General features: G+C 55.3%; 121 protein-coding genes, 2 CRISPR repeat arrays and 1 riboswitch (1 of these 124 only partly in view). Of the genes, 63 read left to right on the plus strand and 58 right to left on the minus strand.

Annotated elements, in window-relative coordinates; genetic code table 11:
* Positions 1 to 84 precede the first annotated feature (84 nt).
* From CS910_RS07895 to CS910_RS07925, 8 genes are read right to left on the minus strand one after another with little or no spacing between them, the layout of a single operon-like run.
* Positions 85 to 465: a DUF190 domain-containing protein gene (locus tag CS910_RS07895; RefSeq protein WP_099210940.1), complete on the minus strand. Its 381-nt coding sequence runs from the start codon at positions 463 to 465 to the stop codon at positions 85 to 87.
* A gap of 4 nt (positions 466 to 469) precedes the next feature.
* Positions 470 to 841 (minus strand): fluoride efflux transporter CrcB, encoded by a 372-nt coding sequence (crcB, locus tag CS910_RS07900; RefSeq protein ID WP_099210942.1) that lies wholly within the window; start codon positions 839 to 841, stop codon positions 470 to 472.
* A gap of 4 nt (positions 842 to 845) precedes the next feature.
* Entirely contained in the window at positions 846 to 1,076 is a 231-nt protein-coding gene (locus CS910_RS07905; RefSeq protein WP_099210944.1) for a hypothetical protein, read from the minus strand.
* Positions 1,036 to 1,191 (minus strand): hypothetical protein, encoded by a 156-nt coding sequence (locus CS910_RS11910; protein WP_158523825.1) that lies wholly within the window; start codon positions 1,189 to 1,191, stop codon positions 1,036 to 1,038. Before CS910_RS11910 ends, CS910_RS07905 begins: the two co-directional genes overlap by 41 nt.
* Positions 1,178 to 1,612, minus strand: coding sequence for a ribbon-helix-helix domain-containing protein (locus tag CS910_RS07910; RefSeq protein ID WP_099210946.1), 435 nt, complete (start codon positions 1,610 to 1,612; stop codon positions 1,178 to 1,180). The genes CS910_RS11910 and CS910_RS07910 overlap by 14 nt, the downstream gene beginning before the upstream one ends.
* Positions 1,569 to 1,913 carry a hypothetical protein gene (locus CS910_RS07915; RefSeq protein ID WP_223211945.1) on the minus strand — a complete coding sequence of 115 codons (345 nt, stop codon included), beginning with the start codon at positions 1,911 to 1,913 and terminating at the stop codon, positions 1,569 to 1,571. The genes CS910_RS07910 and CS910_RS07915 overlap by 44 nt, the downstream gene beginning before the upstream one ends.
* A complete protein-coding gene (locus CS910_RS07920; protein ID WP_099210948.1) occupies positions 1,892 to 2,563 on the minus strand; it encodes a DUF6062 family protein in 672 nt (223 codons plus the stop codon). The genes CS910_RS07915 and CS910_RS07920 overlap by 22 nt, the downstream gene beginning before the upstream one ends.
* A 9-nt stretch (positions 2,564 to 2,572) precedes the next feature.
* Positions 2,573 to 3,439, minus strand: coding sequence for a prenyltransferase/squalene oxidase repeat-containing protein (locus CS910_RS07925; RefSeq protein WP_099210950.1), 867 nt, complete (start codon positions 3,437 to 3,439; stop codon positions 2,573 to 2,575).
* A gap of 16 nt (positions 3,440 to 3,455) precedes the next feature.
* Positions 3,456 to 3,517, minus strand: a riboswitch (Fluoride riboswitch).
* Positions 3,518 to 3,612: 95 nt separating this feature from the next.
* Between CS910_RS07925 and CS910_RS07930 the strand changes: the two genes are divergently transcribed.
* Complete coding sequence (locus tag CS910_RS07930) at positions 3,613 to 4,311, plus strand: archaemetzincin (protein ID WP_099210952.1); 699 nt, start codon at positions 3,613 to 3,615, stop codon at positions 4,309 to 4,311.
* On the opposite strand, the gene CS910_RS07935 is transcribed toward CS910_RS07930, so the two are convergent.
* On the minus strand, positions 4,301 to 4,756 hold the full coding sequence (locus CS910_RS07935) for a peroxiredoxin (RefSeq protein ID WP_099210954.1): 456 nt from the start codon (positions 4,754 to 4,756) through the stop codon (positions 4,301 to 4,303). The genes CS910_RS07930 and CS910_RS07935 overlap by 11 nt on opposite strands.
* 94 nt (positions 4,757 to 4,850) lie before the next feature.
* On the opposite strand from CS910_RS07935, the gene pyk reads away from it, so the two are divergent.
* The 3 genes from pyk (at position 4,851) to CS910_RS07950 (ending at position 9,433) form a co-directional block, all read left to right on the plus strand.
* Complete coding sequence (gene pyk / locus CS910_RS07940) at positions 4,851 to 6,287, plus strand: pyruvate kinase (RefSeq protein ID WP_099210956.1); 1,437 nt, start codon at positions 4,851 to 4,853, stop codon at positions 6,285 to 6,287.
* 47 nt (positions 6,288 to 6,334) lie between these two features.
* Entirely contained in the window at positions 6,335 to 8,068 is a 1,734-nt protein-coding gene (locus tag CS910_RS07945) for a MutS2 family protein (RefSeq protein WP_099210958.1), read from the plus strand.
* A 105-nt stretch (positions 8,069 to 8,173) separates the two neighbouring features.
* Positions 8,174 to 9,433: a methyl-accepting chemotaxis protein gene (locus CS910_RS07950; RefSeq protein WP_099210960.1), complete on the plus strand. Its 1,260-nt coding sequence runs from the start codon at positions 8,174 to 8,176 to the stop codon at positions 9,431 to 9,433.
* On the opposite strand, the gene CS910_RS07955 is transcribed toward CS910_RS07950, so the two are convergent.
* Positions 9,423 to 10,091, minus strand: coding sequence for a Kae1-associated kinase Bud32 (locus CS910_RS07955; RefSeq protein WP_099210962.1), 669 nt, complete (start codon positions 10,089 to 10,091; stop codon positions 9,423 to 9,425). The two genes, CS910_RS07950 and CS910_RS07955, sit on opposite strands and share 11 nt — an antisense overlap.
* A complete protein-coding gene (locus CS910_RS07960; RefSeq protein ID WP_099210964.1) occupies positions 10,088 to 10,396 on the minus strand; it encodes a hypothetical protein in 309 nt (102 codons plus the stop codon). Before CS910_RS07960 ends, CS910_RS07955 begins: the two co-directional genes overlap by 4 nt.
* A gap of 180 nt (positions 10,397 to 10,576) precedes the next feature.
* Between CS910_RS07960 and thsB the strand changes: the two genes are divergently transcribed.
* The 3 genes from thsB (at position 10,577) to CS910_RS07975 (ending at position 14,447) form a co-directional block, all read left to right on the plus strand.
* Complete coding sequence (thsB, locus tag CS910_RS07965) at positions 10,577 to 12,232, plus strand: thermosome subunit beta (RefSeq protein WP_099210966.1); 1,656 nt, start codon at positions 10,577 to 10,579, stop codon at positions 12,230 to 12,232.
* Between the two features lie 72 nt (positions 12,233 to 12,304).
* Positions 12,305 to 13,177 (plus strand): zinc metalloprotease HtpX, encoded by an 873-nt coding sequence (htpX, locus tag CS910_RS07970; RefSeq protein ID WP_099210968.1) that lies wholly within the window; start codon positions 12,305 to 12,307, stop codon positions 13,175 to 13,177.
* 127 nt (positions 13,178 to 13,304) lie between these two features.
* Complete coding sequence (locus tag CS910_RS07975) at positions 13,305 to 14,447, plus strand: amidohydrolase (RefSeq protein ID WP_099210970.1); 1,143 nt, start codon at positions 13,305 to 13,307, stop codon at positions 14,445 to 14,447.
* A gap of 38 nt (positions 14,448 to 14,485) precedes the next feature.
* Here CS910_RS07975 and CS910_RS07980 read toward each other — a convergent pair whose 3' ends face one another.
* The gene (locus CS910_RS07980) at positions 14,486 to 15,265 is read right to left on the minus strand and encodes an SDR family oxidoreductase (protein WP_099212484.1); all 780 of its coding nucleotides are present in this window, start codon (positions 15,263 to 15,265) and stop codon (positions 14,486 to 14,488) included.
* 190 nt (positions 15,266 to 15,455) lie between these two features.
* Between CS910_RS07980 and CS910_RS07985 the strand changes: the two genes are divergently transcribed.
* The 3 genes from CS910_RS07985 to CS910_RS07995 all read left to right on the plus strand — a co-directional run bounded on the left by CS910_RS07985 (position 15,456) and on the right by CS910_RS07995 (position 18,794).
* Positions 15,456 to 16,502 (plus strand): FAD-dependent oxidoreductase, encoded by a 1,047-nt coding sequence (locus CS910_RS07985; RefSeq protein WP_099210972.1) that lies wholly within the window; start codon positions 15,456 to 15,458, stop codon positions 16,500 to 16,502.
* Between the two features lie 36 nt (positions 16,503 to 16,538).
* Positions 16,539 to 17,549 carry a deoxyhypusine synthase gene (locus tag CS910_RS07990; RefSeq protein WP_099210974.1) on the plus strand — a complete coding sequence of 337 codons (1,011 nt, stop codon included), beginning with the start codon at positions 16,539 to 16,541 and terminating at the stop codon, positions 17,547 to 17,549.
* Between the two features lie 87 nt (positions 17,550 to 17,636).
* Entirely contained in the window at positions 17,637 to 18,794 is a 1,158-nt protein-coding gene (locus CS910_RS07995) for an ATP-binding protein (protein WP_099210976.1), read from the plus strand.
* Here the strand turns inward: CS910_RS07995 and CS910_RS08000 are convergent.
* From CS910_RS08000 to CS910_RS08105, 22 genes are all read right to left on the minus strand, one after another.
* The gene (locus CS910_RS08000; protein WP_145955392.1) at positions 18,787 to 20,004 is read right to left on the minus strand and encodes a hypothetical protein; all 1,218 of its coding nucleotides are present in this window, start codon (positions 20,002 to 20,004) and stop codon (positions 18,787 to 18,789) included. The genes CS910_RS07995 and CS910_RS08000 overlap by 8 nt on opposite strands.
* A gap of 24 nt (positions 20,005 to 20,028) precedes the next feature.
* The gene (tiaS, locus tag CS910_RS08010; RefSeq protein WP_099212486.1) at positions 20,029 to 21,333 is read right to left on the minus strand and encodes a tRNA(Ile2) 2-agmatinylcytidine synthetase TiaS; all 1,305 of its coding nucleotides are present in this window, start codon (positions 21,331 to 21,333) and stop codon (positions 20,029 to 20,031) included.
* A gap of 37 nt (positions 21,334 to 21,370) precedes the next feature.
* Positions 21,371 to 22,891 (minus strand): DUF4932 domain-containing protein, encoded by a 1,521-nt coding sequence (locus CS910_RS08015; RefSeq protein ID WP_158523826.1) that lies wholly within the window; start codon positions 22,889 to 22,891, stop codon positions 21,371 to 21,373.
* Positions 22,892 to 22,907: 16 nt separating this feature from the next.
* Positions 22,908 to 23,066 (minus strand): hypothetical protein, encoded by a 159-nt coding sequence (locus tag CS910_RS11915; RefSeq protein ID WP_158523827.1) that lies wholly within the window; start codon positions 23,064 to 23,066, stop codon positions 22,908 to 22,910.
* A gap of 135 nt (positions 23,067 to 23,201) precedes the next feature.
* Positions 23,202 to 24,212 carry an SLC13 family permease gene (locus tag CS910_RS08020; protein WP_223211977.1) on the minus strand — a complete coding sequence of 337 codons (1,011 nt, stop codon included), beginning with the start codon at positions 24,210 to 24,212 and terminating at the stop codon, positions 23,202 to 23,204.
* A 67-nt stretch (positions 24,213 to 24,279) separates the two neighbouring features.
* Positions 24,280 to 24,741, minus strand: a complete 462-nt coding sequence (locus CS910_RS08025) for a hypothetical protein (RefSeq protein WP_099210986.1) — start codon at positions 24,739 to 24,741, stop codon at positions 24,280 to 24,282.
* Positions 24,738 to 25,280, minus strand: a complete 543-nt coding sequence (locus CS910_RS08030) for a DUF998 domain-containing protein (RefSeq protein WP_173866238.1) — start codon at positions 25,278 to 25,280, stop codon at positions 24,738 to 24,740. Before CS910_RS08030 ends, CS910_RS08025 begins: the two co-directional genes overlap by 4 nt.
* Positions 25,281 to 25,322: 42 nt before the next feature.
* Positions 25,323 to 26,900: a proton-conducting transporter transmembrane domain-containing protein gene (locus CS910_RS08035; RefSeq protein ID WP_099210988.1), complete on the minus strand. Its 1,578-nt coding sequence runs from the start codon at positions 26,898 to 26,900 to the stop codon at positions 25,323 to 25,325.
* 9 nt (positions 26,901 to 26,909) lie between these two features.
* Positions 26,910 to 27,407, minus strand: coding sequence for a Na+/H+ antiporter subunit E (locus tag CS910_RS08040; protein ID WP_042689933.1), 498 nt, complete (start codon positions 27,405 to 27,407; stop codon positions 26,910 to 26,912).
* A complete protein-coding gene (locus tag CS910_RS08045) occupies positions 27,404 to 27,790 on the minus strand; it encodes a sodium:proton antiporter (protein WP_042689936.1) in 387 nt (128 codons plus the stop codon). Before CS910_RS08045 ends, CS910_RS08040 begins: the two co-directional genes overlap by 4 nt.
* Positions 27,783 to 28,550, minus strand: coding sequence for an MnhB domain-containing protein (locus CS910_RS08050; RefSeq protein WP_099210990.1), 768 nt, complete (start codon positions 28,548 to 28,550; stop codon positions 27,783 to 27,785). The genes CS910_RS08045 and CS910_RS08050 overlap by 8 nt, the downstream gene beginning before the upstream one ends.
* Complete coding sequence (locus CS910_RS08055; RefSeq protein WP_042689942.1) at positions 28,547 to 28,804, minus strand: hydrogenase subunit MbhD domain-containing protein; 258 nt, start codon at positions 28,802 to 28,804, stop codon at positions 28,547 to 28,549. Before CS910_RS08055 ends, CS910_RS08050 begins: the two co-directional genes overlap by 4 nt.
* Positions 28,801 to 29,259 carry a monovalent cation/H(+) antiporter subunit G gene (gene mnhG, locus CS910_RS08060; protein ID WP_099210992.1) on the minus strand — a complete coding sequence of 153 codons (459 nt, stop codon included), beginning with the start codon at positions 29,257 to 29,259 and terminating at the stop codon, positions 28,801 to 28,803. Before mnhG ends, CS910_RS08055 begins: the two co-directional genes overlap by 4 nt.
* Entirely contained in the window at positions 29,256 to 29,540 is a 285-nt protein-coding gene (locus CS910_RS08065; RefSeq protein ID WP_099210994.1) for a monovalent cation/H+ antiporter complex subunit F, read from the minus strand. The genes mnhG and CS910_RS08065 overlap by 4 nt, the downstream gene beginning before the upstream one ends.
* Positions 29,537 to 31,423 (minus strand): complex I subunit 5 family protein, encoded by a 1,887-nt coding sequence (locus tag CS910_RS08070; protein ID WP_099210996.1) that lies wholly within the window; start codon positions 31,421 to 31,423, stop codon positions 29,537 to 29,539. Before CS910_RS08070 ends, CS910_RS08065 begins: the two co-directional genes overlap by 4 nt.
* Positions 31,420 to 32,907 (minus strand): hydrogenase 4 subunit D, encoded by a 1,488-nt coding sequence (locus CS910_RS08075; RefSeq protein ID WP_099210998.1) that lies wholly within the window; start codon positions 32,905 to 32,907, stop codon positions 31,420 to 31,422. Before CS910_RS08075 ends, CS910_RS08070 begins: the two co-directional genes overlap by 4 nt.
* Before the next feature lie 118 nt (positions 32,908 to 33,025).
* Positions 33,026 to 33,946 (minus strand): polyprenyl synthetase family protein, encoded by a 921-nt coding sequence (locus CS910_RS08080; protein WP_099211000.1) that lies wholly within the window; start codon positions 33,944 to 33,946, stop codon positions 33,026 to 33,028.
* Positions 33,918 to 34,922, minus strand: a complete 1,005-nt coding sequence (locus CS910_RS08085) for a DUF3887 domain-containing protein (RefSeq protein ID WP_099211002.1) — start codon at positions 34,920 to 34,922, stop codon at positions 33,918 to 33,920. The genes CS910_RS08080 and CS910_RS08085 overlap by 29 nt, the downstream gene beginning before the upstream one ends.
* Positions 34,923 to 34,925: 3 nt before the next feature.
* A complete protein-coding gene (locus CS910_RS08090) occupies positions 34,926 to 35,255 on the minus strand; it encodes a hypothetical protein (RefSeq protein WP_099211004.1) in 330 nt (109 codons plus the stop codon).
* Positions 35,242 to 36,138, minus strand: coding sequence for a ferrochelatase (gene hemH, locus CS910_RS08095; protein WP_099211006.1), 897 nt, complete (start codon positions 36,136 to 36,138; stop codon positions 35,242 to 35,244). Before hemH ends, CS910_RS08090 begins: the two co-directional genes overlap by 14 nt.
* 29 nt (positions 36,139 to 36,167) lie before the next feature.
* Entirely contained in the window at positions 36,168 to 36,587 is a 420-nt protein-coding gene (locus CS910_RS08100) for a DUF1641 domain-containing protein (protein ID WP_099211008.1), read from the minus strand.
* A gap of 10 nt (positions 36,588 to 36,597) precedes the next feature.
* Positions 36,598 to 37,746, minus strand: coding sequence for an NAD(P)/FAD-dependent oxidoreductase (locus CS910_RS08105; RefSeq protein WP_099211010.1), 1,149 nt, complete (start codon positions 37,744 to 37,746; stop codon positions 36,598 to 36,600).
* Between the two features lie 144 nt (positions 37,747 to 37,890).
* Between CS910_RS08105 and CS910_RS08110 the strand changes: the two genes are divergently transcribed.
* The 15 genes from CS910_RS08110 (at position 37,891) to ubiE (ending at position 51,620) form a co-directional block, all read left to right on the plus strand.
* A complete protein-coding gene (locus CS910_RS08110) occupies positions 37,891 to 38,094 on the plus strand; it encodes a hypothetical protein (protein WP_099211012.1) in 204 nt (67 codons plus the stop codon).
* A 119-nt stretch (positions 38,095 to 38,213) separates the two neighbouring features.
* Entirely contained in the window at positions 38,214 to 39,737 is a 1,524-nt protein-coding gene (locus tag CS910_RS08115) for a cytochrome ubiquinol oxidase subunit I (RefSeq protein ID WP_099211015.1), read from the plus strand.
* A complete protein-coding gene (cydB, locus tag CS910_RS08120) occupies positions 39,737 to 40,732 on the plus strand; it encodes a cytochrome d ubiquinol oxidase subunit II (RefSeq protein WP_099211017.1) in 996 nt (331 codons plus the stop codon). The genes CS910_RS08115 and cydB overlap by 1 nt, the downstream gene beginning before the upstream one ends.
* Before the next feature lie 96 nt (positions 40,733 to 40,828).
* The gene (locus CS910_RS08125) at positions 40,829 to 42,031 is read left to right on the plus strand and encodes a TIGR04053 family radical SAM/SPASM domain-containing protein (protein WP_099211019.1); all 1,203 of its coding nucleotides are present in this window, start codon (positions 40,829 to 40,831) and stop codon (positions 42,029 to 42,031) included.
* Positions 42,032 to 42,041: 10 nt separating this feature from the next.
* Complete coding sequence (locus CS910_RS08130; RefSeq protein WP_099211021.1) at positions 42,042 to 43,097, plus strand: ABC transporter substrate-binding protein; 1,056 nt, start codon at positions 42,042 to 42,044, stop codon at positions 43,095 to 43,097.
* Positions 43,098 to 43,118: 21 nt separating this feature from the next.
* Positions 43,119 to 43,988 (plus strand): ABC transporter substrate-binding protein, encoded by an 870-nt coding sequence (locus CS910_RS08135; protein WP_099211023.1) that lies wholly within the window; start codon positions 43,119 to 43,121, stop codon positions 43,986 to 43,988.
* Position 43,989: 1 nt separating this feature from the next.
* Positions 43,990 to 44,928, plus strand: coding sequence for a FecCD family ABC transporter permease (locus tag CS910_RS08140; protein WP_099211025.1), 939 nt, complete (start codon positions 43,990 to 43,992; stop codon positions 44,926 to 44,928).
* Positions 44,925 to 45,548 (plus strand): flavodoxin domain-containing protein, encoded by a 624-nt coding sequence (locus CS910_RS11920; RefSeq protein WP_158523828.1) that lies wholly within the window; start codon positions 44,925 to 44,927, stop codon positions 45,546 to 45,548. Before CS910_RS08140 ends, CS910_RS11920 begins: the two co-directional genes overlap by 4 nt.
* Positions 45,535 to 46,305 carry an ABC transporter ATP-binding protein gene (locus CS910_RS08150; protein ID WP_099211027.1) on the plus strand — a complete coding sequence of 257 codons (771 nt, stop codon included), beginning with the start codon at positions 45,535 to 45,537 and terminating at the stop codon, positions 46,303 to 46,305. Before CS910_RS11920 ends, CS910_RS08150 begins: the two co-directional genes overlap by 14 nt.
* Positions 46,302 to 47,759 (plus strand): UbiD family decarboxylase, encoded by a 1,458-nt coding sequence (locus CS910_RS08155; RefSeq protein ID WP_099211029.1) that lies wholly within the window; start codon positions 46,302 to 46,304, stop codon positions 47,757 to 47,759. The genes CS910_RS08150 and CS910_RS08155 overlap by 4 nt, the downstream gene beginning before the upstream one ends.
* Positions 47,749 to 48,645 carry a 4-hydroxybenzoate octaprenyltransferase gene (locus tag CS910_RS08160; RefSeq protein ID WP_099211031.1) on the plus strand — a complete coding sequence of 299 codons (897 nt, stop codon included), beginning with the start codon at positions 47,749 to 47,751 and terminating at the stop codon, positions 48,643 to 48,645. Before CS910_RS08155 ends, CS910_RS08160 begins: the two co-directional genes overlap by 11 nt.
* Positions 48,646 to 49,611: an ABC transporter substrate-binding protein gene (locus tag CS910_RS08165; protein WP_099211033.1), complete on the plus strand. Its 966-nt coding sequence runs from the start codon at positions 48,646 to 48,648 to the stop codon at positions 49,609 to 49,611. It begins immediately after the preceding gene.
* Positions 49,612 to 49,613: 2 nt separating this feature from the next.
* The gene (locus CS910_RS08170) at positions 49,614 to 50,342 is read left to right on the plus strand and encodes an ABC transporter permease (RefSeq protein WP_099211035.1); all 729 of its coding nucleotides are present in this window, start codon (positions 49,614 to 49,616) and stop codon (positions 50,340 to 50,342) included.
* The gene (locus tag CS910_RS08175; protein ID WP_099212493.1) at positions 50,318 to 50,950 is read left to right on the plus strand and encodes an ATP-binding cassette domain-containing protein; all 633 of its coding nucleotides are present in this window, start codon (positions 50,318 to 50,320) and stop codon (positions 50,948 to 50,950) included. The genes CS910_RS08170 and CS910_RS08175 overlap by 25 nt, the downstream gene beginning before the upstream one ends.
* Positions 50,931 to 51,620 carry a bifunctional demethylmenaquinone methyltransferase/2-methoxy-6-polyprenyl-1,4-benzoquinol methylase UbiE gene (ubiE, locus tag CS910_RS08180; RefSeq protein ID WP_099211038.1) on the plus strand — a complete coding sequence of 230 codons (690 nt, stop codon included), beginning with the start codon at positions 50,931 to 50,933 and terminating at the stop codon, positions 51,618 to 51,620. The genes CS910_RS08175 and ubiE overlap by 20 nt, the downstream gene beginning before the upstream one ends.
* On the opposite strand, the gene CS910_RS08185 is transcribed toward ubiE, so the two are convergent.
* Genes CS910_RS08185 through CS910_RS08195 form a run of 3 tightly spaced genes read right to left on the minus strand, consistent with a single transcriptional unit; the run spans position 51,595 to position 53,490 of the window.
* A complete protein-coding gene (locus CS910_RS08185; protein WP_158523829.1) occupies positions 51,595 to 52,185 on the minus strand; it encodes a class I SAM-dependent methyltransferase in 591 nt (196 codons plus the stop codon). The two genes, ubiE and CS910_RS08185, sit on opposite strands and share 26 nt — an antisense overlap.
* A complete protein-coding gene (locus tag CS910_RS08190; RefSeq protein ID WP_158523830.1) occupies positions 52,182 to 52,967 on the minus strand; it encodes an NAD-dependent epimerase/dehydratase family protein in 786 nt (261 codons plus the stop codon). The genes CS910_RS08185 and CS910_RS08190 overlap by 4 nt, the downstream gene beginning before the upstream one ends.
* Position 52,968: 1 nt before the next feature.
* Complete coding sequence (locus CS910_RS08195; RefSeq protein WP_099211044.1) at positions 52,969 to 53,490, minus strand: ferritin; 522 nt, start codon at positions 53,488 to 53,490, stop codon at positions 52,969 to 52,971.
* 300 nt (positions 53,491 to 53,790) lie between these two features.
* Here CS910_RS08195 and CS910_RS08200 point away from each other — a divergent pair, with 300 nt between their 5' ends.
* On the plus strand, positions 53,791 to 54,402 hold the full coding sequence (locus tag CS910_RS08200) for a hypothetical protein (RefSeq protein ID WP_099211046.1): 612 nt from the start codon (positions 53,791 to 53,793) through the stop codon (positions 54,400 to 54,402).
* Here the strand turns inward: CS910_RS08200 and CS910_RS08205 are convergent.
* A complete protein-coding gene (locus CS910_RS08205; protein WP_099211048.1) occupies positions 54,389 to 55,255 on the minus strand; it encodes a hypothetical protein in 867 nt (288 codons plus the stop codon). The two genes, CS910_RS08200 and CS910_RS08205, sit on opposite strands and share 14 nt — an antisense overlap.
* Positions 55,256 to 55,359: 104 nt before the next feature.
* Here CS910_RS08205 and CS910_RS08210 point away from each other — a divergent pair, with 104 nt between their 5' ends.
* From CS910_RS08210 to CS910_RS08245, 8 genes are all read left to right on the plus strand, one after another.
* Positions 55,360 to 55,905, plus strand: a complete 546-nt coding sequence (locus CS910_RS08210) for an NADPH-dependent FMN reductase (protein ID WP_099211050.1) — start codon at positions 55,360 to 55,362, stop codon at positions 55,903 to 55,905.
* The gene (locus tag CS910_RS08215) at positions 55,902 to 56,633 is read left to right on the plus strand and encodes a hypothetical protein (protein ID WP_099211052.1); all 732 of its coding nucleotides are present in this window, start codon (positions 55,902 to 55,904) and stop codon (positions 56,631 to 56,633) included. Before CS910_RS08210 ends, CS910_RS08215 begins: the two co-directional genes overlap by 4 nt.
* Entirely contained in the window at positions 56,633 to 56,980 is a 348-nt protein-coding gene (locus CS910_RS08220) for an rRNA adenine N-6-methyltransferase family protein (protein ID WP_145955395.1), read from the plus strand. The genes CS910_RS08215 and CS910_RS08220 overlap by 1 nt, the downstream gene beginning before the upstream one ends.
* Positions 56,981 to 56,993: 13 nt before the next feature.
* Complete coding sequence (locus CS910_RS08225; RefSeq protein WP_099211056.1) at positions 56,994 to 57,179, plus strand: hypothetical protein; 186 nt, start codon at positions 56,994 to 56,996, stop codon at positions 57,177 to 57,179.
* A 76-nt stretch (positions 57,180 to 57,255) separates the two neighbouring features.
* Positions 57,256 to 58,485: an FprA family A-type flavoprotein gene (locus CS910_RS08230; protein WP_099211059.1), complete on the plus strand. Its 1,230-nt coding sequence runs from the start codon at positions 57,256 to 57,258 to the stop codon at positions 58,483 to 58,485.
* 139 nt (positions 58,486 to 58,624) lie between these two features.
* Entirely contained in the window at positions 58,625 to 59,140 is a 516-nt protein-coding gene (locus tag CS910_RS08235; protein ID WP_099211061.1) for a rubrerythrin family protein, read from the plus strand.
* A 79-nt stretch (positions 59,141 to 59,219) separates the two neighbouring features.
* On the plus strand, positions 59,220 to 59,381 hold the full coding sequence (gene rd, locus CS910_RS08240; protein ID WP_099211063.1) for a rubredoxin: 162 nt from the start codon (positions 59,220 to 59,222) through the stop codon (positions 59,379 to 59,381).
* A 10-nt stretch (positions 59,382 to 59,391) separates the two neighbouring features.
* Complete coding sequence (locus CS910_RS08245; RefSeq protein ID WP_099211065.1) at positions 59,392 to 59,739, plus strand: class II SORL domain-containing protein; 348 nt, start codon at positions 59,392 to 59,394, stop codon at positions 59,737 to 59,739.
* A gap of 27 nt (positions 59,740 to 59,766) precedes the next feature.
* Here the strand turns inward: CS910_RS08245 and CS910_RS08250 are convergent, their stop codons facing one another.
* Positions 59,767 to 60,735 carry a DUF996 domain-containing protein gene (locus CS910_RS08250; RefSeq protein ID WP_099211067.1) on the minus strand — a complete coding sequence of 323 codons (969 nt, stop codon included), beginning with the start codon at positions 60,733 to 60,735 and terminating at the stop codon, positions 59,767 to 59,769.
* A gap of 91 nt (positions 60,736 to 60,826) precedes the next feature.
* Here CS910_RS08250 and CS910_RS08255 point away from each other — a divergent pair, with 91 nt between their 5' ends.
* Genes CS910_RS08255 through CS910_RS08270 form a run of 4 tightly spaced genes read left to right on the plus strand, consistent with a single transcriptional unit; the run spans position 60,827 to position 62,685 of the window.
* Positions 60,827 to 61,417 carry a hypothetical protein gene (locus CS910_RS08255; RefSeq protein WP_099211069.1) on the plus strand — a complete coding sequence of 197 codons (591 nt, stop codon included), beginning with the start codon at positions 60,827 to 60,829 and terminating at the stop codon, positions 61,415 to 61,417.
* Between the two features lie 32 nt (positions 61,418 to 61,449).
* Positions 61,450 to 61,809 carry an iron-sulfur cluster assembly protein gene (locus tag CS910_RS08260; protein ID WP_099211071.1) on the plus strand — a complete coding sequence of 120 codons (360 nt, stop codon included), beginning with the start codon at positions 61,450 to 61,452 and terminating at the stop codon, positions 61,807 to 61,809.
* On the plus strand, positions 61,810 to 62,160 hold the full coding sequence (locus CS910_RS08265) for an iron-sulfur cluster assembly protein (protein WP_099211073.1): 351 nt from the start codon (positions 61,810 to 61,812) through the stop codon (positions 62,158 to 62,160). It abuts the gene before it with no gap.
* A 3-nt stretch (positions 62,161 to 62,163) separates the two neighbouring features.
* Positions 62,164 to 62,685 carry a ferritin family protein gene (locus CS910_RS08270; protein WP_099211075.1) on the plus strand — a complete coding sequence of 174 codons (522 nt, stop codon included), beginning with the start codon at positions 62,164 to 62,166 and terminating at the stop codon, positions 62,683 to 62,685.
* Between the two features lie 30 nt (positions 62,686 to 62,715).
* Here CS910_RS08270 and CS910_RS08275 read toward each other — a convergent pair whose 3' ends face one another.
* The gene (locus CS910_RS08275; protein ID WP_099211077.1) at positions 62,716 to 63,018 is read right to left on the minus strand and encodes a ferritin family protein; all 303 of its coding nucleotides are present in this window, start codon (positions 63,016 to 63,018) and stop codon (positions 62,716 to 62,718) included.
* 45 nt (positions 63,019 to 63,063) lie between these two features.
* The gene (locus CS910_RS08280; protein WP_099211079.1) at positions 63,064 to 63,540 is read right to left on the minus strand and encodes a ferritin family protein; all 477 of its coding nucleotides are present in this window, start codon (positions 63,538 to 63,540) and stop codon (positions 63,064 to 63,066) included.
* A 53-nt stretch (positions 63,541 to 63,593) separates the two neighbouring features.
* Between CS910_RS08280 and CS910_RS08285 the strand changes: the two genes are divergently transcribed.
* From CS910_RS08285 to CS910_RS08330, 10 genes are all read left to right on the plus strand, one after another.
* Positions 63,594 to 64,124, plus strand: coding sequence for a GNAT family N-acetyltransferase (locus CS910_RS08285; protein ID WP_099211081.1), 531 nt, complete (start codon positions 63,594 to 63,596; stop codon positions 64,122 to 64,124).
* A 24-nt stretch (positions 64,125 to 64,148) separates the two neighbouring features.
* Entirely contained in the window at positions 64,149 to 65,147 is a 999-nt protein-coding gene (locus CS910_RS08290) for a TIGR01177 family methyltransferase (RefSeq protein ID WP_099212495.1), read from the plus strand.
* A 523-nt stretch (positions 65,148 to 65,670) separates the two neighbouring features.
* Positions 65,671 to 67,325: direct repeats of the CRISPR family, unit length 29 nt; unit sequence GTTTCCGTAGAACAGTGTTGTGTGGAAAG.
* A gap of 284 nt (positions 67,326 to 67,609) precedes the next feature.
* Positions 67,610 to 68,320: a CRISPR-associated endoribonuclease Cas6 gene (gene cas6, locus CS910_RS08295; protein WP_099211083.1), complete on the plus strand. Its 711-nt coding sequence runs from the start codon at positions 67,610 to 67,612 to the stop codon at positions 68,318 to 68,320.
* A gap of 4 nt (positions 68,321 to 68,324) precedes the next feature.
* Positions 68,325 to 69,674, plus strand: a complete 1,350-nt coding sequence (locus CS910_RS08300) for a hypothetical protein (protein ID WP_099211085.1) — start codon at positions 68,325 to 68,327, stop codon at positions 69,672 to 69,674.
* The gene (gene cas7i, locus CS910_RS08305) at positions 69,671 to 70,654 is read left to right on the plus strand and encodes a type I-B CRISPR-associated protein Cas7/Cst2/DevR (RefSeq protein WP_099211087.1); all 984 of its coding nucleotides are present in this window, start codon (positions 69,671 to 69,673) and stop codon (positions 70,652 to 70,654) included. Before CS910_RS08300 ends, cas7i begins: the two co-directional genes overlap by 4 nt.
* Positions 70,647 to 71,339 carry a CRISPR-associated protein Cas5 gene (gene cas5 / locus CS910_RS08310; protein ID WP_317450602.1) on the plus strand — a complete coding sequence of 231 codons (693 nt, stop codon included), beginning with the start codon at positions 70,647 to 70,649 and terminating at the stop codon, positions 71,337 to 71,339. Before cas7i ends, cas5 begins: the two co-directional genes overlap by 8 nt.
* A gap of 460 nt (positions 71,340 to 71,799) precedes the next feature.
* A CRISPR array of direct repeats spans positions 71,800 to 73,594; the repeat unit is 29 nt; unit sequence GTTTCTGTAGAACAGAGTTGTGTGGAAAG.
* Between the two features lie 100 nt (positions 73,595 to 73,694).
* Positions 73,695 to 74,648, plus strand: coding sequence for a type I-B CRISPR-associated endonuclease Cas1b (cas1b, locus tag CS910_RS08315; protein WP_099211090.1), 954 nt, complete (start codon positions 73,695 to 73,697; stop codon positions 74,646 to 74,648).
* The gene (gene cas2, locus CS910_RS08320; RefSeq protein ID WP_099211092.1) at positions 74,648 to 74,905 is read left to right on the plus strand and encodes a CRISPR-associated endonuclease Cas2; all 258 of its coding nucleotides are present in this window, start codon (positions 74,648 to 74,650) and stop codon (positions 74,903 to 74,905) included. Before cas1b ends, cas2 begins: the two co-directional genes overlap by 1 nt.
* Entirely contained in the window at positions 74,902 to 75,390 is a 489-nt protein-coding gene (gene cas4, locus CS910_RS08325; protein WP_099211094.1) for a CRISPR-associated protein Cas4, read from the plus strand. The genes cas2 and cas4 overlap by 4 nt, the downstream gene beginning before the upstream one ends.
* Positions 75,391 to 75,393: 3 nt before the next feature.
* Positions 75,394 to 77,466 (plus strand): CRISPR-associated helicase/endonuclease Cas3, encoded by a 2,073-nt coding sequence (locus CS910_RS08330; RefSeq protein WP_099211096.1) that lies wholly within the window; start codon positions 75,394 to 75,396, stop codon positions 77,464 to 77,466.
* Positions 77,467 to 77,472: 6 nt separating this feature from the next.
* Here CS910_RS08330 and CS910_RS08335 read toward each other — a convergent pair whose 3' ends face one another.
* From CS910_RS08335 to CS910_RS08365, 7 genes are all read right to left on the minus strand, one after another.
* A complete protein-coding gene (locus CS910_RS08335) occupies positions 77,473 to 78,114 on the minus strand; it encodes an alanyl-tRNA editing protein (RefSeq protein WP_099211098.1) in 642 nt (213 codons plus the stop codon).
* A gap of 65 nt (positions 78,115 to 78,179) precedes the next feature.
* Positions 78,180 to 80,207: a CGP-CTERM sorting domain-containing protein gene (locus tag CS910_RS08340; protein ID WP_099211100.1), complete on the minus strand. Its 2,028-nt coding sequence runs from the start codon at positions 80,205 to 80,207 to the stop codon at positions 78,180 to 78,182.
* Between the two features lie 74 nt (positions 80,208 to 80,281).
* Positions 80,282 to 80,860 carry a DUF447 domain-containing protein gene (locus CS910_RS08345; protein WP_099211102.1) on the minus strand — a complete coding sequence of 193 codons (579 nt, stop codon included), beginning with the start codon at positions 80,858 to 80,860 and terminating at the stop codon, positions 80,282 to 80,284.
* Positions 80,861 to 80,888: 28 nt separating this feature from the next.
* A complete protein-coding gene (locus CS910_RS08350; RefSeq protein WP_099211104.1) occupies positions 80,889 to 81,953 on the minus strand; it encodes an ABC transporter ATP-binding protein in 1,065 nt (354 codons plus the stop codon).
* A 13-nt stretch (positions 81,954 to 81,966) separates the two neighbouring features.
* Positions 81,967 to 83,811: an ABC transporter permease gene (locus CS910_RS08355; RefSeq protein WP_099211106.1), complete on the minus strand. Its 1,845-nt coding sequence runs from the start codon at positions 83,809 to 83,811 to the stop codon at positions 81,967 to 81,969.
* 149 nt (positions 83,812 to 83,960) lie between these two features.
* Entirely contained in the window at positions 83,961 to 85,427 is a 1,467-nt protein-coding gene (locus tag CS910_RS08360; protein ID WP_099211108.1) for an ABC transporter substrate-binding protein, read from the minus strand.
* A gap of 71 nt (positions 85,428 to 85,498) precedes the next feature.
* Positions 85,499 to 86,596 (minus strand): CGP-CTERM sorting domain-containing protein, encoded by a 1,098-nt coding sequence (locus tag CS910_RS08365; RefSeq protein WP_099211110.1) that lies wholly within the window; start codon positions 86,594 to 86,596, stop codon positions 85,499 to 85,501.
* Between the two features lie 123 nt (positions 86,597 to 86,719).
* Here CS910_RS08365 and CS910_RS08370 point away from each other — a divergent pair, with 123 nt between their 5' ends.
* The 3 genes from CS910_RS08370 to CS910_RS08380 are packed head-to-tail and all read left to right on the plus strand — an operon-like array spanning position 86,720 to position 90,886.
* Complete coding sequence (locus tag CS910_RS08370; protein ID WP_099211112.1) at positions 86,720 to 87,847, plus strand: tyrosine--tRNA ligase; 1,128 nt, start codon at positions 86,720 to 86,722, stop codon at positions 87,845 to 87,847.
* Positions 87,848 to 87,874: 27 nt separating this feature from the next.
* Complete coding sequence (locus tag CS910_RS08375; RefSeq protein ID WP_099211114.1) at positions 87,875 to 88,351, plus strand: Lrp/AsnC family transcriptional regulator; 477 nt, start codon at positions 87,875 to 87,877, stop codon at positions 88,349 to 88,351.
* Between the two features lie 36 nt (positions 88,352 to 88,387).
* Positions 88,388 to 90,886 carry a DEAD/DEAH box helicase gene (locus CS910_RS08380; RefSeq protein WP_099211116.1) on the plus strand — a complete coding sequence of 833 codons (2,499 nt, stop codon included), beginning with the start codon at positions 88,388 to 88,390 and terminating at the stop codon, positions 90,884 to 90,886.
* Here the strand turns inward: CS910_RS08380 and CS910_RS08385 are convergent.
* The 3 genes from CS910_RS08385 to CS910_RS12165 all read right to left on the minus strand — a co-directional run bounded on the left by CS910_RS08385 (position 90,879) and on the right by CS910_RS12165 (position 93,730).
* Positions 90,879 to 92,630 carry a methyl-accepting chemotaxis protein gene (locus CS910_RS08385; protein ID WP_099211118.1) on the minus strand — a complete coding sequence of 584 codons (1,752 nt, stop codon included), beginning with the start codon at positions 92,628 to 92,630 and terminating at the stop codon, positions 90,879 to 90,881. The two genes, CS910_RS08380 and CS910_RS08385, sit on opposite strands and share 8 nt — an antisense overlap.
* Before the next feature lie 77 nt (positions 92,631 to 92,707).
* On the minus strand, positions 92,708 to 93,502 hold the full coding sequence (locus tag CS910_RS08390; protein ID WP_099211120.1) for a DUF63 family protein: 795 nt from the start codon (positions 93,500 to 93,502) through the stop codon (positions 92,708 to 92,710).
* Between the two features lie 99 nt (positions 93,503 to 93,601).
* Positions 93,602 to 93,730, minus strand: coding sequence for a hypothetical protein (locus tag CS910_RS12165; protein WP_262926569.1), 129 nt, complete (start codon positions 93,728 to 93,730; stop codon positions 93,602 to 93,604).
* A 10-nt stretch (positions 93,731 to 93,740) separates the two neighbouring features.
* On the opposite strand from CS910_RS12165, the gene CS910_RS12065 reads away from it, so the two are divergent.
* Positions 93,741 to 94,007, plus strand: coding sequence for a hypothetical protein (locus tag CS910_RS12065; protein WP_223211946.1), 267 nt, complete (start codon positions 93,741 to 93,743; stop codon positions 94,005 to 94,007).
* Between the two features lie 38 nt (positions 94,008 to 94,045).
* Complete coding sequence (locus CS910_RS08400) at positions 94,046 to 94,684, plus strand: hypothetical protein (RefSeq protein WP_099211124.1); 639 nt, start codon at positions 94,046 to 94,048, stop codon at positions 94,682 to 94,684.
* Here CS910_RS08400 and CS910_RS08405 read toward each other — a convergent pair.
* Genes CS910_RS08405 through CS910_RS08415 form a run of 3 tightly spaced genes read right to left on the minus strand, consistent with a single transcriptional unit; the run spans position 94,671 to position 96,945 of the window.
* Positions 94,671 to 95,432 carry an energy-coupling factor transporter transmembrane component T family protein gene (locus CS910_RS08405; protein WP_099211126.1) on the minus strand — a complete coding sequence of 254 codons (762 nt, stop codon included), beginning with the start codon at positions 95,430 to 95,432 and terminating at the stop codon, positions 94,671 to 94,673. The two genes, CS910_RS08400 and CS910_RS08405, sit on opposite strands and share 14 nt — an antisense overlap.
* A complete protein-coding gene (locus CS910_RS08410; RefSeq protein WP_099211128.1) occupies positions 95,429 to 96,208 on the minus strand; it encodes an energy-coupling factor ABC transporter ATP-binding protein in 780 nt (259 codons plus the stop codon). The genes CS910_RS08405 and CS910_RS08410 overlap by 4 nt, the downstream gene beginning before the upstream one ends.
* Complete coding sequence (locus CS910_RS08415; RefSeq protein ID WP_145955396.1) at positions 96,205 to 96,945, minus strand: biotin operon repressor; 741 nt, start codon at positions 96,943 to 96,945, stop codon at positions 96,205 to 96,207. The genes CS910_RS08410 and CS910_RS08415 overlap by 4 nt, the downstream gene beginning before the upstream one ends.
* A gap of 57 nt (positions 96,946 to 97,002) precedes the next feature.
* Between CS910_RS08415 and CS910_RS08420 the strand changes: the two genes are divergently transcribed.
* Complete coding sequence (locus CS910_RS08420; RefSeq protein WP_099211132.1) at positions 97,003 to 97,521, plus strand: biotin transporter BioY; 519 nt, start codon at positions 97,003 to 97,005, stop codon at positions 97,519 to 97,521.
* Here CS910_RS08420 and CS910_RS08425 read toward each other — a convergent pair.
* On the minus strand, positions 97,496 to 98,104 hold the full coding sequence (locus CS910_RS08425) for an NTP transferase domain-containing protein (RefSeq protein ID WP_099211134.1): 609 nt from the start codon (positions 98,102 to 98,104) through the stop codon (positions 97,496 to 97,498). The two genes, CS910_RS08420 and CS910_RS08425, sit on opposite strands and share 26 nt — an antisense overlap.
* 101 nt (positions 98,105 to 98,205) lie before the next feature.
* Between CS910_RS08425 and CS910_RS08430 the strand changes: the two genes are divergently transcribed.
* From CS910_RS08430 to CS910_RS08440, 3 genes are all read left to right on the plus strand, one after another.
* Positions 98,206 to 98,667 (plus strand): DUF1931 family protein, encoded by a 462-nt coding sequence (locus CS910_RS08430; protein ID WP_099211136.1) that lies wholly within the window; start codon positions 98,206 to 98,208, stop codon positions 98,665 to 98,667.
* Positions 98,668 to 98,755: 88 nt separating this feature from the next.
* Positions 98,756 to 99,559, plus strand: coding sequence for a hypothetical protein (locus CS910_RS08435; protein ID WP_099211138.1), 804 nt, complete (start codon positions 98,756 to 98,758; stop codon positions 99,557 to 99,559).
* Between the two features lie 86 nt (positions 99,560 to 99,645).
* Positions 99,646 to 100,419, plus strand: coding sequence for a hypothetical protein (locus CS910_RS08440; protein ID WP_145955397.1), 774 nt, complete (start codon positions 99,646 to 99,648; stop codon positions 100,417 to 100,419).
* A gap of 95 nt (positions 100,420 to 100,514) precedes the next feature.
* On the opposite strand, the gene CS910_RS08445 is transcribed toward CS910_RS08440, so the two are convergent.
* The 3 genes from CS910_RS08445 to CS910_RS08450 form a co-directional block, all read right to left on the minus strand.
* Complete coding sequence (locus CS910_RS08445; RefSeq protein WP_099211142.1) at positions 100,515 to 101,135, minus strand: PIN domain-containing protein; 621 nt, start codon at positions 101,133 to 101,135, stop codon at positions 100,515 to 100,517.
* A complete protein-coding gene (locus tag CS910_RS11925) occupies positions 101,132 to 101,299 on the minus strand; it encodes a hypothetical protein (protein WP_158523831.1) in 168 nt (55 codons plus the stop codon). Before CS910_RS11925 ends, CS910_RS08445 begins: the two co-directional genes overlap by 4 nt.
* A 122-nt stretch (positions 101,300 to 101,421) precedes the next feature.
* Positions 101,422 to 103,320, minus strand: a complete 1,899-nt coding sequence (locus CS910_RS08450; RefSeq protein ID WP_099211144.1) for a S9 family peptidase — start codon at positions 103,318 to 103,320, stop codon at positions 101,422 to 101,424.
* 175 nt (positions 103,321 to 103,495) lie between these two features.
* Here CS910_RS08450 and CS910_RS12170 point away from each other — a divergent pair, with 175 nt between their 5' ends.
* From CS910_RS12170 to CS910_RS08480, 6 genes are all read left to right on the plus strand, one after another.
* Positions 103,496 to 104,758: a hypothetical protein gene (locus CS910_RS12170; RefSeq protein ID WP_099211146.1), complete on the plus strand. Its 1,263-nt coding sequence runs from the start codon at positions 103,496 to 103,498 to the stop codon at positions 104,756 to 104,758.
* 139 nt (positions 104,759 to 104,897) lie between these two features.
* On the plus strand, positions 104,898 to 106,031 hold the full coding sequence (locus CS910_RS08460) for a hypothetical protein (RefSeq protein ID WP_099211149.1): 1,134 nt from the start codon (positions 104,898 to 104,900) through the stop codon (positions 106,029 to 106,031).
* A gap of 19 nt (positions 106,032 to 106,050) precedes the next feature.
* Positions 106,051 to 106,998 carry a hypothetical protein gene (locus CS910_RS08465; RefSeq protein ID WP_099211151.1) on the plus strand — a complete coding sequence of 316 codons (948 nt, stop codon included), beginning with the start codon at positions 106,051 to 106,053 and terminating at the stop codon, positions 106,996 to 106,998.
* 33 nt (positions 106,999 to 107,031) lie between these two features.
* Complete coding sequence (locus tag CS910_RS08470) at positions 107,032 to 109,461, plus strand: tRNA(Met) cytidine acetyltransferase TmcA (RefSeq protein WP_099211153.1); 2,430 nt, start codon at positions 107,032 to 107,034, stop codon at positions 109,459 to 109,461.
* 68 nt (positions 109,462 to 109,529) lie between these two features.
* On the plus strand, positions 109,530 to 110,051 hold the full coding sequence (locus CS910_RS08475; protein WP_099211155.1) for a TIGR00288 family NYN domain-containing protein: 522 nt from the start codon (positions 109,530 to 109,532) through the stop codon (positions 110,049 to 110,051).
* Positions 110,048 to 110,076, plus strand: partial view of a TIGR00288 family NYN domain-containing protein gene (locus tag CS910_RS08480; RefSeq protein ID WP_099211156.1) — the 5' end (the start) only. It continues 457 nt past the right edge of the window; 29 of the gene's 486 nt are visible here — the first part of the coding sequence; the start codon lies at positions 110,048 to 110,050; its stop codon lies beyond the right edge, outside the window. Before CS910_RS08475 ends, CS910_RS08480 begins: the two co-directional genes overlap by 4 nt.

Genomic DNA, 110,076 nt, shown 5'->3' on the forward strand with positions numbered 1-110,076 from the left:
CTATCCCCTCTCAGGGGTTACTGTAACGTTAGTTTGTGAGAAAGTCGAGTTAAGGCTTTATTAAGTTATTGGATTTTGGTTGTACTATTCCTCATGAACCGCGTCCTCTTCGAACTTTTTAACTTCCTCCTTCGTTCCGACCCACACGACGAGGGTGGGCTCAACGGTTATCATGCCGTCCTTAATCATCGGCTTGATTTCACATATCGCTTTCTCTATCTTGAACCCCCTGTCCACGACCTCAATCACGATAGGCAGGTCCGCCGAGAGGCGCATGACGTCGCTCGAGTGTATGTGGCTCTTCTTTCCGAAGCCGTAGATGCCCCTGTAAACCGTCGCCCCGGCTATGCCCATTTCGCGGAGCTTTTCAACTATCGCTTTGTAGAGGGGCTTCCCCTTCCAGCGGTCGTTTTCGCCGATGTATATTTTCAGCCTGAGGGTGTTCCAGTGCTCGACCTCAACCATGCAATCACCTCCTTGCCACAATGAAGCCAAGGAATACTAAGCCGATGGTTACAAAAACGTTTGCCAGCACGTTTATGCCCGCTATGAGGTACTCCCTCTCGCGGAGGAGCGAGAACGTTTCGTAGGAGAATGTTGAAAACGTGCTCAGCGCACCGCAGAAGCCCGTCCCAAGGAAGAGCCTCCACTCGGGCGTGACATCAATTCCCCAGAAGAGCAGTCCATAGAGGTAGCCGAGGATGAAGCTGGCTACGCTGTTTACCAGCAGGGTTCCCACAGGAAAGTCCCTGTAGACCGGTAGCAGTCCAGATAGATAGAACCTCGTGAGTGCACCAAGCGCCCCTCCAAGTGCGACCAGGGTTATTAGCTTCGCGTTCATGCCATCACCTCTGCATGTACCTCTCGGCTATCTTGAGGACCTCTTCCCTAGCCCCGTTTCCACCGAGGAGTTTGTTTCGTGAGGAGAGTGCAAAGAGCTTCATGGCCAGGTAGAAGTTTTCGTTCAGGACGGTGGTGAGTTTAAACCGCAGGGAAGCTATCTCACGGGAGAGCTCGAAGAGTTCCCTAACGTCATCAACGTTGTTCCCCTTTGGGTGACCTGAGGAGTCTCTCATTTTCAGCCCTCAGCCGGGCTATCTCCCTCCGCATGATTTCGGCATCCTTTAAAGCTTTTTGGTACTCCTCCCTGAGCTTCTCAAGTTCGCGTAGAAGTTCTTCAACCCTTCCCACTTCCCTCACCGAACGCGGATGACATGTAGTAGTGTATCAGCTCCTCCACCTTCGAGTAGTCCCTTTCCGGCATGCCGAGCATCTTCCTCAACCTCTTGTTCTCGGCTATCATCCCCGAGAGCATTATCGCCAGGTTCTGGTTGTCCATGGCCGAGTAGTACGTCTTGAACTTTAAGGGGGACCAGTGACCTTCGAGCTCGTAAAGTTTCTCCTCAAGCCCGTTTATTTCCTCTTCAATTCTTCTTAGCTCCTCGTCATTAACTTCCTCGTCAACGTATCCATCGAGGAGGATAACCCGAAGTGCTTCTTCAATTCGAAAACCGTGCTTTTTGCTCACTTCTTCTATTCGCCGCCACAGGTCGTCGGGTATTGTGAAGCTAACCTTTCTCCACCTTCCCTTTGCCCACACCGTTATCTTCATCCCCACCACCCAGCATCTTCCTGAGTCTCGCGTTTTCTTCCCCGAGCTCCTCGCGGAGTTTCATCATGTACTCCCTGTCGGCCTTGGCTTTTTTCTCGAATTCAACGAGCTCTTCGTAGTGTTTCTCCATCTCCTCAAGCTTTCTTCGAAGTTTTTCCCGTCTCTCAAGCAAAATCCTCAGCTTGAGGGCTCTCAGCGTTCTTTCAAGTCCCTCAACGTCCCTCAATCTTACCTCTATCTCTCGCCTGTTCCTCCTGATTGCGTCGAGTTCCTCACCACTCACCTCAATCTCAACGGCCAACGCTTCTCCCTCCTCTCCCGGCGCCGGGAGTGGGGTCCTACCTCCCTCCCGACCAGAAATTCAACGGCCTCAATGACTGCCCTCTTTTCATCCTCACTCGGTTTCTCCTCGGACCTGTAGTCAAAGCTCTCGATGAGCCGCACGAGCCGGGCGTCAAGCTCCCGAAGCTTTTCCTTCTGAACCTCCTCGAGACGGGTTTTAAGGTTCTCGTCTTCTACGAGTTTGAGGATTTCCTCGTAGTGCCTCCTGCAGAGTATCGATGGGGATTCCGCATAGGCATCGAGGAGCTCCGGCAGTCTGTCGGCGATGGACTCGATTAGCGTTCTCTCCTTCTCTCTTGAGAGTCTGCAGAGGAAGCACTCGTCTTCCCCCACTTTCCCAGAGAGGTAGCTCCTAAGAACGTCCTCGTATATGACGGAGACCCCGTGGGGACCGAGGAGGGGGTTGGAAAGGGCAAGGTGGAGGACCTTCCACGCGTGATACGTGCAGAGCCCGCCGCTTCCCCTGAACTCCCTCCGCACCTCGGGGTCGTTGGGGTGCTCGTAGAGTATCGTTTCAATCTCGGTTCTCTCGAACCTCTCAACTAACCTGCACACCGGGCAACCCGGCTCGCTCATAGCGTTCCTCAGCTCCAGCTCGATAACGTCCATAGGCCTTCACTAAACGAAGCGTGAGGCGAACTCAACGACCGCCAGCGCGCGGTAGGTGTTCTGGAAGTTCGAGATTCCGAGTTCTATACTCCTCCTGAATCCCCCGTTGGGATTCTGAAGCTGGCGGATGAACCATATGTGCCTCCTCGGACAGGAAGGCGCTTCGTCCTGAATCTCCAGTCCCCTGGAGGCATAGAACGTTGGCTCTAGGTATGGTGGAAGACTGTAGGGCACCTCGGTAAAGCCTCCCCAATCACCACAGAGCTCACAGTTCCTGAAGTGGGGACTCTTCGGCGGGTGATAGCCGAGTTTGCGAAGGCTGAATATCGCCTGATACGTCATAGTCGTAGTCGGCTGCTTGACGCCGTAGCCGTTGCCGTTGCGGAACTTCATGACGAACTCCCTTATGGCTTCCCTCTCGTCGGGGTTAAACTTGAGGCCGATTGCATCGAAGGCCTTTGTGACCCAGTAGGTGGCCTCGAGCGGCGTTGCCGTTCCAAACTCCTCGCTCCCCCCGAGTCCAACCGCGAACTTGCCCTCCGCGGGGTTGTACTTGGTGAAGACTATCTCACTCCTCTCCCTCGCCACGTCCTTGGCCCCGAGAACGGCCAGCCCCTCAAGCGCCATCGCTATTGCCACGACGGCCGTCTGGGGCTGTATCGCATTTGCAAGGAACTCTATAGTCTTCTCGGGCTCTGGAAAGTCCAGGTCCAATAGCTCGTAAATCTTGACCGCGTAGTAGGTGTCGTTTACGTTCGTATCGTCGAGAAGGCTCACGAAGCAGTACCCTCCGTCCTCGTGGCGCCTCTCTCCCACGTATTTGAGAACCGCATCAACGTTAACGTAACGGGCAATCCTGTCGAACTTGGAGACCATACCCTCACCCCCCGGACGCAGAACAGGCGTCATCAGGCCCGGCGGGCCGTTAGGGCGGACGCCATCGCCCGAGCATTCACTCCCGGTGGTGACTTAAAAACATCTTGGTTCAACCTTCTAAAAGAACGCTTATAAAGATTCTCCCGCCTAAGTCATGAGCGGCGGTGGAATCCATGGAGTTCATCGGTTTCACATACGTTACCAACTTCCTCAGCGAAACGCTTGAAAGGACAATGTTCGAAGTCGTTGATGACGCTAACAGGCTTTTAAAAGACCTCGACCTCCCTCTGAGGTTTCTCTACCTGGACAGCCTGACCCTCGAACCAGGTTACTTAATAACGGTTGAGACCCCCGAGGACAGGGTCAGGTTATACCCCCTCGAGGTCCTCGTTGATTTCCTTGACTACCGCCTCAAGGTTGAGCTCGAGAAGAACGACGGAATAACCATGAACAAAATCCTCGGTTTGATAAGCTTCCCCCTCGCGTCGAGGAACCGCTACTTCGACTTCTACGAGAGCTTCCTGGGGTTCCAGGCGGAGAGGCTCGGAAGGAGGATAATGGTGCTCTCAATGAGACCTTTTGAGTCGGACGTCCTCAGAATGGCCATCAGAACCCTTGAGAGCCCAAACGTCGAGGAGGACGTCAAACACCTCGCCAGAAGGGTCCTTCCCCGTGAGCTCGAGACCTTCAAGGGACGCCTCCTCAAGGGCATCCTTCACGAGGTCGGCCACGCCTTCGGCCTCGAGCACTGCTCCAACCCGTGCGTCATGAACCCGCCGGCGACGATTGAGGAGTGGGACTCCAGACCCGCCATCTTCTGTGACTCCTGCATGAAAAAACTGAAGGAGAGCTTGGGGAGCTTCACCCTTTGAGTTCCTTGGCAACCTTGAGAACCCTTCCGGCGTGCCCCTTTGCCCGGACGTTGCGCTTCTCCCACACGATTTCACCCTCAGGGTTCATGATGAACGTGCTCCTTATGACGCCTTCGTATTCCTTTCCGTAGCGCTTCTTCTTTCCCCACGCGCCGAGGGCCTTGATGAGCTGAACCTCGGGGTCGCTCAGGAGCTTAACCTTTAGCCCGTGCTTCTCCTTGAACCTGCGGTGGCTCTCAACAGAATCCTTCGAGACCCCAATCACCTGGAAGCCAAGCTTCTCGAATTCGGGAAGCAACTCCGTAAACTCCTTCGCCTCGGTTGTGCAACCGGGGGTGTTGTCCTTTGGGTAAACGTAGAGAACCGTCCACCTGCCCTTTACGATGTCCCCGAGCCTGACCTTTCGGCCCCCTTCGTCGTAAACCTCAACCTCAAGGAACCCCATGAAACCACCAGAGCTTTTAGGGCGCCCTAATTAATAAACCTTCCGCGGGAAACGTTTTTTAGCGGGAGCGCGTAGTCCCTTCTTAGGTGGTAGCATGAGACTTCCTGGGCAGAAAACGAAGATTATAGCGACCCTCGGCCCGGCTTCGCTCAAGGAGAAAACGGTTTCTGCGATGGTCCGCGCGGGCATGAGCGTTGCGAGGCTCAACTTCGCCCACGGCGACCTCAAACAGCACGAGAGGGCGGTAAAGCTCGTCAGGAAGGTTTCAGAGAAGCTCGACAGGCCCGTCGCGATACTCGGCGACCTGCCCGGCGTCAAGATTCGCGTTGGAGAAATAGAGGGCGGTTCCGTCAACCTGAGGCGCTGGCAGACTATAACTCTGACCACCAGGGACGTCGTTGGAAACGAAGCGGTAATCCCCGTTGAGTTCAAGGACTTCCCGAGGATGGTCTCCAAGGGCGATGTGATTTACCTCAGCGACGGCTTCATAGCGCTCCGCGTTGAGGAAGTTCGGGGTCAGGACGTCATCTGCAAGGTTCTCGTCGGGGGCACGCTGTTCTCCCACAAGGGTATAAACGTCCCGAAGGCGAGGCTGGCAATAGATGCGGTGACCGAGAAGGACTTGGAGTTCGTGGAGTTCTCCCTTGAGGTCGGCGTCGATGCGGTGGGTATAAGCTTCGTGGGCTCGGCCTACGACGTCCTCAAGGTCAGGCGCTTCGTTGACTCCCACCACGGAAATCTGTTCCTCATCGCGAAGATAGAGCGCCCCGACGCGGTCAGGAACTTCGACGAAATTCTCAACGCCTCCGACGGCGTTATGATAGCGAGGGGCGACCTTGGAGTCGAGATGCCCATTGAAAAGCTCCCGATACTCCAGAAGAAGCTCATCAAGAAGGCCAACTGCGCCGGCAAGCCCGTTGTGACGGCCACCCAGATGCTCGAGAGCATGACGCATGAGAAGCTCCCTACCAGGGCGGAGGTCACCGACGTCGCCAACGCCATTCTCGACGGAACCGACGCGGTTATGCTCTCCGAGGAAACTGCAGTTGGAAAGTACCCGGTTGACGCCGTCAGGATGATGGCGAAGATAGCCAAGACCACCGAGGCCTACCGCGACAGCCTCTGGACGAGCAGAACGGTCGAGTGGAAGATGAACGAGTGGAAGGGGCGCGGGCCGACGAAGGGAACGATAAAGGACGCAATAGCGAGGAGCATCATAGAGGCCCTCAACTCAATTGACATCAAGTACATACTGACGCCCACCAGAACGGGACAGACCGCGAGGCTCATAGCGAGGTTCAAGCCGAAGCAGTGGGTTCTGGCCTTCGTTACCAACGAGTGGGTCGCCAACACGCTGATGTTCTCCTACGGAGTCTACCCGTTCAAGGTGGAAGAAACGAGCGAGAGGGAGATAATCCGCCTCATAACGGGCCTCGGGCTCGTGAGCGAGGGCGACACCGTTCTGCTGACCAAGGGAACGCCGATAGGGAGGACCGCGGGAACGAACACCATAAGGATTTTCAACGTCTAACCTCCCCTTCATTAATTCTTATAAACTCCCGGGCGTAGCTTCCGGGGATGAGGCCAAAGCTGAATCCCGAGGCGAGAACAGTTCACAGGGCAATCCTGTCGGAGATTCGGAGGAGGCTGAGCCTTCCGGGTAGCGAGGCCCATCTTGAGCGCTTTTCCCTTACCAACGACCCGGACGAGATAAGGAGACGGCAGGAGTATCTCAGGGAGGGCCTCTCGAAGGTAAGGCCCGAGATGAGGGGCCTAATCTCGAAGGTAAGGCCGATAAGGTTCCAGAGGGAGTTCCTGAACGACAGGGTTCTTCTAGTTGATGAGTCCGAGGTTGAAGAGGCCGAGTCTTTGAACCTGTGCCACGTCACGACCGACGTAGAGGAAGCCCGCGAGTATCCGATTGTCCTGAGCACACTCGGCTACGGGGTTGACGTTGAGCTGAAACCTCAGGAGATAGCCCCCGAACTCTACATTCTGCCCCTCTGGAGGAACAGGGAAACTCTGAAGGCCCTCGCCAGAATCGGCGAGCTGACCGGCGAGGGGAGCGTTGCTCCGAGAATGCTTGAGGCCTTGAAGGAATTCGAGGAGGTAATGGGGCGCCAAAAGGTTCTCGAATCCCTCGACGAGCTGATAGCGGAGAAGGAGCGCGAGCTCAACGAGAGAATCGGCGAGAGGCTTGAGAACTTCAGTTTAACCCTCAGCGGGAAAGAACTCTTGAGTTTCCTCGCCCAGCTCCGCGAGGGGAACTACGATGCCATATTCCGGCACTTCAGCGACGTCGAGGAGGAAATCCTTGGGCTGATAAACGAGGCCGAGCGCGACCTCTCTGAGAGGCTCGGCGTTACGGTGGAGCTCTTCTCGCGGGAGGAGCTTTACCCGATTCGCGTTCCGGTGGAAAGGGTCGAAGAACTCAGAAACCTTCTCGAACGCGAGCTGGCCCTTGAGCGCTACCTGAAGGCGAGGGAAATCCTTGAAGAGATGAAGGAACTCATTCCCAAGCTCAAGGAGGAACTTGAGAGGGTTCACGAGCTCGACTTTCTCTTAGCTGTGAGGGAATTCACCGGAGGCTTTTCGTTCCCGGAAATATGGAGCGATGGAATCGCGTTCCTGCGCGGGAGGCACCTCTTCATCGAGAACCCACAGCCGGTGAGCTACGTCGTCGGGAAGAGGCCGGAGGGGTTCAATGTCCCCGGCGCGGAGAGGATTAACGATGAAGACGTTGTAATCCTCACCGGCGCGAACAGCGGTGGAAAGACGAGTTTGCTTGAGCTGATAACGCAGGTTGAAATCCTCTTCCACATGGGCTTCCCAGTTCCAGCGGAGAGGGCCTGGCTCGAGCCCCTCGACGAGCTGTTCTTCTTCCGGAGGAAAAGGAGCGTTTACGGGGCCGGGGCATTTGAGACCGCCCTTAAGTCCTTCGTGAGGGCCCTGCGCGGTAAGGGGAGGAAGCTGATTCTGATAGACGAGTTCGAGGCCATAACCGAGCCCGGTGCCGCCGTGAAGATAATCGGCGAGCTCCTCAAGGTGGCCCACGAGAGGGGCTTTAGGGTCGTTATCATCTCTCACCTCGGCGAGGACCTCAAAAAGGAGCTCCCCTTCGCGAGGGTTGATGGAATAGAGGCGAAGGGCCTCGACGAGAACCTGAACCTCATCGTTGACAGACAGCCAGTCTTCGGAAAGCTCGGCAGGAGCACGCCGGAGCTCATAGTTGAGAGGCTCGCGAGAAAGGCGAGAGGAAAGGACAGGGAAATATACGAGCGGATTCTGGCCTCTTTCGGACGGAATGTGTAGGTCCCTGTGTAGGTAGTTACTACACCTTTTTGGCGTCATGTTCTTACTTTGTTGAATTAGAAAGCTTTAAGTATTTTTAACGCGTACTCCCCTGGGGGATGAGGCATGGATGAGAAGAGCGCGCTCATAGCGTCACCGGTTCTGGCCTTTGGCCTGACGATAGTGCCGGCGTTTCTAGCGGGCCCCATTGCGGGCCTAATTGGAGGCATTATAGGCGTGGGAGCAGGGATAATGCTAACGAAGAACATAGCAGGAAAGGCAAAGATTCCTCCCGAGGTCGAGCAGTACCGCAGGGAGATAGAGGAGCAGATGAACGTCATCATAAAAATCCTCGACAGAATAGCAGAGGGAGACCTGACGGTTGAAGACACCGAACTCAATGGACACCTTGGAGAGATAAGAAAGACAATTGAGAAAATGCGTCAAAATCTACACCGTATGGTCACATCAATCAAGGATGCAGCGGAGGTTGTAAACGAGAGGAGTGCCCTCATCAAGGAGAACATAGACCAGATTAGCGAGGCAATACAGCAGGTTGCCGAGGCAATCAACCAGGTCAGCATTGAGGCGCAGAGGGAGCAGGAGAACATCAACCACATGACGGAAACCATGCGCTACATTGACGAGATAGGAAAGGAGACCATAAACACGATGGAGGACTTTGAGAGGTCCATGAGCGAGGTTGTCGGACTTGCCAGGGAGGGTGGCCAGAAGGGCGAAGAGGCCGTCGGGCAGATTGAAGAGATAAGGAACATGATGCTGATGATTGAGGAGACCGTCAAGGGCGTTGCCGAGATGGGCAAGAACATAGCCAACATAACCAACGTGATTACGGGCATCGCGGAGCAGACGAATTTGCTCGCGTTGAACGCGGCTATCGAGGCGGCGAGGGCAGGTGAGGCAGGAAAAGGCTTCGCGGTCGTTGCCGAGGAGATTAGAAACCTCGCGGAGGAGAGCAAGCAGGCCGCCGACGATATCAGGAACATCGTGGAGCAGATTATGGCCAAGATTGACGAGAGCGTCGAGGTCACCGGAAAGAGCGTTGAGACCGTTGCCCAATCAACCGAAGTCCTCAAGGAGAGCGTCTCGTACCTCACCCACATAGCCGAGCTCATGGAGGAGATGGAGGTCAAGGCCAACGAGCTCAAGAACAAGGTCCTTGAGGAGGGCGAGAAGATAGACGAGGGCCTGCGCTTCCTCGAGAACCTCGCGGCATCTGCGGAGGAAACCACTGCTGCGGCAGAGGAAGTCAGCGCCGCGGCGGAGGAGCAGACCTCGGCGCTGGAGGAGGTCCGCGCAACGCTTGCGGACTTCGAAGAGGTCGTCCAGAGGCTCATGGAAGAGGTCAACAGGTTCAAGCTTTGAGCCAGCTCCGCTCCCTGTACCTTCCCCTGCTCTCTATCTCTTCTATCTTCTCCTCGATTTCCTTCCTCGCTTCTTTGCCGAGAACCTCAGCGTAGCCCTCAAGAACCGCCTTAAATCCCTCCTCGAACCAGGTGTAGTGCGTGCTCTCCATGGCCATTTTGAGCAGGTGTAAATCAACACCCCTCGCCTCGAGCGTCGAATCAAAATCGGCCAAACCGAAGTCTATGAGGTAGACCTTCCCCCCGCGGAGAATCATATTGCTCGTTGTTAAGTCGCCGTGAACGATGCCGGCTTTGTGGAGCCTGCCTATCTGCCTTCCGACTTCCCGGCAGAGGTTTAAGCGTTCGTCCATCGGGACTTCCTCAAGGTGCTCCTTCAACCTTTTCCCCTCTATGAACTCCATCACTATTACCATGTCGCGCAGGTTGACCTCATAGACGTACGGGCAGTTCACGCCGAACTCCTTCGCCCTGTGGAGGATTCGGGCTTCCCTGACGGTCCGCTCCTTCCTAAGTTTGACGTCTATCTCCGGAATCCTGTACCTCTTCGGAACCCTGTGCTTCACGATTACCCTCTCGTTCAGCAGGTCAACGCCAAATACCTCCTCAAAGGTCCCCTCGTAGATTTTCGCCTCGGCGCCCTGGGCTATGAGCCTCATTCCACCACCCCTGCTTCCCGAAGCAACTTTTCATACTCCCCGAGCTCAACCCGAATCTCAACAACGTTTTCGACGTTTATCACGAGCGTTCCCGTCCCATCTCGAACGACCAGCACGGCCTTATCAACGTTGCCCTCCTTCACCTTCTCCCGCGCGTATTTGAGCTTCTCCTCGTCCGATTTGAGCATATCGTCGAGGAGGGAAACCCTGTTCTCGACATCCGCCGCGACAATCCCATAGCGTTCGATGTCCTCAATGGCTTTTCTCGCGAAGTCTGGGGGAAGGTTGTAGGTCTTTACGTCCATGGACTGCCCACCACCCGTCATTGTCCCCCAAGGTTTTAGCCCTTTCCATAATCGCTCCAGCTTTTTTCTGTCGATTGACCAAAATTAAACTGAAAATTTGAACAATTTGAACCAAAAATTTATATAGAGCGCTGACGAACTGATTCCGCAAAAAGGCAAAACGTTTGGAGGAATGCCAAAATGAGCATGAGTGGACAGCCGGTTGTTATTCTCCCGGAGGGAACCCAGAGGTATATAGGTAAGGACGCCCAGAGGCTGAACATCCTCGCGGCGAGGATTGTCGCCGAGACGGTTAGAACCACCCTTGGCCCGAAGGGTATGGACAAGATGCTCGTCGACAGCCTCGGCGACATCGTCATCACCAACGACGGCGCCACCATCCTCGACAAGATTGACCTTCAGCACCCTGCCGCGAAGATGATGGTTGAGGTTGCTAAGACGCAGGACAAGGAGGCCGGTGATGGTACTACTACCGCCGTTGTCATTGCTGGTGAGCTTCTGAAGAAGGCCGAGGAGCTTCTTGACCAGAACATTCACCCGAGCATAATCGTCAAGGGTTACACCATGGCGGCCGAGAAGGCCCAGGAGATACTCGACGAGATAGCCATCAAGGTGAATCCCGACGACGAGGAGACCCTCCTCAAGATAGCCGGCACCTCAATCACCGGAAAGAGCGCCGAGGCTCACCGCGAGCTCTTAGCTAAGCTCGCCGTTGAGGCCGTCAGGCAGGTCGCCGAGAAGGAGAACGGAAAGTACAAGGTTGACATCGACAACATTAAGATAGAGAAGAAGCCCGGCGAGAGCGTTGACGAGAGCGAGCTCATTCGCGGTGTCGTCATCGACAAGGAGGTCGTTCACCCGAGGATGCCAAGGCGCGTCGAGAACGCCAAGATTGCCCTCATCGGCGACGCCCTTGAGGTCAAGAAGACCGAGACCGATGCGAAGATAAACATCACCAGCCCGGACCAGCTCTTCGACTTCATAGAGCAGGAGGAGAAGATGCTCAGGGACATGGTCGAGGCGATAGCCAAGACCGGGGCCAACGTTCTCTTCGTCCAGAAGGGCATCGACGACCTGGCCCAGCACTACCTGGCCAAGCACGGCATAATGGCCGTTCGCAGGGTCAAGAAGAGCGACATGGAGAAGCTTGCGAAGGCCACCGGCGCCAAGATAGTCACCAACGTTAAGGACCTTACCAGCGAGGACCTTGGTGAGGCTGAGCTTGTCGAGCAGAGGAAGGTTGCCGGCGAGAACATGATATTCGTCGAGGGCTGCAGGAACCCGAAGGCGGTAACCATACTCATCAGAGGTGGAACCGAGCACGTGGTTGACGAGGTCGAGAGGGCCCTTGAGGATGCCATCAAGGTCGTCAAGGACGTCATGGAGGACGGTGCAATACTCCCAGCCGGCGGTGCTCCTGAAATCGAGCTCAGCATCAGGCTCGACGAGTTCGCCAAGCAGGTCGGCGGTAAGGAGGCTCTGGCCATCGAGGCCTTCGCCGAGGCCCTCAAGATAATCCCGAAGACCCTCGCTGAGAACGCTGGCCTTGACCCGGTTGACATTATGGTCAAGGTCATCAGTGAGCACAAGAACAAGGGCCTCGGAATCGGCATAGACGTCTTCGAGGGCAAGCCTGCGGACATGCTTGAGAAGGGCATCATCGCCCCGCTCCGCGTCCCGAAGCAGGCCATCAAGAGCGCCAGCGAGGCGGCAATAATGATACTCAGAATCGACGACGTCATCGCCGCCAAGCCCAGCAAGTCCGAGGGAGGACAGGCCGGCGGAATGGGCGGTATGGGTGGAATGGGTGGCATGGACATGGGTATGGGCATGTGATGCCCCTTTTCTACCCAATTTTGACCAAAAAGATTTATTTTTCGCCCTTGTATTCTTCCCCGGGGTGAGACGATGGGGCTCGAAATGTGGCTCCGAACGGGGCTGTTGATGGCAATCCTCACCGGGCTGCTTATGGGAATCGGCTACCTCTTCGGAGGGCCCAGCTTAGCGTTCATAATGTTCCTCTTCGCCATGCTCTTCAACTTCATAACCTACTGGTACAGCGACAAAATCGTGCTTAGCTGGTACAACGCGAGGATAGTTGACGAAACTGAGGCCCCTGAGCTCTACGCAATAGTGAGAAACCTCGCCGAGAGGGCAGGGCTCCCGATGCCCAGGATAGCGATAATCCCGACCGAAACTCCGAACGCCTTCGCCACAGGAAGGGACCCGAAGCACGCGGTCGTCGCCGTAACCCAGGGACTCCTCAGAATCCTCAACAGGGACGAGCTTGAAGCCGTCCTCGGTCACGAGCTAACCCACGTCAAGAACAGGGATATCCTCATCGGAACAATCGCGGCCGCGATGGCAGGAGCGATAATGCAACTCGCCTACTGGGCTCGCTGGATAGCGATATTCGGCTCCTACGACGACCGTGACGGCGACAACATCATCGCCGCAATCCTCATAGCGATACTCGCACCAATCGCGGCGATGTTGATTCAAGCCGCTATAAGCCGTTCGAGGGAGTTCCTTGCTGACGAAGGCGGTGCGAAGCTCAGCGGAAAGCCCTGGGCTCTGGCCAGCGCGCTCCTCAAGATTGAGCAGGCCGTCCGCTACAGGCCGATGCGCGAGGGCAACCCGGCAACCGCCCACATGTTCATCATCAACCCCTTCAGGGGAATGAGCATCGCCGAACTGTTCTCAACGCATCCGCCGACGGAGAAGAGAATCGAGAGGCTCAGGAAGCTCGCCGAGGAGATGGGCTACGTCCCCAACTTCTGAATTCAATTTTTGCATAATAATTTAATCCCCCAATTCTTTATTTATGTAATTCTGCTGAAAACTGTCGGTTGCGCTTCTCAACGATATGCATTTAAACGTTAGTCCTCAACTCTTAACGGTGATGAACGTGAAAGCCGTAAGGGCAACCCTTCTCTACGACGGCCTCGGCAACGTCCAGAGGGACGTTTACGTCGTTTTCGATAAAAACATCGTGGACGTAACCAAAGAGAAACCAAAGGATGCAGAAGTAATCGCTGAGGGTGTTGTAACCCCAGCCTTCATAGACGGCCACAGCCACATTGGAATGGACCGCTACGGAGAGCCCTACCAGGAGGGCGAGGCCAACGAGCAGATGGATTCGGTTCTTCCGCTCGTCGATGCGCTCTACTCCATCTATATGGATGACAAGGCCTTCAAACACTCAATCGAGTTCGGCGTGCTCTACTCCTCGGTCCTGCCGGGAAGCGGTAACATCATTGGCGGAAAGGCAGTCTTCATAAAGAACTACGGGCGCGACATCGAGGACGCTTTCATCCAGTACGCGGGCGTTAAAGCTGCTTTCGGCTACAACCCGCGCTCGACCACGAGCTGGAAGGGAACGAGGCCGAGCACGAGAATGGGCGCGATAGGAATTCTCCTCAACTGGCTCATCAAGACTCAGAAGACGATAGCCCTCATCGAAAAGGGCAAGAAGGAGCCTGAGGAGGTCGAGCCAACCGTTGAAGCGCTAATCCCTGTCCTCAAGGGCGAACTTCCGCTCCGCGTCCACGTCCACAAGGAGGACGACATCGCGGCTCTGCTGATGATAAAGCGGAAGTTCGGGCTTAAGATTACCATTGAACACGCCGGCGACGTCCACAGCAGGGAGACCTTTGAGAAGATTAAGGCCGAGGGCGTTCCCGTAATCTACGGCCCCTTCGACAGCCACCCCTACAAGGTGGAACTCAAGCACGAGGACTGGAAGAACGCCAGGTATTTGCTCGAGGTCAGGCCCCTCTTCGGCCTCATGAGCGACCACCCGGTCACGCTCCAGGCGAACCTCTACCTACAGCTCAGGCACTTCATAAGGCTCGGCATGAGCAAGGCGGAAGCGATAAAGGTAATCACCCACAACAACGCGAAGATACTCGGTGTTGACGACAGGCTCGGAAGTATAGAGAAGGGCAAGTGGGCCTCTCTGGTAGTCTGGAACGGAGACCCCTTCAACCTCGAGAACTACCCGACGCACATCTTCGCCGAGGGCGAGCTTATTCACGAGGCGGACTGGTGAGTTAAAGCCTTTTACCTCCTTTTTGTTATTCTGTTGCTTCAGATGTCAACGCTCCTCGTCATCGCGCCGTCTATGACGACGGTGGAGCCGAGCATGTATTCGGCATCATCACTGAGCAGAAATGCCACAAGCGAGCCGAGTTCGCTCCACCTTCCGGTTCTGTGAAGGGGCGTTCTGCCGAGCACCTCGCGTTCCCACGTCTCTTCGAAGGGCTCTCCCCTCTCCTCGGCAACCGCCTTGAGGTTCTCCCGCGCACCGGGCGTGTCAAAACTGCCGAGCAGAACGGAGTAAGCCCGGATTCCCTTACCTCCATAGGTCCTCGAAACGCTCTTCGCCAGCTGAACAAGTCCGGCGCGCGTTACATCGGCAAGGACGAGCGGGGGCATCGGTTCCTTTATCGAGACCGAGTTCAGGTAGACGAGAACGCCCTTCCGCTTCGTTTCAAGCCATGTTTGAACCAGGAGCGTCGTTAGATAGCCCGGCGCCACCGTGTGGAGCGCTGAAGCCTCAATCCAGTCGAGGTAGGTGGCTTCATGAAGGAGACACGGCTCACAGCGGACGTTGCCAGCGTTCCAGACGAGGGCGTCAACTCTCCCAAGGAGCTCCCAGCTTTCTTTTACGAGGTTCTCAAGGTCGCGCTGGTCAAAAAGATTGGCCTCAACGGCGTAAACCTCGCCGTAGCCCGAGAGCTCGTCGAGGGCCTTTCTCAGGTTTTCCCTGTTTCTGGAGCTTATAACAACCCTCGCGTTCCTCCTCAAAAGCTCCCGCGCGACGTTGAAGCCTATTCCCCGTGAGGAAGCCGTCACTATTACGCCCATTCCCCCAAGGTCGACCTCAATCATGGTAGCGCATACGGGGACGGGCTAATAACCTTTGTCCCGGTGACGAATTAGGCTTCCCGAATTTGAGAAATCCCCGTCACTATGGCAAAGTTTTCGAGAAAAGAGACTTAAGGTGCAAAACCTTCGGTTTTCAACAGGTTTTTCGAAAAACTTTGGGGGTGATAATGTGAAGTTCTACATCTGCAGGGAGAAGAGCGAGCCGAAGCCCTTCAAGGTCGCAATCATCGGCGCGGGTCCCGCTGGACTGACGGCCGCCGGCTACCTTGCGTGCAGGGGCTACGAGGTTCATGTATACGACAAGATGCCAGAGGGCGGGGGAATGGTAGCCTTTGCGATTCCGGAGGTTAGAATACCGATAAAGACCGTTAGAGAAGGTGTCAAAGACCTCGAAAAGCTGGGCGTGAACTTCCACTTCAGGACGAAGGTCATCTACGACTCCCCGCGGGAGCTTGGAGACGAGTGGGCTGAGCACTTCGTATCGCTTGAGAGACTGCTTGGTGAGTTCGACGCCCTTCTCATTGCAACAGGCGCCTGGCGTCCGAGGAAGCTGAAGGTCCCAGGCGTTGATTTGCCGGGCGTTTACGACGCGCTTAAGCTGCTCCACCACATAAAGATGGCGAGGATAGGTTACTACCCCTGGGACCGCGTTCCCGACTTGAAGGGCAAGCACGTCGTCATAATCGGAGCGGGCTACACCGCGGTTGACGTGGCAATAGAATCGAGGCTCCTCGGTGCTGAAAAGGTCACGATGGCCTACCGCCGTTCCCTCGAGCGGAGCTACGCGAAGGCCGAAATCATGAAGCTCATAGAGGAGGGGCTTGAGTTCATTGAGATGGCCTCGCCCGTAAGAATCATCGGCGAAAGCCGGGCCGAAGGGGTTGAGTTCGCGAGGACGAAAATTGTCGAGGGAAGCGTCGTTACAACGGACGAAAGGTTCATCGTTGACGCCGATGTCGTCGCCTATGCCATCGGCCAGTTACCAACGAGCCCGATTCGAGAAGTCGTTTGTGCGAATGAAGAAATCCTCAAGGAGGCCGGGATTTTCTTTGCCGGAGACGTCGTCGCGCCGAGAAACATTGGAACCGCGATGCGAGAGGGAAGGGCGAGGGCGAAGGAGATAGAGGAGTGGCTCACAAAGAAGGCGCCGAGAAAGGTCTTCCCCGTCCCCGTTACCGCCAGGCTGATAAGCTCTGTCCTGAGCGGAAAGTGCTGACGAAAGCTTTAAACGCCCCCTTCCCAACCCCCTTCCATGACGGAGCCGAAAGAAATCGTGCTTAAGGAGAGCGAAGAGGTCGAGGGGGTTCCAATTGAGGGGCCGTGGCTCGACGACGTTTCAAGCCTTGAGGAGGTTTTGGATTATTACGGGCGCATAGGCTTTCAGGCGACGCACCTTGGCAAAGCAATAGAAATCTGGCGGAAGGTCGAGGAGAAGAGGGCAAAGGGAGAAGAAGTCCGCGTTTTCCTCGGATACACCTCGAACATCATCTCCTCGGGCCTGCGCGAGATAATCGCGTGGCTCGTAAAGGAAGGCAAGGTTGACGTCATCGTCACCACCGCCGGCGGAATCGAGGAGGACTTCATAAAGGCCCTCAAACCCTTTATCCTGGGTGACTGGAACGTTAACGATGCCCTGATGCGCGAGAAAGGCATCAACAGGATAGGCAACATCTTCGTGCCCAACGACCGCTACATTGAGTTCGAGAAGTACATGATTCCCTTCTTCGAGCGGGTCCTTGAGATGGAGAAGGAGCGCGGAAAGCCCCTGACCGCGAGCGAGTTCATCTACGAGATGGGTCGCTACATGGACGAGAAGCTCGGGAAGGAGAAGGAGAAGAGCGTTATCTACTGGGCCTATAAGCGGAACGTCCCGATTTTCTGCCCCGCCATAACCGACGGCTCGATAGGGGACATGCTCTACTTCTTCAAGGAGGAGCGCGGGGACAGGGAGCTCATCATAGACATCGCCAACGACATAGTGAAGCTCAACAACCTAGCCGTTACCGCCAAGGAGACCGCCTCGATAATCCTCGGGGGTTCATTGCCGAAGCACGCGATAATCAACGCCAACCTCTTCAGGGGCGGAACCGACTACGCGATTTACGTGACGACGGCGATTCCGTGGGACGGCTCTCTGAGCGGCGCGCCGCCGAGCGAAGGCGTCAGCTGGGGCAAAATAAGGGCGAAGGCCGACTACGTCGAAATATGGGCCGACGCGACGCTGGTCTTCCCGTTGCTGGTGTGGAAGGTGATGAAGGGGTAAGTTTGCACCGCCACTGCAAACTTTTTTTAAATCCCTTTGCAGTTTGAGTGCAAAATCTTTATAAACATCTTTGCACTATAACTGCACATGCTTGAGGTACAGAACCCGTGGTGGTTTGGCGAATCTGACAGAGACTGGGAGCTCTTCGAAAAGCTCACCTATAAGGTCAGGCCGAAGTGGCTCGACGGGCTCTCATTGAAGCCTTTTTCGCTCAACTTCGTCGTCGGCCCAAGAAGGGTCGGGAAAACCATCGGAATAAAGCTTCTCATTAAAGAGCTCCTCAAAAAAGTCAGTACTCTCTATGCCGTCTTTTACTTCAGCTGTGACGTGCTTGAGGACTACAAGGAGCTTTTGGAGGTTCTAAACGAGTACCTCCGACTGAAGAGACGAAAGGGCATAAAAACGGCCTTTATATTCCTCGATGAGGTTAGCTTAGTTGAGGACTGGTGGCGTGCCCTGAAGTTCCTCATAGACAGGGGCGAGCTGAGGGACGATGTCGTTACCGTAACGGGCTCGATTTCCCTTGCTCTTGGACGGCACTTCGAGACCTTCGGGGGTAGGAGGGGGAACGGGAGAACGGTTGAGGTCATGCCGCTGAGCTTCCACGACTACTACAGCCTTTTCTACGACGAGTTCTTTCCCTCAACGGGAAAGGAGGTCTTCGAGAATTACCTCGAGACGGGGGGATACCTCGCATACCTAAACGGCACCCTTAAGGTTGAGGAGCTCGTGGGCTTCCTGAAGGCGGACCTGAAAGCTTTAGAGCGCTCGACCGACCTCGCGAGGGACATTATGGGTGCTATACTCGATAAAGCGCCATCGCCGACTTCATTCAACGCGATAGCGAAGGCCGTCGGGGTTTCGCCCCACACCGCGAGGGATTACGTTGAGCTCTTCGAGGCGTTTCACGTCCTCCTGCAGGTTCTCTACCTCGGAGGCGACGGGAAGATCTATCCGCGGAAGGAAAGGAAGCTGATTCTCCGCGACCCGCTCATCGTGAGGGCCATGGAGCTCTGGACGAGGAGAAAGGTTGATAGGGCCGTTCTCTACGAGTGGCTCGTTCAGGAGCACCTATACCGAAAGTTCGGGGAGGTTTACTATTACAGGAACTCCTACGAGGTTGATGCAATCGCTGGAAACCTAAAGGTCGAGGTGAAGTCGGGGGAGAGAGGGGGAAGGTACCCGAAGGACGTTAAAGTCCTGAAGGGCTCGGAGGTTCCGGGATTCCTTTACAACCTCACTTAGCGAATTCCCTTATCCCCTCAACATCTTTCCTCTGGACGAGCCTGAGGAGCTTAACCGTATAGGCTATCTCAAGCGCGTTCTCCTCAGGGTTTTCGAGGAGTTCGTCGAGCCTTCTCAAAAGGTCTCCCTCCGCCCGCTTCATCGCCCCGTCCGAGAACCCCGCGTATTCAAGGGCCTTTGCTATGGCGACGAGCTCAGAAGATGGCCGCCGAAGCTTCTTGGCAGGGGTTGAGGTTTCTGATTTTCGGACTTCAAAAGCCCCTGGGTCAATTCCCTTCTTCTTGAGGAATTCGTACCATAAATCGCCATACACTTCCTCTGGTTTCACGACGTTCGGGAACACTTTCTTCAGTTCAATTATGTGATCTCCTATTGTTTCAAGCACTTTCTCCCGTGGCACTCGGAGAAGCCCGTCGAACACTCCAGTTAACTGAACTGCCGGCGGTTGCTTGTGTAGGTTTTTGTAGTGGTTAACGGCAATCCAGTATGGATCTGCTCGATTGTCGAATATGTTGTGCGCAAGTTTGTCCGAAATCTCAATAGCATTCTCAACAGCCTTTCGGATTTCTTTCTTGTCTATAATCTTTCCCCTCATCCTATACGCTGTGTAAATGGCATCCGTCATCTCTTCGATTACCTTCTCTCTGTGCTTCTGCAGGAACTCTTTGAATCTCGGCACCTTTATACCTTTACCTTTTCCTCGGTATGTTATGTCTTCTAAAGGTCTTATTTCATCCAAACCGCGGATTTCTCCAACGTCTTCACCGATTTCTTTAAGTATTTCGTGGAAGCGGGACATTACATGGTTTGTGTGCGCGCCGCCGATCCCATCTCTTGCCAGCCCAGTGAGCAGTCCTATGAGAAAATCATATCCAACCTCTGTGGGTGTTTCTCTTTCTGATATAAAATGGGTTCCGTCATTTGCCCAGTGTGTGTTGGGTGTGGGTCGGGTAAGCCCGCGGCGATCTGGGCAATTTTGGCAAAGACTGTCTTGTTTTCTCCCGTAGGTGCCGTGTATACATCTACCTGCTCCCTTCTCTTTACTGTTCTGAATCTTCTTTTTTCTTCGATCTCTACTATCCCGGTTCTCTTCCGCGTGAGCACCATCTGGCACACCCCTTAAACTTCGCCCTTGGAAGAGATAAGCCTTTCGAAGTCCTTCAAGTCCCAGACCAAAAGCCCACTTTTCCAGTTCTCCCTTTCTGTCCACGACAAAGAGACATGATAACCTCGATTAGGATAATCCTGAGTACCTCTCCGAGGTCATCAGAGCCCCCAAAACCCTCTCCTCCCCTCCCGGCAACACCAGAGGCCTTGACAGGTGCTTCCTCGCGTCTGGAGGAACCTCGTAAATCTTCCTCTCCAGCTCGCGCGGGACCTCCACCGGAATGAGCTTCTTCGGCATTCTGTATCCACAGCGCTTGCACTTCAGGTAGTCGCCCTTGCTCTTCATCGTTCCCCCACAGCGCGGGCACTTGGGCTTTCTGTATTCGATTTTTGGGACGAGCTTCACTGGATAGAACTTCTCAAGGTTGAGCGTCAGGACCCCCTCGTGCTCCTTGACGCCCCCGGCGGCGATTATTTCATCACCGGGCAGGAGCTTCCGAACGTAATTCCTGAACTTCTTCGTCGGTTCGAACGCCGCGACGCGTATCTTTCCCGTCTCATCCTCAAGCTCGAAGAAAACGTGCCTCCCGCGCTCCCAGTATGGCTTAGAAACCCTTCCCCTGACGACCGCGCTGTCGTATAGCCTCAGCTCGCCGATTTTTTTGGGAGTCAGATGGTCGTCGGTGTTCTGATTCGTCTTGTAGAGCTGGTAGAAAGCTATCGGCTCCCCAAAGCGGACCATCTCAAAGGTCTGGAGAACCTTTCCCCGGTCAATTCCCCTGATTCCGACGAGAACGGGGTCCTTGCCGTGAGGGGCTATGAGGACGGTTCTCTTGTAGGGGTCAACGTTGTCGTAGGTGAAGGGATAGCTCCACCTGTCGGCCAAAAACACGCTTTCGGCGTCGACTTTTCTCTCCTTTCCCCAGTTCTCGGGCTCGCGGTAAGCTAAAAGCTCGTAGGTGAAGGTCTTTAAGGGATAGCCAATGGAGGCGAGCGCGCCGATTATGCCCCTGCCGAGCTTGAACTTAAAGATTTCAGCCCCTACTTCCCTCGCGACATTCTCGGCTTCCTCGATGGCAACGTGCTCCCTTAAAGCTTTGAGCGAGAACTCCCTCAGTTTTTCGGGAATTTCGCCTTCGAAAAAGGCGACGCCGGGGTTGGTGTTCTCGTGTGTGAAGTCTGCCAGCTGGTTGACGTAGAACAGCACGAGGTCCTTAACTTCTGGAACAGCCTCCTCCTCGACCTCGAACGTCATCGCAACCGCTCCGTTCCCGCGCGTCTTGTAGGGGATGTTCGGGTTCAGCCTTATCAGCCTCGGAAGGTCGATGGGTTCGGCTAAGCGCGACAGCTCGCGGTACAGGAGCGCGCCGAGATAGGTCGTGCACATGCCGTTGGGCGAGTCCGTGTCGTCAATTCCGATGTGGAGGAGCATGGTTGGAGAAAAGAGAGAGGGCTTAAAAATTAAACGCTCAGCCCCACTCAAGGAGGACTCCCGAAGGCCGTCTAATGCTGTACCATATCGAGGCATACGCTTGTATGCCCTTGAGAGCCTCCTCGTCCGTGCCAATGACCAGCATTATCAGCGCGCTCTGGTTCCACGGATTTCTGATAACCTCCAGAACACGGAGGCTTCCGGAGTACGTTTTCCCCGTGATTCTGCTCTTTACTGTCGTTCCATTGACGAGCACCGGTGTGTTCTCCTGAAGTTTGGAGAGGATTGAAGCGTTGGATAGTAGGACAAGTACAAGGTTTTTCCTGAGGTCACTGGAATTCAGATTTGAGACCGGCTTCATTGTTGCCCGGATGCCTTCGGCGGTGTACGATTCAAACACGAACTCCGCCAATTGTTTTTCCGCAGGCGATGCGCCGTACGAAACTACCACGCCACTGTTGTTTGCGGCGATGACAAAATCCCACACGGTGATGGGAAGCGTGAGGTTTCTGCCTCCATCGGTACGGTTGTACACCTCCCCGATTACCCGCGCAAGTTCGGGCATGAAGTCGGTGTAGTTTTTGTAAACGTCCCGGTGCTTCATGTAGTCGTTGACGTAAGCCCTGTAGACGTCTCCGATAAAGTAAAAGCCGATGTCCCGATTTCCTATTAGGCTCTTGAGTGCCTCATCGGGATGCCCCGTAACGTTGAGGTAGTAAGCCTCGACGGCTCTGACGAAGGTCTCGTAGAGCATGACTTTGAAGTTCGGGTAGGCCATCCTGGTGAGCTTTTCCCGGACAGGGTCGTAGAGGGACTCGTATGGTTTGAAGAGGTAGTAGTACTCATCCACAGCCGGATTAACGAAGCTGTGAGCGAACTCGTGGACGAGGAACGTTATTCCTGTCCGGCTCAGGTACACCCTGGGGACACCGCCCTCAATCCTGTCAAAGCCCAAGAACGCGTAGATTCTCTTCTTCCCCCCTTCGTTGAGGTGATAACCGAAGCCGTCGTAGGCAATCAGAGTCAGCGGAACTATTGTCCAGGAGGAGGTGTTCTCGCCGAAGAAGTTCTCCTCAAAGCGGGTCACGTTGAGGATTCTCCTCCCGTTTGCCTCGAATTCGAGAAGGGTTTCGTTATAAAAGGCTCTGTGCTCGTTGTAGAACCTCCAGAAGTCTGTCTCGTTGGCGAACTGGGCAACCGCTCTCGCGAACTCGTTGAGCAGGGTAACGTTGAGCCAGGGCCTCAGGCGGAGCATGTCGCTCCAGTTCATATCCCTTGAAAAGTTGACGGGGTTCAGGTGAAGCGCGAACTCCGGGATAGCGTCGTACGCCAGACTGTTGTTGACCATTTCAGGAACCATCCGAACGGCAGTGGCGTTTGTGTAATTCCCAAAGTAATTGAGAACGTCCCTTAGGTAGGGATAGTTATAGGGATTTGCCCCAGCCCGGTACGGACTGGCATGCTTCCGGTACCAATCGGAGTTTGAGAGGAAGTATATTATCTGGACGAGCTCAAGGCGCGGGTCAATCTCAACGTGAACCCTACTGGAGAGGTTCACTTCAACGGGGGCAAAGTCAAACCGCCTGGAGCTGGAAGAGTTCCGCGGGAAACCCAACGAAGATGAAGTGCTCAAAGACGTGGACTCGTTGATAGTGCCTGAGTGCGCTTGTCCCCCCGTGGGATGAGCCGAAGATGTTGGAGACACCGGGTGGCTGGGACTCGAAGCGATGCACCCAGCCCCAACAACGAGAAGCACAATCAGGACCATGGAGGCAACGCGCTTCATGCTCTCACCTGAAAACAATTTGGGTTAATAAATTTAAATCTTTTTGAGGGAAGAAACCAAACATGAAAATCACGAATACGGCTCAGAGCAGGAGGAGCCCCGCGGAGATTACGATGACGACGATGAAGTACGGCAGGGAGCACCTGTGGAAGTCCCTCAGCGAAACCCTCGCTATTCTAACCGCGATGAGGTTGGCGAGGGAGCCGACGACCGTGCCCGTTCCGCCGGTGTTCACGCCAACCGCCAGCGGGAGCCACGCCGGCTTCGAACCTATGAATACGACGGTTGCCGGAACGTTGCTTATCAGCTGACTTAATCCTGCAGACGCCAGAACGAGGCCGACCCCTCCGGTCGGGAAGGAGAGGCCCGCCTTGATGAGCAGCGCCGAGAGCTCGTTGAAGTCAATGAAGATGAACGCGAAGGTGAGCACGAGCGCCCAGTCGAAGCTTAGAAGGACGTCCCGCTCGAGGAGGAGAAAGGCCAGCAGAGTGAGCGCAATCGAGAGCTCGTGCCTCCCGGTCTCGCCGAGGTAGACGTTGAGAGCGAGGAGAAGGGCCGAGACGATGAAGAGGTCCTTTCTGAAGGCGACTGGAGGAAGGGAGCGGACGGAAAGCGGTTCATCTGGAGTGAGGAAGATGATTGCCAGCAACAGGCCGAGCCAGAGGAGGACGAAGGGGAGCATACCCATGATGAATGCAAAGAAGCCCAAACCGTACTCGCGCCAGATTATGATGTTCTGAGGATTACCTATCGGCGTCAAGGCAGAACCGACGTTCGCCGCTATTGCCGAGAGAGTCACGACCCTCGCCTTGTCAATCCCGGAAAGCTCCGAGAGGGCCACGACGAGGGGAATGAAGACGAGCATTGCTGTATCGTTCATTATCAGTGCAGAGGAGAGGGCGATAGTTGGAAGCAGGAGGAGAAGCAGTCTTCTGCTCGAACCGTTTGCCCGTTCAACGAGCCTCGGCGCGAGCCTGTTGAAGACCCCCGAAAGCTCGAGACCCTTCGAGGTTATGATTAAAGCTGTGATGAGACTTAAACTGCCCCAGTCAACGAGGCCTGGCGTTCTTCCGGGGAGGGAGCGGTCTGCCAGGACTAACCCAGCGTAGAGGAGGAGCAGAAGACTCAGGAACCACTCCCTTTTCAGGAACTCCCAGGGCCTACAGGCCGTGCCGCCTCACCTCTTCGGTTAGATGGTAATCCGGAATCAGCTCGCTTCCGTCCGCCGAGACGCGGACGTGCAGGATTATAAAGCTTTTCCACGCCACCGGCACGACCCAGCAGTCCTCCGGCTCCCTGAACTCCGCGCCTTCGAGGACGTAAGCCTCTTTGAGAACCTCGTCTATTCTCCCGCGGGCTCCCTCCGAACAGGGCTCCGCGTGGGGCGGTGCGCCCTTCGGGCTTGGATTACCGGTTCGCGGGTCGTAGTGAACCCTGTCTATCGCGAAGTCCAGATAGAGAACAGGAACGTCCACGTGGTCTGGGTGAACTATCGGTTCTCCAGCACGGAAGAAGGGCAGTGCCTGCCTTACGAGTTCTACCGCCTTTTTTGCATCTTCCGGCTTAAGGATTCGGCTTTTCCTCTCGGGCGTTCGCCTTATCGGGGGAAACGGTGCGCTCACCTTTCACCACCTCCAGAAAGCGCGACGACGAGGGTGAAGGCCATGACGAGGATAATTTCATAGGTCTCCAAGAGGGCCGTTGAGGGCCACTTGAAAAGGGTTCCGATTACGGCGAGGGCAAAGAGAACGAGCGAGGCGACCCTAACGTTTCTCCTCAAGCCGAGGCCGTAAATCAAAGTCCCCAGGAAGAACTGGACGAAGAAGTACGTCGAGACGAAGACGTGGGGCTTCGTTCCCTCGTGGAATATCCCTATCAGGGCCAGGAAGATGGCCGAGACGCTTATGTAGGCTCCTCCAACGGTCTGGGCTTTGTTGAGTGCCGTTGAGATTAGATAGACCGCGAAGGCCAGCACGAAGAACGAGGTAACCACCAGGCCGGCGTTGTAAATCCAGGGGGAAGTCGCTCTGGCTCCGCCAAGGTCGCTCAGCGCGTTCCTCCAGAAGGAGAACCAGGGGTTTCGGCTTACGCTCCAGGCAACGAAGAGCCAGTAGACAAGACCGCCCGCAAAACCTGACCACTTAAGCTTTCCGATGTCCATTGAACGGCACCGATAAAGGGTTGGGAAAAGGGCGTAAAAATGTTAGCCGAGGGCGGAGAAAGTAGCCTCCGCCAGTTTCTTCACAGCGTCAACGTAACCCCCCCAGTCCATCGCCTGAACGGAAGCTGGGTGGAAGAACCTGTCGATTATCACCGGGGCAAAAATGCCAAACGCAACCACGAGGATTCCGAGGACCAAGTTAATTACTACGAAAAGCGGAACCTCGTGCCTCTCCGGTTCTCCATATTCTCCGTGCTCATGGTGATGTCCCTCAACCGGCTTTCCGCGCCAGAGGGTTATGAAGAGCTGGAAGTAGGCCCACGCAGCTATCGCGCTCGTGATTATCACAACGGAAGCCACGAGCGGGCTCACCTGGAGGAGGGCGTTGAAAATCAGCATCTTGCTGAAGAAGACGTTAAGCGGGGGAACGCCGACGAGGCTGAGCGTCGCCAGGCCGAAGAGGAACGTCGTTACCGGCATCTCCCTGCCGACTCCGGCAAGGTCTTCGACCTTCACCGCTCTCCTGCGGTAGATGAAGGCTCCAACCGTGAAGAACAGGAGCGTCTTCGCTATCGCGTGGTTGACGATGTGGAAGTCGATTGCCATCAGCGCGAGCTGGGTTCCGACGCCGAGGGTCATGAAGAGGTAGCCCATGTGGAGTATCGTGGAATAGGCAATCAGCCTCTTGACGTTCTTCTGGACGAGCATCATAATCGAGCCGAGGAACGCTGTTGCTGTTCCGAGGACGAGGAAGACGAGCGAGAGGATTCTCCAGAAGGGAAGCCCGTGGAAGAGCGTGTAGGTGTAGCGCGCGAGCAGGTATATTCCAACGACCTCGACGAAACTGCTGAGTATCGCTCCAACTGGAATCGGTGCACCGGAGTAGGCGCTCGGAAGCCAGTAGTGGCCGGGGAAGATTGCGCTCTTGACTATTACCATCGCTAAAGTTAGCGCGAAGAAGATGGCCAAAGCGAGCGTCGGGTCGCCGAAGAGCTTCGTCGTTACCGGGAAGGAAACCCCGTGGAACTTGGCGCTTAGGTCAGCCATGTTGAGGGTTCCAAAGGAGGCGTAGATGAAGCCGAGGGCGAGGAAGTAGAGGCTCGTCGCTACTGCACCGCTTATTCCGTACTTGAAGGCCCCTTCAACGGCCTCGCTCCTGTTGCGGTAGAAGCCGACTATCGCGTAGGCGCTCGCGCCGATGACCTCGAGCATGACGAAGGTGTTGAAGGCATCCCCCGTCATGAAGGCTCCGAGCGTTCCTGCCTCAAGCCCGAGGAGGAAGGTGTAGTAGAACTCGAGGCCGTGCGTCCTTATGAACTTGGCGGAGTAGATTCCAGCGAGGAGGAAGCCGAATGTGGCCGTTAAAACGAGCGTCGCCGAGAGCTTGTCCACCTCGAAAACTATGCCTATCGGAGCTATCCAGTTACCGAAGGCGTAGACGAGGGGCTCGTTGCTCGAATAGGCCCTATCGAACAGCCAGATTCCAGCGAGGAACGTAACGGTGAGGGCGGTGAGAGAGTAGGCTATTACAATTCCCCTCTTTCTGCCGGTCATGAAGGCCACGAAGGGCAGAAAGAAGGCGAAGCCGAGCGGAATTACCGGAACGAGTCCGACCTGCATGCTATCACCTCAGTCGAAGATTTTCCTCGCGTAGTCCTCGAAGTAAGCGACAATGTTTTCTTTCACTTCTTTCTCGTCGAGCGTGGAAACGTCAATCCAGTGGACGTAGAGCCACTTTCCGTCGTCGCTTATGTCCACCACAACCGTTCCGGGCGTGTTGGTTATCGAGTTTGCAACGAGGACCTTTCCGTAGTCGCTCTCGACGTCGAGGGGAATCCTCACTATGCCGGGGTTGGCCTTGAGCGTGAAGACCCTCTTTGCCACGTCAATGTGCGTCTTGGTTTCCTCGATGAAGAAGTAGCGGAGGGCGTAGACGATGGCGTAGAACCACCTCCTCGGCGAGAAGAACTTGAGTTCGTTCTCCACCAGCCAGTGGCCGACGATGAAGGAAACTATGAGCGCGACTATCGAGCCGGTTATTATGTCGTACTCCGTCGCCGAGCCCGTGTAGAACAGGTACGTTGCCAGGACTATAAAGAACGTCGCCGGTGAAAACCTGAGCCTCATTCGCCCTCACCCCCCATTATCTCGGCCATGTCCCTTGCATCCACCGTCCCGTGGAGGCGGTAGAACTGTATCGCATAGGTAGCCAGCAGTATATTCATGGCCATTCCGATGACTATGGCGGTGAGAACCAAAGCTTGAGGAACAGGGTCGACGGCCCTGCTCAGGAACTCCTCGAAGCTCAGGTGCTTCTCGTAAATCGGCGGGAAGACGGGGAAGACGAGGCGGTAGCCGATTAGGATGAAGAGCATGTTTATGGCATCTCCCATGACGTTGAGCATAATGATTTTCTTAATCAGGTTGGAGCGCGTGGCAACTCCGTAGATTCCAAGGAGTATCATGCCGAAGAGCGTCAGCGTGATGTAGGCGAGGAGGAAGCTAATCATCGACCTCACCCCTGAGGACGGTCTTGAATATCCACTCAGAGACGCCGAGCACGAGGAACACCGTCAGGAAGCCGAAGGTTACGGCGGTGTACTCGCCCACGTCGAGGTTGAAGAGGCCGGTTTCTCCGGGCAGGAGGTTTATCTCAAGGACTTTGTCACCGTAGAGGAAAACCGGAGCCAAGACAGTGGCGAGGATTAAAGCTAAGCCGAGGGCGTAGGCCGAAATCGTGTGCCTCAGGTTGAGGCCCTTTCTCTCAAGGGTGAACTTTGAGAACACCGCGAAGAGCAGGAGGGAAGCAACTGCCATCGCCGAACCTCCCTGGAAGCCACCGCCCGGCGTTAGGTGGCCGTGGAGCGCTATCGAGGCGGAGATGGCGATTATCATTATCACGACGAGCTTTGTGGTTGCACGGGTTATGAGGTCCATCTGTCTGTGCGGTTCCTTCGCCTCGAGCTCCCTTACAATCTTCTCCTGCTCGTCGGTGAGCCTGAGCACGCTGAAGGCCCCCATTATCGCGAGGAAGAAGACGAAGGTCTCGAAGAGCGTATCGAAGCCACGGTAGTTCCAGACTATGGCCGTAACGACTTCAGGGCTGTGGCTCGTGAGGCCCTCGTGGGCGAAGGCGTGGCCCAGGTAGAACTCGCCGAGGGGTCTCAGCTCGGTCCCGCCGAGGCCCAGGACGTTGGCGTAGACTAAGGCGTAGGCGATGAACGCGAAGGCTCCGAGGAAGGAAACCGCGACGATAACGTCCCTCTTCATTCTCCCACCTCGTAGCGCTCCGTTTTGCTTATGGCGAGGATTACGAGGGCGGTGTAGGCTCCCACTGCTATGGCGAGGTAGGCAAGGACTATGTCCGGAGCCGCGAGTATGTAGAAGCCGAGGGCGAAGAACGTTGACTGGACGGAGCTCAAAGCGAGGGCCTTGAGCAGGTCGTGCTCCTTCATGGCCAGGTAGCTGAAGGCGAAGCCGAAGGAAACGACTATCGCAAGTATTATCAGGTGAATCTCAATCATCTCGCCAGCCTCCTGAAGGTGAACTTGGGCTCTTCCTCCTCGCCGGGCAACTCTTCATGCTCGCGGACGAGTTCTGCAACGTCCTCTCTCGCCGGTAGGTCCTCCTCGAGCTGGTCAACGACGAGGGGCGGTTTCTTTCCGACCCTTCCGAAGTAAACCGCTGAGACGAGGGAGTGGGTTCCGGTGGGCGCTATCAGGAGGATTAGGACGCCGACGGTGAAGGCTATTCCCGCCATGAAGAACCTCTGGGCGCCGAGCGGGTAGTAAACGAGCGCCACCAAACCGGCACCAAAGACAGGCAACGCGGCGCCTCCGACGGTCCCAACGGTCGCGGCGTGGGTTCTCATATAGAAGTCCTTGAACCTGAGCAGGCCTATCGCCGCTATGAGGTCGTAGACCGCTCCAAGTAGTATCGCGACCGAGCCGATGATGAAGATGACGTCCTCGATAATCATACCTCCACCTCCCCGTAGAGGACGTACTTGGTGTAGTAGATGTCCAGCATGAAGGCCCACAGGGCCAGGATTATCGCACCGCTCGCGAGCATAATGGACTTGAAGTAGATTCCTAATATTACCATAAACGCCGCCATGTCGAAGGACAGGCAGTCAACTGCGAGGATTATGTCGGCCGTCGTCGGGCCCTTAATCGCGCGGATTCCATAGAGGACGAACGCGAGGGTGTAGATGACGGCGGCAAAGTAGAGGACCTCGTTGAAAACGACCTCAACGTTCATGCGAACACCCCCAGGAGGATTATGAGGATTGCCATCGCAATCGCGAAGCCACTTATGAGCGCGTTCATGTCGAGGTTCCTTGACCTGCCCCAGCGGGCGAGCCTTTCAACGGCCCTTATGAGTGGCATGAACATGGCCTCGTCGAGGTGCCTCACAGGGTAGTCGAGCGCGTCGTCGTAGTCCCTGATGAGCGGAACCTCATGCTTCGGAACGACCTTTATGATTGGAAGAACCCGCTGGAGGTAAAAGCCCTTGCCCAGCGAGAGAAAGTAGTCCGCCGTGAAGCGCAGTATGTCGCCCATGTTGTAGAAGATTAGGAGTATTTCGCTGACGCGTTCTGTTGGCATCTTACCGATTCTCCAGCCGATGACCGCCATAGCCACGAGCGTGACGAGTGCAATGAGCGAACCGGGACTTCCCAGGAAGAGCTGTGACGGAGTCTCTGGCAGGGGGTAGCCGAGTTCTTTGAGCGAACCCGTCAGCCATGGGAGCAGGATGAATGGGAACACCGCCACGAGGAAGCTCGCGAGCGAGACTATTCCCGTGACGGTTCTTATCGCGAAGGGAACTTCATCCCTTTCAACTTCCCTCTTACAGATGAGCCTGTTTATCCTTCTGACCTGGATTATCGAGGCCAGCGGGAATATTCCGAGGAACGCTATCGTGACGACCATCAGCCAGAGGAGGACGTTGGTAGTGCCCATTGAAGCCGTGTAGATGAGCCACTTGCTCACGAAGGCTGAGAGGGGAGGAATTCCAGCCATCGAAAAGACGGAGAGCGACATTAGGAGCGCGATGACGTGCCCCTTGAGGAGTTTCCTGAGGGAACAGATGTTTGGCTCTTCGCCGTAATGCTCTATCGCGCCGAGGCCGAAGAAGAGGGAGCTCTTGTAGAGCACCTGATACAGGACGTGAAGCAAAGCTCCGAGGAGCGCAACGGTTCCGAGGAAGGTTCCCTGAAGCACGAGGGAGCTCCCGAGGGCGAAGTAGGCTATTCCAACGTCCATAACGCTGTGGTAGGCGAACTTGCGCTTGAGCCTGATTTCCTTGAAGGAGTAGAGCGTCGCAAAGGCCGTAACCGTGCCGATAAAGGCCACGACGTAGCCGAGCGTCTCCCCCGCAGGGAGAACGAAGTGGGCAACCCTGAGGAGCATGTAAACCCCAAGGGCCTCGCCGAGGAGGAAAACCGGAATGAAGGGGCTCGGAAGCGAGCGGTAAACCCTCGGAACCCAGACGTGGAAGGGAAACGCCCCGCTCCTGACGAGGGAAGCCGAGAGGAAGAGGACGAGGAGAAACGCAGGACTGACCGCGAGGTTTCCAAGGTTCTCGCGGAGGCCGTAGAAGGTCAGGTGGTGCAGGCTCCCAACGGCGCCGTAGGCCAAGCCGGTCGCCATAAGGAGGGGGATTATACCGAAGACCTGCGTGAGGACGAGGTAGCGCCATGTGGCCTTTCTCGAGCCCCTCGTCTCCGATGCCAGCACCATTACGGCTGTAAAGACCGCGAAGAGCTCGTAAAAGAGCGTGAGCCTCTCTATGTTGTTTGTTGACAGAAAGACCACTGCCGAAAGGAGTGCCATGTTGGTGGCCATCGCTAAGAACCTCTCGTCCCCCTTCACCTCATAGGAGAGCAGGTAGAGCGAGAGCGTGAACGTGATGAAGGCAGTGACAAGCAGGAAGAGGGCCGAAAGGGAATCTATCCTGACGGTCGTGGGGAGGAAGGGGATTATCTCACCTGAGAGGCCGTTCAATCCCTCAACGGCGCTCGCAAACAGAAAGACGGAAGAGACAAGGGTAACGTAATAGGCCCGCTTTCCTGAGACGAGGCCAACGAGTGAAGCTATGAATAGCAGTCCGAGGGCCAGTTCCATGACGTAGAGGCTCATGGTATCACCCCGTAGAAGGTTATCTCCTCGACAAGCGGGTAGGCGAAGTACGCTGAGACCAGCGTCAGGACGATGAGGGTCACGAGCGACGCGGTTATTATCGGGTGGGTGCTGACCTTTTCGACGTTGGGCCTGCCGAAGACGTTCTTCGTTATCCACTTGAGGCCGACCCAGAGGAAGACGGCCGAATCGGTTAGGACCATGACAATCGGGAGCCAGGCCAGGGCGGAAACCTTGACGAGGCTCAGGTTGGTTATCAGCTCGGCCTTGCTGAAGGCTATTCCCATCGGGGGAAGGCCCGCTAAACCGAGGAGCGCCACCGTCCACGCGAGGCCGTTCACGGGCAGGATTTCCCTGAGACCGCTTATCCGCCTCAGGTCGAGAGTTCCAAGGGAGTACGTGAAGGTTCCGGCGGTGAGAAAGGCCAGGCCCTTCACGAAGGCGTGAGTAGTCAGCTGGAACATCGCCGCTTTGAGGCCGATGTCAAAGCCCGGTGCCTTGCCCGTGAGGCCGAGGACGGCGTAAGTCAATCCGGAGAACATTATTCCGGCCTCGGCAACCGTTGAGTAAGCTAAAAGCCTCTTCGCGTCCTTCTGAACCGGGTAGTTGAGTATCGGAATGAGGAGCGTGAGGGAGACCATGACGGCCATGAAGTAGAAGACCCAGACCGGAAGGGGGCCGATGAACTGGATAACCCTCGCGACGAGGTAAACGCCCATCTCGACCATCGCCGCGCCGTGAAGGAAAGCGCTCGCGGGGGTTGGGGCCTCCATCGCGTCCGGAATCCAGGAGTAGGTCGGGAACTGGGCGCTCTTGGTGTAGCCCGCTATGAGTAAAGCAAGGAACAGCCAGGGCTTGACATCGGGCGAGACCTTCGAGAGCGAGAACAGACTCAAATCGTGGAGCTGGGTGAGGCCGATGTAGATGGCCGTGTAGAAGCCTATCATCGCCCCAACGTTCGGGATTATGAAGGCCTTGAAGCCAGCCCTCCTCGCTTCCCTGGTGTTGTAATAACTCACGACACCCCAACAGGCAAGCCCCATCAGCTCGAAGAAGATGAGCAGGCCGAGAAAGGTTGAGGAGTATATGAATCCGAGTGTTGCCCCTTCAAAGAGCGTCATCCAGGCGTAGAAGAGTCCCCTGCCCTTTCCTCCAGGGTGGCCGACGTTTCTCTCGCTCATGTACTCGACGCCATAGAACATGAAAATGAATCCCGCAACGGCAACAACAGTGCCTATCAAAACGCTCATGGGGTCGATTATAAGGCCATAAACCTCGCCGAACTGGGCGCTTTTAAGGTAGGTGATGTGAATAAGCTCCTCGTGGCCGAGGAGATAGAGGACCGCAACGCCGAGCTGAGTAATCATCGCCGATATGAAGGAGGCGAGCATTATAACGTCCGCTTTTCTCTCGTCGAGCCTGAAGAGGATTAGCCCACCGATGAGCGGGACTGTGAAGGTTAACGTTGCGAGAAGGCCTATCATGGTTCCCCCTCCACGCCGGCCAAAATCCATTAGGTTTGTCTAACGAACCTTTTTAAAGTTTTTCGTTCTTTCCCGAAAGACATTTAGTCAAATGCTCATTTTCGTGAAATCCGATAGGTCATGGCACGACGGCGCTGACCCTCTTAAAGACCCCCTCAAAATATTCCGAAACGAGGTTTACGACATTGCTTCCGTTGAAGGGCAAGTTCCCGACGAGCCCGAGCGCCTCCTTCACGTAACCCCTCGCCCTCGCAAGGGACTCCTCGAAAACGCCCGCCCTAACCATCTTCTCAAAGAGCTCGAGAAGGTCCTCCTCCCTTGGGTTCTTGAGGATTCTCTCGACGAGGGAGGAGCCGTAGCGCTCGGTGTAGAGAATCAGCGGGAGGGTCGTTTTTCCGTTGAGCAAATCCTTAAAGCGGTCCTTTCCCGTTCCCGGGAAGTAGTCGAGAACATCATCAACTATCTGAAACGCCCTTCCCACGAGCGTTCCGGCCCTATCGAGCTCCCCCCAGTAGGGCTTTCCGGCGTAGTAAGCGGGAAGCGCAAAGGAGGCACCGAAGAGCCGTCCGGTTTTCCCATCTATTATCCTGTAGTAGGTGTCGAGGTCAAGGTGGACGCTCCCCCGCACGGCCTCCTGGAGGATTTCGGCCTTGACCATGTCCTCGACGACCTTCGCAACGTAGTCCACCATCTCGACCTTCTTCCCCGCTATAATCCTCAGCGCGCGGACGAAGAGGAAATCACCGCTGAGGACGGCAAGCTCCGGCCCCCAGCGCATGACGACGGTCGGGTTGTTCCTCCTCTTTTCCGCCAAATCAATGACGTCGTCGTGAACCAGACTCGCGGTGTGGATTAGCTCTATCGCGGAGGCGAGGTCGAGGGCATCGCTTTCGTCGAGTCCAAGGCCCTCAGCAACTGCCAGGGTTATCCTCGGCCTTATCCTCTTTCCCCCGCTCCGGATTATGTACTCCCCGATTTTCTTGGCGAGCTCAACGCTCCCCTCAAGGGCTTCAATGAGCCTCTCGTCCAGCGATTCCATCGATGACACCCCCGAGCCTGAGTCCCGCTCCAACTCCCAGAAGAACGAGCAACAGCGAAAGGCCAAGATACGAAAGCGACTCCATCACGAGCGCGAGGCCCTCAATCAGGGCAAAGAGAAGGAGGAACTTAACGTTGCGGAGCTTTGAGTACGTCCCGGCAGACAGCGCGTGGAAAGCGGTGAAGGCCAGCGCGAAGAGAAAGGCCCAGTAGGTCGGCCCCGTGAAGGAAACCGGCAGTTGCATTATGAAGTTCGTCGCCACGAAGGTGCCGATGGAGAGGAGGACGTACTGGCCGATTCCGAGGCCGAGACCGAGGGAAAGACCGTCCCTGTTCCGGGAGAAGTAGAACTTGACTGCCTCGACAGTTATCGCGGTTGTAAAGGCCGTGAACAAGGCGCGCGCAACCGTTGAGTATGCCACGATGAGGGAGATTATCCCGTAGAATGGAATTATAACCGAGAGGCCGAGCGCAATTCCAGCGCCGAGGACGAGGTCCGGAATTGAGGGCTTCCTGATGAAGTAAAACGCCCCCAGAACGAGCAGGGAGCCGATAATCATCGCGACCATTCCGGCCGGGTTCGGCTTTGCCCTCACCCCGAGGCCGATTCCAACGAGCTCGCCGTTCTCATATGTTAGAGCGACCGGAAAGCTTCCCTTCTCCGCCTTGACCTCGTATTCCAGCTTCACCATGTCCCCTTCACGACTCTCGTTGACGAAGCTGAAGGACAGCAACTTTCCGTAGTTGGTCAGGGTGAACTCCCTGAGCTGGGCGAACTCTCTTTCCCCGAGTTCCTTCTTGAGCCTCTCGCTCATGTATGGCTCTATTAGGGAGTAGTTGCCGGTGTTCATTGCCTTTATGAAGCTCTCCATGAAAGCGTTTCCCTTCTCGGTGAACTCGTCGGCTGTAACCGGGGCACTGAGGAGCAGAAGCAGGGTTAAAGTTAAAGCGAGGGGCAGTGCCTTTCTCATCTTCATCCCTCACACCGCTGGGGCAAGGGCCCTAATGAGCTTTTTGGCCAGTCCCTCGATGCCGGGAATCCTGTAGGTTTCTCCCCTCAGCATCTTCCAGGCCCCGAAGAGGGCGTAGACGTACCAGAGGGCCAAGACGTAGAGCGACCAGCCGAACTCGGGGTAGCCGGGGTACATGTGCCAGGCTCCCATGAAGGCAATCCAGAAGAAAAACCCCACCACGCTGGAATAAGCCGCGTGAGTCTTCGTTAGCTCGTCAGTATCTTTCATGAGGAGCAGGGGAATTCCCCCGACAAAGCCGAAGACGTAGGCTATGAAAGCGTCGCTAAGCCTTCCCATCTTCCCACCTCCTAAGCTCCTGGACTATCGCCGAGATGAGGTAATCGTGCCTGTGGTCGAGCTTCGCCCGGTAAAACCTAAGCCCGAGCTTTTCAGCAAATTCCCGGTATTCAACGTCGAGCTCGTAAAGCGTCTCGACGTTCTCAACGAGGAAGCTGAGCGGGTAAACCAGAACCTCCTCAACGCCCTCCTCCCTGAGCCTTTCCAGGACTTCCGGAACCTCCGGCCCGAGCCAGTCACCTCTGCCGAACCTGCTCTGGAAGGCCATCTCCCACTCGAGGTCAAAGGCCTTCATGACCCTCTTCGCCAGCTCGGTGTGACTTTTCAGGTAGGGGTCGCCCCTCTCGATGACCTTCCTTGGCAGGCTGTGGACGCTTAGAACAACGTAGGGGTTCTCAAAACCGCTCTCAGCTAAGCCCTTCTCGATGTTGTGCCTGACCCAGGCGATGAACCTTTCGTTGCCCCACCACTCCCTGATGTAGGGCCTCTCGCCGAAGAGCTCCCTGACCTTGAGCAGGCACCTTTCAGTCGTCGAGCTGGAGTAAACGTGGTAGAGCGGAAAGACGAGGTCGAAGCCGTCGCTCAGCTCCTCGAGGAGGGGTTTAGAATAGCACATGCCGAGCGCTATTTCGTGACCAGTTCTCTCGCTCACCAGCCCGGCTATCTCACGCATGTAATCCACGAGGGGACTTTTCCCGCCCATAACCGCGTAGTGGCCCCTAACTGCCCGGGCGCGGGCCTTGGCTATGCCCCGGATTATCGCCTTTGCCCCGGGCACGTCGAGGCCTATATCCTTTCTCACGTCGTAGAGAAAGCAGAATATGAAGTCCTCAACTTCGTCGGGCGTCGTCGGCGCTCCCATGTAGGTGAAGAGAACCCTCAAGGTTTCACCTCCAAAAGAAAATGAAATGGTCACTTCTCATTTAAAACCGCGCCGAGGTTCTTTGCGAGGGTCAGGAGGAATCCAAGTCCCTTCTGAACGTCCTCGTCGCGGAGGTAGCCAATCGCTCCCGTCGTTCCGACCTTCGGAACCTCCTTGGGGTTGGTCTCTGCGAGGGCCTTGAGCAACGCTTTGACGAGTTCCTCCGTGTTCCAGCTGAGCTTTCTGACGTCCTCAACCTCAAGCTCCCTGACCGGTTCGAGGGCAGAATTCCCTATCGCGGTGAGCCTCAGGACGACCTTCTCCTCGGCTATGGTCTCAAGGAGCTTGTCCCCGTTCTCGGTCATGGCCTTGAGGATTCCAAGGGTTCCGCTCTTCTTCAAAGCCACGGCAACCTCAACCAGCTCCTTAACGGCGGAAATCTCTTCGGGGGTGAACTTGAGCTCGCTCATCTTCCTCACCTCACAGCCTCAAACTGTCGAGCCAGCCCCTGTAGAAGGAGTCCTTCATCATCCTGACCAGCGGGCTCTTGAAGAGAAGGTAGCACTCGCGCCTGTACTTGCTTCCGGTCCACTCGTACTCACAGTTGCCGATGAAACCGGTGTTGTAGCCGTGGCCGACGCACATCGTCGGGGCGTACTCTGCAACCGGGAACCCGCCGTGTATCTGGTGGAGTATGCTCGTCGCGGAAACTATCGAGGCGTTGTGGAGCGGAACGCCGGCCGTTAAGAGTCCAAGCGGTGGCATGCTTGCTTCGCTGACGACGTAGACCTCATCGTAGCCGGGGTAGCGGAAGTCCGGTCCCTTGACCTTGGCCCAGCGCGGGTCCTTCTCGTCGGCCATGAAGGCCATGACGTCGGGAATCGCTATGGGCGGAACCTTGATGAGGAGGTCGTACTCAACCTCGGCGTTCTTGGTGATGACCTTGTTCGGTGTTATCTCAACGTGCCCCTCGTTCCTGATGAAGTTCACCCTGGCCTTCTCCATCTCCCTCCTGAAGAACCTGACGAGGTCCGGGCCGAGTCCGATGGCCGGCTCCTTGTCCGGGTGAACGACGGTAATCTCGACGTCGTCAATTCCGCGGTGCTCGAAGTACATCCTGAGGTTGAGGCCCATCTCGTATGGATAGATGCCACAGCGGTGAGGGGCCTCGGGGGTGTAGATGACTATTCTCTTCCCCTTGAACTCATAGAGGGCCTTTCTCAGCTCAAGGGCCCCTTCAAGGGTGAAGTTGTGGTAGCCGTGCTCGGCCAGTCCCTTGTACTTGTCCCAGACGTACTTGACGCCGAGGCCAAGGACGAGGTAATCGTAGTCGTAAACCTTTCCCCCCTCTGTCTTTACCTGTCTGTTATCGAGGTCAATCTCGGTAACCCTATCGATGTCAACCTTGAAGCCGTAGACCTTCTCGGCGTTCTTTATCGGCGCCCACGTCTCGTGCCCCTCGGCGGAACCGAGCGCGACCTCCATGAAGAGCGGTGGCATGTAGTGCCTCTCGCTCGCGGTCACCATCGTCACGTCAACGTCAAGCTTGAGTCTGTCCGCTTCCGCCTTCAGATAGCGCGCCGCCACGAGACCGGCGGTACCTCCTCCGAGGACCAGAACCTTCGCCATGCGTGCACCTCCAGGTCTTCTACCAATTGGAGTGAGGTTTTGGGGTATATAACCCTTTTGATTATCGCACCTATTAGGTTCGGAAAAAGACTCGTCCGAAAGAGATATAAGACCGAAGTTCCGAATTCGAAAGGAGGTGGTGTCATGGCAGTACAGGCGGAGACTGGTAAGGAGGTCCTTGCCGGATTGGTGGCAATAGTGCTCGCATTTGTCTTTGTACTGATTGCGTTCTTGATGCACAACGTTGTCTGGGTAGTGCCAGGTATGGTCTTTGGAATAGCCTATATGATTTGGGTTTTCCACCGACACGGCATGCCTTCAGTCAACAGTCCGAAAGCAAAAGTTTAATTCTTTCTTTTATGTTCTCGCTTAAAGGAAAACATTACTTTAATTAGATGCTCCGAAAACATTATAAGTTTGTTTCCCGGTAAGTTCAGTTTGAAGGATGAACTAAGGGGTGGTTCGCTATGGACCCGGTACTGCTGTCGAGAATACAGTTCGCCCTGACCGCGGGTTACCACTGGATTTTCGTGCCCGCGAGCATAGGAATGGCCTTCATGGTCTTCCTGCTCTGGACCATGGCGGCTATAACCAACGAGGAGCAGTGGCACAAGGCGGCGAAGTTCTTCAGCAAGTGGCTTGGGGTTTTCTTCGTCCTCGGTGTCCCAACGGGAATAGTCATGGAGTTCGAGTTCGGAGCAAACTGGGCCAACTACTCGGTCTTCGTCGGCTCAATATTCGGTCCTCCACTGATGCTTGAGGGTCTCTTCGCCTTCGCCCTCGAGTCGACGTTCCTCGGCGTGCTTCTTTTTGGTATGGACAGGCTCCCGAGGGCCATAACCTGGATTTCGTCGTTCTTCGTGTTCATCGGTTCGAGCCTCTCCGGCCTGTGGATTCTCATCGCCAACAGCTGGCAACAGACACCGACAGCCTACATCATCAAGGACACGCCCCTCGGCCCCAGGGCCGAGCTGACCGACTTCATGAAGGCCGTCTTTAACCCGCTCTTGGTCAGCCAGTACACCCACACAATAAATTCCGCAATCCTCACCGGTGCCTACATAGTCGTCGCGGTCAGCGCCTACTACCTGCTCAAGAAGAGGCACGTCCAGGTCGCGAGGAGCGCGCTCGCCCTCGGCATAGTCGTTCTCGCAATAAGCTCGGTAATCCAGCTCTACCCGACCGGCCACGAGGAGGGTATGGTCATAGCCAAGTACCAGCCGACGAAGCTCGCCGCCGACGAGGGCCTCTTCCACACAGAGAAGGGTGCGCCGATGGTGGTCTTCGGAATCGTTGACGAGAAGAACCAGCAGGTCAAGTACGCCATCGAGATTCCCAAACTGCTGAGCTGGCTTGCCTTCGGTGACTGGAACGCGCAGGTGCTCGGCCTCCACGACGCGGCCAAGTACGTCTGGTACGAGCAGGTTCTCAACAACCCCAACTACGAGAACGAGCAGGTCAAGAAGCAGGTCATAGACAGCCTCATGCAGGCATATGGAATCGACCCCAACGACCCGCAGGCCAACGAGAAGATGGTCAAGGTCCTTGAGGACGCCCTGCCGGTGGCGTTCATGTTCTACGCCTACCGCGTCATGGTCGGCCTTGGAACGCTCTTCATAGCCATCGGAGGTATTGGAGTGCTCCTCCTCCTGCTCGGCAAGCTCTACGACGCCCGCTGGTTCCTCAAGGTGCTCGTCGTTACCGTCCCGCTTCCGTGGCTCGCGGGCGAGGCCGGCTGGTTCACCCACGAGGTCGGCAGAATGCCGTGGATGGTCTGGGGAATGGTAACAACTAACACTGGAATCTCGCCAAACGTTTCAGCAACAAGCGTGCTGATTACGCTGATAGCGTTCGTCGTCGTGTACAGCATACTGTTCTACATCTGGCTCCACTTCGTCAGGAAGCTCATCAGAGAAGGTCCCGAGCCCGTTGAGGGCGACGTCACCGCGAAGCCGGTCCCCGCCGTTAGCACCGCGGGAGGTGGTCAGTGATGGACTACGCGACTGCCTGGTTTTACTTTTCCGCCTTCCTCCTTGGAATGTACTTAGCGTTTGACGGCTTCGACCTTGGAATAGGAACGCTCCTCGCCTTCATTAAGAACCAGAGGGACAGGGACGTCCTCGTTAACACCATCGCGCCGGTCTGGGACGGCAACGAAGTCTGGTTCATCACCTGGGGTGCAGGGCTCTTCGCGATGTGGCCGGCGCTCTACGCGACGCTCTTCAGCACGTTCTACCTCGCGGTCTGGTTGCTCGCGTTCCTGTTCATATTCCGCGCCGTCGGCTTTGAGTTCAGGAACAAGAACAAGGACCTCTGGGACAAGCTCTTCGCCCTCGTCAGCGCGTTAATCCCGCTCGTCATTGGCGTCATAGTCGGCAACCTCGTCATGGGAATCCCCATCGACGCCAAGGGCTTCCACGGCTCACTGCTGACGCTCTTCAGGCCGTACCCGCTCATAGTTGGCCTCTTCGTGCTCTTCGCCGTGACCTGGCACGGGGCCAACTGGGGCGCCTACAAGACCACAGGAAAGCTCCAGGAGACCATGAGAAAGTACGCCTTCACATTCTGGGTGCTTACAGTGGTCTTCCTGCTCCTGACGGTAATCGGCATGAAAATCTGGGCCCCGCTGAGGTTCGAGAGGCTCATGACCCCACTCGGACTCTTCCTGACGGTCGTAATCCTCGTCGCGGGACTGCTCGACGGCTACCTCATCAAGAAGGGCGTCGACAAGCTGGCATTCTACATCAGCTGGCTGGCCTTCCCGCTGGTCGTCGGGTTAATCTACTACACGATGTACCCCTACTGGGTCATCTCGACCACCGACCCGAACTTCAAGCTCAGCATACACGACCTCGCAGCGTCGCCACTGACGCTCCAGGCGGTCCTTGGAGTCTCAGTAATCCTGGCGGTAATCATCATGACCTACACCCTCTACGTCTACAAGATGTTCGGCGGGAAGGTCACCGAGGCAGAGGGCTACTATTAGTTCCCTTTCCTTCTTTCGATATTCGAACTTTTTTAGGGAAAAGTTTATAATTCGTTACAGCAAAGTTCTTTTTGGAAACTAAAGACGGTGGTCGAAATGCACAGAGGCAAATCTACCGGCTGGCCCTACGACCGGAAGCCGGTCCTCGTCTTCTGGGAGACGACGAAGGCCTGCCAACTCAAGTGCAAGCACTGCAGAGCGGAGGCGATACTCCAGGCACTGCCGGGCGAGCTGAGCACCAAGGAAGGAAAGGCCCTCATCGATTCCCTCACCGACTTCGGAAGGCCCTACCCGATACTCATTCTCACCGGTGGCGACCCGCTCATGAGGAAGGACATCTTCGAGCTCATCGAGTACGCCGTTGAGAAGGGCGTAAGGGTGGGCCTCGCCCCTGCCGTGACACCTCTCCTGACCGAGGAAACAATCGAGAGAATCGCGGAGAGCGGGGTTAAGGCCGTCAGTATAAGCCTCGACAGCCCATTTCCAGATGTCCACGACGCAATCAGGGGCATAGAAGGGACGTGGGAGAAAACCGTCTGGGCCATCAAGGAGTTCCTGAAACACGGCCTAAGCGTTCAGGTGAACACGGTTGTGATGCGCGAGACCGTTGAGGGCTTGCCCGAGATGGTGAAGCTCCTCAAAGACCTCGGCGTCGAAATCTGGGAGGTCTTCTACCTCGTTCCGACCGGGAGAGGCAACTTCGAGAGCGACCTAAGGCCGGAGGAGTGGGAGGACGTCACGCACTTCCTCTACGAGGCCTCGAAGCACCTCCTCGTGAGGACCACCGAGGGTCCGATGTTCAGGCGAGTGGCAATAATGAGGAAAGCCCTTGAGGAGAAGGGACTCGACCCCGACGAGGTTCTTAAGCCAGGGAAACTCTACTTCCGGCTGAAGAAAAGGCTCGTTGAGCTTCTCGGCAAAGGTGAAGAGGCGAGGGCGCAGACGATGGGGACGCGCGACGGGAAGGGAATCGTTTTCATCGCCTACAACGGCAACGTCTACCCGAGCGGTTTCCTGCCCTTCAGCGTCGGCAACGTCCGCGAGAAAAGTTTGGTCGAGATTTACAGGGAGGGCGAGCTGATGAAAAAGCTCCGCTCGGCCGAGTTCGAGGGGCGGTGTGGAAAGTGTGAGTTCAGGGAAATCTGCGGGGGAAGCAGGGCGAGGGCCTACGCCTATAGCTTAAACCCTCTCGCCGAAGACCCGGCCTGTCCGTACGAGCCCGGCTCATACCTCAGGCTCGCCGGCGAACTCGGGCTGAACCTTCCAATCAGAACCTTTGGAGGGCAAAAGCCGATTTGAGGTGGTGAAGATGAGGTGGAGCGGTCTAATCCTGTCGGTCGTTCTTCTCCTCGCGGTCGTTTCGGCCGGTTGCGTGGGCAACTCAACCGGAACCTCAAGCAAAGTAATGAACGAGGTAACCGTGAAGGACTTCTCGGGAAGGAACGTTACTGTCAAAGTTCCGGTTCAGCGGGCGGTCGTTCTCTCGACTTCCGCCCTCGAAATAATCCAGCTCCTCAACGCGAGCGACCAGGTCGTCGGTATTCCAAAGGAAGCCCAGTACGACGCCCTGCTGGGCGAAAGCCTGAAGAACAAGACCGTCGTCGGCGCGAGGCTCAAGATTGACGACTGGGAGAAGGTTTTAGCCCTAAAGCCCGACCTAATCATCGACCTCGACCTGAAGAAGTTCTACAACGTTGACGAGCTCCTCAACCGCTCCGCCAGCTACGGAATACCCGTCATCCTGCTGAGAGAGGACAAACTTGAGGACATACCCAGAGCCGTTTCACTCCTCGGCGAGCTCTTCGGAAGGGAGAAAGAGGCCAGAGCCTTCGACGACTACTTCAACGAGCAGGTGAAGGGAGTTCGGGCCATAGCCTCAAAGATTCCAGCGGAGAAGAGGAAAAAGGTGGTAATGATACAGCCGATAATGGGCAAGCTCTACATCGTCAACGGCAACGACGTCCTTGCTCAGGCAGTCAGGCTCGTTGGGGCGGACTACCTCGTGAACCTGACCTTCAACGGTTACACACCGGTTAGGGTCCCGATGGACAGGGAGAAGATAATCGCGAGCTACCGCGACGCCGACGTCGTAATCCTCCTGACGAGCGCCGTAACGCCTTACGACCAGGTCGAGAAGCTCCGGGAGGAGATGCTCAGCGACGAGGCCTGGAGGGGCATAAAAGCTGTAAAAGAGGGCAACGTCGTAATCCTCAGGGCGGACATGGGTAAGGACTCCTTCCTCCGCTGGAGCCCGCGCTTGGCGGTGGGAATCTGGGTCATCGGCAAGGCAATCTACCCGGACTACTATCCAGACTGGAACGAAAAAGCTAAGGAATTCCTGAAGAGGTTCTACGGCCTCTCCTGATTCTCCTTTTGGGGTGGGACGATGATAGCGGTCTTTCCAGCGAGTCTCGCGGAAATCGTTAAACTCGTCGGGAAAGTCGGGGAGATAGTCGGGGTGAACGAGGAAATTAGGCTCGACCCCTGCCTGCCGGAGCTGAAGGATAAGCCTGTCATCGGGAAGTACCTCAAGCGGAGCAAAAAGACCTACTGGGACGTTCTGGAGGAGCTTAGGCCGGACCTTATCCTCGACTTCGAGGTTGAGAACCTGCATTCCGGGGACGAGTTGAGGGCCTTTGGGGAGCGTATGGGCGCGAGGGTCGAGCTGATTGACTTTGAAACAGTCGAGGGACTGGTCGAGGCGAGCAGGAGGATAGCCGAGCTAACGAGGGGCGACTTTTCAAAGCTTGGCGGGTTCTATGAGAGGCACCTGACGAGGCTGGGCGAGATAACTGAAGCCATCGAGGAGAGGCCCAAAGTCCTGCTCACCTACCGGAACTTCAACGTCGTAACGAGGACCAACGTTCTGAGCGACGCGGTTAGAAAAGCCGGGGCGATGAACCTCGGCGAGAGGATACGGACAAGGCGGAAGGTCTATCCGGTAAAAAAGGAGCGCTTCTTCAGGGCCTTCGGCGATGCGGAGCACCTCTTCCTGCTCACGAGCATAATGACGGACAGGGAGAAGATGGAAGAGATAAGGGACGAAATCCTCGACTCGGCCGAGTGGAGGGCAATCGAAGCCGTTCAGCTCGGAAACGTGCACATAGTCGGCTCGGCCCTCGACCTTGAGAGCTTCATGCGCTGGAGTCCCCGCATAATTCCCGGAATCTACCAGCTCGGGAGATTTGTTCATGGAAGGGCCTTTCCGAAGTGGGAACGGGTCGCAAAGGAACTCTACTCGCTCTGCGGTGTTTGAGATGAAGAAAGAACTGACTCTGGTAATCCTTCCGGTGGTGGCGGTGCTCCTCGGGGTCTTCGTGGGTAGCTACCCGACCAACCCGCTCCACCTTGATGGATTAGCCAGGGCTGTAATATGGGAAATCAGGCTTCCGAGAACTCTTATGGGGGTCTCGGCAGGAATGGCCCTGAGCCTGGGCGGAATGACCCTTCAGGCGGTTTTCAGAAACCCGCTCGTCGATACCTACATTCTGGGCGTGGCATCGGGAGTGGCCTTCGGCGCGGCACTGGCCGTCGCTTTTCTTCCCTTCGTCGGCCTCGCACCGCTCGCGCTCCTCTTCGGCCTCTTGGCGGTTTTCTTGGCCTATTACCTTGCACGCGTCAACGGCAAAGTTTCTACCGTCTCGCTAATCCTTGGCGGAATAATAGTCACTGCCCTTTTCTCCGCCCTGCTTTACCTCCTCGAACTGCTCCTCCCGAGCGAGAGCTTATCCGGTTTAGTCATCTGGCTGATGGGAAGCTTGGCGAACTCAACGTGGAAGATGGTGGTTTATTCCCTACCCGGAGTCGTCCTCATAGCCGTGCTCCTCTATCTCCTCCGCTGGAACCTGAACGCCATGAGCCTCGGCGACGAGGCGGAAATCCTCGGCCTGAACGTCTCCCTCTGGAGAGGGATTTTCGTGTTCCTGTCGGCCCTCCTAACGGCCCTCGTGATTTCCTTCACGGGCATAATTGGCTGGGTAGGGCTGATAGTCCCTCACACGGCGAGAATGCTCGTCGGGCCCGAGCACTCGAAGCTAATCCCCGCAACAATCTCGATTGGAATAACCGTCATGGTCCTGGCGGATGTGATAGTCCGCCTTCTCCCGGGGGACATCCCAGTAGGGATAATAACGACCCTCGTGGGTGTTCCATTCTTCGCGTATCTCCTCAGAAAAACCGGAGGTGGTTGGAGTTGAGGATTCTCATCGTTTACACGACCCGCTACGGAACGACCGAAAGGGCCGTAAAATTGGCTAAGAAGCTCTTCGAGGAGGAAGGCCACGAAGTGGAAGTCAGGGAGGTTAATGAGAACCCCTCGCCGAGGGGCTACGATTTGGTCGTCATGAGTGCACCCGTTTACCGCGACGGCCCCCACTGGGATTTGACGGACTGGATAAGCGAGCACCGGGAGGAGCTTGAAGACGTTCCAAAGGTGTTCTTTCTGGTGGCGATGCATTTGGCAGGCTCGGTCTTCATGGGGAAGCTCCACGGGGGGATAGCCTACTCCCAGCCACTGATAGAGGCCTTTGAGGTTCCGCCCTTCTACGGAACGCTCATCGGGGGCGAGGTTGACGTTGAAAGGCTCAGTGACGAGGACAGGAGGAAGATGAGGAGGTTTTATGCCGTTTTGGGAGAGAAACTCGAAAGCAAGAGCCTTTACAGGGAGGAGGACGTTAAGGCATTCGTGAGGAGGACTCTATTGTATTACGACTGGTTCGGGAAGCACTTCAGGCGGGGCGAGGTCGATAAGGCTAAAGACTTCGACTTCATGGAGAAGGTAAGGGAGATGGAGGCAAAGCTCGATGCTGAGGGCTGAAAACCTCTCGTACTCCTACGGGGACTTTGGAATCGAGGGGGTTGGCCTGGAGGTTGAGACGGGTGAGTTCGTCGCCCTAATCGGGCCGAACGGCGCGGGAAAGAGCACGCTCCTGAGGTTAATCTACGGCCTGTTGAGGCCCGAGAAGGGGCGCGTCTTCGCCGACGGAAGGGACGTTCTAAGGCTGTCTCCCAGGGAAAGGGCGAAACTGCTCGGCTACGTTCCCCAGAACCACGTCCCGACATTTCCCTTCAGGGTTCTCGACTTCGTCCTCCTCGGGGCAACCCCCGAACTCGGGGCCTTCGGCTCGCCCGGGAGGGAGCACAGGGAAAGGGCTGAAAGGTTGCTCAAACACTTCGGCCTCGATGCCTATCGGCAAAAGCCCTACACCGCCCTGAGCGGGGGACAGAAAAGGCTTCTCCTCCTCGCGAGGGCGATGATGACGTCGCCGAAATACCTCCTCCTCGACGAGCCGACGAGCGAGCTCGACCTCAAGAACGCCCTCCTCGTCCTCGGGACCGTTAAGAGGCTCGCGAGAGATGGGGTGGGTGTTCTGGCGGTTCTCCACGACCCCAACTTAGCCTACCTTTTCGCCGACAGAGTCATCCTAATGAGGAACGGAAGGATAGTGGCTGAAGGAAAGCCCTCGGAGGTCCTGTCGGAGGAGCTTTTGAGCGGGCTTTACGGGGTTAAGCTTAAGGTGATGGAGTGCAACGGGGAAAGGGTTTTGAGGGTTCTCCCGGAGGTGCTTCCATGAGGGACGTGCGCGACTATCTGGAATGGCTTGAAGCGAGAGGCGAGCTGATTAGAGTCGAGGAGGAGCTTTCGCCCGAGCTTGAGATTCCCGCGTTTCTGAGGAGGGCGATGTATCAAAAGGCCGGTGCGGTTCTCTTCGAGCGCGTCAAGGGTTATCCGGAGTGGAGAGTAGCGGGAAACCTCTTCACGAGCGTTGAGACCGTTAGGGAAGCCCTCGGCGTTGAAAGGCTTGAGGAAATCGGCGAGAGACCGCTAAAGCTAATGGAAAGCCTGCCCCTGGGTTTTGCCGACAAGCTCTCCTCGCTGGGGAAGCTCAGGGAGCTGAGCAACTACCTGCCTAAGCTCGTGAGGAAAGCGGAGTTCACGAGGAACGTGGTGGAAGACGAGCCCCTGAACTTCGTTCCGGCCTTCAAAACCTGGCCGAAAGATGCCTCGCGCTACCTCACCTACCCGCTCGTCTGCTTCTCGGACCCGAGAGGCGTGAATTCAATCAGCGTCTACCGCGTCATGCTCCTCGACGGCGAGAGGGGAGTTGTTCACTGGCAGGTTCACAAGCGCGGGAGTCAGGCCTGGCACGATTACATCGAGAGGAACGACGGTAGAATGCCGGTCGCGATAGCGATTGGCTCCGATATAGGCACTCTCCTGACGGCAGTTTCTCCCGTTCCCTATCCTATGGACAAGCTCCTCTTCGCGGGCTTCGTTCGCGGTTCGGGTTTAGAACTTTACCGACTGCCCAACGGCGTCCTCGTTCCGGCAAACGCGGAAGCGGTCATAGAGGGCTACGTTCAGGTTGACGAACTGAGCGAGGAGGGTCCCTTCGGCGACCACTTCGGCTTCTACGATAAGCCGAGCGAGAGGAACGAGCTCTACCCCGTTTTCCACGCAGAGAGGGTTTACTACCGCGACAACCCGATTTACTACGGCTCCGTCGTCGGGAAACCGCCATTGGAAGATGCCGTAATCGGAAAGGCCATCGAGAGGATTTTCCTCCCGTTGATGAGGGTCGTTTTGCCGGAGGTCGTCGATGTGAACTTCCCAGAATATGGCGTCTTCCAGGGTGTGGCGATAGTCTCGATAAAGAAGCGCTACCCTGGGCACGGAAAGAAGGTTCTCAACGCGCTCTGGGGAACGGGGCAGATGGCGCTGACGAAGGCTATAGTGGTTGTCAGCGACGACATCAACCCCCACGACATAAACCAGGTGATATGGGCAATAGCTTCCTTCGTGAACCCCGAGCGGGACGTTTTAATAATCCCGCACGCCCACACAGACGCGCTCGACCCGGCCGTTCCGAGGCCACCCCTCGGGAGCAAGCTCGGCATAGACGCTACCAGAAAGCTCCCTGAGGAGATGGACGGCAGGGTCGTTGAGGAGGTTAAAGAAGACCCCGAAGTCCTTGAAAGGCTCGAAGGCTTATTCGTGAAATACCTCGGTGGTAGCGATGGCCTTTGACCCCGGAGAAGTAAGGGAAGCCAACAGGTTTCACGCGCTGATGAGGCTCGTCAGGATAGAGCACACCCTCTTCAGCCTGCCCTACGCCTACGTCGGCGCTTTCCTCAGCGGTTTCCCTGTAACCCTGAGGGAGCTAATCCTGATGAGCCTTGCCCTGCTCGGACTCAGGACTTCTGCTTTAGCATACAACAACATAGCCGACCTCGACATAGACAGCCAGAACCCGAGGACGTGGAACAGACCGCTGATTAAGGGAACCGTGAAAGTGAGCGACGCCTGGTGGCTCGTCGTCGTTGGCTCGGTACTCTACTTCGTCTCGGCAGTCCTATTAAACCGCTGGACCGCTTTACTGAGTCCTGTTCCCTGGTTGATAGCGATGAGCTACTCTGGGGCAAAGAGGAAGCACAGCTTCCCCCATCTCCACCTCGGCCTGACCCTCGCCCTGGCCGTTGCGGGCGGAACGATAGCCGTCGCTGGAAACGCTCCCATTACTGAGGTCTTCGCGCGGATTCCCTGGGCGTTCTTCTTCGGCGTCCTCTTCTGGGTGGCCGGCTTCGACACGATATACGCGATAATGGACTACGAGTTCGACGTTAAGCACGGCGTCGGAAGCATTCCCGCGAGGTTTGGCATAGAGAAGGCCCTCAAAATTGCCCTCGCCTTCCATCTTCTCGCTATAGTCCTCTTTGGCCTGGCTGGATTCCTCTACGGCCTCGGCTGGGTTTATCTGGCCGGCTGGCTCGTCTCGAGCGCTCTAATTCTCTACGAGAACGCAATCGTCTGGAAGAGCCTTGACAACGTTCCAAAGGCCTTCAACCTCAACATTCCAATCGGCCTAATCCTCACGCTTTCGGCCATAGCGGACAAGCTTTTAGGAGGGATTTGAATGAGAAAAGCTCTGGCGTTGCTCCTAATCGGGCTGATTGTGATGGTTTCGGGTTGCATAAGCTCGAACTCGACGAAACCAACGAACACCAACGAGCTTCCCACCGTTAAAGCCGCGACCCTGCTTGGAGGAATCAGCACACTCGACGTAATGGGGGCCAAGGGCTTCGACAGGAAGAACGGCTTCAATGTCGAGGTTCTCAGGCTCGGCAAGACCCCCGACATAATAGCGGCCCTCGAAAAGGGCGAGACAGACTTCGCGGTCATTCCCGCTGAGATGGCGGCGAAATTGGCGCAGAGCGGTGTGAAGATTAAAATCATCGGCGTTGACATGTTCCAGAACCAGGCGATAATCGGAAAGGAAAAGATGAAGCCTGAAGAACTGAAGGGTAAGAAAATCGGTGCCGTCGTCGCTTCTGGAACCTTCAAGCTCTTTCAAGCTTACATGAAGGTCCTCTACAACCTCACTCCAGAGGATTACACAGTCGTGAACGTCCCGCCCGGCTCGGTTGAGGACTCGCTCAAAAGCGTTGACGCCGTCGTAATCTGGGAGCCGATTGTGAGCCAGCTTATGGCCAAGAACTACACGGTGATAGCGACGTTTTCAGGGCTCTGGAATGAGGCCAGGGAGCGCGGCATAGTTCAGGGACCTCCGGTAATGCTCGTCTGGGTCGTCAGGGAGGACTTCCTCGAAGAGCACAGGGATTTGGTTGATGCTTTCATAAAGGCCCAGATTGAGAGCGCCCAGTTCTGGAAAACTCACCCCGCCGAGACGAAGGAAATCCTCGGAAAGCTCTACCACCTCGATGAAAAAACGCTGGACATTCTCTACAACAGAACGGAGGTCAACGACGAGAGGCTCAACGATGAGCTGATAAGGGGCATCAAGAGCGAGTGGAAGTTAGCCTACCTCGGGGGCTACCTCAAGGAGAACCCCGAGAACCTCGACATCTTCTACAGGGGTTGAGCATGAGGGGCTGGCTCTACCTTTTCCTCTTTGCACTGGCCTCGTGGCTCGTCCTGTCCCACCTGTATCCAGCCCTAATCCCCACCCCAGCTGAGACTTTAGCGTTCTACCGCGAGGTCGGGCTTTCCCTAATCCTCTCCTCGCTTCTGCTGACGCTCTACCACAGCTTCTCCGGCTTTCTGGTCGCTTCCATTCTGACGGGCCTCGCGATGCTTCTGGCGCTCTACTCAGGGGCCTTCAGGGACTTTCTGAACGCTTTAAACGTCTTCCTCCAGAGCGTCTCGGTCCTCGTCTGGACGATAGTCTTCATAATGCTCTTCGGCGTTACGAGTTCAATCGCGACGATACTGGTCACCGCGATGGCGTCCTTCCCGGCACTGCTTTCGGCTGGAGTGAGCTCGAGCGAAAAGGTGGTAGAAAAATACCGCCCGCTGGTGGTCCTGCTCAAACCCTCAAAGCTTCAGCTCTACCGGCACTTCATCGTCCCGGGAACGCTCCCCGAGATGGTTTCGGCAGGCAGAGTTGCTTTGGGAATAGCGCTCAGGATAAGCGTCGTTGCCGAGGCCTTTGGCTCCGCCGGCGGAATCGGCTACCAGCTCGTCTACTCCTACGATTTGGGAATTAAAGCTGGAGTCTTCGCGTGGGCACTGCTTCTCATAGCGCTTATGATAGCCCTCGACCAGTTGCTCCTGAGGAGGCTCGAGGAATGGGTGAAAGGCTGGTACTGGTGAGGAACCTTAGAAAGTCCTTCAGCGAGCCCATACTCGACGGGGTTAGCCTTGAGGTTCGGGCCGGCGAGGTGGTCGGCCTCATCGGGCCGAACGGGACGGGAAAGAGCACCCTCGTGAAAATTCTGGCCGGAGTGGAGAACCCGGACTCGGGCGAGGTCTTTGTGAAGAACCCCTCCGTCCTCTATCAGGAGGACTACCTTCTCCCCTGGAAGAGGCTGAGGGACAACGTCTGCCTGCCGGCCCGCTTCAGGGGAAGGGAGTGCAGGCTCGAATACGTCGAGAGACTCGGCCTGGAGAACTACCTCGACCTCTATCCAAAGGAAGTGAGCGGGGGGACGAGGAGAAAAACTTCTCTCCTGCGCGCCCTGCTCATGGACTTCGACGTCCTGATTCTGGACGAACCCTTTACCGGCCTCGACGCGCGCTCCAAAGAAGAACTTCTTTCCATAATTCGGGAATTAGCCAATTCTGGAAAAGGTGTTCTTGTCGTCTCGCACCAGCTCGAGGAGCTCTTCAAGGTCGCCGACAGGGTCTACCTCATAGGCGGAAGGCCCGCGAAGATAAAGAAAACGCTTGGGAGGGAGGAGCTTGGTAAAGGAGCTCTTTGACAGCATCGCGGAGCGCTACGATTTAACCAACAGGCTGATAAGCCTCGGTCTCGACAGGCTGTGGAGGAAAAAGGCCTGCGAGGAGGTTTTGAAGTCCCTTGAGGTCCGCGAAAGGCCGTTAAAAATCCTCGACGTGGCCTGCGGAACCGGGGACATGATGCTCTGCATGAGGAAGAGGCTTGAAAAGAAAAACCTGTCTGGCGAGTTCTACGGCCTCGACTGCAGTGAGGAGATGCTCAGGATAGCGAGGAGAAAGGTCCCCTTCGCGAGGCTGAGCGTCGGAACTGCCGAGGAGATGCCCTATCCAGATGGGAGCTTTGATATAGTCAGCGTCGCCTTCGGCCTCAGGAACTTCTCCGACAGGGAGCGGGCAATCGAGGAACTCCACCGCGTTCTGAAGCCTGGCGGAAGGCTCGTAATACTGGAATTCTCAAAGAATCCCTCGCTTCTCGGGAAGATGGCATGGCTATACACGAGAACGGTTGTTCCCATCATCGGGAAGCTGACCACCGGTAACGGAAAAGCCTACGAACACCTTGTCAACTCGATAGACGCATTCCCCTCGCCGGAGGAACTTAGGGGAGAGTTCGAGAAGAGGGGCTTTAGGGCGAAAGGCCTCCGATGGCTCTTCCCGAGGATAGCGTTCATTCTCGTTCTGGAGAGGCTCTGATGAGCCTCACGGCACCGTTGACGAGCCCTTCCTCCTCAACGTTGAAGCCTTCCCTCCGAAAGAGCGCTGGGAGGTCTATTCTGAAATCCGTTCCCGTGAGCCTTGAGGTTAAAACACTTACCCCTGAGAGCAACGCCCTGAACGCCCGGTTCTCCGGCGGGGAGCACTCCATCGCGAGGAGAAAGCCGTTCGGCTTTAGAACCCGCTTTATCTCTTGAATAACCTTTTCCTTCTCAGGGACGACGCAGAGGAAGAACGTCGAGACGATGGTGTCGAAGCTCCTATCCGGGAATGGGAGGTCTCTTGCGTCCGCTTGAATCAGCTTAACCTGGACTTCGGCCCTTTTTCTTCTCGCTTTCTTGAGCATTTTTCTGCTGATGTCGAGGCCGATAACTTCCTCAACGTTTCTGTAGAGCGGAAGGTTCAGGCCCGTTCCCACGCCCAGCTCAAGGACTCTACCTTTAGCCTGGGAAATCAGCTTCTTTCGAGCTTTTTTTATCCCGGTCGGCCTTTCGAGGAGACCGTTGATGGGTTCATAGACGTAGCTCGCTAAGTCATATTTCACCTCAACCCCTCCGCAGTCCACTGAACTGATTCGTCGAGGCTCCTGAGCGCTCCCAAAAGTTTGAGGGCGTCGTTCCTTTCGCAGGTGTTCTCGGTTAAAGCCATGAGGAGAGACCCGTCAAGCCTCCAGAGGAGCCTTAGGATTGGCTCCGGAGCCGGAAAGAGGTGCACTTTTCTCTTGGCCGTTTCCATAACTTTCCTCACGAGCTCGCCGAGCGAAATAACTTTCCCTCCGCAGGCGTTGAACTCGCCCTTTTTGCCCTCCACGAGTTTGATGTAAAGCCCGGCCAAATCCCTCAAATCAATCGGCTGGACGGGCGTTTTCAGGTTCGGAAAGACCTTAAATCGCATGGCATCGCGGAAGAGCATCTGTCCCGAACCGAGGACGAGCGAGGGCCTCACTATCGCGTGGTTTTTAACTTCCTTCACTGCTCTCTCGCCGAGGGCCTTCGTCCTGAAGTAAGGAATCCTTGAGTTCTCGTCCGCTCCAAGGGCGCTCGTGTGAATCAACCGCGAGCCAGTTCTTCTCGCGCCTTCAGCGATAAGCCGTGGAATCTCCACGTGAGCCACCCAATAATCGCCCCTGAGAACCCCTATGAAGTTGACCACCACGTCGGGGTTCAGCTCCTCGATTATGGCCGGTATCTCGGCATGTTCGGAAAAGCGGACGGTTTTGAAGCCCTCAACCGGTCTCCTGACGGCGAGAACTACTTCGTCAACCCCGGAAAGACGGGAAGAAACGAAGGAGCCGATGAAGCCCGTCCCGCCGAAGACGAGAATCAACTCACCCACCCCGGGCTAAGAGCGTTCTCAGCTGAGCTTTCCTCGCGCCCAGCTCCCTGTCGAGCATGAAGAGGCCGTGCGGATTGTCGCCGATTATCTTCAGCTTGTCCACTATCGCCTTTGTGCTCGCTTCCTCCTCGACCTGCTCCTCGACGAACCACTGGAGGAACTGGTATGTTGCCCTGTCCTTCTCCTCCTCGGTCAAGTCAACGAGCTTGAAGATGGACTGCGTAACGCCGACCTCGTGGAGGTAAACCGCCTCGAAGGCCTTGAGCGGGCTCTCGAAGTCCTGCTTGGGCTTCTCAATCCTCTCAAGCTCAACTCTTCCGCCTCTGTTGAAGATGTAGTCGTAGAACTTCATCGCGTGACCAAGTTCCTCCTCGGCCTGCGCCTCCATCCAGCTGGCAAAACCGTCGAGGCCATTCTCCTTGAAGTAGGCCGCGATTCCGAGGTAGAAGTAGGCCGAGAAGAGCTCCTTGTTGAGCTGTTCGTTCAAAGCTTTGAGCATCCTTTCGCTCAGCATGATACCACCTCATTCTTTCTTGTTTTCGAACCTTATAAGTTTATCCATCGAACCTCCAAACCGGGCCGTCAGAGTGAATGTATTTGGGTGTTTCCTTGGCAGTTCTCCAAAAACACATCTTTGTATAATCAAAACGTCAATTTCTTCCCGAAAATTATGGGAAATTTCGTCGTTCCGCCAGAGATGTTTTAGGTTAGTCTACCAAAAGTTCATTAGGGAAACCGAAAAAGTTATATCTCAGAACACCACTGGTCAGTATCGAGAACAAACCCACATAAATGGGTAGGGAGGTGAGTTAAGATGGCGAAGACGACCTTTGAGGAGGAGATTTACCTTAGGGCCCTGACAGGAAGGCTCGTTGGGAAGGCACTGGCGGACCTTGGCCTCAACAAGGTTGCCGTCGTGGCAAGTAAGAACATCATCTGCTCCAGCATAGCGACCGCGACCGAGGCGACCTTCATAACCCTCAGCGGGGGCGTTACCTATCACTTCCTCGCCGAGAGGGGCAAGGAGGCCGAGCTCGCCGAGCGCGTCAAGGAGTTCGCTCCTCAGGTCACAGTCCTCCAGTTCGGCGGTGAGACTCCGATAGAGGAAACTAAGGAGATATTCGTCGAGACCCTCAGGCAGTTCGCCGAGAAGGACGTTCCTGGAGCATTCGTAGTCCACGTCAGGATTTTTGCCGCTGGCGGACTCAGCGAAGCCCTCAAGGACGAGAAGATTAAGGAGTACCTTAGCAAGAAGGACCTCTTCGTCTACACCGTCGGCTTCGACGAGGGCAAGGTCTACGTCAACAAGATAATCCTCGACGGCGAGGGGCTCAAGCTCGAGAAGCTCGCCGAGTACCAGGTTACCCTCGAGCACGCCGACCTGCTCAACCGCTCACTGAAGGACAGGAGCGTTACCTTCGCCTGATTTCCCTTATTTTCAGTGCCCCAACCCCCAGGAGAAGGACGCCGATTAGGAGGAACTTATTCCCATTTTCTCCCTTTGTGGGGCTTTTACAGACGGGCAGTCTGTTTTCGAAGCCCCTGGTGAAGTTCAGGACTTCCAGCCTGTTCCCGTCGTAGTAGAGAACCCTAACTTCGTCCCAGTCCAGGGGAGTGTCGTATCGCCCCGGGCGGGTGTAGATTAGAACGCCCCTGCCCAAGAAAACCGCCCTCAGGGTAACGTTCGGCGGAAGTTCGAGGGAGAAGTTTTCAGGAAGCCTCAGAGAGAGCGTTAGGTTCCCCGTAGGTGGCACTTTAATAAGGTAGGTAAAATCAACCCCAATAATCTTCAGCGTGGAGCCGTTCAAAACGACTGGGTACGACTTTGACTTTATCGAGACGTTGTCGCACGAACACAGCTCCTTTCTGATTTCCTCGGGAATCGTGACGTTCCCCACGATGCAGGGCTTTTCGGAGTAGATAACTCTCCCATCGCTCAGATACCATCGGCCGTCGCGGAAGATGTAGAACAGCTCATACGCCCCGGTGGTGTTTCCGAGGTAGTAGAGCCTTCCGTCCTTGAAGTAGAAGTAGTAGTCCCCGACCATGCTCGGCGTCGGCAGGCCTGACATTCCCGGACCGAGGGCGTCCCAGGAGAGGTCTATAATCGCATCGTTATGGCCAACCTTGATGAAGGGGTAAAATGTGCAGTATTCGGTGGGGGCGAGAACCGAGTGAGGACCGCACAGGGACCCAATAGGAGTTGCATGCACTAAGCGTATCGCGGGGAGCATCAAAACGAACAGGAAAGCAACGGCGAGCTGGGATTTTGTTTCCATCTGAACACCGTTTGAAGAATCGCGGGAGAACTTAAAGGGTTTCCCTCCCCATTTTTGCCCCATAAGGTCTTTAAACGCATAACGGTACTCTTCTCGGTGTTGCTATGAAGGTTAAGATAGTCCTCGGAACGGGGAGAGAGGGCAGGGAAAGCGAGAGGGTTGCGAGGTATCTCCTCAGGAAAGCGAAGGAGCGCTTTGAGACAGAGCTTATAGACGTTCGAGACTATAAACTCTGCCACACCCACCGCTGGAAGGTCCCGCCCGAGGTCGAGGACTACCGGCGGAAGATAATCGAGGCCGACGCCCTAATCATCGTTGCCCCAGAGTACAACGGCGGTTTTCCCGGGGAGCTGAAGATTCTGCTCGATACCCTCTTCGAGGAGTACGAGGGGTTGCCAGTTGGAATCGTCACCGTTTCGAGCGTCACCGGTGGGGCGAGGCTCCTGCAGGAGTTAAAGCTCCTCGCGACGAACTACCGCATGCTACCCGTCTCGTGGGTGCTCTTCTACAACGTGGGCGAGCTTTTCGAGGGAGACGAGCTGAAGGACGAGAAGCACCGCGAGAGGGTTGAGCGCTTCTTCGCGAGGCTTGAAAAGTACGCAAAAGCTCTGAAGCCGATTAGGGACGAGGTCAGGAGGGAGCTGAGATGAGAATCTTTAGGGTTCCGAGGGAGCCCGGAGCTGGAGGAACGATAATCCTCGCCATGATTGGCGGCTTACTCCTCAGCGGTGCCGACCTGAGGGGCTGGCTAATCGGCCTCGCCGTCGCTCTGTTAACGTTCTTCACCTTCGACTACGCCTTCGACTCCTACCGCGCTTGGAAGCTCAGGGATATGGCCGTCGCGCTGGGGCTCAACGGTCTGGCGTATCTCCTCCCTGCTCTCTACTGGGGAACGGTCGATGAACTCGTCATTCCCCTCGCCATCGTCGGCGTCATCTTCGCCCTTCACTTCGCATTCTCCCGGGCGAAGGGCTGGAAGAACCCGGTAACGTATGCGCTCGGCAATCTACTGCCGGCCGTCCCGGCCCTCTTCGCTCCGGCCGTAGCAGGTAAGCCCTTCACGGACAAGGTCCTCGTCTTCTGGTTCCTACTGGCTTACTACGAGGCCATTGGAGCCGCTTATGTGGAAACGAAGCTCGCCTTCAGGAAGTTCCCGCGGAAGTACCCGCTGATAGCCTGGCTTCCCGCTTTCATCGTGGTTCTCTACAACCCCTACCTTGCAATAGCTCTCATCGAGCCAACAATTAGACTCTTGAGGAACCTGAAGGACACCACTTACGTGGCCAAGATAGAGGACATCAAAAAGCTCGGCTGGAGCGTCTTCAGGAGCGTGATGCTTCTCTACCTCCTAACGCTGGCGATACTCTACCTGACGTGATGGCCATGCCCTTCAATCCCGCCTTCGCGGACGCTCTCGACAACCCCGAGCGCAGGAGGACGCTTCCGGTAAAGGAGATACTGCGCTATCTACTGGTCCTGAAGATGGAGCGAAAGGTTGCCGTTGACGTTGGAGCGGGGACCGGCTACCTCACCGTCCCGCTCTCGTGGGTCTTTGAGAGGGTTTACGCGGTCGAAGCGAACCCGAAGATGGCAGAGCTACTGCAGGGGAACATCGAGTGCAGGGGCATCGCGAACGTTGAGGTAATCCTCTCCGAGAAACCGCCCGAGCTTCCGGAGAGGCCAAACCTCGTTGCTTTTTTCCCTCTCGCTCCACGAGGTCGGTGACTGGCGGGGTTATTTGAGGTGGGCGTCGAGGGCGGACTACGTTCTCGTAATCGAGTGGTGCCCCGACTCGGAGCGCGGTCCGCCGAGGGAGGAGAAGATTCCGCGAGAGGAGCTGATTGAGCTTGATGGCTTTGAGGTCGTTCTCTCGAGGGTGCGGTTTCCCTACTACCTCGTGATTCTGAGGCCGGTGCAAGAATAGTTCCGAAAACCAAAGCTCCCCCTTCTCGCGTGAAAACCTTTTTATTCGGAAAACCGAACTAAAATCGGTGATAGTCATGGTGAAGGCCAGAGTTGAGAAGCTCTGCACCGACCCGGAGCTCTACATCATCAGGATTGACGATGATGAGATTAAGTACTTCGAGGCAACCTGGTACATCCCCGAGGGGATAACCTACAACGCCTATCTGATGAAGCTGAAGGACGCGGTTGTGCTCTTCGACACGACCAAGGCGGACTACGCCGACCTGTTCCTCGAAAAGCTGAAGGAACTCGTGAATCCGGAGGAGATAACGCACATCATCGTCCACCACACCGAGCCGGACCACAGCGGGGCACTGCCAAAAGTTCTCAAGGCCAACAACTATAAAGCCCAGGTCATCGGAACGGCCTTCGCGAGGAACCTGCTCGAGGGCTTCTACGGAAAAGACGTCGTCAAGAACTTCAAGGTCGTTAAGGACGGCGAGGAGATGAGCATCGGCGGAAAGACCTTCCGCTTCATCACCGTCCCCTGGCTCCACTGGCCGGACACGATGATAACCTACGTCGTCGAGGACAAGCTGATATTCAGCTGTGACGCCGGCGGTGGCTACTCGATTCCCGAAACCATAGACGACAGCGACGAGGAGGTCGTTCAGCGCTATCTGCCTTACGTCACCAAGTACATCGTCACCGTCATCGGCCACTACCACAAGTACATCGTCCAGAACCTCAAGAAGCTCAAGAACCTCGGAATCGTTGACGATGCCAGGATGATTCTACCCGGGCACGGAATAGCGTGGTGCCACAATCCGAAGAGAATCTTCGAGTTCTACGAGCGCGTCGGGGCCGGCGTTCCCGAGAAGGACAAGGTTCTCGTCGTCTACGACTCGATGTACGGCTTCGTCGAGCGGAGAATGGAGATAGTGCTCGACGAGCTTAAGAAGCTCGGAAAGAAGCCGGTAGTTTACCGCTTCACCGACAGGGAGGCTCCCGCCGTCAGCGACATCCTCGGCGAGGTTCCGAGCGCGGAAGCCATCGTAATCGGTGCATCGACCTTTGAGGCTGAGATACACCCGCGCATACGCTATACGCTCTTCGAGATGCTCGACAAGGCCAACTACGAGAAGCCCGTCCTAATCGTCGGAGCGTACGGCTGGGGCGGAGTTGCAGGAAGGAAGATAGAGACGCTGATAACGAGGAGCAAGTTCGACCACGTAGCTACCGTCGAGAGCAAGGGAATGCCGACCGAGGAGGACGAGGCCAAACTGAGGGAAGCCGTCAGGAAGCTCGTCGAGTGGGCCTCTTGAGCCCCTTCCACCATTATTTCATCTTTCTTGTTCAAGTCCCTCTTCCCCCTGGAATCCCTGCAAACTTTGTTCGGCTTTTGGAACTTCCGGTTCGAAAAGTGTTATATACTTTCACTTCCATCTCAGTACGGTGTTTTCCATGCCCGTTGAGAGAGCTATGACTAAGAAGTTTTTGGAGGACGCCTTCGCAGGCGAGAGCATGGCCCACATGAAGTACCTGATTTTTGCCGAGCAGGCCGAGAAGGAGGGCTTTCCGAAGGTTGCCAAGCTTTTTAGAGCGATAGCCTACGCGGAGTTCGTCCACGCGAAGAACCACTTCATAGCTTTGGGCAAGCTCGGAAAGACCGAGGAGAACCTGAAGGAGGCCATAGCGGGCGAGACCTTTGAGGTCGAGGAGATGTACCCCGTTTACAAGAACGCCGCCGAGTTCCAAGGTGAGAATGAGGCCGTCAGGAGCACACACTACGCCCTTGAGGCCGAGAAGCTCCACGCCGAGCTTTACGAGAAGGCCAAGGAGACGGTTGCGAAGGGCGAGGACATCGAGGTTAAGAAGGTCTATATCTGCCCGGTTTGCGGGTACACGGCGGTCGACGAGGCCCCGGAGCGCTGTCCCGTGTGCGGTCTGCCGGGCGAAAAGTTCGTGGTCTTTGAGTGATTCCTCCGCTTTTCCATTTCACAGGTTTGAACCACAAACCTTATAAGGCCGAAGTGCCAACAGTAGAATGGTGAAAGAAGTGGCAAAGTGGAGATGCATAATCTGTGGATACATCTACGATGAGGACGAGGGCGACCCGGACAACGGGATAGAGCCCGGAACCAAGTTTGAAGACCTTCCCGAGGATTGGGTCTGCCCGCTCTGCGGTGCGCCCAAGGACCAGTTTGAAAAGATAGAGTGAGGTGGTTGAGATGCTGAGCGAAACGGTAAAGAGTGGAGACTGGAAGGGGGAGAAGCACGTCCCCGTTATAGAGTACGAGAAGGAGGGCGACCTCGTCAGGGTCGAGGTCAGCGTTGGCAAGGAGATACCGCACCCGAACACCCCGGAGCACCACATAGCGTGGATTGAGCTCTACTTCCACCCCGAGGGGGAGAACTTCCCGATTCTCGTCGGCAGGGTTGCCTTCACCAACCACAGCGACCCGCTGACCGAGCCGAGGGCGGTCTTCTTCTTCAGGACGAGCAAGAAGGGCAAGCTCTACGCGCTCAGCTACTGCAACCTGCACGGCCTCTGGGAGAACGAGGTCGCGCTCGAGTGAGCTTTCTTTTTCCGCCCCACCCCCGTTTTATTTGGAGAGTCTGAACGTTACGGCGGTCCAGTTTTCAACGGTTCTGGCCTCAATCCCGTTCAAGTCCCGGGAGTATTCAACGCCCGTTCTGCAGACCGAGACAGTTACGTTCTCCGGCATTTTCTTGAGCTCAAGGTGGTACCGTATCACCGCGTCGCCGGGCAGGAACAGAAGGGATTGAAACGGACCCCAGAAGACCATAAAGTCGTAGTTCTGCCCTACCGCCCGGCCGTCAACGTACGCCCTAACCCCGCAGGAGTCTTTGGGAACGGCAATTAGAACGTCCACGGCCACGAGGGAACCCGAGTTCTTCCAGTACAGCGCAACCCCATCGGACCGGGCCGAATGACTGTACGACTCAAATGGGACGTGGAAGAGAACCGGCGAGAGGATAAGAGAAGCCGTGAAAATCGCGATGGCCTTCTTCGGCGAGAAGTTGATGGGAACGTTGGTCTTCGCGGTCAGGGGTAGCTTCCAGTAGGAATAGGCCTCGACGAAGCGAGCGATGGCCATCAAAACGACGCCAATTAGAACGGGAAAGAGGAGGGCGCCGATGAGGTAGATGTTTCCCGCGAGGTTGAAGTTCAGCTCCCCGGTGGACTCTGCGAACAGGCCCATTCTCACCCGGTACACAAGAGCGTTCGCCACGAGAACCGGATAAGCCGGCGCGAGGGAGTTAACGAGTTTGTAAAAGCCCCAGGAAGGAGTGAGAAGGACCCACCTGGAGCTCAAGGTTAAGAGATAAAGTGCGACAGCGAAAAGCCCCATCTCGACCGCGAAGAGCTTGAGTGGCATTGAGTCAACGTCGACGTTCCACAGGTAGAGGCCGAGCAGGTAAACCACGAGGCCGAGACCCGTGGCGATGAGAGAAAACGAGCCGAAGAGCGGCGCGAGGATGAAAAGCAGACTTCCCGAGAGAAGGTATTTCCTCCCACTTATGGGAACAAACCTTTCTTCAACCGCCACTCTTATCCCCAACAAAACTACTTGTCTTAACACTTAAGGTTTTGGGCAAGGTTTAAAGGGCGAGTACCGTAGTTTCATGTGGTTGAGAGTTATGGATTCGTACTCTCTTGTAATGTCCGTTGACGGTCCGCTCGTCCTGGTCGGGGTCTTTCTCACGTGGCACCTGACGAGGCTCGTCGAGCGAAACCGGCTCGGAAAGGAGAAACTGTCCAGATTAATCCTCGCGGGAGGATTACTAACCGCCTTCGGCTTCACAGGTTACCTCGCCGGCTTCAACCTTGGAGTGCTGGTCATAATCGGCCCGGCCATCATCGCCTATGCCCTCTCAATGAGCGGACTCGTCGGGGCAAAGCTCGAAATGCTGGTTCAAATCGGTTTGATAGTCCTCTCAATACCAATCAGCGAAGATCCCAAAACATATACAATTCTGATGTTCTCGGACGTTTCACTGCTCCTGCTCATGGATGCAGTGGCCTTCTACTCGAACTCGCCGAAGAAACCTGCCTCAATGGCCCGCCTGTCCGCATGGCTTCTCGTGGCCTTCACGGTGGTGAACGCGATTTACTACCGCTCCCTGCCGGCGCTCCTGCTCTACACGGCTTCCGTGTCGCTGTGGATAACCTCTCTGCTCCTCTCGTATCCCTCGGCTAGAGTTCTCAACTCTGCCCAGGAAGGCTTATAACTGACCAGTCGAAGTGGGAATCGGTGAGGGAAATGAAGGTTTACAGTCCGGATAGGGAGTGGCCCGAGCCATACAGGGCCGTGATTGAGGAGCTGAAGAAAATAACCGACCCGGTTACCGGTGGTGACATCCTCGATTCCGGGGTTGTGGCGGGCCTTGAGGTCACGGACGACACGCTCAAAATCTGGCTTCGCTTTGAGAGCCACGCCGAGTACAACATAATAGGCGAGAGCCCCATAGCCTACTCCAAGATAATCGGCGATATAATGGAGCGCTTTGCCCTCGTTAAGTTCGACAACGTCTACGTCTACGACCTCGGCAACCACGTTGTTGGAAAGTTCGAGAACAGGAAGGGTTACAGGCCTGAAGACCTCTCCGAGGAGAAGGTTTGAATGCCCCTCCTGAACTTTTTAAGGCCCAAAAAGAGGCCGGAGCCGGGTCCGAGGAAGGACCTTCCCGGGGAAGTCAAGCGTGTTGTGAAGCTACTTGAAAGGGTTAGGGATCCGGAAACGGACTTAAACATCGTCGAGGAGGGCCTCGTCTACGGCCTCACCGTTGAAGGTGAGCGCGTCGAGGTCTTTCTCCTCATGGCCCGCTCCACGCCGGAGTGCCACGCCTGCCAGATGCTGGCGATAAACATCCAGAGGAGGATACTGGACGAGATAGTTTCGATTCTTAAAACGGAAGGATTTAATACCGTGAAGGTGTATAACGAACTCGGACTGCTTTTAGCGGAGGGATGATGTATGATAACTGAACTCGACGAGGGGCTTCCCCTCGAACGGATTAAGGACTTCTCGCTTGAGGAGCTCCTCGGAATGGCCATAAAGGCCGAAATCGGCGCGAGGGAGTTCTACGAGAGCTTGGCCGAGAGGGTTGAGATAGGGGAGCTAAAGGAGAAGGTGAGCTGGCTCGCCGGCGAGGAGAAGAAGCACGAGGAACTGCTGAGGAAGATTTACGCTGACTTCCTCCCCGGAAAAGAAGTGGTCTTTCCGAAGGAGCACATAGGACCGGAGCTCCAGCCCGTTGCCAGGAAGCTTGATAAAGTGGAAGACGTAATCGACCTAATCAGGTGGGCGATGAAGGCCGAGGAGATAGCGGCTAAGTTCTACGCCGAGCTTGAGAACATGGTTGAGGACGAGAGGAAGAAGAGGCTAATGCGCTACCTCAGCGACATGGAGTGGGGACATTACTACAACCTTAAAGCTGAATACGAGCTCCTCCCCGATTGGGCGATGTACGACCAGATGATGCACGTCGGGCCTTAATGCGAGCTAAAATGGTAGAAAGGAGCGAAGTCAAAGCTCCACCTTTATCCCCGTTTCTTCTTCAACCTCCTCAAAGCCCTCCTTCATGTACTTCGCGAGCTCCTCGTCAACGGCGAAGAGAACCGCCAGGAACTCTCCAAAGTGCTCCTTCTCCTCGTTGGCGACGTCGAGGAAGACATGCCTAATCTTTTCGTCTTCAATGTGCTCCGCCAACTGCTCGTAGAAACTTATCGCGTCGAGCTCGGCTTCTATGGCCCAGCGCAGAGCCTGGGCAATTTCTCTCTTCGTTAGAGGCCTGTCCTTCGGCAACTCAAACGGGTATTTAGCCAGCATGGTATCACCTCCCATCAAACTCCCAGAATCCACAAAAGGAAAGCGTCAATCCACCTCAAGGCTGAAGTCCTGGTAGTCCATCCAGATGCCGGTCTTCATGACCGCGTCGTACTGCGCCTTGAGCAACTCGTAGTGAGCCTTCTCTATCTTCGCCAGCTCCTCAAAGAGCCGTTTAACCGACTCGTGCATTGCTTCCTTCGCGGCCTTCTCGTAGAACTCCCACGTGAGCTTTTCCTGCTCCATTCCAATCCTCACGGCATCAACTTCACTTTCAATCTCCCCGGCCTTAACCAGGAGCTTTTCAAGGAGCTCTTCGCTCACAGCGGGAAGCCTGCACTCATCGGCAACGCGCTCAAGGAACTTCTCCTCGAACTCCGCCCAGTGGTCGGCCTCCTCCTTGGCCAGGAAAAGGAACATCTTTCTGGCCCTTTCGTCCTTAGTCCTCCTTGCAAGGTCGAGGTAAAAGCGCATCTCAGCTTTCTCAACCTCCAGGGCCAAAGCTAAAGCCTCAAGCTCGTCCATAAAACCACCACAGTTATTTTAACCCCGACCCTAATAACCTTTGGGGGACGGAGATGGGTATCGAGATGGTCAAAGACCCGCTCGCCCTGAAGGAAGAGATTTTGAGGTTCGTCTTCGATGTTTACCGCTCGACGAACGGCGCTTATCCCGCCTTGGAGTGGGTTGAGGAGAAGCCCTCGCCGGACGACTTCGAAAGTTTCAGGCGGGTTTATGAGCCGTTCCTCGAGTTCAGGCTCGGAGAGGAGTTCGACGAGCTCTACCTGCTGAGGGAGGGTGGAAAAATCGCCGGAACCGTGGCGCTCGTTTACAACCTCCAAGGCAAGGAAATCCACTGGGTTCCCGATGAGTTGAAGAACGAGAGGACGGGCCTCATTGAGTTCTTCATGACCCACCCGGAATACAGGGGAAGGGGGTACGGAAAGGCCCTGCTCGATTTCGCGGTGAGGAGGCTCCTTGAGCTCGGAAAGACGCCCTACGTTGTAACGTTTCCCTGGCTTGAGGCCTACGGCTACTACCTCCGGAATGGCTTTGGGAAGGTCATGGACTACGGGGAGTTCGTGGTGCTCAGGTGGGAACAACCTTAAAAACCCCTCATGGGAGGCTGGAACATGCTCTACGTTGAGATACTCGGAAACCTGCCGGAGATGGCGAGGGACGAGGTAAAGGCGATGCTCGAACTCGGGGGAGGGAAGATAGTCGGCCAGGACTACCTCTTTCTGAAGGTTGACGCCTCCGAGAGGGCCTTTCCCTTCCTTGACCGCCTCGGCCTTGCCCACGAGTACGGTGAGCTACTGGTGGAGGCCGAGTCCGTTGACGAGCTCCTCCGGAAGGCCAGAGAGGTGGAGTGGCCGATTGAAGGCACGTTTAAGGTTGACACCGAGACGATGGCCAACTGCAGGCACGATGTTCTCGACCTGCCGAGGAAGCTCGGAGCGGTTATTCACTCCCAGGGCCACCGCGTGAACCTCTCAAGGCCTGACACGCTCGTCCGCGTTTACTGCGGTGAAAAGCTCTACGCGGGGATAAGGTTACGATTCTTCGACCCCAAGGACTTCGAGAGAAGAAAGGCCCACCACAGACCGTTTTTCCGGCCGATTTCGCTCCACCCGAGGGTTTCGCGCGCGCTGGTGAACCTGACGAAGGCTCAAAGGGAACTCCTCGACCCCATGATGGGGGCCGGCGGGATACTCATCGAGGCGGGCCTGCTCGGGCTCAAGGTTTACGGCGTTGACATAAAGCCCGAGATGGTCGAAGGGGCGGGGATGAACCTCCGGCACTACGGCGTGAAGGATTACGAGCTGAAGCTCGGCGACGCGACGAGGCTCGAAGAGCTCTTTCCAGGGAAGGAGTTCGAAGCTGTCGCCACCGACCCGCCATACGGAACGGCAGCGACACTTGCCGGAAGGAGGAGGGACGAGCTCTACAGGGCGGTTTTGAGGAGCATCTACAGCGTCCTTAAACCCGGGGGAAGGCTCGCGATAGCTTTTCCGACGAGCTTCGACGGAAAGGGTGAGGCTGAAAAGCTCGGCTTCAAAACGCTCGGACGCTACTACCAGAGGGTTCACAAGAGCCTTGAGAGGTACTTCTACGTGTTCGAGAAGACCTGAGCCATTATTCTTTTCTCCAACTGCGTGTTACTGAAAAAGAGATTCGGCAAGCCTCCACGTAAATCCCGGAATAGGACAATTGTCTTTCCTGTTTTTTGAATTTCGTAGTCATCTCACCGCCAGTATCCCAAAACAGGCAGAGGAAAGGTTATGGCATCGGGGTTACCCTGCCCGTAGTAATTTTCCACAAAATGCATACGTTTGATAGTCCCAACTTTGGAGGCTCCCATTTTAAAAATTGGTCTCTGCAATTGGAGTTTAGATAGCAAAGAGAAGGTGTTTAATCGAGGATTTGATTTCTGGCCGAGGATAGGTTTGAGACTTGCAAAATCCGGGTTTCGATTTTTAGAACGCACGTCTGGAGTGATTTTCTTGGCCAGCGAGGCAAAAAGCCCTATCTCAGACCCCACCAGCTTTCGGGCCGGCTTTATAAATGAACTGCAGTGTTACCGGTCTGGCGAAGAAACCCTTAAATAGACCGATGTTATTAATCCTCTGAACGAATGAACGGAAAAAGTCCAGGGTTTCCGTAGAACAGTGTTGTGTGGAAAGACGCTCTTGGGTGTATTGTTGCCCAGGCGTCGGGGGTTTCCGTAGAACAGTGTTGTGTGGAAAGCGTGGCTCTCTACAAGCTCCCGGGCGAGTCTGCTCCTCTTTACGTCACGTTTCCGTAGAACAGTGTTGTGTGGAAAGATAGCCCGTACTGGTTCCCTGATAAGACCTACACGTATGTTTCCGTAGAACAGTGTTGTGTGGAAAGAGTAAGTCCGCTCGCGTCGTCTATGCTGGCGATTTTCGTTTCCGTAGAACAGTGTTGTGTGGAAAGTGAGATGGCACGGCAGAGGGGACTTAAGACAGTCAGTTTCCGTAGAACAGTGTTGTGTGGAAAGAGGAGATGCTTGAGCGCCTTCTCGTCCTCTATCGTCAGGTTTCCGTAGAACAGTGTTGTGTGGAAAGTTGAGGTAACCCTTTTGGAAACGTGGGTTAGGGGCTCGTTTCCGTAGAACAGTGTTGTGTGGAAAGTAGTCGTGCCCGGCGTATCCTTCGGCGCAACTTTGGACGCGGTTTCCGTAGAACAGTGTTGTGTGGAAAGACGCTCAACGCGTTTAAGGTCATCGCGTCCACCATACGTTTCCGTAGAACAGTGTTGTGTGGAAAGAGGAGAAACTACCCGAAGCGAACGTTACGCTAATAAAGTTTCCGTAGAACAGTGTTGTGTGGAAAGACTTTGCGGTTTTTTCTGGAGTGTCGAGCTCGGGGACTTCTTGTTTCCGTAGAACAGTGTTGTGTGGAAAGGAGTCGCCCCAGCGCGGAGCGTCGAAAGGCGACCCCGCAGTTTCCGTAGAACAGTGTTGTGTGGAAAGCAGGCTATTCTTCTCAGCACGTCCTGAGGAGTGGAGAGACGAAGTTTCCGTAGAACAGTGTTGTGTGGAAAGCAGTGTCCATTCCCAGCTTCTGGAGGCCCAACGTCGCGTTGTTTCCGTAGAACAGTGTTGTGTGGAAAGTGGAGTAGTCAGGCCATTAGTACACAAACATGAGAAGTTTCCGTAGAACAGTGTTGTGTGGAAAGACTTGACGGCTCAGCAGTGGGCGGTCGCGGTTGCGTTGACGAGGTTTCCGTAGAACAGTGTTGTGTGGAAAGGCAACCGCCCGGCGAGGAGCTTCACTTTTTTTCGAAGTTTCCGTAGAACAGTGTTGTGTGGAAAGAAAGCGGGCCGGAGCGGGCCGTTTTTCACTCAGCGCCTTCTAGTTTCCGTAGAACAGTGTTGTGTGGAAAGCCGTTTGGCCGACGCGATAGAGGAAAAATTAAGTAGGTTTCCGTAGAACAGTGTTGTGTGGAAAGCCGTTTGGCCGACGCGATAGAGGAAAAATTAAGTAGGTTTCCGTAGAACAGTGTTGTGTGGAAAGTCATCACGGCAAAGGACAACGCTACCAGCGCGATTAACCTGTTTCCGTAGAACAGTGTTGTGTGGAAAGTGGAGACAACACCCTGTTCCATGGCCTGATGAATATTGTTTCCGTAGAACAGTGTTGTGTGGAAAGCAATGTTCCTCGTCGGCGTGCAGAAGTTCATGGAAAAGTTTCCGTAGAACAGTGTTGTGTGGAAAGATTGGGTTGTCTTTGTTGAAGCGAACTACTCTGTAGTTTTGTTTCCGTAGAACAGTGTTGTGTGGAAAGTAGAGAGAGCTGGCAGAGCGACCCCAGCATAACTGACCCTGGTTTCCGTAGAACAGTGCACTACTCCCGACAGTTCGCCGTCACAGGGGTGCATTTTCCGTATGTGGTGCGGATGCTTCTTTTTGTTACATTAACTGTTCTGGTTTGTGGGGTTTACTGCCCGTTACCTTTGCAGATTACTGCATCGTAATGATTTCCCAATAGATAATAGTAGTGAAAATCGAAATACTTATATTAGTCAAAATCTAGTATCGGGCTGGTGTAACCCATAACGCGGTGGGAGCATGAGGCTGAAGCTAACCCTTGAAATCGAAAACGGCTTCTCACGGCCAAACAAGCACGCGGTGCAGGGGTTTATTTACAACATGCTAAAGGACACACCCTATAGCCAGCGCCACGATGAGCCGAGGTTCAAGTTCTTCACGTTCTCAGACTTCTTCACTGACAGAGAAGGGAGAATTAATCTGCTAGTCTCCTCACCGGACGCGGATTTCATAAAGGCACTGGCCGAAAAGCTGAACGAAAGGGGGAAAGCCTACATCGGAAAAAATGAGCTGAAAATCGTTGAGGTCAAAAGGTTCCGTCTCCCCCTCAGGGAGGCCTTCCAGACTGGCTCGCCAGTCGTCCTGTACAAAAACGCTCTGAGGAATGAATACTTCAAGCTCCATGCCCACAGGGACCTGCGCTTCTTCCTCGAGCGCCTCAAGGAGAACGCCGAGAAGAAATACCTGGCATTCTACGGCGAGGAGTTTCACATCGAGGGACCGCTCTTCGACCGCGTTATTCCAAAGCTCAGGAGGAACGGAAAGCTCGACGTTTACGTCAAGGTCGTCAAGAACGGGAGGCCCTTTCCGGTCATAGGTTCCAACTGGGAGCTCCTTGAGAGGATGAGGATTCCCAGGGGCGAGAGGAAGTTCTACCGCTTCATTATGGACGCGGGGCTCGGGGAAAAGAACAGCCTCGGCTTCGGTTTTCTGAACCCCATTAGGAGGTGACCTGATGCTCGACGCCTACCTGCGCAACGGTGAGCTCTTTCTCAGGGAGGAGGGAATCACCGAGATAACGGAGGAGACCGTCAGAAAGGCCTACCTCTGGCCCGTGGACGAGATGGCCGGGGGAATCGGCGTAAGCTCTGAGGATGAGGCCATATCAATTCTTATGGCGTTTGGATTTAATGTGCCGAAAAACAGAAGTAGGGTTAAAATACTCCAAAGCCTAACGAAAGTGTCAGGAAGAACCTGCTCCATCTGCGGGAAGTCCGGAAAGGTCGTCCTCAACAAGGCCTTCATCTTTCCCTTCGAGAGGAAAATTGATTCCATTGTCAATGAACGGAACAGGCTGACCTTCTGCATGGAGCACGCCTTCAAACTCTACTCCGCGATGGCCTACCTGTATGTAATACCCACCAAGAAAGTATCCCCCAATCAGTGGGAGTATCTAAAATTTTTCTTCGACGGGCCAGAGCGAGAACTCAGGAGGTTCAAGAACGCCTTCAAGAGAAGCTTCTGGCTCGACAGGTTCTCAGTGGAAGTGAAGACGAAGAACGGAAAGAAGAGCTACTCCCTGAGGGTGAACCTGACCCTGAGCAAATATCACCCCAACGAGGCCTTCTTTGCGGTTCTCCACGATTTCGTGAAGTACCTGAGAAACAGGAGGCTCTTGCAGGAGACGATAGAATCTGGAAGGACGGTCAGGGCATACCTCGTCTACGGCTCGGGCCAGTTCTACAGGGAGCGCGTGATAGAGGGGACGACCCTCGAGAGGCTCATGGAGTTCCTTAAGAAACTCCAGGACAGCGGAAGGGAAACCATGTGGGGCAGGAGGCACCTTGAGCCGAGGGATGCGGCCGTTTGCCTGTTCTACGAGAACCTTGAGGTGCCGAGGAACAAAAAGGACCGCTCGAAGAACTTCCTTGAGAGGGAGGAGTTCATCGGAAAGCTCCTCGGTGGCAGGTTTGATTTCGTTCTTCTGAACGGGATTTTCATGGAGAGGATAAAGGCGAAGCTGTCCCTGCCGCCGTATTACTACACCTGGGCTCACAGCTTCCTTGAGGTTTTTGGAGGTGATGTTGTGGACGTAAAAACGTTTGAGAGGATTAACGGCCTCGGCTATGCGCTCGGAAAGGCCATGAATGGAACGAACCTCGAGCGCTACCAGTGGGAGCTCTTCCGCGCGAGGGGCTTCGGGGAGTTCCTCAACAAGCTGGTGGAGCTCCAGGCGAAGCTCGAGCTGAGCCTCGACCTGAGGCCAATCTACGAGAACGAGAGGGAGTGGAAGGTCGTGAAGGCCGTTCTCCTGAACGGAATGCTCAACGCGCTCTACGGGGGCGGAAAGGAGGGGTCACAATGAAGGCGATTGAAGTGGTTACCCTGACGAAGGTTGAAGGTGCGAACCTGAACTCGAACGGAACGGAAGGAGTAATAGCGGTCCTGAAGAAGGTCCGCGACCCCGTTGATGGAAGGGAATACGTCCGCGTCTCAGGTCAGAGCGTCAAGTACCACATGAGGCAAATCCTGAAGGAGCTCGGCTGGGAGCTGAGTCAGGTCGTGCCGAAGAGCGAGGGTGGCCAGAAGGTCATAGTTTCACTCGGAGAGCCCGAGAAGTACATAGACGACGACCTCTTCGGCTACATGATAGCCAAGAAGGTTGACGGAAAGAACGCGACCCTTCGCAGAACAGCTGTCGTTAGAACCAACGGCATGATATCGCTCTTCCCCTACACCGAGGACAGGGACTTCGGCGTCCGCTACGACCCCGCCGGAGACAACCACAACATCTACGAGACCGAGATAACGACCAACGTCATGAGGGGCAACTTTTTCATCGAGCTCGACAGGCTCGGCGTCTTCAAGGAAGGCCTTGAGGTTCCGAAGCTCGAGGGCCTCGAAGTCAGGAAAGAAAAGGACGCGACGGGAAGAGAGGTTACCCTCTACGTTCTGCCGGAGGAGGAGCGCGAGAAGAGACTAAGGGCCCTCCTCGAGGCCATAATGACCTACCACGGTGGCGCAAAGCTCAGCAACTTCTTCACCAAGGTCTACCCGGAGGTAATGCTTGTCGCCCTGCTGAGGCGCAAAATACCCGTCATTGGGGACGCACTCCGCGTCAGGGAAGGTTACGTTGACGGAAAGCTCGTCCTCGACGTTGAGAGGCTTAAAGAGACTGTCGAAACCTTTGCCGACAACATCGAGAAGCTCTACATCGGGCTCTTCGAGACCAGGTTTGCCAACGCTGACGAGCTTAGGGAGGCCTTCAGGGACATGGAAAACGTTGAAATCCTGAGCATGAGGGAGCTGAAGGACAGGATAAACAAACTCCAGCTCGGTGAGTGAGTTGATAGGCCTCGTCGTTGAGGTCAGGCCCATACAGGCCCACTTCAGGATTCCCTACAACTCCCTGCTCCTCGACAGCTACCCGTTTCCGCCGAGGACGACAGCGATAGGCATGCTCGCAGGGGCAATGGGACTGCCCGAGGAAGGATTCAGGAAGCTCCTTCAGGGGCTACGCTACGGGGTCATAGTGGAAGACCCTGGGGCAAGGGTCGAGGAGACTGCGGCGATATTTAAAAACCCCGGTTCGCCGCTCTACCCGATAACGAAGGCCCTCTACCACAGGCCCCACTACCGCCTCTTTTTCGCGGGAGACGAGAAAACGATAGAGCGGGCCCACGACGCGCTCCTCGACCCCGTCTTTACCCCGTACCTCGGGGACAGCGAGAGTCTGTTTTTCCCGGCAAAGAGGGACTACGTCAAAATCGTTGACGTCGAGGAGGCGGAGGAATCAACGCTGAGGAGCGTCATCCCAGGAGAAGAATACGCGAGGGGGGCAAGGTTTCTGGTGCTCAGAAAGAACAATCTAACGCCGAGGGAATACCGGATGCCCGTGGACTTCGTTTACAGAGGAAAGGGCAGAAGGGCAGTTTACAGGCGCGTTGTCGCGTTCGCCGGAGGCTTTGTGGAGTTGGCAAATGCCCTGGACGTGCTACTCTTTGGTGGAGAACCAGTTTTCGTATTTTGATTAGGGCTTTTTGTTCTTTGTCTCCCCTGTTTTCTCAGTTTAGGGTTACTATGCCAGTTACGGGGAATTTAGAGTCTGAGAGCAGAATTTTGAATTCCAACGAGACGGTGATTTTAGGCTGACCTAATTTATCTCTCGGAACCCCTTCTGGAATGAAACGCCTTTAAATCCAGGACGGGGCTTTTGGTGGGGAGTTTGAACCCCTGAGCGGTGATGCAAACGGCTTAAACCCAAAAATTTTTGAAAATTGCGGGTTAAGCCGTCTTCACGGGGTTTCGATTCTTTTAATGGTATATTGACCCAAGAACCACCCAGCATACCGTAAAACGGCGGTTGAGATTGCTTTAAAAATTCCGGGTCGGCTTTATAAATGGAGTGCAGTGTTACGGGCCCGATGGAGAAACCCTTAAATAGACGAATGTCGTTAATCTTTTGAAAGAACGGACGGAAAAAGTCAAAAGTTTCTGTAGAACAGAGTTGTGTGGAAAGCAAAAGGGCCGGGGTTGAGTTGTGGTTATATCCCGAAGGTTTCTGTAGAACAGAGTTGTGTGGAAAGCGAAGATACTCCAAAGGAGACAATTGCCCGTAAACTGTGTTTCTGTAGAACAGAGTTGTGTGGAAAGGGGTTCATCTCGCTAATTTTGTCGGGTGGGTAGTAGGGTTTCTGTAGAACAGAGTTGTGTGGAAAGACATAGAAGCCGAGCCAGCGCCTGTCCTTGCGCTTCGTGGTTTCTGTAGAACAGAGTTGTGTGGAAAGTGTTCATGTCAAGTTCGATCACATAATCGCCATTTTCATGTTTCTGTAGAACAGAGTTGTGTGGAAAGTGCGGAGGACTTGTACGCGTTGATTCCGCTTGATGATGCAATGTTTCTGTAGAACAGAGTTGTGTGGAAAGCTTTTTCCCCGTCTTCGCTTTGCTCTTTGACGTGAATAGCCAAGTTTCTGTAGAACAGAGTTGTGTGGAAAGGCATTCCTGAGAACACTATCTATGAGCTCACCTTCACGTTTCTGTAGAACAGAGTTGTGTGGAAAGATCCTCCTCGAGGGCGACGATGGAAAGCACTACGTCGGTTTCTGTAGAACAGAGTTGTGTGGAAAGCGTTTCTAACCTTCGGCGCGTGGTTCTGCGCGCTTTGAAGGTTTCTGTAGAACAGAGTTGTGTGGAAAGAGGAAGTGTACATCTATGAAGGTAGGCGCTGGTGGACTTAGTTTCTGTAGAACAGAGTTGTGTGGAAAGCGGGATTTGCTTACGGCGCTGGAGAGGTTGAAAGCGTCCGTTTCTGTAGAACAGAGTTGTGTGGAAAGTGTGGCCAATGATCTTTTGTGCCATTTCTGCTTCTTTTGTTTCTGTAGAACAGAGTTGTGTGGAAAGTTTAACTCCCTCTGGAAGCTTCTTCCACAGTATCTCCCTGTTTCTGTAGAACAGAGTTGTGTGGAAAGGGCTCTTCAGCAAAACCGAACCAATCAGGCGCTCCTTTTTCGCGTTTCTGTAGAACAGAGTTGTGTGGAAAGGCCTTATGCCTTCCCGGTTTCGGGCTTCGGGCATGAACGTGTTTCTGTAGAACAGAGTTGTGTGGAAAGATGGTGATGTAGCCCTTTCCGTTGAAGCCAATGAAAGTTTCTGTAGAACAGAGTTGTGTGGAAAGCGCTTGGGCGCTGGTTTGTCAGGGTCCTCATGGGTGCCTCTGTTTCTGTAGAACAGAGTTGTGTGGAAAGTCAGTGGGAGTATTGCGACTGCTTCAGCGGCTTCAGTGCTGTTTCTGTAGAACAGAGTTGTGTGGAAAGTACTTCTGAAGTCCATTCTTCTCACCCCAAGATTCCCTGTTTCTGTAGAACAGAGTTGTGTGGAAAGGAAACGCTGAGATTGACTATCATGTGCAGACTACCTCGTTTCTGTAGAACAGAGTTGTGTGGAAAGGCCAGGAGCTGGAATATTTTCATGTATGGGGCCAGCTGTTTCTGTAGAACAGAGTTGTGTGGAAAGAGCGGGCTGGTCTCGTTGTAAAGCATGGCCCTGTTACCGCCGTTTCTGTAGAACAGAGTTGTGTGGAAAGTCGCGGTATTTTGGTTCAAGATAGCGTGGCCTATCATGTTTCTGTAGAACAGAGTTGTGTGGAAAGGAGTCAGGCCAAAAGGTAGCTGTAGGCCCCCATTTAAGTTTCTGTAGAACAGAGTTGTGTGGAAGGTCAGTCCCCGCAACGAACTCCTTAGAATAAACCGACTCGGTTTCCGTAGAACAGAGTTGTGTGGAAAGAGGATTTGTATTTCCAATAGAATCTAAAGAGAATACGGTTTCCGTAGAACGCGATCGTGTCCAATAAGCCTGCTCAAGCAACGGTTCAGGAGGTCTTTCCGTGAAGAAGCCCTACTACATAACCCGAATCGGGACCCTCGAAAGGAAGGGCAACACGCTATTCTTCGTGAACGAGGAAATCAAGAGGGCGATACCCATAAACTCCACCAGCGAAATCCACTGCTTCAGGCCCGTTTCCCTGACGAGCGGGGCGATTAAGATACTCTCCGAGAAGAACGTCCCCGTGCACTTTTACAACAAGCACGGCTATTACCGGGGCTCCTACATGCCGAGGGAGGGGCAGATAAGCGGGACTGTAGTTCTGGCTCAAGCAAAACACCATCTCGACCCCGAAAAAAGGCTCTACGTCGCGAAGCAGTTCGTTGAGGGCATTAAGGCCTCGATGGTTGCCCTCCTGAAGTCCCATGGGGCCGATTATAAGGCCATAAAGGAAATCCCTGTTGATGGAGAAAGCCCCGCGGAGCTCATGGGCGTTGAGAGCCAGCTGTGGAGGGAGTTCTACGGCCTCTTCAGCGACCTGTTAAAGCACTTTGAGTTCAAGGAACGGACGAGGCGCCCCCCGAGGGACGAGGTGAACGCGCTGATAAGCTACGGCAACTCGGTTCTCTACACGGTGGCGCTCTCAGAGATACGGAAAACCTACCTCCACCCCGCCATAAGCTTCCTCCACGAGCCCCTTGAAAGGAGGTATTCTCTCGCCCTCGACATCGCTGATATCTTCAAGCCGATAACCGTTTTCAGGGTCATCCTCAGGCTCGTGAACAGGAGGCAGATACGGGAGGAGCACTTCAGGAAGGACGTTGGGGTTCTTCTGAACGACGGGGGGCTGAGAATCTTCATCGATGAGCTCAATTCGGAGCTCTCCAAAAAGGTTCTCCACCCGAGGTTCAGGAGAAAGGTCTCGATTCGCTACCTCATGAGGCTCGAGGGTTATTCCCTCGTCAAACACTTCCTTGGCGATTCCCGCTATAAGTCCCTCAGGGCGTGGTGGTGATGTACGTAATAGTTGTTTACGACGTTGACGTTAAGAGGGTCTCGAGGGTCCACAAATTCCTCAGGACACACCTCCACTGGCGCCAGAACAGCGTTTTTGAGGGAGAAGTCAGCAGGGCCCAGCTCTACGAGATAAAGAGAACCCTTGAGAGGCTGACGGAAGAGGGGGATTCCGTTCTAATCTACGAGCTCCCGCGCGCCAGCTTCACCCTGCACGTAATCGGAACAGACAAGAACCCTGCGGGGGAGATAATTTGAGAATCACCGGCGTCATGGTTCAGTACTACTTCACATGCAAAAGGGAGCTGTGGTTCTTTTCGAGGGGGCTGAACTTCGACTTCGAGAACGAGGACATGCTCATAGGCAGGCTAATCCACGGCGAGAGCTACGAAAGAGACTGGAAGGAGGTGTTCCTCGGGGATGTAAAGCTCGACGTCGTGAAGAGGCAGGGAAAGCTGGTCGTCATCGAGGTCAAGAAGAGCTCAAAGCTCGAAGGGCCGGCAAAGTGGCAGTTGAAGTACTACCTCTACCTGCTGAGAAACGCGGGAGTCGAGGCCAAGGGGATAATCTCCTATCCACGGGAGGGCCGAAGGGAGAGGATAGCCCTGACGGAGGAAGACGTAGAAACTCTTGAGAAAGCGCTGAAGGGCATAGAAAGGGTTATATCCCTTGAGTCCCCACCTCTCGCCAAGAAAAAGCCCTACTGCAGGCGGTGCGCCTACAGGGACTTCTGCTGGGTGTGAGGTATGGAGCTGGATGAACTGGTTGAGCTCATGAAGGTTAAGAAGGCCAAGCCCGGGAGAAGCCTCTACGACCACTCCCTCGGCGTTCAGAGGATAGCGGAAAGGCTTTTGAGAAGGATTCCCCACGATAGCGCCCTCGATGAGTGCATCCTGATGCACGCTTTTCTTCACGACGTCGGCAAGCTGGACGACAGGTTTCAGGCAAAGCTCGAGGGGAAGCTCAAACGCGCCCCGCCCCATGCCTACCTCGGCCTCGAGCTGGCCTCGCGCTTCCTCGACTGCGACGAGCCATGGAGGACGATAGCACTCCTTTCAATACTCACCCACCACAGCGACTTCCACGAGGGCCTTTACCAGAGGGAGATAAACAGGAACGAGGCCCTCGTAGTTGACGGCGAGGTTATATCGCACTCGGCGCGAACCGTTGAGAAAGTGAGGGAGACGATACTCGCAGGGGATTTGGTCTACGACTACGACCTCAGTCCGGTCGAGCTCAGAAACCTTTACACCCTCTTCAACGGCGTTCTGAGGGTGGCGGACTGGCTTGAGAGCGCCGGTCTGGAGCCCGGGTCGTATCACCTGGACTCCGGGAGAAGCGTTCACAGCGGGGTTATCGAATACCTGAAGGGAAAAGGGCACGAGCTGAGGCCCTATCAGAGGCTCGTCATCGGCAGGGGAGGGGGCTATTTCCGGCTCCCCACGGGCGACGGGAAGACGGAGACGAGCCTACTCGCCACTCCCGCGGACGTTTCAAAGGTTGTTTACTCCCTCCCCACGATAACCACAACAGAAGCGATGAGACGTCGCTTTGAGACGATGTTTGGAGATGGGATGGTGTCGTTCTCCCACAGCATGCTCTTTCTGAGCCTCTACTACAGGGGTGAGCTGGAGAAGAAGCTCATACACAAATACGCGATGAAGCCAATCTTCGTTTCCACCGTTGACCAGGTCCTTCTGGCGTTCTTCAACTACCCGCGCTTCCCGGTGAGGGAGCTGGCCCTCAGAAACGCCCACTGGATAATAGACGAAATACACGCATACACACCGTACACTCTCTCCCTGATAGTCAACGCCATAGAGCACGCGATGAAATACCTCAAAACGCGCGTAACGGTTATGTCGGCAACCCTGCCCCACCTCCTCGCGGAGGAGCTCGAAAGGAGAGGGTTAAAGCCCCTGATTCCTCCGGAGAGCGTTGAAGATAGATACCGCTCGCGCAGAAGGGTCGAGGTTCAGGTGAGGGGCGAACCCCTTCAGAACGCCGTTGACGAGATAGCGCGCGAGAGGGGAAGGACACTCGTCGTTGTCAACACGGTGAAGAGGGCACGCGACCTCTATGGGGAGCTGAGGAAAACGCGGGACGACGTTTACCTCTTCCACTCCCGCTTCATCAACGAGGACAAGAGGAGGAAGATGGAGCAGGTTGAGAAAATCGAAAGGGGTATTCTCGTGGCGACACAGGTCGTTGAGGTGTCGCTCGACATAGACTACGACGTCATGTACACCGAGGCCGCCCCGATAGATGCCCTCGTCCAGCGCTTTGGACGGGTGAACAGGCGGGGGCTTAGGCACGGAAAAGCCTACATCTTCGAGCCCGAGGGTAAAAACGCCCATCTACCCTACGATAAGGATGCATTTAACGCGAGTCTGAACCTCTTAGGGGAGCTTGAGGAAATCGAAAGCGAGCTCGATTTGCTGAAAATCAACGACAGGTTTTACGAGCAGGTCTGGGGTAAGTACGAAAAAAAGCTAAACGGCAGGCCGCCGCTCTTCAAGCTGAGGGACGTTTCGAGGTTCAGGTTCGCCGACAGGCAATTAACCAGGGACACCTTCATAACATTGCCGGCCGTTCCAAGACCTTTTCTCGATAAAGCGATTGAGCTCGCGGTTAAGTGGCCAGAGATGAGTGGGGAGGAACGCCTGAAGGCGGCCGTATACGTCATAGAGCACACCGTTAACGTGCCGATATGGGTTTTGAAGGAGCACCTCCACTACAACGAGGACCTTTACAGCGTCTTCGGAGTCTACGGAATCGAGCTGAACTACGACCCGGAAACGGGGCTGGGGGAAGAATGAAAGGCCTCAACCTTCGAGCCATATCTCCAGCCTCTGCTTTCCCTTTCCGAGGCTGGAGCGCTTGAACTTCTCCAGGTGGCCGATTTCCTTTATGTCCCTCACGTGGGTTCCCCCGCAGGGAATGACCTCGAAGTCCCTAATCTGGGTGTAGCGGGTGTCACCTTCCCACCATATCCTCATCTCCCCACCCTCGTCAACGAGCCTGTTGAAAGTCTCGATTATCTGCTCCTTCCACTTGTTCACATTCTCCGGGTAAACGATGTCAAGCCGGCCCTTCTCGGCGCTCATTCCGCTTCCGTAGGGCTCCCACTTCTCCGGCAGGACGACGTTGAGGACATGTTCGAGGAGGTGCATGGCGCTGTGAATTCTCATGAGCTTGTAGCGGTAGTCCCAGTCTATCTTAAGCTCAACCTCGTCGCCGGGCTTGAACTTCTCCGGCTCCGCAACGACGTGCCAGACGTTGCCTTGGTCGTCCTTGTAGACGTCGAGGACCTCGACGCCGTTTATCGTTCCCCTGTCGTGGGGCTGGCCGCCGCCGGTCGGGTAGAAAATCGTCTGGTCGAGAAGCAGGGCGTCCTCCTTCACTTCGAGAACCTTCGCCTTGGCCTCCTTGAGGTAGGCGTCCTCGTAGTAGAGCTTGCGGGTCATTTAAACCACCGTAGAAAAGAGGGCACCGAGGTTTAAATGGGTATCGAAGAGGAAAAAGGAAAGGGTCACTTCCTCCTCCTGAGGAGGAGAGGTATTATTGCTAGCCCGACTATTGCGGCCGGACCGCAGATGCCTTTCTTCGCTGATGAGCTCGTGGAGGTCGTAGTGGGGCTTGAAACGGGCGTGCTTCCCGCTATGTTGAGCTCCTTTGTGAGGACGGCTTTGTTCCCGTAGAAGTCCTCGGCCACTATCTCAAGCTTGTACTTCCCTGCCTTGAGTCCTGGAAGCTCAACGATGTAGAAGGTGTCGCCGGGCTTTCCGCTGGCGGGTTCGGCCGGGAACTTCTCAACCTTGCCGTACTTGACGAGGTTGCCGTTGGAGTCGTAGATTACCGCGTAGAGGTTCCTTATGCCGAGGTTGTCCTGGGCAGTGAAGTAGACGGTGAAATCGGAGTTCGGCTGGGGGTGGCTCGGCTGCAGGTAGGCAATCTGGAGGACGGGCTTCTCAGTGTCCTTGCCAGTGTCGATGACGAGCTGGGAAACTCCCTTCGGGACCGTTACGTTGAGGAGCATGTAGTACTGACCCGCGATTTCCCTCTCCTTTATAACCTTGTAGGTGACGTTGGTGGCGCTCGGGTCCACCTTGGCGTTGGCCGGAACCGGAACGACGATGGGTCCTGAAACGCTGTTGTTGAGCTCGTTGATGAACTTAAGGGCGGTTCCAAGGCTCGTCTCGTACCTGAATATCATGAACTCCTGCGGGACCGGGACGCTTATGAAGTCGCTCCTGACCTTGTCGTTCTCAATCTTAACCGGGGTGTAAGGCATCTCAACGCTACCGTTCTCGCTTATGACTACGAGGTTGCTTCCGTACCACGTTGGGCTGTGCTTCGGGTTGGCCGGCGGGTTGGGCTCCTTGTCGGGGGCGCCGGTCGAGGTAAGGGTGAGGAAGTAGTGCTTGTGGCCTTCTTTATCGATGTAGAGCCAGTACATGTCGTGGTGGATGTGGCCGCTCATCGTGAGCGGGATGTTGTACTTGACGACGTCCTCGAGGAAGCGCTTCGCAACGGCCGGGTCAGCTCCCCAGTAGTGACCGACGTACTCCTTGAGCTGGTCCCAGTCAGTGCTCGGGTCGAGGTTCTTTATAACGCCGCCAAGGTAGTTCCAGCGTGGGGCGAAGAAGTACGGGTGGTGGTATAGAACTATCGGAATGTATCCCTTGTGCTCGTTGAGGACCTTCTCCATCCACTCAATCTCGTCCATGGTCGGGTAGCCGCGGTCGCCGCCGGTGTCGAGACCGATTATGAGGAACTTGCCGATGGTGACGTAGAAGTACGTCGGGCCGAGAATCTGGGTGTAAACGGTCGGCGGGTCATCGTGGTTGCCCTTAATTCCAACGACCGGGAGTCCTGAGGCGGACGCAAGCTTGGTGATGTTGAAGATTATCCTGTAAGCCGTGAGGTCACTACTCGTATCGGACTGGTCACCGGTGTTTATGAGAATGGTCGCGCCCTTCATAGCCCAGTACTGGTAGGCGCTGTAAGTCGCGACGATACTGTGAAGCGGAATCGGGTTGGAGCACATGTTCTCGAGCTTGTATATGTTGTTCTGGAAGTAGGGACCGCAGACGTAGCCTATCTTTGCGCCGGTGGTGACGTGTGTGTCGCTGACCCAGGCAATCTTGAGGGTCTTCGGCCACTCCTTGAAGACCTTGAGACCGTTCGGAAGAACGAGGGTTCCCTGGTTGGTCTTTATGAGCAGGAAGTAGTCATCGGGGGCCATGTCCTTGGGAACGCCAACGACAACCGTGCTCATGTCTTTCCCCGCTGGAGCGGTGGCGCTGAGTATGTGGAGGTCGTAGGGGCCGTGCAGAATCGAGACGGCTTCTATTCCCTTCACGTCCAGGTTGTTCCCCTTCAGGTAGAGGGTGAAGTTGCCGCCCGGAATAGCGAACGCTGGAACAACTGGTGCCGGCTGGTAGAGGAACTTGCTGTACGTGTACGAATAGCTGCCGGTAGCCGATACTGGCGTTACGTTCAAAATCGCCAGTGCACCCATAAAAGCCAGCAATAGTGCCAACAGCCGCCTGGCCATGGTATCACCGGTGGGAAGGGGAGAAGAGGCACTTAAAACCTTTCCCGTTCGAAACCTGTCCAAAGGAACACCATTTAATGTCCCTTTTGAGTCTTCCCTGTCAAAAAAGATACCATGTAGTCCGCAGTCGGAGAGCGACCGCCGAGGTGTTTGTAGAGGGAGTGCATCTCCAGAATCTGGACTCTCAGCTTTTCCTCCGGCCTCACGAGGTAGCGCGTGAAGAGTACCGCCATCTCAACGAGCAGGCAGTCGGCCCTGCTGAACGGTCGGAGTGGCAGAGTTCCCTCGATTTCGCCCTCAGGAATCAGCTCGCAGAGCAGAACCTCGGTCTCGCCGAGTTCATCCTTCCAGCGCTCGACCTTCCACTTCACCTGCCCATAGAAACCTGGTAAGCCTTTAATCCAGCGATAGTCGTTCATCTCAACGAACTCCAACTCGACGGGAAGGTTCAATGCGGTTCTGACGAGCAGTTCGGGGTCGTTGGTGAGCTGAATTGAGGCCTTAGCGGTTTCAAGAACCTCACGGAAGCTCTTTCCGGGGAAGAGCTTGAACCTTAGCCTCTCGCCCTCCCGGACGACGCCAACGGGCGTAACGTTCGAACGCGTGACGAGAAGGACCTCGTAAACCCTCCCCTCTTCGAAAACGTCGAGCATTCCAACCACCGGAAAAGGAGAAGGGAAATCAGAGGTTCTGCTTGGGGAGGACTATTATGTCGTCCCTGTCGATGTAGAAGGTAACCGGCTGGGTTGGCCGGAGGTTGGCTATCTCCCTGTCGCTTATGGCCCTGGCTATGATCCTCGTCTCGCCGAAGAGGCCAACGACCTCGGTGAAGAAGCCGTAGTACTCGATGAGGTCAACGGTTCCCTCGAGCGAGACTGTGTTTTCTCCGGGTCTGAACTTTATGCGCTCCGGCCTTATGACGAGGACGACATTGTCGCTCTTCTCGGTGTAGTGGAGCCCGTCGAGGCGGAAGCTCTCAAACTCAACGGTAACCTTGTCGCCATTCCTCTCGACGACCTTAGCGGGGATGACGTTGGTCTTGCCCATGAAGCTCGCCACGAACTCGGTCCTCGGCCTCTCGTAGATGTCCCTTGGTGTTCCGACCTGCTCGACGGTTCCGACGTTCATAACCGCTATCCTGTCGCTTATGGCCATTGCCTCCTCCTGGTCGTGGGTAACGTAGATGACGGTTATTCCGAGCTCGCGCTGGATTCTCCTGATTTCCGAACGCATCTCAAGCCTTAACTTGGCGTCAAGGTTGCTCAACGGCTCGTCAAGGAGGAGGACCTTCGGCTCGACAACGAGTGCCCTGGCTATGGCAACACGCTGCTGCTGTCCGCCGGAAAGCTGTGTGGGATAGCGGTTCTCGAAGCCCTTGAGCTTCACCAGCTCGAGCGCCCACTCGACCTTCCTCTTGATTTCCTCCTTGGGGACCTTCCTAATCTTGAGGCCGTAGGCGACGTTGTCGAAGACCGTCATGTGGGGCCAGAGGGCGTAGTTCTGGAAGACGAGCACGGCACCGCGCTGGTAGGAGGGGAGGTAGGTGACCTCCTCATCGCCGAAGTAGATGTGTCCGCTGTCGGGGTAGTCGAGGCCCGCTATAATCCTCAGCGTCGTGGACTTTCCACACCCGCTCGGGCCGAGCAGGGTGAAGAGCTCCTTGTGCTTTATGTGAAGGTTTATTCCCTTTAACGCGGTCGTTCCATCGAAGGTTTTCACGATGTTCTCAAGCTTAACGTCAACCATCTCAATCACCACCTCAGGTAAGACCGATGAACGAGTACCTCTGCTTGGTTATTATGTTCGCCAGCACTATGGCCACTATCTGGACGAGCATAAGGAAGACACCCAGCGCGGCCGCGAGGTTGGCGCTTCCAACGGCACTCATGATGAGCTCCCTCATCTTCGCCGTTATCGGGTACCACGTGGAGTTGATGGAACCGAGGGTGATGCCGACGCTCGTCTCGCTCATACAGTAGACGAAGCTCAGCATCGCTCCGCCGAGCAGGTTTAGGGAAATCATCGGCAGGAGTATGCTCGTCAGTGCCTTCCACCGGCCGGCTCCGAGGTTCATTGCCGCCTCTTCAAGTGAAACGTGGACCTGCTGGAGTCCAGCCGAAATGGAACGGGCCGCGAAGGGCAGACGCCTGATGGAGTACGCTAGGATAAGTGCCGCTCCAGGGAAGAACGCCAGCAGGTTCGTGGGGTCGAGAATGCTTCCCTTGAAGGGCGGAACCGTCGAGAAGAAGAAGAAATAACTCATGGCAATGACGATTCCAGGAACCGCTATCGGTATTGTGGCGAGGCTGTCGAGTATCGGGGCGAGCTTGGCCTTCTTGAACCTGCCGGAGGCGTATGATGCAGTAAGCGAAAGCAGGATGATGATGAATATTGCAACGGTCGAATACAGAAGGCTGTTGAGGATTACCCTCGTGACGTCGGGCTGTGTAATCATGGCCTTCATGTTGGCGAGTGTGAAGCCGCTCGGCCAGGTTCCGTACCACTGCTTTGAAAACGCGAGCAGGATGACTCCAATCTGCGGGAAGATGGTTATCAGCAGGAGCGGAACGGCGACGAACGCGATGATGAGGGCCTGCCACCACTTGGGCTTGGCCACCCTCGGCTTCCACCTGCCTCCCTTGCTGAGCATCGCGTACTGCTTGAGGCCGACGTACCAGCGGACGGCGAGGAACATTATGAGGGCGATTGTGAGCATTATCAAGGCCAAAGCCGCCATCTGTGGGTTGCCTATGGCAAAGCCCGAGACGAAGGAGCTGTAAATCTGGTAGGACATGAGCTTCTTGGCTATTGCACTTCCCTGGAAGACTATCGGCGCGGCGAGGTCCTCAAGGCTGAAGATGCCGACGAGTATGGCACCGGCCATTATTCCGGGCAGGGCGAGCGGGAATGTAACCGTCCTGAAGAGGTGGAAGCCCCTGCTGCCGAGGTTCTCGGCCTGCTCCTCGAGGCTGGGGTCGATGTTGATGAAGCTTGCGTAGGCGTTGAGGTAGACTATCGGGTAGTAGGTTATAGTCTGTGCTATGACGACACCCACGAGACCATCAATCCATATCGGCTTGGGGAAGAGGTGCAGGTGCTGGTAGAAAATCCAGTTGATGATTCCGTCCGGGAGGAACATCTTCTTGACAACGACGACGTTGACGAAGGGCGTAACGAGGAGCGGGATGAAGAGGAGGATTCTCATTATGTTCTTGCCCGGGAACTCATAGCGGGCCATTATGAAGGCGAAGAACGTTCCGAGGAGCGTCGTTAGAATCATGACGCTTATCGAGACGATTATTGAGTTGAGAACGACACCGAAGTCCCAGCCGTAGAAGTGGTAGACCTCATGGTTTCCGTAGGGCACTGACTTGACTAGGTATCCGTCCGGATGGAGGTTGAAGTAGTAACTCGAGCTGAAGATGCTCTTGAACCAGTAGAGCGATATGTGACCGTTGTACTTGAACGCCGTTCCTAGCATTACCAGGACAGGAATCACAAGAAACGCCACCAGATACAGCAACGGAAACAGGAAGGAGACTATGACGACCGGGTCCGGCAGCGGGGTTCCGAAGAGCTTTTCACTCCACTTGCTGACCTTCATGGTGTTACCTCCTCGCGGTTTTTAAACCACTCGCAACTACCTTAGGATTTGCGAGTTCATTTTAAAGGTTTCTGAAAAGAGTCTGGAAAGTTTGGGGAGATTGAGTGGCTTTTCTTGACTTTAGCCTGTCAAAATGAAGAAAAGAAAGGTCAGCTACCCTCCATCTTCTTAAGGTCCTCCATGACCTTGTTGTACTTGGCCTGGGCGGCGTTCCTCCACTCCTGCATGAGCTGGCTCTGGAAGCCGGCGTCCGTTGCTATCTTGTTGTTTATCTTGGCCGCATACTCCTCCGTGAAGGTTACCATTTTACCCGTGAGCGGGTCCTTGAACTGTATCGGTGCGGTCAGTTCTTCCTTGAGTTTCTCAAACTGCTGCTGTGTTATCTTGCCGCTCTTGTAGGCGTTGACTATGGCCATCCAGGTCTGGTGGAGCGGGCCATTGACGTCGATGAGGGTGGCCTTGAAGTAGTACTGAAGGGCGTTCACGGTCTTGAGGGCCTCATTGTCGTTGAACGGGATTCCCCTGCTCGTTATAGCGAGCTTGTAAGCCTTTAGAAGGGCCGGCCTGGCCTTACCGAAGGTCTCACCGGCGTACTTGCCGTTGAAGAGAACCTTGGCCTCCTCCTGGGTTATTGTCTGGTTGAAGATGCCCGCGTTAATCGGGAGCCTGTTGACGTCGGGGCTCATCCAGACGGCCTGTCCCTCGGTGAGAACCCAGTAGATGAAGGCCTGTGCCGCCTCGGGGTGCTTGCTGTACTTGAGGAGCGCAATCGGGTCACCGTTGATGATACTCTCGCCCTGCGGGATGACGTAGACACAGTTCGGGTTCTGCTTCATGGCGGTGTAGCCGTAGAAGTCGATGGTGTTTCCAGCGGCAATCTCACCGTTGATGACGGCGTCCCTGACGGCGTCACTCGCCTCGTAAACCTTGGAGTTCGCCGCTATGATGGTCATTATGCGCCATCCCTTGTCCCAACCGAAGGCCTGGAGGATAATCTGGTAAATCCTCGTGTTGGAGGTGCTCCTGGTCGGGTCAGCTATACCGTACATCGGCGGGTCGCGGGCCCACTTGTAGGTGGCTATGTCCTCCCACTTGTGCGGGAACGGGAGCTTCTGCTTCTCAAGAACCTGCTTGTTGACGGTGAAACCGAAGGACGAGAGGGCCGCGGCAATCCAGTAAACCTTACCGTTCTCCTCCCTAATCATCGGCATTCCGGCGAGGGTCTTGGGAATCTGCTTGCCGATGAGGCCGAGGACCTTCTGGTCGGTTATCGGGGCGAGGTAGCCCATCTTGTACATGTCATCGAAAAGGGTCGGACCTCCGCCCCAGCCGACGTCGGCACCCTTCTTGATGTACTCGGGCCAGAGGGACTCGGGAACACCTATGAACTTGAGGTTGGTTATGTGGTACTCCTTGGCTATCTTGCTCTTGAGGAAGAGCTCCTTCGTGAGGTACTGAATCGTTGCATCGTGTCTCGTGACTATAACAAGGGTTATTCCCTTGGAGTTCTGGGTCGCGGTGCCACTTCCGCTGCTACTGCTACCGCTAATACAGCCGCTGGCCACAACGCTAAGGCCCAAAACGAGTATAAGGAGGACTCCAAGCATACGCCTCATGGCAATCCCCACCCCTTCTTTGGGCATCTTTTAAAAAGCGTGTTGGTTCAACGATATAAAAAAGAAGGAAATCACTTCCTCCTCCTGAGGAGGAGCGGAACGACTGCAAGACCCACGATAAGGGCCGGGCCACATATCTTGCTACCGCTTGAAGAGCTCTGGCTCTCCTTGGTCATCTCAACACTCCACTCGAGGATGTTGGTTATGACGGTCGGCCCATCGAGCTTGACACCGTAGTACTGGCTGACCCACATGGGCTCGTAGCCGCCAATCGGAGTCTCACCGCTGACTATGATGACGTCCGGCTTCTTGTCCTTGCCGACATTGACAATCTGGGCGGCGACGATTGGGAACTGGCCGGTGCTTCCGGCGGAGTATGCCTTTCCGGCCGGGGCACTGTTCTCAGTTATGTCCGAGTGGTTGCTCGAGTGTATGATGACGTAAGCGTTGTCCGGTTTGACCTTTGGCTCAAGTGGGTGCCAGGCCCCGCTTCCGTCCGGCTTGTCAACCCACGCAACGACACCCGGACCGTGGGCAAGAATCTTACCGCCGTACTTAAGGTTCTGGACGAGGATTGACCTCTTCGGGGTGTCCTTCCACGGGTCGTCGTAGGCGACGACACGGTAGGACTTTCCACCGGCGTTGCTGACGGCATCCTCAACGGAACAGAGGTCAACACGGAGGTTGGTTATGTTGAGCTGGTCGAGGAGGCTGTCGACGAACTGCTGGGTCTTGGCGCCGTTTCCGTAGTCGGAGTCACCGGCGACCCAGAGAACCTTACCACCAAGCTCAAGCCACTTCCTGATGGCCTTAATCTCGTCGGGGTAAAGCGGGCTGATTGGCTGGCCGAGGATGAGGATTGTAACGTTGTTCTTCACGAGGGCGTCGTAGGTTATCTTGCCGCCGATGTCCTTGATTCCAAGCTCGGACTCGTACTTAGTGTCACCGAAGTAAACGAAGGTGTACTGCGTCAGCGTCTTGAGCATGCCCTTCGTCAGGAGCTTGCCCTTGTAGGTGGCGTCCGTCAGTCCCTTCGGGTTCTCCCCGTGGGCGAGGTCCACCGCTATAACAACCTTGCCGGTGTCAGCGGCGCTGACCGCTGGGCTGGCAACCACCCCAAAAACCGACAGCAGAACGACTGCCGCCAACAGTACTGCAACCTTCCTCATGGTATCACCGTCCTCTTTAGCGATAATGCGGTTATAAATCTTATCGCTCGGAACTTTAACGAGCCAGAAAAACTTCCGCAAAGCCCTTAAAGCCTTCCGCCGTTTCAGGCTCAGGTGGTAGTGATGGACGTTGAGAAAAAGATTGAGTTCATAAAGCGCAAGCCGACGGAGGAGCTCCTCACCGAGGAGAACCTTAGGCACCTCCTCGAGGTTGGAATCCCGATGCAGCACTACATCGGCTTCGAAATCAGCGGTTACATTCACCTCGGAACCGGACTCATGGCTGGAGCCAAGATAGCCGACCTCCAGAAGGCGGGGATAAAGACGAGGATTTTCTTAGCCGACTGGCACAGCTGGATAAACGACAAGCTCGGCGGTGATTTGGAGACCATTCAGAAGGTCGCCCTCGGCTACTTCAAGGAGGGAATGAAACAGAGCATCAAGGTGATGGGCGGAGACCCCGACAAGGTCGAGTTCGTCCTCGCGAGTGAGATACTCGAGAAAGGTGATTACTGGCAGACGGTAATAGACATCTCAAAGAACGTCACCCTCGCGAGGATGATGCGCTCGATAACGATAATGGGGCGCCAGATGGGCGAGTCAATAGACTTCGCCAAGCTCATCTACCCGGCGATGCAGGTTGCTGACATCTTCTACCAAGGCGTTACCATAGCTCACGCCGGAATGGACCAGAGGAAAGCCCACGTCATAGCGATTGAAGTGGCCCAGAAGCTCCGCTACCACGCCCTCGAATGGAACGGCGAGAAGCTCAAGCCCGTTGCTTTACACCACCACCTCCTCCTTGGCCTGCAGGAACCGCCGGTGTGGCCGATTGAGAGCGAGGAGCAGTTCAAAGAGCTCAAGACCCAGATGAAGATGAGCAAGAGCAAGCCCTACTCGGCTGTGTTTATCCACGACAGCCCCGAGGAGATTAAGCAAAAGCTCAGGAAGGCCTTCTGCCCGGCGAGGGAAGTTAACTACAACCCCGTCCTCGACTGGGCCGAGTACATAATCTTCCGCGAGGAGCCGACCGAGTTCACCATACACCGCCCGGCCAAGTTCGGTGGCGACGTCACCTACACCACCTTCGAGGAGCTCAAGAGGGACTTCGCGGAAGGGAAGCTCCACCCGCTCGACCTCAAGAACGCCGTCGCCGAATACCTCATCGAGCTCCTCAAGCCGGTTCGCGAGTACTTCGAGAAGCACCCGGAGCCCCTTGAGCTGATGAGGCAGGTCAAGATTACCCGCTGATTTTCCTTTCCATTTGCCGGTGATACGATGCCCGGAATTGACGAGAAGAACAGGGAAATTCTGAGAATCCTCCGCTCAAACGGTAGGATTACGCTGACCGAGCTCGGAAAAAGGGTCAACCTCTCCCCCGCGAGCGTGAAGAGCAGGCTTGAGAAACTCGAAAGGCTCGGCGCGGTTAAGGGCTACTCGGCGGTGATTGACCCGGCATTCCTCGGGAATCTCGTTACAGCCCTAATCTTCATCAGGCTCAAGGACGTTGACCCCTACACTAGGAGCATGCTCCGCGAGCTTGCCTCACTCGACAACATCGAGTTCCTCTACCTAAAAACCGGAGACCACAACGTACTGCTGAAGGGAGAATTCAGGGACATGGATGAGCTCAGGGAGTTCCTGAAGAGTCTGAAAAAGACCTTCGGCGTAAACGCGCTCTCAATCGAGGCGAACCTCGTCGTCGAGGAGCTCAAAAACTGCTGGCTCGCCGATGAGGACGCCTCCCGACGCTGAGCCGTGATGAGTGGACGGCTGACCGAGGCGGTGAAGATGCTCTTCGTAATCAGGCCCGGAAGGAAGAAGAACGAGCTTGAGGCCTTTTTCATCGAGAACGAGCCGGAGAAGCTTAGCGAGATGAGGAACCTGAAGGCCGAGCGGATATTCCGCCTCATAATGCGAGAGGGAAGGCTCTTCAAGGTCTTGGAGGGGAGCAACTACCGCAATCCAAAGGAGATTGAAAAACTCCTTCGCCAGGCGAGAATAGTCCTCGTAAACGCGGACGAGTGGGAGGACTACTTTAAGAGGAGGCTCCAGAACAAAAGAGTGGAAAAGGCCGAGCTGTGCCGTCTCTGCCTCCTTGAGGGCAGGATAACCGTCCTAACGCCCGGCAACAGGATAAAGTACCGGAACGAGTACATCTGCGAGCGCTGTGCGGAGGACGAACTTAAGAGGGAGCTCCGCTTTAGGTTCAACAGCATAGCGATGTTCGAGCAGGCTAAGAAACTCCTCGACAGGTTTAGGGACCTCGATAAGGTTTTGTATGCCTTCGACCCGCGCTTCGACCCGACGAAGCACCCGGAAGTTACCAAGTGGGACGAGCTGAAGGCGAAGCACGTCAAGGTCGAAAAGGTCAAGGTTGACGAGCTCCCGCTTCCGGAGAGGTTTAAGGAAGTTCTGAAGGCCGAGGGCGTGAAGGAGCTCCTCCCCGTTCAGAGTCTGGCCGTCAAGAACGGCCTCCTTGAGGGGGAGAACCTCCTCGTCGTTTCCGCGACTGCGAGCGGTAAAACGCTAATCGGTGAGCTGGCAGGGGTTCCCAAGGCGATGAAAGGCAAAAAGCTCCTCTTCTTGGTTCCGCTCGTGGCCCTGGCAAACCAGAAGTACGAGGACTTCAGGAGGAGGTATTCGAAGCTCGGCCTCCGCGTTGCCATTCGCGTTGGAATGAGCCGTATAAAGACCCGGGACGAGCTCGTCGTTGTCGATACTGGAATCGACGCCGACATCATCGTGGGAACCTACGAGGGAATAGACTACCTCCTCCGCGCCGGAAGGAAGATAGGAAACGTTGGGACGATTGTTATAGACGAGATACACACGCTCGACGACGAGGAGCGCGGGCCGAGGCTCGACGGACTAATCGCGAGGCTGAGGAGGCTCTATCCAAAGGCCCAGTTCATAGGCCTTTCCGCAACCGTCGGGAATCCTGAGGAGCTGGCCAAGGAACTCGGCCTTAAACTGGTGCTCTACGACGAGAGGCCGGTTGATTTGGAAAGGCACATCATAATAGCGAGAAACGAGTCCGAGAAGTGGCGTCACATAGCCAACCTCTGCAGGGCTGAGGCGATGAGGAAGTCGAGGCAGGGCTACAAGGGGCAGACGATAGTCTTCACGTTCTCAAGGAAGCGCACGCACGAGCTTTCGGCCTATTTAACGAGCAAGGGGCTCCGCGCGAAGCCCTACCACTCCGGTTTGCCCTACAAGCAGAGAAAGCTCACCGAGATGGAGTTCTTAGCTCAAAGGCTCGACGTCGTTGTCACAACCGCGGCATTGGGGGCGGGCGTGGACTTTCCAGCGAGCCAAGTCATCTTCGAGAGCCTCGCGATGGGTAACAAGTGGTTAACCGTCAGGGAGTTCCACCAGATGCTTGGAAGGGCAGGAAGGCCCCTCTACCACGAGAAGGGAAAAGTTTACCTAATAGTCGAGCCCGGGCGAAAGTATTCTGCCCAGATGGAGGGGACCGAGGAAGAAATAGCTTTCAAGCTCCTTACCGCGCCGATAGAGCCCGTAACTGTGGAGTGGAGCGACGAGCTTGAGCAGGACAACGTCCTCGCTCACTCCTGCGTCTTCAATCGGCTTGACGTTATCGAGGATGTTCAGGAGCGTTGCTTGGGGGCCAACCAGAGTGCCGAGAAGGTCTTGGAAAAGCTGGAGGAGTTCGAACTCGTGAGGCTCAAAAGGCCCCTCGTCGAGGTTACTCCTTACGGACGGGCAGTTAGCATGAGCTTTTTACTGCCAAAGGAGGCGGAGTTCATAAGGAGGAACCTTCGGGAGAAGCCCGCGAGGTGGATTGCGCTCAAGCTTCACCCCTTCGAGAACCTCTACCTGAGTGGAACGCTCCAGCGGGAGCTTGAGGGGGCCGTGAGAGGCAGGATAAGCGCCAACGTCTTCTCGCCAAGCTTTGCCTCCATCTTGGAAGAGCTTGACAAGGTGATTCCCGAGCTGAGTCCCAACTCCGCGGAGAGGCTGTTCACGATTTACCAGGAGTTCTTCATGTGCGGTGAGGAAGACTGCACCGAGTACGCGATGGAAAGGGTTGGAGACCTGATAATCGAGCTTCGTAGGAGCGGGAAGCATCCGACGCAGATAGCGGAGCACTTCAGGAAGGTTTACGGCCTCATCGTTTACCCGGGAGACGTCTTCACGTGGCTCGACGGCATCGTCAGGAAGCTTGAAGCGATAGAGAGAATCGCAAGGGTCTTCCGCGTGAGAAAGGCCGAGGAAGAGGCGAAGGTTCTTAGAAGGGAAATAGAAGAGGGGAGAACCCTCAGCTGAGCCCGAGCTTTCCCTTTATCTTCTCCTTGAGGCCAACCTTGAAGGCGCTTATGATTGGAACCATCCGCTCCACTGCATCGTGTATCTCCGATGCAACCTTCTCGAGGTTCCGTATCAGGTTTTCCTGCTCCTCCATCGTTGAAGTAACTTCCTCCGTTGAGGCCGTCGTCTCTTCGGAGCTGGCCGCGAGGTTCTCCATCGCGCGGAGGGCCTTCTCTACCTCTTCCCTCGTCCGGAGTATGCTCTCCTTGACCTCCTCCATCTTTGGGGTGACCTCCTCTATGAGCGTTGCTATGTTGCCGAGGTACTCAACGGTTTCCTCAAGCCCCTTCGAGCTCTCTCCCACCACGGAGACGCTCTGGTCCGTGAGCCGTGAGGCCTCATCGATGCGCTCGGTTATCTGAACGATTATGTTCCTTATGTTGTCGGCCGCCTGCTTGCTCTCCTCCGCGAGGTCCCTTATCTCCTGGGCAACCACCGCGAATCCCCTTCCGGCTTCTCCAGCCCTCGCAGCCTCGATAGCCGCGTTCAACGCGAGCAAATTGGTCTGCTCCGCGATGCTCGTTATGACGTCGGTTATGCTGACGATGTTCTTGCTCATCTCCTTGATGTTGTCAACAGCTTCCTTGACAAGCTCTATGGTGCGCTGGATTCCCGCTATCTGGCTGGCCGAGGCCCTGCTCCTCTCGCGTCCCTCGTTCGCTATCTCCACGACTTCCCTCATCGAGACCTCGAACTCCTCCATGGCCTTGACGCTCTCCCCGCTGATTTCCTCAACGTAGCGCATTCCCTCGGTTATCTCGTTGATGTTCTCCTGCTGTCTCTGCGCCTCGACCGCTATCTGCCGTATCGCCTCGGTTCCCTGGGCGACGAGGTTAACGCCCTCGCGGGACATCTCAAGTAACCTCTGGGAGCTGTCCTCAAGCCTCTCAGTCGTCTCCTTCAGCGTGCCGAGCATCTCAATGAGCCTCTTCCTGAAGGTCTCGAGGGCCTGGTGGAGCTTCGCGAACTCGCCCTTGCCCTCAGGCAGGCTAACGGACAGGTTCCCCTCGGATAGCTCCGTGATGTAGCTTATCAGGATGTCAAGCTCGCGCTGGAGCTCATCGCGCTTTCTCTCGCTCTCCTCGTGGACGCCGATAAACTCAGACGTAATGTTTCCGAGGTAGCGGAGGAGGAGAACCGCGATAACGACGCTGAGAACGAGCATAACTATGAGATAGTACTCAAGGTAGGTCATCTTCCTGCCGAAGGTCTCGCTGTAAAGGCCCACAGCGGTGTTCATCTCCGCCAGGAGCTGGTCGTTGTGAGTTATGATGTAGTTAAGCGCCTTCTTGAACTCGGGACTGTTGGGGTCGTCCTTGGCGACGATTTTGACGCTGGCGTAGAACGGCTCCCAGAGCTTCTCAACCTTTTCAAGCTGGTCGCGGACTTCTGGAGGTGCCGGGGGCACGTTCCACTCCTTGTCGTGAATGGGGGCTTTTCCACCGTAGAGGAGGGCCTTGAGGCATGTGTCAAAGAGCTCCGCGGTCGAGAGAAGGTCATCGCGGTAGGAGTCGTTCCCGAGGGCAACTATGAGGGCTTCCTTGGACATCTTCTGCGTGAGCATCCTTTGCCTGCCTGCGATGTCAATGACGATTCCGTCCGCCTTTGCCTTGCTCGCGTAGAGGAACACCCCTGCAACGGACACGACGTTGAGGATGAGCATCACTATAATCCCCAGCCGGACAACCCGCTCCATTCTCATGAGCGTTCCCCAAAATTGTTACCTTTGGGAACTTAATTGGGTTTTGTGTAGGTGCGGATGTAGAAACAAAAGGAAAATCAAACCTGCAGGACCATCTGGGCCGGGTCGCGGATTGCGGGACCGAGACCGATGATGTAGACCGCGAGGTACCAGAAGCGCCGCTCCTCCTCGTCCGGAACTAAGTACTTGAGAGCGTAGTAGACGACGACCAGAATCAGGGTTATCCAAGGGTAGTAAACGAAGGCCCCGAACCAGTGAACGAGGTGGCTCTCAATCCAGTGGACCTCGTGGTAGTGGTAGTCGTGGATTCCAACGACCGTTGAGCCCATATCATAGTAGTGAGCTAAAACCGCGTAGAGGTAGAGCTTATCGAAGGGCCTCCAGTGGTAGTAGGCTAAAACCACGGCCCAGCTTATGAAGGTGTAAAGGAGCGTCAGCTCGTATGGGCGCCAGTTCTTGGCGTGGGTTACGAGCATGTAGTTCGCCCAGAGGGCCAGAACCGTTCCCCACCCGATTGTAATCTTTGGGTAGGTTTTGAGCTTCGCATCGGCCACTATCGCAGGAACTATAAGGACAAAGGCCGTGAAGAATATTCCGGGGGTTAAAATAAGCGGATTCTCGGGCAGGACGCCCCCATCAACGAGGGCCCTCACCGTTGCCCCAAAGACGACCATCGGCGTTACCGCCCAGAAGAGCCGCTCATCGACTCTAATTTTCAGGGGCTTTATTATGTAACGGTAGGAGTAAATGACCCCAAGACCGAAGAGGAAGGCGTAAACGAACGTGTTGACGGCGTTGTAGCCACTCCTAGTGAACATTGGATGCCAGAATTCATTGTAGAAGAAATCCCACAGAGCCTTCTCGATGCCCATTTTAACCACCGGGGGTCGTTGGCGTCGAACCTTAAAGGCCTTTTGGAACAACTTATTAAGGTGAATGCCGTAGGTTGTATGAGGTGGTATCACGTACGGTCATCCCGCTGGACCTGCACTTACGGGTCTCGGAACGCTTGCCCTCTTCGGCTTCCTCCTTGCCCTCTTCATAGCGGGGTTAATCCTGGCATTCAGCGCGAAGCTCGTTGGCATAAGGGACGCGTCCATAGTCGGCGCAATGGTCGCTATAGTGGGGGGAGGAATCCTCGGCGCGATAGTGGGCGGAATAGTGGCGCTGGTGTTCTCAATCGCGGGCCCGATGGGAGTAGCGCTTGGCTGGCTCGCCTTCATGATTACGTACATCTGGGTCATCAAGGTGGTGTTCCACACCGACTGGCTCAGGGCGTTCCTGGCGTGGTTGATGGCGATAGTGGTTGAGCTAATCATAGCCGGGTTCCTTGGCCTCATCGGGGTCGCTACCCTCGGTGTAATGTTACACCCCTGAGCGGAAAAGATAAATAGAACCTCCGTGAAGGATGAACGATGCCGGGCTTTTTCCAGCCAGTGGAGGAAATCAGCGGGATAAAACCCTTCGAGGGCTTCCCGGTCGAATTCAGCCGGGGCTCGCTGTCGGCCCTCGTATCAACCGATGAGTTAGCCGGCTCGCTGTTCGTCCACACCCTCCTCGGCGAGGCGCTCAAGGCCGGAAAGGCCTACCACGTCGGGCCTAAGAGGGCATTTTCTCCCTCAATCCTGAGGGCCCTTGAAGTCGAGCCGTCCGCCCTATTATCGGCCAGCGTTTACAGCGCCGACGAACTCCTCCAGGCCCTCGATTACGTTGAAGACGGCTCAACGGTTCTCGTTTCCCAGTTTTCTGCACTAAGAGGCGTCTCCAGGGAAACCCTCCTGGAACTGAGAAGGAGGGCTGACGAGGGTTCGCTCACGCTCGTCCTCCACCACGAAACCCTTACCTTCAACGAGCTCGACCTTCCGGGAGAATTTGCCCGGCTCTTCCTCCTACCGGAGCTCTTCGATTCTCTCCTCGTTCTAAGAACCAGCTCCTACCGCGGGCACTACAAGCTGAACGCCACCGTCCTCAAGGCCCCGCCCGAGCAGATAGCGAGCCTTGGAGACCACTCGATTCCCGTTGACTCGCTCGTCAAGGTTATCACCGGTAGATGACGACGTGCCCGAAGCCGAGAGCAAAGCGGAGGTACAGGAGGGACGCGAAGCAGGCCATCAAGATTCCAAGGGCCAGGTAGTCCCTTCCCCTCATCGATACGTCCCGGTAGAAGGTTCTCCTCTTGCTCGCCCCGAAAGCCCTGCTCTCAAGGGCTATGCTGAGCTCGTGGGCCGTTTTGAGTGAGGCAACGATGAGGGGAATCAGGATTGGGACTGTCTTCAGGATTCTCTCCAAGAGGTTTCCCCTGTCGAGCTCGAGACCGCGACTCCTCTGGGCGTCCATTATCGTGCCCGCAATGCCATAGAGAGTCGGGATGTAGCGGAGCGCTATCGTGAGGGTTAGGCCCAGTTCATAGGGAAGGCCGAGCCTGACGAAGCCAAGTATCAGCTCCCTCTGCCTCGTCGTCATCAGGAGCTGGAAGGTTATCAGTCCAAAACCGAGCAGGCGGAGCGAGAACGAGACGCCGAGCAGAAGGCCAGTGAGCCTCGGCTTGTAAACGAGTGGCCAGATTAGGACAGTTATGAAGACGATGAAGAGGAGAGGTTTGAGGAGTCTCAACTGCTCGCCTATTCCGAGCTTTCCGAGCAGTCTGCCCGAGAGCAAGATGAGCAGGAACAGGGGGATGAGAACCTTCGGGTCGTTGAAAAGCATCAGAGAAGTTATCCCGATGAGCATCCCGATTATCTTGACGCGGGGGTCGAGCGAGTGCAGGAGCGAGTCCCTTTCGACGTAGAACTGGTAAATCACTTCCTAACCCTCCCCGCAAGCTCCTCAACGCTTCTCACGAAGCCGGCGCCAAGTTTTTCCGCAAGGACGAGCAGTTCGGGCCTCTCAAGCCCGTGGCGCTCAAGGTCAAGGTTGAAGAACTCCTCAACCGGGCCATCGAAGGCCTTCTTCCCGTTCTCAAGGAGAACCACGCGCTCGGCGAGCTCGAGCACCAAATCCATGTCGTGGGTTATGAGCAGAATCCCGTGGCCATCCTCGCGGAGCGATTTAATCGTCTCAACAACGCTCCTCTCAGCCTTCCAGTCGAGCCCCGTCGTCGGCTCGTCGAGGATTAGGTACTTCGGCCTCATCGCCAGAACGCAGGCTATAGCCAACCTCTGCTTCTCCCCACCGCTCAGGGAGTAGGGCGTTCTCTCCTCGAATCCCTCAAGGCCAACCGCTTCAAGGGCCCAGCGAACCCGCTCCTCGACTTCCGAATCATCCAGTCCAAGGTTCTTCGGCCCAAAGGCGACCTCCTTGAAGACCGTCTCCTCAAAAAACATGTGCTCGGGGTTCTGGAAGACGTAGCCGACCTTTCTGCTCAGTTCCGCTACCGTGTGCTCCCTCGTGTCCATCCCGTCAACGAGAACCCTTCCCTGGGTTGGCTTTAGAAGGCCGTTGAGGTGCTTGGCCAGCGTCGTCTTCCCGCTGCCGTTCGGGCCAACTAACGCAAGGATTTCCTCCCCAAAGGCTAGGTCTATCCCCTTGAGGACTTCCCGCCCGTTGTAGGCGAAGTGAAGGTTCTCCACCAGTATCATCGCTCAGAGCTCCCCCGGACCCTTAAAAACCTTCTCAGACCATCCTCGACAGCAGGTAGCACCTTCCTCGCCACCTCAAGGAGCGAGACCTCTCCGAGCAGCATCCTGAGGGAGACGGCACCCTCCGGAACGGGGTTGTTCACGTTGAGGCCGACCCCCACGACGGCGCGTCTCACCTCCTCCATCTCGCCGGAGACCTCGACGAGGACTCCCCCGAGCTTCAGGTCTCCGACGTAGATTGCCTTTCCCACGGGTTCGGCGCCTACGCCGAGGTCGCTGAGGGCATCCAAGAGCGCCGAGAGCACAGACTTCAAAATCGAGCCGGTCTCGGAGAGGCGGAGCTCCGGCGAGACGGGCACGGAGAAGTACAGGCCGCCGGGAGGGGAGGGCCAGCGGCTACCCTTTCTCCCCCTTCCGGAACGCTGGGTCCCCGCAACTGCGAAGGTCCAGTCACCCAGTTTCCACGCGACGTCCATCGTTGAAGCCGTCTCCGGGAGGTAGACGGAACTGACGGGTAGCTCCCACGGGTAAGGGACGTCCGGTTTTCCCTCGAGGACGTAGCCCTTCCCGGTCGAGCGTATGGAGTAGCCGAGCTCCCTGAGCTCCCGCACGTGCTTCCAAACGGCAACGCGCGAGATTCCGAATCTCTCAGCCAGTTCCTCCCCGGAAAGAGGGAATGGGCCGGCCAGAATCGCCCTCTTGACAGGGCTATCGCGAAGCATTCTCTCCCTCGGCACGGTGATTCGTTAACCCAAATCTTTTAAAGATTAACGGAAGTGTCCGTCGGTGGTGGCATGAAGGCGAGGGAAGTGTCTTTGACCGGGCTGTTCGTGGCGTTAACTGCTGTAAGCGCCCAGATTCAGGTTCCCCTTGGGCCCGTTCCCTTCACGCTTCAGGTCTTCACGGTCATCCTCTCCGGCATTTTGCTCGGTTCGAGGCTCGGCTTCACGAGTCAGGTCCTCTACGTCTTAGCGGGTGCCATCGGTTTTCCTGTCTTCGCCGGATTCGCCGGCGGTTTCGCCCACATCTACGGCCCGACTGGCGGTTACCTGCTTGCGTTCCCCATCGCCTCCCTCCTGGCCGGACTCTTCGCCGAGCGCTCGGAGAGGGTGGAAGTGTGGCTCCTCGGGTCAATCCTCGGAATCGGCGTGATTTACCTCCTCGGCTGGCTCAGGCTGGGCCTCTACCTCGGTGGCGACTTTGGAAAGGCCCTCGCCGTCGGAGTACTCCCGTTCGTTCCCTTCGACATAGCGAAGGCGGTCTTGGCCGTTGGGGTTGCAAAGGCCGTTAAAAGGGCTCTCCCCTGGCTTTGAGCTCTTCAATCGTTTTCTCCGCGAAAGCGACGTCAAGGGAGTTCCTGACGCGGAAGAAGCTGAGGGTCACTTTGGGGTTCCTCTTCGCCAGCTCCTCTATTGAAACCGGCTCGTAGTCGAGGAACTCGATAACCCTTGAAAAGTTCCTGTAACCCTCTGCGAGGGCCGATTCTATCGCCTCCCTCAGCGCGTCCGGCTCGTAGACCGCGTGAAATACCTCGGCGCTCCCGTCGTTCCAGACCGGGATTAGCGCCTCAGGTTCGTTCTCGTAGAAGAGACCGATGAGGTAGTTCACGAGGAAGGGCATTATCAGGGGCATGTTCCCCTCGACCAGGAAGAAGGGCCCGTCGGGGAGGGCTCTAAGGAGGGCCTCCATCTTGCTCCTTGCCGTTACTGGAATGGGCTTGGAAATGTGGAGCGAGTAAGTCTTCAGCTTGTCCCGTCTAACAATTGTAATGACCTCGTGGATTCTTTTGGCGGTTAAGAGCCTCCTCTCCGTGAGCCTGACGACGGGTTCCCCGTTCACGGGCAGGGTGTAGTTTTCCCACCTTTTCTCCGGAAACGCCAGTATAACGCCGAGCATGGTGCGAACTAAAGGCCCTGCTTTAAAAATCTCCCGGCCCGAAAGTTTTATATACCCTGGGTTACTAAAAAACCACGGCAAGAACGCGGAGGTGATGAGGAATGGCCGAGATGATAATACCCTACCCACAGCTCCAGAAGATTCTGGAGAGGACCTGTGAGCTCGCGGTCATCAAGCCGAGGGCGGAGGAGATGATGGACATCGTTGAGAAGAAGCTCAGCGACCTCTTCGAGGTTGCCTACGAGAACGCGAAGGTCGAGCGCTCGAGCACGATAAAGATGCGCCACATACCGATTACCAAGGGCTTCAAGAACAGCCTCAACCTCTTCAGGGCCGTCATCGAGGACGAGAAGGTCCAGATTGAGCCAATCAGGAAGTACGTCCTCAAGAAGATACCCGGCGACATTCCGCTCGAGGAGGACGTCGTCAACGAGCTTCCGGTCATAGCCGGAACGCTCTTCGTGCTCATTGGAAGGGTTATCAAGGCGCTCCACCCCGAAATCAAAAACGTCTACCCGGAGCACATCGAGGAGGCCAAGAAGGTTCTGGATTACACACTTTGATTTTTCTTTTTGTGATATTCTCTTTTAAACGCCGTCCATAACGAAAAGTTTATATATTATTGGATAAGCAATTATTAATGGTGATACCATGACTCGACTGGCATTGTTTTATTATGCTGGAAAGAAAATTACACCCAAAGAACAAATTGCAGAGTTTATAAAATATTTCGATGGAGTTGTGCTATTGTCCACCGACGAAGGAAAATATTCGGATTTTTCTACGCTCTTGAGTGACATGAAAAAGTTCGTAGCAGAATCCGGTTTGGGATTTGAAATATGGGTGGAAATCCCATATTATGATGCTACTAAAACACCCAGGACTCTAGAGGATATGAAGGAGTGGATAATTAAAGTTGAATCCTCTACTGTGGCTAGGAGGGTAACAGGGTACTACTTCAGTCTGGAGGGAGCAGGGGCCGTGTCTAGTGATTCTACTAAAATAAAAAACATTGTGAGTTACATTAGAGACACTTACAAAAAACCTGTACTGTGGATACCCATAGAAAGATGGGAGGACCGTGATCCATTGTATTTAACAAGAAAATGTGTACAAAAAGTAGGATTTACTCATGTAGCTCCGCAACCCCATTATTACATGGTCACCGACACTAAAGGTGATTACTACAGACCAAATGGTATGAATTATCAAGATTTAAACGAGTTTATGTGGTTCTGCCATGAAAATGGGTTCGGTGTCGAGATGGAATGGGACTCAGCAGTTAGGGGGTATTGCGAGCACTGTGGGTACGGATGTGATGCCGTTAAGTGCACAGAGAGAGCAAAAGACTACTTAATATCTCTCAGGGACATTGAAGAAGAATATGGAAAGTTTCCATATGTTGTTTACTATTTTAGCACAGACATTAACAACTATTTACAAGTGGTGAGATAATGAAAGGAATTTTCGATGATACATTTAAAAACATCATTCTTCTTTTGTTTGTTTTAGGATTATTCACTCTAGGTTCAGGAAGTGCGATGGATATATCATGGAACGGAACCGTCTGGGCTGTTTTAGATAATGAGAACGGAAGCTACTTGACGCTTGTGACGTCCGACGGACACGTCTCGGAGATTCCGCTCAGGGTCAATGGGACTCCCTGCGGTTTGGCGTGGAACGGAAGCCAGTGGATAGTTGAGACATTCATCCCGGACCGTGTGGAGATTCAAACACTCAACGGCTCGGTTCTCTTTAGAATACACAGCTACGACTGCAAGGGGTTTGCTTATCTCAACGGAACTTACTACGTTCCAATCTCAGAGTCGGCAATGATGGGAGATTGCTCACTTGTCCAAGTTTCTGGAGAGGGGAAAATAAAAGGAACAGCCCCTTGCGGTTTCATCAACGGCGTAAAGGTAAAGGTCGTGGAAGGAAGGATTTACCTCATGAACTGCACCGGGATCTACGTTTACTCCGATGGGCGCTTTGAACAGGTTCAACGACTTGAAAACTGCACCAGTGACTTCGATTTCCTCAAGGACAAAACCCTTCTGTGCTCCATCGGCCTTATCGAGCACTCTAAGAACACCACGAGAAAAATATTGAGCTCCTGCGATGCCATCGGTTGCAGCGGTAGGGAATGCCTGGTTGCGGCAAACGGAACGCTCTACACATACGATGGCAGTTTGAAAACGCTTGAAATTGAGAACCACGCGAACCACTCGGGGAGCACTCTCAAGAAAGCCCTCTCACTGGGTGCGCTCCTCGCTCTCCTGGTAGGTCTGTTCCTCTGTAGAAGAAGGCCATTCTGAGAGTTTGAGGTTTTCAAACTCTTCCTTTATCCACTTAAAGTGCTTGTCCCTCGTAACGAGCGTCAGCTCCCGGTTCATTGCAACAGCAGCAACTATCAAAAATTGCGGAGAATATTGTACATCGCCTTCGGCTTAACAATGTTCAGCCGTTTAGTCTCAAGGAACTCCCTCACGTCTTTCTTCCTCATAAGGTTCAAAATCCCCGAATCCATAGTGACGAAAAAATCAATTCCGGACTTCAACGCTACAGCCAAAAGGTGGGCATCCTGAGTTTTAACACCACCCCTCCCGAGGAAATAAGTGACGTTGTAATAATCGGCGGGTCCCTCAATCTCGCAACCGAGTTTCTCAAAAACACTCTCAATGATTGAAGTAGCTTCCAGAACCTCGCTGAGAATATCATCCAAATCCCTCTCGGACGGGAGGTATCGGGTATAATAACGCTGAAAATAAACCGGTGAAATGCCATCCATCCACATTGAATTGTACACAAAATCCTCAACAAGAACGTTCATAAGCTCCGAGAGAATAACAGAGTTAACATAAAATTTTGCCTTGCTCGGACGCTCCCTAATAACATATTCAACAAACTCATAAGACTGAGCTCGACGGCCATAAGCCTCCTTAATACTCTTTTCAAAAACCTCAACACCCTCGACGGTAGATTTAATAATATACCACTGAGCAAGGACGTTGGTATCAATGAGAACCTTCATCCAACCACCCTAACAGCTTTCCTCCAAGCTCCAGTCCTCTTAAGCTCAGGAATAACCTTCACCACCTTCCAGCTCCCATCATCATAGTACTCCACAACGAGAGTCCTTCCATCCACCGTCTTCAACCTCTTAACCTCAACTACCTTCCGTCCCATTCTCCTCACCGATGAAGAATTAAAGCGGAAAGAAAATAAAACTTTCCCTCACCAGAACCTCCACCAAGGCCTGAGGCTCTCGCCGGGTTCTTTTCAACATGTCTTCAATTTAAGTCGCAAGTCGCTTATTGTCATAGCCCCCCCAACCACCTCTCCATCCACCCTACGATAAGCTCAAGCCTCTTAACCCTGTGCTTCGGCTTTCCGCTCCTGCTAAGGTCGTGGTTCTCACCCGGAAAGAGGGCGAGCTCAACGGTCTTGCCGAGGTATTTGAGAGCCGTGTAGAACTGCAACGCCTCCGGAAGCCAGCAGCGGTAGTCCTCCATCGAATGGATTATCAGGAGTGGCGTTTCCACGTTCGGCGCGTATTTAAGCGGGCTCTTCTCCCAGTAGCCGTCGGTGTTGCTCCAGGGGTCACCCCCTATCTGGTCTGGAGCAAAGAAGTAGCCGATGTCAGTCGTGCCGAAGAAGCTCACCCAGTTGGAGATTGAGCGCTGGGTCACGGCAGACTTGAAGCGCTTGGTGTGGCCGACTATCCAGTTGGTCATGAAGCCCCCGTAGGAACCGCCCGTGACGCCGAGCCTCTCCCCGTCGATGAAGTCGAATCTCCTTAAGGCCTCGTCAACGACCTCCATGAGGTCCTTATAATCGCGCTCCCCATAGTGGCCCCTTATATCGGCGAACTCCTCACCGTAGCCGTCGCTACCGCGCGGGTTCGAGAATATCACCACGAAGCCTTTAGCCGTCAAAACGTGGAACTCGTGCATGAAGGCGTATCCGTAGGCCGTCTTCGGCCCGCCGTGGATTTCGAGAACGGCCGGGTATTTCTTTCCCGGCTCGAAGTCAACGGGCTTCATAATCCAGGCGTCTATCTCTACTCCATCGCTGGCCTTAACCGTGAAATGCTCCGGTCTGGAGAGCTTGTAGTCCTTAATCCAGCCGTTGAAGTCGGTGACCTTCTTCTCCCTGCCGTCGCGGAGAACGTAGAGTTCCAGAGGGATGACCGCGTCCTGGGCGGTGAAGGCTATGTAGTCGCCGATTGCAAAGCTCTCGACGCTCCTATCACCGCTGATAACGCGCTCTATCTTCCCCTCAAGGTTCACCCTGAAGAGGTTCGCCCTTGGACCGTCGGTTGCGACGTAGTAGACCCAGCCGTCCCTGAAGACCAGCTCGGCCCTCTGTGCTCCACGAACGTCGCTGTTGAGGGAGTTGTAGGCCGAGCGGTCCAGGTCAGCGGTGAGCTTTCTCATCCCACCCGTCTCGGGGTTGTAGTGGTAGATGTGGGTGTTCGTCGGAATCCCACGCTCGCGCGTGTTGGCCTTGAGGATGAAAGTGCCGTCGTCGAGCGGAATGAAGTCGCTCACGCTCCATTTTCCTGGAGTCAGGCGCTTCGCCTTCCTGCCTTCGAGCAGGTAAAGGTCGCTCACCATTGGCTTCCTCTCGCGGTCTTCTTGAGCTATAAAGTAGAGCCTCCCGTTGTGGAAGCGGACCTGCGAGACGTCGAGGTTCTTGGGCGTTACGCGCTTTTTCCTGCCGGTTTCGACGTCTACTAGATAGACAACGCTCCTCTTCCCGTAGACCCAGCCGACGCCGTTGAACCAGAAGGGAATCTCCTTGATAAGGTGAACGTCATCTTTGGGCTTCTTCTCAATGTCTATCGGCGTTATAACGGCTATGCTCTTACCGTCCTCGGTGAAGCGGAGGTTCTTAATCCCGTACTTGAACTTCGCCAAGAGTCTCGCCTCACCGCCGTCGGTTGGGATAACGTAGAGCTCGGCTTCCTTGCTCTCCTTATCGCGCTTGGAGGTGAAGGCTATCAGCTTCCCGTCCGGGGAGAAGCGCGGGTTTGAGTCCTTCTTTCCTGATGTGAAGGGCTTAACCCTTCTGCCGTCGTAGAGGTAAAGCTTTGAGAAGTAGTCGTCCTTCTCGACGCTTATGTCCGTGACCTGAAAGACGACCTTCCGCCTGAAGGCGTCGAGGTTGCCGACGAGCCTGAACTTTCCGAGGTCCTTCTCGGTCAGACCTTTCATAGAAACCACCGGAGTAAGTGGACGTTTTTCGTATAAAAGCTTAGCGTTTCAATTTGTATCGAAAAAAAAACTTAAATATTTAACTGTAAGTAGTTATTAATGAAAACCTCATGGAGGGGTCTATATGCAAAAAAGGCTTATAGTAGCAATTGTGTCTCTTTTTGTAGTTAGTTCTTTGTTAGTAGCACCAGCAATCCAGGGAGTTCCCCCCAGCTATTCTAACCAGCTTTACAGCCTCTACGGAGATTGGCTTCAGGGAAAGCCCGTCGGCTTAGCAGTTTTCCACGTAATCCCAACCTACAACGGAAAATCTTTCAAGGGCAATCTAATACTCACCGTTATAAACTACTCCTCTGACCCTCCTAGGGTAATACTCGTAAAGCGCATCACAGGATATTCCGACGTTGCATTCAAGATAGAAAGAATTCCCGTTGGTGTCAGAGAGTTCACAGTCGTCGAGAACGGCAGACTCGTTCAGAAGACCAGAACTGTCTTTAGAGAGAGGGAGTACTACGTGGGAGTTTTCGGCTACGTGAACGGAAAGCTGTACAGCGGTGGGAAGTTCGTGATCTTTGAGCCACAGAAGCCAATAACCCAGCTGAACGTAGAGCTAGGGCTCTTTGCGAAGAGTGTTCCCAAGCCGAACAAATCCAAGGAGAGAGATTATATGGAGAGCCTTAAACGAAGGGGTGTGAGTCTCAAATCCTCTGACGGCATCGTCTATTCTTCGACCCCCGTTGAGACTAAAACAGAAATTGTACACCTTCCTGCTGGTGTTATACACGCCGCCCCATGGACAAAGGTTTCCTGGTGGGTCTCCGGCGGATTTCTTGTCAAGGGCTACGGAACAGACCAGAAGACCGCCCTATGGTACGATTCCTTTGAGCAGTACACCTTTGGAGAGCTAATTCCCCCTGACCCCCACGGATGGCATAAGAGCGGAAAAGACCCGGCAGTTTCCTCTGTGACGACGTGGGTTACTCTCGACAACACGAACTCCCCGTACTACAAGAAGGAAACCGTCATGGCACACGTCAGGTACGAACTTGACGCCTACGTTTACAGCTCTTGGATAACAGGACTCACGATAACCCAGTACGTCCTGAAGCCAACGAGAATAACTGGACTTTCAAACGGTCCTGTATCAATAGAAAACCCACCAGAGGTTCCCAGCTACGCCGACACAATCAACCAGAACGGAGAGTCCTTTGGATTCGAACCGAGAACAAGCGGTCCTGGATGGATGGTCAGGGAGGTAACGTTTACCTTCGGCCTCAACTACGAGGGAGTCGATGCAGAAGTCTCTGTAACCCTTTACAGGCAGGCCGGCGGTTCCTCGTACGGTGCGCCGTTTGTGGTCGTTTACGACGCCGTTGGCGCGAAATATTGGTACAAAAACGATGACCCTAAAACGTATGAGTTCTTCGTTCACTGGTAGTTCCTTTCTCCTCTTCAGCTATCCTTTCCCTTTTTGGACCTTAACCTCAATTGAGTCATCCGAGTGCCTTACACTTTCGGATATCCTCAAAGCTTATAACATAGAAAGGTATTTAAAGGCATCCTGCGTAGTTGTAGCAATGGAACTTCCGCCAAGAAAACACCTCGTAGCGCTCGCACTGGTCTGCGTGGTTCTCCTGACCATCGTTCAGTGGTGGGACTACAGCCGAACCGGTGAAATCCTTGAAAACTATCCTGGGGCATCATTTCCCGCCCAGTACACAGCCAACGTCAGTCCGATTCTGCCGTCCAGGTACGTTCACTCACTAGGAAACTCCATAGTTGGCTACTCCTACCGGCCTTCAACCGATGAGTACATCTTGTACATCAGGGAAAGGCACGGGAAACCAGATGACGGCTACACGGAAGAACTTCAGTGGCTGAACGATTCCTACGTCCACTACCTTAACCTAACGAGCGAGTCCATTCGCCTATGGTCTGAAACCGGAAACGAGTCATACTTTGCCCGTGCAGTGTTCTGGATGGGGGAGACCCTCAGAGCAGGAGAGGGGCTGGAAAACGTTCAGCGCGGGGAAAACGTGACCATGATTGTTATAAGACCATCCTATCCCTACAGGCTCCTCCGGGGGGAAACGCTGGTTTTACTGGGAGAAATGGTCATCATCCCGCTCCTCATCGCGGGCACCCTCCTGCTGATGTTCAGGTTCGATGCGCTGAGAAGGTTCGTTTCCAGACCCAAATACTTGGCGCTTTTGCTGATTGTTATCATCACGACGTCTCTCCTCGCGTACGGACACTTCCACAAAAGACCCGACACCCTCATCGGCGTCAAGTCTCACTGGAACGACACGCTCAACCTCTGTGGTGGTGATGTCTACTACGCCCACCGGGACACCGCTGCAGACTCAATACTGCTCAACGCATCCCGCTCCGCGGAGTACGTGGATGTTCGGAGGGAGAATGGGCACCTCAGGCTGATGGCCCTTGCGCTCCCCCGCGGGAGAGAAACGGAGTTGCTGCGTAGTCTCTCAAAGGCAACTACGGTGCTCTACATGTACACAGTTCCCCCGGCGGTTCCATCGCAGACCGCGGTGGAGAAGGTTCGCGGCGACCTGCTTAAGAGAGGTGCCATCAACGAAACGGCCGTTGATGAGGTGATAAACGCCACGCTCAAGAGCATCCGGGAGTCGGAGGGTCTGAAGGTCTGCGACAACCTAACGGTTGTAACGCTTACGTTTGATAAGAATGGATAAGAGTAAGTGGGGAGCGGTCATGGGGAAGTTTCCAAAGATTGCTTCTGCCGTACTCCTGACGTTCCTCGCTTTGTTCACGGTGGTCTCCGCCCTTCAGTGGTGGGCCTACGAAAGTGCCAAGGAGAGAATTCTCTCGCTTCCCTGTGACCCCGAACTTACCCCGTACCGACTCGAAGCTGAGTCGTTCCTCCCGCCTGGATGGTTGTTGAAGGAGGGAATTGGCTACCGCTACGGTTTCTCCGGCGAGCTTGAGCTTGTGGTACCTGAAAAACTCGGAAAGCCGAGTCCCGAATACGAAGACCTGCTCTGGGTTCTGGGACTGTACCTGAACGATTCCGTGTCCGACCTCAGAGGATTTCTGGCGAACGGAAGTGATGAGGAAATTAGGATGGCGTTTCAGCCGGTTGAGAGGAACTACATTGCCCTCAAGCTCGCCCGCGAGTATGGGGAGCGTAACCTCACGGAGGTCGTCCTAAGACCTTCCCCTCCCCTCGCTTGGGTTTTGGAGGTGTGGAAGGGTATCAGAAAGTTCGCATCGCTACCGGAAACCAAGATTGCGCTCGTGCCGGCCCTCTTCACTCTTCTTTCCTTCACGACCCTCTACCTGTGGCTAGCCGTGTTAGCGAAGACGAGAAATCGGGTCGGAAAGGTTAAAGCAGTCATCTCGTTCCTTCTTCTCTCCTTAATCTTCGCGGCTGCCCTCTGGGGAGTGCTCCAAGTCTTTGAGCCGTTTTCAGTTGGAATGGGCAATCCTACGGACCGAGAAAGAGGAGCGGCCTGCATGGAGTTTCCCTCATGGAAGTACACAAACACAATCCACAGTAAGGCCTCCGAGTATATCGATAGCCATCCGAAAGCTACCTGCGAGGTTCTTAAGTACCTCGACCGCAGGTTGGGACGGGAAGATATGGAGAAGCTCGTGGGTGCGCTCTCCTTGAACTGGAACTGCCCTGGGCTATCTTTTTAAATTCCCCTTCTCCCCTTTAGCGGGGGAGGAGAGATGACCGTGAAGGTCAGATTTGACAAGGAAGTGAGAGACTACGCGAAGGGCGAGAAGGTTAAGGACTCGGTTCTCAAGCTCACCGAGACCGCTTTAGCCCAGGCCCTTGAGAACTTCCACAGGAGAATGATTGTAATCGAGGGCGACATGCTGAGGAAGGCCGAGCTGGCCGGAATACTCGCGGGGGCCTCTGCGAGGGTTTTGAGCGGAATTTTGGAAGAGCTCATGAAGAAGCGCCTCCGCGATGAGAGCGAGGATAAAATAGAGGTCCTCTACGCCACCGACGCGCTCGGCGAGGAGACCTTCGGCAGGAAGCGCTACGAGGCCTTCAGGAAGCACTTCGACGTCTTAGCGGGCTCGAACGTCGAGGTAAAGGCCGTTACCTTCAAGCACACCCGCGACATCCTTGGAAGAACCTACGATTTGCTCGTCCTCGACATGAGCTACGACTACTCGCCGAACGACCTCGGAAGGATTATAGAGACCGTCCGCGGTGGGGGGCTGATTTTCATCCTCGCTCACCCCTTCGAGAAGTGGAAGAACATGTGGACGGGCTTCCACAAGAGCCTCGTAACGCCGCCCTACACCATAGACGACGTTAAGAAAAGGTTCAACAGAAGGCTCATCAGGAAGTTCACGGAGCACGGGGGCATCTACATCATCACCGAGGGCGGAAAGGCCAGGAAGAAGCCGAGAAGGGGCAAGAGCCAGGCGAGGATTAGGGCCAGAAAGGGCGTCCCCATTCCGGAGGAGACTCTCTTCCCGAAGGAGCTCTACGAGATGGCCCTGACCGAGGGGCAGGTTGAGGTCTTGGAGGCCTTTGAGGAGCTGGTCGAGGGCGGAATGCTCGTTTTAACGGCAGATAGGGGAAGGGGCAAGAGCGTTTCCGTTGGAATCGGCGCGATAGGTCTAGCCTTAGCTCTAAAGAAGAGGACGAGAATCGTCGTTACCGCCCCCGAGCTTGAGAACGTTCAGGCCCTCTTCCGCTTCGCCAAGCGCGCCCTTGAGAGGCTCGGCTTCAAGCCCTACGTCGTTGAAGAGCGGGGACTGATAAAGGAGCTCTACGCGAGGAAAATCGGCCTCCGCTATTACCCGCCGGCCGAGGGCTACAGGAAGAGCGCCGACCTCTACATCCTCGATGAGGCGGCTGGAATTCACGTCCCGATACTCCACAAGTATCTCAACAAAGAGCGCGTCGTTTACTCCTCAACGATTCACGGCTACGAGGGAGCGGGGAGGGGCTTCTCAGTGAAGTTCCTCAAGAGGGCGAGGGAGAAGAGGGAGTTTAAGGAGCTCCACATGGACGAGCCAATTCGCTACGCGGAAAACGACCCGATTGAGCGGTGGCTCTTCGACGTTCTGCTCCTTGACGCCGAGCCCGTTGAGCTCACCGAAGAGGACTTTGAGCTGATTGAGAAGAAGGAAGTCTATCTGGAAGAGCCGGACCTCGACGACTGGTTCGAGAACGACAGACCCGAGCTGAGAAACTTCGTTGGAATCTATATCTTGGCGCACTACCGCAACAGGCCGAGCGACGTGGCGCTTTTAGCTGACGCACCCCACCACGAGGCCCGCGTGCTCAGGCTCAAAAACGGCAAGATAGTGACGGCGATACAGATTGCCAAGGAAGGTGGAATTCCGAAGAAGGTAATAGACAAGATGGCCAAGGGCTACAAGCCTCGCGGAAACATAATCCCGGACATGATGGTCAAGCACCATTATTTGAAGGAATTCGCGAAGCTGAAGGGTTACAGAATAGTGAGGATAGCAACCCATCCGGATGCGATGGACAGGGGACTTGGAAGCAAGGCCCTGGAGCTCCTTGAGAAGGAGGCCCGCGAAAAGGGCCTCGACTGGATAGGCTCTGGCTTTGGAGCCAGTGAGGAACTCGTCCGCTTCTGGGTCAGGAACGGCTTCGCTGTGGTTCATCTCAGCCCCGCGAGGAACCCGGTCAGCGGTGAGTTTACGGCGATAGTCCTCAAGCCGATAAGCGAAAAGGCCAAGAAGCTCATCAAGAAGGCCAACGATGAGTTCAGGATAAGGCTCACAGAGTGGCTCGGAGATACGCACAGGGAGCTTGAGCCCGAGATAGCGCGCTGGCTCTTCGAGACACCCTTCGGCGAGGCCGTTGATTATCCGGTTCACCTCACGGAGATTCAGAAGAAAAGGCTTGATGCTTTCACGGGTAAGGTCCTGACCTACGACACGGTAGTTGACGCGGTGAAGCCGATAGTGAAGCTCTACTTCCTCGACGGCTGGATGAAGCCCTACCTCGACGAGAGGCAGATAAAGCTCCTCATCTACCGCGTTCTTCAGGCCCACAGCTGGGAGGAGACGGCAAAGCTGATAGACAGAACAGAGACCTTTACCATGATTGAGGTGCGCGACATCATAAGGGGCCTCTGGTACTACTACAAGAGGCTCCTCTGACGAACATTTTTTATATCATTGGCCCGTAAAAGGCCGTGTTAGTTTCAGTGATTTCAACGGTGACACCTATGCCAGGCGGAAGCTGGGAAAAGATAATCTCGATGACGAAGGACGGAATAAAGAGCATAGGGATGATTAAACAGAAGTCCAAGCGTGGGAAGAAGATAGCCCTTCTCATTGATGGACCGAACATCCTGAGGAAGGAGTTCGGGATAAAGCTCGAAGACATCGTTGACGTTTTAGAGAGCATCGGAGACATCCGCGTTGCGAAGGTCATACTCAATCAGTACGCCCCCCAGGGCCTCATAGAGGCGGTCTCGAATCAGGGGTTTGAGGCCGTTGTCGTTTCCGGCGAAACGGGGGTAAAGCTTGCCGTTGAGGCCATGCGCGAGATTTACAACCCCAACATAGATGTAATCGCCCTCGCGACGCGGAACGCGGAGTTTCTGCCGGTCATCCTCAAGGCCAAGGAGAAGGGGAAGGAAACAGTGGTCATCGGCGTCGAGCCGGGATTCTCCGTTGCGTTAAAGCACGCGGCGGACTACACCATAGTCCTCGAGCCCAAGCGGGACGGGAGGGATGAGCTGTGAAGGAGACGCTCATCAAGGTCCTCAA

This window comes from Thermococcus henrietii, assembly GCF_900198835.1.
Lineage (GTDB): Archaea > Methanobacteriota_B > Thermococci > Thermococcales > Thermococcaceae > Thermococcus > Thermococcus henrietii.

Excerpts from the sequence above, each read along its gene's own strand:
- CS910_RS08380 (WP_099211116.1), top strand. The coding sequence starts at position 88,388 with ATGCTCTTCGTAATCAGGCCCGGAAGGAAGAAGAACGAGCTTGAGGCC.
- CS910_RS08465 (WP_099211151.1), top strand. The coding sequence starts at position 106,051 with ATGGGGAAGTTTCCAAAGATTGCTTCTGCCGTACTCCTGACGTTCCTC.
- CS910_RS08460 (WP_099211149.1), top strand. The coding sequence starts at position 104,898 with ATGGAACTTCCGCCAAGAAAACACCTCGTAGCGCTCGCACTGGTCTGC.
- CS910_RS08335 (WP_099211098.1), bottom strand. The coding sequence starts at position 78,114 with ATGACCCGCAAGCTCTACTACGAGGACGCCTACCTCAAGGAGGCCAAG.
- CS910_RS08040 (WP_042689933.1), bottom strand. The coding sequence starts at position 27,407 with ATGAGGCTCAGGTTTTCACCGGCGACGTTCTTTATAGTCCTGGCAACG.
- CS910_RS08425 (WP_099211134.1), bottom strand. The coding sequence starts at position 98,104 with ATGCTCGGCGTTATACTGGCGTTTCCGGAGAAAAGGTGGGAAAACTAC.
- cas7i (WP_099211087.1), top strand. The coding sequence starts at position 69,671 with ATGAAGGCGATTGAAGTGGTTACCCTGACGAAGGTTGAAGGTGCGAAC.
- CS910_RS08360 (WP_099211108.1), bottom strand. The coding sequence starts at position 85,427 with ATGAGGCGTATGCTTGGAGTCCTCCTTATACTCGTTTTGGGCCTTAGC.
- CS910_RS08210 (WP_099211050.1), top strand. The coding sequence starts at position 55,360 with ATGAAGGTTAAGATAGTCCTCGGAACGGGGAGAGAGGGCAGGGAAAGC.
- CS910_RS08100 (WP_099211008.1), bottom strand. The coding sequence starts at position 36,587 with ATGAGCGAGCTCAAGTTCACCCCCGAAGAGATTTCCGCCGTTAAGGAG.
- CS910_RS08160 (WP_099211031.1), top strand. The coding sequence starts at position 47,749 with ATGGCCTTTGACCCCGGAGAAGTAAGGGAAGCCAACAGGTTTCACGCG.
- CS910_RS08090 (WP_099211004.1), bottom strand. The coding sequence starts at position 35,255 with ATGGGAAGGCTTAGCGACGCTTTCATAGCCTACGTCTTCGGCTTTGTC.
- CS910_RS07935 (WP_099210954.1), bottom strand. The coding sequence starts at position 4,756 with ATGGGGTTCCTTGAGGTTGAGGTTTACGACGAAGGGGGCCGAAAGGTC.
- CS910_RS08280 (WP_099211079.1), bottom strand. The coding sequence starts at position 63,540 with ATGGACGAGCTTGAGGCTTTAGCTTTGGCCCTGGAGGTTGAGAAAGCT.
- CS910_RS07920 (WP_099210948.1), bottom strand. The coding sequence starts at position 2,563 with ATGGACGTTATCGAGCTGGAGCTGAGGAACGCTATGAGCGAGCCGGGT.
- CS910_RS08435 (WP_099211138.1), top strand. The coding sequence starts at position 98,756 with ATGACTCGACTGGCATTGTTTTATTATGCTGGAAAGAAAATTACACCC.
- CS910_RS08105 (WP_099211010.1), bottom strand. The coding sequence starts at position 37,746 with ATGGCGAAGGTTCTGGTCCTCGGAGGAGGTACCGCCGGTCTCGTGGCG.
- CS910_RS08255 (WP_099211069.1), top strand. The coding sequence starts at position 60,827 with ATGGATTCGTACTCTCTTGTAATGTCCGTTGACGGTCCGCTCGTCCTG.
- CS910_RS08135 (WP_099211023.1), top strand. The coding sequence starts at position 43,119 with ATGATAGCGGTCTTTCCAGCGAGTCTCGCGGAAATCGTTAAACTCGTC.
- mnhG (WP_099210992.1), bottom strand. The coding sequence starts at position 29,259 with ATGATTATCGAGGACGTCATCTTCATCATCGGCTCGGTCGCGATACTA.
- CS910_RS08115 (WP_099211015.1), top strand. The coding sequence starts at position 38,214 with ATGGACCCGGTACTGCTGTCGAGAATACAGTTCGCCCTGACCGCGGGT.
- thsB (WP_099210966.1), top strand. The coding sequence starts at position 10,577 with ATGAGCATGAGTGGACAGCCGGTTGTTATTCTCCCGGAGGGAACCCAG.
- CS910_RS08385 (WP_099211118.1), bottom strand. The coding sequence starts at position 92,630 with ATGAGAATGGAGCGGGTTGTCCGGCTGGGGATTATAGTGATGCTCATC.
- CS910_RS08155 (WP_099211029.1), top strand. The coding sequence starts at position 46,302 with ATGAGGGACGTGCGCGACTATCTGGAATGGCTTGAAGCGAGAGGCGAG.
- CS910_RS08245 (WP_099211065.1), top strand. The coding sequence starts at position 59,392 with ATGCTGAGCGAAACGGTAAAGAGTGGAGACTGGAAGGGGGAGAAGCAC.
- CS910_RS08215 (WP_099211052.1), top strand. The coding sequence starts at position 55,902 with ATGAGAATCTTTAGGGTTCCGAGGGAGCCCGGAGCTGGAGGAACGATA.
- CS910_RS08430 (WP_099211136.1), top strand. The coding sequence starts at position 98,206 with ATGGCCGAGATGATAATACCCTACCCACAGCTCCAGAAGATTCTGGAG.
- CS910_RS08260 (WP_099211071.1), top strand. The coding sequence starts at position 61,450 with ATGAAGGTTTACAGTCCGGATAGGGAGTGGCCCGAGCCATACAGGGCC.
- CS910_RS08375 (WP_099211114.1), top strand. The coding sequence starts at position 87,875 with ATGCCCGGAATTGACGAGAAGAACAGGGAAATTCTGAGAATCCTCCGC.
- CS910_RS08400 (WP_099211124.1), top strand. The coding sequence starts at position 94,046 with ATGCCGGGCTTTTTCCAGCCAGTGGAGGAAATCAGCGGGATAAAACCC.
- CS910_RS08445 (WP_099211142.1), bottom strand. The coding sequence starts at position 101,135 with ATGAAGGTTCTCATTGATACCAACGTCCTTGCTCAGTGGTATATTATT.
- cas2 (WP_099211092.1), top strand. The coding sequence starts at position 74,648 with ATGTACGTAATAGTTGTTTACGACGTTGACGTTAAGAGGGTCTCGAGG.
- CS910_RS08365 (WP_099211110.1), bottom strand. The coding sequence starts at position 86,596 with ATGAGGAAGGTTGCAGTACTGTTGGCGGCAGTCGTTCTGCTGTCGGTT.
- CS910_RS07980 (WP_099212484.1), bottom strand. The coding sequence starts at position 15,265 with ATGGGCGTAATAGTGACGGCTTCCTCACGGGGAATAGGCTTCAACGTC.
- CS910_RS08130 (WP_099211021.1), top strand. The coding sequence starts at position 42,042 with ATGAGGTGGAGCGGTCTAATCCTGTCGGTCGTTCTTCTCCTCGCGGTC.
- CS910_RS08205 (WP_099211048.1), bottom strand. The coding sequence starts at position 55,255 with ATGGAAACAAAATCCCAGCTCGCCGTTGCTTTCCTGTTCGTTTTGATG.
- CS910_RS08290 (WP_099212495.1), top strand. The coding sequence starts at position 64,149 with ATGCTCTACGTTGAGATACTCGGAAACCTGCCGGAGATGGCGAGGGAC.
- CS910_RS08300 (WP_099211085.1), top strand. The coding sequence starts at position 68,325 with ATGCTCGACGCCTACCTGCGCAACGGTGAGCTCTTTCTCAGGGAGGAG.
- CS910_RS07960 (WP_099210964.1), bottom strand. The coding sequence starts at position 10,396 with ATGGACGTAAAGACCTACAACCTTCCCCCAGACTTCGCGAGAAAAGCC.
- CS910_RS08080 (WP_099211000.1), bottom strand. The coding sequence starts at position 33,946 with ATGGAATCGCTGGACGAGAGGCTCATTGAAGCCCTTGAGGGGAGCGTT.
- cydB (WP_099211017.1), top strand. The coding sequence starts at position 39,737 with ATGGACTACGCGACTGCCTGGTTTTACTTTTCCGCCTTCCTCCTTGGA.
- CS910_RS08270 (WP_099211075.1), top strand. The coding sequence starts at position 62,164 with ATGATAACTGAACTCGACGAGGGGCTTCCCCTCGAACGGATTAAGGAC.
- CS910_RS07910 (WP_099210946.1), bottom strand. The coding sequence starts at position 1,612 with ATGAAGATAACGGTGTGGGCAAAGGGAAGGTGGAGAAAGGTTAGCTTC.
- CS910_RS08285 (WP_099211081.1), top strand. The coding sequence starts at position 63,594 with ATGGGTATCGAGATGGTCAAAGACCCGCTCGCCCTGAAGGAAGAGATT.
- CS910_RS08330 (WP_099211096.1), top strand. The coding sequence starts at position 75,394 with ATGGAGCTGGATGAACTGGTTGAGCTCATGAAGGTTAAGAAGGCCAAG.
- CS910_RS08050 (WP_099210990.1), bottom strand. The coding sequence starts at position 28,550 with ATGAAGAGGGACGTTATCGTCGCGGTTTCCTTCCTCGGAGCCTTCGCG.
- CS910_RS08390 (WP_099211120.1), bottom strand. The coding sequence starts at position 93,502 with ATGGGCATCGAGAAGGCTCTGTGGGATTTCTTCTACAATGAATTCTGG.
- CS910_RS07905 (WP_099210944.1), bottom strand. The coding sequence starts at position 1,076 with ATGAGAGACTCCTCAGGTCACCCAAAGGGGAACAACGTTGATGACGTT.
- CS910_RS08085 (WP_099211002.1), bottom strand. The coding sequence starts at position 34,922 with ATGAAGATGAGAAAGGCACTGCCCCTCGCTTTAACTTTAACCCTGCTT.
- CS910_RS08350 (WP_099211104.1), bottom strand. The coding sequence starts at position 81,953 with ATGGTTGACGTTAAGCTTGAGAACATCGTGAAAACCTTCGATGGAACG.
- CS910_RS07955 (WP_099210962.1), bottom strand. The coding sequence starts at position 10,091 with ATGAGGCTCATAGCCCAGGGCGCCGAGGCGAAAATCTACGAGGGGACC.
- CS910_RS08140 (WP_099211025.1), top strand. The coding sequence starts at position 43,990 with ATGAAGAAAGAACTGACTCTGGTAATCCTTCCGGTGGTGGCGGTGCTC.
- CS910_RS08340 (WP_099211100.1), bottom strand. The coding sequence starts at position 80,207 with ATGGCCAGGCGGCTGTTGGCACTATTGCTGGCTTTTATGGGTGCACTG.
- CS910_RS08220 (WP_145955395.1), top strand. The coding sequence starts at position 56,633 with ATGGCCATGCCCTTCAATCCCGCCTTCGCGGACGCTCTCGACAACCCC.
- CS910_RS08440 (WP_145955397.1), top strand. The coding sequence starts at position 99,646 with ATGGATATATCATGGAACGGAACCGTCTGGGCTGTTTTAGATAATGAG.
- CS910_RS08235 (WP_099211061.1), top strand. The coding sequence starts at position 58,625 with ATGCCCGTTGAGAGAGCTATGACTAAGAAGTTTTTGGAGGACGCCTTC.
- CS910_RS08470 (WP_099211153.1), top strand. The coding sequence starts at position 107,032 with ATGACCGTGAAGGTCAGATTTGACAAGGAAGTGAGAGACTACGCGAAG.
- CS910_RS07930 (WP_099210952.1), top strand. The coding sequence starts at position 3,613 with ATGGAGTTCATCGGTTTCACATACGTTACCAACTTCCTCAGCGAAACG.
- CS910_RS08420 (WP_099211132.1), top strand. The coding sequence starts at position 97,003 with ATGAAGGCGAGGGAAGTGTCTTTGACCGGGCTGTTCGTGGCGTTAACT.
- CS910_RS07945 (WP_099210958.1), top strand. The coding sequence starts at position 6,335 with ATGAGGCCAAAGCTGAATCCCGAGGCGAGAACAGTTCACAGGGCAATC.
- CS910_RS08065 (WP_099210994.1), bottom strand. The coding sequence starts at position 29,540 with ATGAACGTTGAGGTCGTTTTCAACGAGGTCCTCTACTTTGCCGCCGTC.
- CS910_RS08200 (WP_099211046.1), top strand. The coding sequence starts at position 53,791 with ATGGCGAAGACGACCTTTGAGGAGGAGATTTACCTTAGGGCCCTGACA.
- crcB (WP_099210942.1), bottom strand. The coding sequence starts at position 841 with ATGAACGCGAAGCTAATAACCCTGGTCGCACTTGGAGGGGCGCTTGGT.
- CS910_RS08035 (WP_099210988.1), bottom strand. The coding sequence starts at position 26,900 with ATGCAGGTCGGACTCGTTCCGGTAATTCCGCTCGGCTTCGCCTTCTTT.
- CS910_RS08475 (WP_099211155.1), top strand. The coding sequence starts at position 109,530 with ATGCCAGGCGGAAGCTGGGAAAAGATAATCTCGATGACGAAGGACGGA.
- CS910_RS08230 (WP_099211059.1), top strand. The coding sequence starts at position 57,256 with ATGGTGAAGGCCAGAGTTGAGAAGCTCTGCACCGACCCGGAGCTCTAC.
- CS910_RS07925 (WP_099210950.1), bottom strand. The coding sequence starts at position 3,439 with ATGGTCTCCAAGTTCGACAGGATTGCCCGTTACGTTAACGTTGATGCG.
- CS910_RS07995 (WP_099210976.1), top strand. The coding sequence starts at position 17,637 with ATGCTTGAGGTACAGAACCCGTGGTGGTTTGGCGAATCTGACAGAGAC.
- CS910_RS08170 (WP_099211035.1), top strand. The coding sequence starts at position 49,614 with ATGAGGGGCTGGCTCTACCTTTTCCTCTTTGCACTGGCCTCGTGGCTC.
- CS910_RS08370 (WP_099211112.1), top strand. The coding sequence starts at position 86,720 with ATGGACGTTGAGAAAAAGATTGAGTTCATAAAGCGCAAGCCGACGGAG.
- CS910_RS08195 (WP_099211044.1), bottom strand. The coding sequence starts at position 53,490 with ATGCTGAGCGAAAGGATGCTCAAAGCTTTGAACGAACAGCTCAACAAG.
- CS910_RS08355 (WP_099211106.1), bottom strand. The coding sequence starts at position 83,811 with ATGAAGGTCAGCAAGTGGAGTGAAAAGCTCTTCGGAACCCCGCTGCCG.
- CS910_RS07990 (WP_099210974.1), top strand. The coding sequence starts at position 16,539 with ATGACGGAGCCGAAAGAAATCGTGCTTAAGGAGAGCGAAGAGGTCGAG.
- CS910_RS08125 (WP_099211019.1), top strand. The coding sequence starts at position 40,829 with ATGCACAGAGGCAAATCTACCGGCTGGCCCTACGACCGGAAGCCGGTC.
- htpX (WP_099210968.1), top strand. The coding sequence starts at position 12,305 with ATGGGGCTCGAAATGTGGCTCCGAACGGGGCTGTTGATGGCAATCCTC.
- CS910_RS08275 (WP_099211077.1), bottom strand. The coding sequence starts at position 63,018 with ATGCTGGCTAAATACCCGTTTGAGTTGCCGAAGGACAGGCCTCTAACG.
- CS910_RS07895 (WP_099210940.1), bottom strand. The coding sequence starts at position 465 with ATGGTTGAGGTCGAGCACTGGAACACCCTCAGGCTGAAAATATACATC.
- CS910_RS08450 (WP_099211144.1), bottom strand. The coding sequence starts at position 103,320 with ATGAAAGGTCTGACCGAGAAGGACCTCGGAAAGTTCAGGCTCGTCGGC.
- CS910_RS07950 (WP_099210960.1), top strand. The coding sequence starts at position 8,174 with ATGGATGAGAAGAGCGCGCTCATAGCGTCACCGGTTCTGGCCTTTGGC.
- CS910_RS08150 (WP_099211027.1), top strand. The coding sequence starts at position 45,535 with ATGCTGAGGGCTGAAAACCTCTCGTACTCCTACGGGGACTTTGGAATC.
- tiaS (WP_099212486.1), bottom strand. The coding sequence starts at position 21,333 with ATGCTCCTCCACATCGGAATTGACGACACGGACTCGCCCAACGGCATG.
- CS910_RS08410 (WP_099211128.1), bottom strand. The coding sequence starts at position 96,208 with ATGATACTGGTGGAGAACCTTCACTTCGCCTACAACGGGCGGGAAGTC.
- CS910_RS08075 (WP_099210998.1), bottom strand. The coding sequence starts at position 32,907 with ATGATAGGCCTTCTCGCAACGTTAACCTTCACAGTCCCGCTCATCGGT.
- CS910_RS08045 (WP_042689936.1), bottom strand. The coding sequence starts at position 27,790 with ATGATTAGCTTCCTCCTCGCCTACATCACGCTGACGCTCTTCGGCATG.
- pyk (WP_099210956.1), top strand. The coding sequence starts at position 4,851 with ATGAGACTTCCTGGGCAGAAAACGAAGATTATAGCGACCCTCGGCCCG.
- cas6 (WP_099211083.1), top strand. The coding sequence starts at position 67,610 with ATGAGGCTGAAGCTAACCCTTGAAATCGAAAACGGCTTCTCACGGCCA.
- CS910_RS08265 (WP_099211073.1), top strand. The coding sequence starts at position 61,810 with ATGCCCCTCCTGAACTTTTTAAGGCCCAAAAAGAGGCCGGAGCCGGGT.
- CS910_RS08070 (WP_099210996.1), bottom strand. The coding sequence starts at position 31,423 with ATGAGCCTCTACGTCATGGAACTGGCCCTCGGACTGCTATTCATAGCT.
- CS910_RS08165 (WP_099211033.1), top strand. The coding sequence starts at position 48,646 with ATGAGAAAAGCTCTGGCGTTGCTCCTAATCGGGCTGATTGTGATGGTT.
- CS910_RS08345 (WP_099211102.1), bottom strand. The coding sequence starts at position 80,860 with ATGCTCGACGTTTTCGAAGAGGGGAGGGTTTACGAGGTCCTTCTCGTC.
- CS910_RS12165 (WP_262926569.1), bottom strand. The coding sequence starts at position 93,730 with ATGGACGCGTCCCTTATGCCAACGAGCTTCGCGCTGAATGCCAGGATT.
- CS910_RS08110 (WP_099211012.1), top strand. The coding sequence starts at position 37,891 with ATGGCAGTACAGGCGGAGACTGGTAAGGAGGTCCTTGCCGGATTGGTG.
- CS910_RS08175 (WP_099212493.1), top strand. The coding sequence starts at position 50,318 with ATGGGTGAAAGGCTGGTACTGGTGAGGAACCTTAGAAAGTCCTTCAGC.
- CS910_RS12065 (WP_223211946.1), top strand. The coding sequence starts at position 93,741 with ATGGTCGCTATAGTGGGGGGAGGAATCCTCGGCGCGATAGTGGGCGGA.
- CS910_RS08055 (WP_042689942.1), bottom strand. The coding sequence starts at position 28,804 with ATGATTGAGATTCACCTGATAATACTTGCGATAGTCGTTTCCTTCGGC.
- CS910_RS08030 (WP_173866238.1), bottom strand. The coding sequence starts at position 25,280 with ATGGACATCGGAAAGCTTAAGTGGTCAGGTTTTGCGGGCGGTCTTGTC.